Origin of the sequence: Yoonia sp. 67-2, from assembly GCF_035117555.1 — a bacterium.
In the GTDB taxonomy this organism is placed as follows: Bacteria; Pseudomonadota; Alphaproteobacteria; order Rhodobacterales; family Rhodobacteraceae; genus Yoonia.
The window spans coordinates 112,365-224,083 of the sequence record NZ_JAYKPK010000001.1; the positions used below are offsets into that span (position 1 = coordinate 112,365).

117 protein-coding genes (2 of these 117 cut by a window edge) are annotated in these 111,719 nt (G+C 60.2%); 73 read left to right on the plus strand and 44 right to left on the minus strand.

The window, feature by feature from the left end; translation table 11 throughout:
• Together VOY09_RS00555 and VOY09_RS00560 are read right to left on the minus strand one after the other, a co-directional pair.
• Positions 1 to 758 carry the 5' portion of a CRTAC1 family protein gene (locus VOY09_RS00555; protein ID WP_322892837.1) on the minus strand. It extends 730 nt beyond the left edge of the window, so 758 of the gene's 1,488 nt are visible here — the first part of the coding sequence; its start codon is at positions 756 to 758; its stop codon lies beyond the left edge, outside the window.
• Positions 755 to 2,020: an ROK family protein gene (locus VOY09_RS00560; protein WP_322892836.1), complete on the minus strand. Its 1,266-nt coding sequence runs from the start codon at positions 2,018 to 2,020 to the stop codon at positions 755 to 757. Before VOY09_RS00560 ends, VOY09_RS00555 begins: the two co-directional genes overlap by 4 nt.
• A 211-nt stretch (positions 2,021 to 2,231) precedes the next feature.
• On the opposite strand from VOY09_RS00560, the gene xylF reads away from it, so the two are divergent.
• From xylF to VOY09_RS00605, 9 genes are all read left to right on the plus strand, one after another.
• Positions 2,232 to 3,260, plus strand: coding sequence for a D-xylose ABC transporter substrate-binding protein (gene xylF, locus VOY09_RS00565; RefSeq protein ID WP_322892835.1), 1,029 nt, complete (start codon positions 2,232 to 2,234; stop codon positions 3,258 to 3,260).
• Between the two features lie 125 nt (positions 3,261 to 3,385).
• Positions 3,386 to 4,681, plus strand: a complete 1,296-nt coding sequence (locus tag VOY09_RS00570; RefSeq protein ID WP_322892834.1) for a sugar ABC transporter permease — start codon at positions 3,386 to 3,388, stop codon at positions 4,679 to 4,681.
• Positions 4,678 to 5,427 (plus strand): ATP-binding cassette domain-containing protein, encoded by a 750-nt coding sequence (locus VOY09_RS00575; protein ID WP_322892833.1) that lies wholly within the window; start codon positions 4,678 to 4,680, stop codon positions 5,425 to 5,427. Before VOY09_RS00570 ends, VOY09_RS00575 begins: the two co-directional genes overlap by 4 nt.
• A complete protein-coding gene (gene xylB, locus VOY09_RS00580) occupies positions 5,427 to 6,866 on the plus strand; it encodes a xylulokinase (RefSeq protein ID WP_322892832.1) in 1,440 nt (479 codons plus the stop codon). The genes VOY09_RS00575 and xylB overlap by 1 nt, the downstream gene beginning before the upstream one ends.
• Positions 6,863 to 8,164: a xylose isomerase gene (gene xylA / locus VOY09_RS00585; RefSeq protein ID WP_322892831.1), complete on the plus strand. Its 1,302-nt coding sequence runs from the start codon at positions 6,863 to 6,865 to the stop codon at positions 8,162 to 8,164. Before xylB ends, xylA begins: the two co-directional genes overlap by 4 nt.
• A 62-nt stretch (positions 8,165 to 8,226) precedes the next feature.
• Complete coding sequence (locus tag VOY09_RS00590; protein ID WP_322892830.1) at positions 8,227 to 9,414, plus strand: glycerate kinase type-2 family protein; 1,188 nt, start codon at positions 8,227 to 8,229, stop codon at positions 9,412 to 9,414.
• Between the two features lie 45 nt (positions 9,415 to 9,459).
• On the plus strand, positions 9,460 to 10,131 hold the full coding sequence (locus tag VOY09_RS00595) for a Crp/Fnr family transcriptional regulator (protein ID WP_322892829.1): 672 nt from the start codon (positions 9,460 to 9,462) through the stop codon (positions 10,129 to 10,131).
• A gap of 75 nt (positions 10,132 to 10,206) precedes the next feature.
• Positions 10,207 to 10,419 carry a DUF2892 domain-containing protein gene (locus tag VOY09_RS00600; protein ID WP_322892828.1) on the plus strand — a complete coding sequence of 71 codons (213 nt, stop codon included), beginning with the start codon at positions 10,207 to 10,209 and terminating at the stop codon, positions 10,417 to 10,419.
• Between the two features lie 60 nt (positions 10,420 to 10,479).
• Positions 10,480 to 12,192, plus strand: a complete 1,713-nt coding sequence (locus VOY09_RS00605) for a SulP family inorganic anion transporter (RefSeq protein ID WP_322892826.1) — start codon at positions 10,480 to 10,482, stop codon at positions 12,190 to 12,192.
• 60 nt (positions 12,193 to 12,252) lie between these two features.
• Here VOY09_RS00605 and dctP read toward each other — a convergent pair whose 3' ends face one another.
• From dctP to VOY09_RS00635, 6 genes are all read right to left on the minus strand, one after another.
• On the minus strand, positions 12,253 to 13,308 hold the full coding sequence (gene dctP, locus VOY09_RS00610) for a TRAP transporter substrate-binding protein DctP (protein WP_322892825.1): 1,056 nt from the start codon (positions 13,306 to 13,308) through the stop codon (positions 12,253 to 12,255).
• A 26-nt stretch (positions 13,309 to 13,334) separates the two neighbouring features.
• Positions 13,335 to 14,903: a TRAP transporter large permease gene (locus VOY09_RS00615; RefSeq protein ID WP_322892824.1), complete on the minus strand. Its 1,569-nt coding sequence runs from the start codon at positions 14,901 to 14,903 to the stop codon at positions 13,335 to 13,337.
• Positions 14,903 to 15,499, minus strand: a complete 597-nt coding sequence (locus VOY09_RS00620; RefSeq protein ID WP_322892823.1) for a TRAP transporter small permease — start codon at positions 15,497 to 15,499, stop codon at positions 14,903 to 14,905. Before VOY09_RS00620 ends, VOY09_RS00615 begins: the two co-directional genes overlap by 1 nt.
• A 75-nt stretch (positions 15,500 to 15,574) precedes the next feature.
• Positions 15,575 to 16,093, minus strand: a complete 519-nt coding sequence (locus VOY09_RS00625; protein WP_322892821.1) for a flavin reductase family protein — start codon at positions 16,091 to 16,093, stop codon at positions 15,575 to 15,577.
• Entirely contained in the window at positions 16,093 to 16,983 is an 891-nt protein-coding gene (locus VOY09_RS00630; RefSeq protein ID WP_322892820.1) for an aldo/keto reductase, read from the minus strand. Before VOY09_RS00630 ends, VOY09_RS00625 begins: the two co-directional genes overlap by 1 nt.
• Complete coding sequence (locus VOY09_RS00635) at positions 16,983 to 18,140, minus strand: LLM class flavin-dependent oxidoreductase (protein ID WP_322892819.1); 1,158 nt, start codon at positions 18,138 to 18,140, stop codon at positions 16,983 to 16,985. Before VOY09_RS00635 ends, VOY09_RS00630 begins: the two co-directional genes overlap by 1 nt.
• A gap of 101 nt (positions 18,141 to 18,241) precedes the next feature.
• Between VOY09_RS00635 and VOY09_RS00640 the strand changes: the two genes are divergently transcribed.
• The 5 genes from VOY09_RS00640 to VOY09_RS00660 all read left to right on the plus strand — a co-directional run bounded on the left by VOY09_RS00640 (position 18,242) and on the right by VOY09_RS00660 (position 23,678).
• Positions 18,242 to 18,949, plus strand: coding sequence for a GntR family transcriptional regulator (locus VOY09_RS00640; protein ID WP_322892818.1), 708 nt, complete (start codon positions 18,242 to 18,244; stop codon positions 18,947 to 18,949).
• Entirely contained in the window at positions 18,946 to 20,043 is a 1,098-nt protein-coding gene (locus VOY09_RS00645; RefSeq protein ID WP_322892817.1) for a Gfo/Idh/MocA family oxidoreductase, read from the plus strand. The genes VOY09_RS00640 and VOY09_RS00645 overlap by 4 nt, the downstream gene beginning before the upstream one ends.
• A 531-nt stretch (positions 20,044 to 20,574) precedes the next feature.
• Positions 20,575 to 21,756 carry a CoA transferase gene (locus VOY09_RS00650; RefSeq protein ID WP_322892816.1) on the plus strand — a complete coding sequence of 394 codons (1,182 nt, stop codon included), beginning with the start codon at positions 20,575 to 20,577 and terminating at the stop codon, positions 21,754 to 21,756.
• Between the two features lie 15 nt (positions 21,757 to 21,771).
• Positions 21,772 to 22,788 (plus strand): zinc-binding alcohol dehydrogenase family protein, encoded by a 1,017-nt coding sequence (locus VOY09_RS00655; protein ID WP_322892815.1) that lies wholly within the window; start codon positions 21,772 to 21,774, stop codon positions 22,786 to 22,788.
• Between the two features lie 128 nt (positions 22,789 to 22,916).
• Positions 22,917 to 23,678 carry a L,D-transpeptidase gene (locus VOY09_RS00660; protein WP_322892814.1) on the plus strand — a complete coding sequence of 254 codons (762 nt, stop codon included), beginning with the start codon at positions 22,917 to 22,919 and terminating at the stop codon, positions 23,676 to 23,678.
• Positions 23,679 to 23,716: 38 nt separating this feature from the next.
• Here the strand turns inward: VOY09_RS00660 and VOY09_RS00665 are convergent, their stop codons facing one another.
• Positions 23,717 to 24,154, minus strand: a complete 438-nt coding sequence (locus tag VOY09_RS00665; protein WP_322892813.1) for a hypothetical protein — start codon at positions 24,152 to 24,154, stop codon at positions 23,717 to 23,719.
• A 173-nt stretch (positions 24,155 to 24,327) separates the two neighbouring features.
• Here VOY09_RS00665 and VOY09_RS00670 point away from each other — a divergent pair, with 173 nt between their 5' ends.
• From VOY09_RS00670 to VOY09_RS00680, 3 genes are read left to right on the plus strand one after another with little or no spacing between them, the layout of a single operon-like run.
• The gene (locus VOY09_RS00670) at positions 24,328 to 25,329 is read left to right on the plus strand and encodes an ABC transporter substrate-binding protein (RefSeq protein WP_322892812.1); all 1,002 of its coding nucleotides are present in this window, start codon (positions 24,328 to 24,330) and stop codon (positions 25,327 to 25,329) included.
• Positions 25,330 to 25,331: 2 nt separating this feature from the next.
• A complete protein-coding gene (locus tag VOY09_RS00675; protein ID WP_322892811.1) occupies positions 25,332 to 26,126 on the plus strand; it encodes an ABC transporter ATP-binding protein in 795 nt (264 codons plus the stop codon).
• Entirely contained in the window at positions 26,123 to 26,884 is a 762-nt protein-coding gene (locus VOY09_RS00680) for an ABC transporter permease (protein WP_322892810.1), read from the plus strand. Before VOY09_RS00675 ends, VOY09_RS00680 begins: the two co-directional genes overlap by 4 nt.
• On the opposite strand, the gene VOY09_RS00685 is transcribed toward VOY09_RS00680, so the two are convergent.
• The gene (locus VOY09_RS00685; protein ID WP_322892809.1) at positions 26,881 to 27,543 is read right to left on the minus strand and encodes a hypothetical protein; all 663 of its coding nucleotides are present in this window, start codon (positions 27,541 to 27,543) and stop codon (positions 26,881 to 26,883) included. The two genes, VOY09_RS00680 and VOY09_RS00685, sit on opposite strands and share 4 nt — an antisense overlap.
• Positions 27,544 to 27,582: 39 nt before the next feature.
• Here VOY09_RS00685 and VOY09_RS00690 point away from each other — a divergent pair, with 39 nt between their 5' ends.
• Together VOY09_RS00690 and VOY09_RS00695 are read left to right on the plus strand one after the other, a co-directional pair.
• A complete protein-coding gene (locus tag VOY09_RS00690; RefSeq protein ID WP_322892808.1) occupies positions 27,583 to 28,311 on the plus strand; it encodes an endonuclease/exonuclease/phosphatase family protein in 729 nt (242 codons plus the stop codon).
• Positions 28,312 to 28,385: 74 nt separating this feature from the next.
• Entirely contained in the window at positions 28,386 to 28,730 is a 345-nt protein-coding gene (locus tag VOY09_RS00695; protein ID WP_322892807.1) for a phasin family protein, read from the plus strand.
• A gap of 65 nt (positions 28,731 to 28,795) precedes the next feature.
• Here VOY09_RS00695 and VOY09_RS00700 read toward each other — a convergent pair whose 3' ends face one another.
• Positions 28,796 to 29,647, minus strand: coding sequence for a universal stress protein (locus VOY09_RS00700; RefSeq protein ID WP_322892806.1), 852 nt, complete (start codon positions 29,645 to 29,647; stop codon positions 28,796 to 28,798).
• 238 nt (positions 29,648 to 29,885) lie between these two features.
• Here VOY09_RS00700 and VOY09_RS00705 point away from each other — a divergent pair, with 238 nt between their 5' ends.
• From VOY09_RS00705 to VOY09_RS00745, 9 genes are all read left to right on the plus strand, one after another.
• Positions 29,886 to 30,998: an ABC transporter permease gene (locus VOY09_RS00705; protein WP_322892805.1), complete on the plus strand. Its 1,113-nt coding sequence runs from the start codon at positions 29,886 to 29,888 to the stop codon at positions 30,996 to 30,998.
• Positions 30,998 to 31,783 carry an ABC transporter ATP-binding protein gene (locus VOY09_RS00710; RefSeq protein WP_322892804.1) on the plus strand — a complete coding sequence of 262 codons (786 nt, stop codon included), beginning with the start codon at positions 30,998 to 31,000 and terminating at the stop codon, positions 31,781 to 31,783. The genes VOY09_RS00705 and VOY09_RS00710 overlap by 1 nt, the downstream gene beginning before the upstream one ends.
• Positions 31,783 to 33,456, plus strand: coding sequence for an MlaD family protein (locus tag VOY09_RS00715; RefSeq protein WP_322892803.1), 1,674 nt, complete (start codon positions 31,783 to 31,785; stop codon positions 33,454 to 33,456). Before VOY09_RS00710 ends, VOY09_RS00715 begins: the two co-directional genes overlap by 1 nt.
• Positions 33,457 to 33,460: 4 nt before the next feature.
• The gene (locus tag VOY09_RS00720) at positions 33,461 to 34,078 is read left to right on the plus strand and encodes an ABC-type transport auxiliary lipoprotein family protein (protein ID WP_322892802.1); all 618 of its coding nucleotides are present in this window, start codon (positions 33,461 to 33,463) and stop codon (positions 34,076 to 34,078) included.
• 83 nt (positions 34,079 to 34,161) lie between these two features.
• Positions 34,162 to 34,980 (plus strand): phosphonate ABC transporter ATP-binding protein, encoded by an 819-nt coding sequence (gene phnC, locus VOY09_RS00725; RefSeq protein WP_322892801.1) that lies wholly within the window; start codon positions 34,162 to 34,164, stop codon positions 34,978 to 34,980.
• A gap of 59 nt (positions 34,981 to 35,039) precedes the next feature.
• Positions 35,040 to 35,948 (plus strand): phosphonate ABC transporter substrate-binding protein, encoded by a 909-nt coding sequence (phnD, locus tag VOY09_RS00730; protein WP_322892800.1) that lies wholly within the window; start codon positions 35,040 to 35,042, stop codon positions 35,946 to 35,948.
• A gap of 67 nt (positions 35,949 to 36,015) precedes the next feature.
• Entirely contained in the window at positions 36,016 to 36,888 is an 873-nt protein-coding gene (gene phnE / locus VOY09_RS00735; RefSeq protein ID WP_322892799.1) for a phosphonate ABC transporter, permease protein PhnE, read from the plus strand.
• Positions 36,885 to 38,213: a phosphonate ABC transporter, permease protein PhnE gene (gene phnE / locus VOY09_RS00740; protein WP_322892798.1), complete on the plus strand. Its 1,329-nt coding sequence runs from the start codon at positions 36,885 to 36,887 to the stop codon at positions 38,211 to 38,213. Before phnE (VOY09_RS00735) ends, phnE (VOY09_RS00740) begins: the two co-directional genes overlap by 4 nt.
• Complete coding sequence (locus VOY09_RS00745; protein ID WP_322892797.1) at positions 38,213 to 38,827, plus strand: chloramphenicol acetyltransferase; 615 nt, start codon at positions 38,213 to 38,215, stop codon at positions 38,825 to 38,827. The genes phnE (VOY09_RS00740) and VOY09_RS00745 overlap by 1 nt, the downstream gene beginning before the upstream one ends.
• On the opposite strand, the gene VOY09_RS00750 is transcribed toward VOY09_RS00745, so the two are convergent.
• Together VOY09_RS00750 and phnF are read right to left on the minus strand one after the other, a co-directional pair.
• Entirely contained in the window at positions 38,828 to 40,015 is a 1,188-nt protein-coding gene (locus tag VOY09_RS00750; protein ID WP_322892796.1) for an alpha-D-ribose 1-methylphosphonate 5-triphosphate diphosphatase, read from the minus strand.
• A gap of 65 nt (positions 40,016 to 40,080) precedes the next feature.
• Positions 40,081 to 40,791 carry a phosphonate metabolism transcriptional regulator PhnF gene (gene phnF, locus VOY09_RS00755; RefSeq protein WP_322892795.1) on the minus strand — a complete coding sequence of 237 codons (711 nt, stop codon included), beginning with the start codon at positions 40,789 to 40,791 and terminating at the stop codon, positions 40,081 to 40,083.
• A gap of 93 nt (positions 40,792 to 40,884) precedes the next feature.
• Between phnF and phnG the strand changes: the two genes are divergently transcribed.
• Genes phnG through phnN form a run of 7 tightly spaced genes read left to right on the plus strand, consistent with a single transcriptional unit; the run spans position 40,885 to position 45,794 of the window.
• Positions 40,885 to 41,340, plus strand: coding sequence for a phosphonate C-P lyase system protein PhnG (gene phnG / locus VOY09_RS00760; RefSeq protein WP_322892794.1), 456 nt, complete (start codon positions 40,885 to 40,887; stop codon positions 41,338 to 41,340).
• A complete protein-coding gene (gene phnH, locus VOY09_RS00765; protein ID WP_322892793.1) occupies positions 41,340 to 41,900 on the plus strand; it encodes a phosphonate C-P lyase system protein PhnH in 561 nt (186 codons plus the stop codon). Before phnG ends, phnH begins: the two co-directional genes overlap by 1 nt.
• Positions 41,900 to 42,976 (plus strand): carbon-phosphorus lyase complex subunit PhnI, encoded by a 1,077-nt coding sequence (locus VOY09_RS00770; RefSeq protein WP_322892792.1) that lies wholly within the window; start codon positions 41,900 to 41,902, stop codon positions 42,974 to 42,976. Before phnH ends, VOY09_RS00770 begins: the two co-directional genes overlap by 1 nt.
• Complete coding sequence (locus VOY09_RS00775) at positions 42,973 to 43,803, plus strand: alpha-D-ribose 1-methylphosphonate 5-phosphate C-P-lyase PhnJ (RefSeq protein WP_322892791.1); 831 nt, start codon at positions 42,973 to 42,975, stop codon at positions 43,801 to 43,803. Before VOY09_RS00770 ends, VOY09_RS00775 begins: the two co-directional genes overlap by 4 nt.
• The gene (gene phnK, locus VOY09_RS00780) at positions 43,800 to 44,570 is read left to right on the plus strand and encodes a phosphonate C-P lyase system protein PhnK (RefSeq protein WP_322892790.1); all 771 of its coding nucleotides are present in this window, start codon (positions 43,800 to 43,802) and stop codon (positions 44,568 to 44,570) included. The genes VOY09_RS00775 and phnK overlap by 4 nt, the downstream gene beginning before the upstream one ends.
• 1 nt (position 44,571) lies before the next feature.
• Positions 44,572 to 45,255, plus strand: a complete 684-nt coding sequence (gene phnL, locus VOY09_RS00785; RefSeq protein ID WP_322892789.1) for a phosphonate C-P lyase system protein PhnL — start codon at positions 44,572 to 44,574, stop codon at positions 45,253 to 45,255.
• A complete protein-coding gene (phnN, locus tag VOY09_RS00790; protein WP_322892788.1) occupies positions 45,252 to 45,794 on the plus strand; it encodes a phosphonate metabolism protein/1,5-bisphosphokinase (PRPP-forming) PhnN in 543 nt (180 codons plus the stop codon). Before phnL ends, phnN begins: the two co-directional genes overlap by 4 nt.
• On the opposite strand, the gene VOY09_RS00795 is transcribed toward phnN, so the two are convergent.
• Complete coding sequence (locus VOY09_RS00795; protein WP_322892787.1) at positions 45,776 to 46,450, minus strand: DUF1045 domain-containing protein; 675 nt, start codon at positions 46,448 to 46,450, stop codon at positions 45,776 to 45,778. The two genes, phnN and VOY09_RS00795, sit on opposite strands and share 19 nt — an antisense overlap.
• A 34-nt stretch (positions 46,451 to 46,484) precedes the next feature.
• Between VOY09_RS00795 and VOY09_RS00800 the strand changes: the two genes are divergently transcribed.
• The 4 genes from VOY09_RS00800 (at position 46,485) to arsJ (ending at position 50,797) form a co-directional block, all read left to right on the plus strand.
• The gene (locus VOY09_RS00800) at positions 46,485 to 47,630 is read left to right on the plus strand and encodes an alpha-D-ribose 1-methylphosphonate 5-triphosphate diphosphatase (RefSeq protein WP_322892786.1); all 1,146 of its coding nucleotides are present in this window, start codon (positions 46,485 to 46,487) and stop codon (positions 47,628 to 47,630) included.
• A gap of 73 nt (positions 47,631 to 47,703) precedes the next feature.
• On the plus strand, positions 47,704 to 48,534 hold the full coding sequence (locus VOY09_RS00805; RefSeq protein ID WP_322892785.1) for a helix-turn-helix domain-containing protein: 831 nt from the start codon (positions 47,704 to 47,706) through the stop codon (positions 48,532 to 48,534).
• The gene (locus tag VOY09_RS00810; RefSeq protein ID WP_322892784.1) at positions 48,534 to 49,532 is read left to right on the plus strand and encodes an ArsJ-associated glyceraldehyde-3-phosphate dehydrogenase; all 999 of its coding nucleotides are present in this window, start codon (positions 48,534 to 48,536) and stop codon (positions 49,530 to 49,532) included. Before VOY09_RS00805 ends, VOY09_RS00810 begins: the two co-directional genes overlap by 1 nt.
• Positions 49,529 to 50,797: an organoarsenical effux MFS transporter ArsJ gene (arsJ, locus tag VOY09_RS00815; RefSeq protein WP_322892783.1), complete on the plus strand. Its 1,269-nt coding sequence runs from the start codon at positions 49,529 to 49,531 to the stop codon at positions 50,795 to 50,797. Before VOY09_RS00810 ends, arsJ begins: the two co-directional genes overlap by 4 nt.
• Here the strand turns inward: arsJ and nikR are convergent.
• From nikR to glpD, 10 genes are all read right to left on the minus strand, one after another.
• Positions 50,781 to 51,245, minus strand: a complete 465-nt coding sequence (nikR, locus tag VOY09_RS00820; RefSeq protein ID WP_322892782.1) for a nickel-responsive transcriptional regulator NikR — start codon at positions 51,243 to 51,245, stop codon at positions 50,781 to 50,783. The genes arsJ and nikR overlap by 17 nt on opposite strands.
• Before the next feature lie 66 nt (positions 51,246 to 51,311).
• Positions 51,312 to 52,439: an iron-containing alcohol dehydrogenase gene (locus tag VOY09_RS00825; protein ID WP_322892781.1), complete on the minus strand. Its 1,128-nt coding sequence runs from the start codon at positions 52,437 to 52,439 to the stop codon at positions 51,312 to 51,314.
• Positions 52,439 to 53,926, minus strand: coding sequence for a glycerol kinase GlpK (glpK, locus tag VOY09_RS00830; RefSeq protein ID WP_322892780.1), 1,488 nt, complete (start codon positions 53,924 to 53,926; stop codon positions 52,439 to 52,441). Before glpK ends, VOY09_RS00825 begins: the two co-directional genes overlap by 1 nt.
• 112 nt (positions 53,927 to 54,038) lie before the next feature.
• Positions 54,039 to 55,751, minus strand: coding sequence for an ABC transporter substrate-binding protein (locus VOY09_RS00835; RefSeq protein ID WP_322892779.1), 1,713 nt, complete (start codon positions 55,749 to 55,751; stop codon positions 54,039 to 54,041).
• A gap of 91 nt (positions 55,752 to 55,842) precedes the next feature.
• Positions 55,843 to 56,115, minus strand: a complete 273-nt coding sequence (locus VOY09_RS00840; protein ID WP_322892958.1) for a DUF2160 domain-containing protein — start codon at positions 56,113 to 56,115, stop codon at positions 55,843 to 55,845.
• A 20-nt stretch (positions 56,116 to 56,135) separates the two neighbouring features.
• A complete protein-coding gene (locus VOY09_RS00845) occupies positions 56,136 to 56,990 on the minus strand; it encodes a carbohydrate ABC transporter permease (protein ID WP_322892778.1) in 855 nt (284 codons plus the stop codon).
• A gap of 1 nt (position 56,991) precedes the next feature.
• The gene (locus tag VOY09_RS00850; RefSeq protein ID WP_322892777.1) at positions 56,992 to 57,864 is read right to left on the minus strand and encodes a sugar ABC transporter permease; all 873 of its coding nucleotides are present in this window, start codon (positions 57,862 to 57,864) and stop codon (positions 56,992 to 56,994) included.
• Positions 57,864 to 58,970 carry an ABC transporter ATP-binding protein gene (locus VOY09_RS00855; protein WP_322892776.1) on the minus strand — a complete coding sequence of 369 codons (1,107 nt, stop codon included), beginning with the start codon at positions 58,968 to 58,970 and terminating at the stop codon, positions 57,864 to 57,866. The genes VOY09_RS00850 and VOY09_RS00855 overlap by 1 nt, the downstream gene beginning before the upstream one ends.
• A 10-nt stretch (positions 58,971 to 58,980) precedes the next feature.
• On the minus strand, positions 58,981 to 60,069 hold the full coding sequence (locus tag VOY09_RS00860; protein ID WP_322892775.1) for an ABC transporter ATP-binding protein: 1,089 nt from the start codon (positions 60,067 to 60,069) through the stop codon (positions 58,981 to 58,983).
• A gap of 24 nt (positions 60,070 to 60,093) precedes the next feature.
• Positions 60,094 to 61,698, minus strand: coding sequence for a glycerol-3-phosphate dehydrogenase (gene glpD / locus VOY09_RS00865; protein WP_322892774.1), 1,605 nt, complete (start codon positions 61,696 to 61,698; stop codon positions 60,094 to 60,096).
• Between the two features lie 253 nt (positions 61,699 to 61,951).
• On the opposite strand from glpD, the gene VOY09_RS00870 reads away from it, so the two are divergent.
• Positions 61,952 to 62,743, plus strand: coding sequence for a DeoR/GlpR family DNA-binding transcription regulator (locus VOY09_RS00870; protein WP_322892773.1), 792 nt, complete (start codon positions 61,952 to 61,954; stop codon positions 62,741 to 62,743).
• Here VOY09_RS00870 and VOY09_RS00875 read toward each other — a convergent pair.
• From VOY09_RS00875 to VOY09_RS00885, 3 genes are read right to left on the minus strand one after another with little or no spacing between them, the layout of a single operon-like run.
• Positions 62,732 to 63,295, minus strand: coding sequence for a pilus assembly protein (locus VOY09_RS00875; protein WP_322892772.1), 564 nt, complete (start codon positions 63,293 to 63,295; stop codon positions 62,732 to 62,734). The genes VOY09_RS00870 and VOY09_RS00875 overlap by 12 nt on opposite strands.
• Positions 63,295 to 63,828 (minus strand): TadE/TadG family type IV pilus assembly protein, encoded by a 534-nt coding sequence (locus tag VOY09_RS00880; RefSeq protein ID WP_322892771.1) that lies wholly within the window; start codon positions 63,826 to 63,828, stop codon positions 63,295 to 63,297. Before VOY09_RS00880 ends, VOY09_RS00875 begins: the two co-directional genes overlap by 1 nt.
• A complete protein-coding gene (locus VOY09_RS00885) occupies positions 63,825 to 65,351 on the minus strand; it encodes a Tad domain-containing protein (protein WP_322892770.1) in 1,527 nt (508 codons plus the stop codon). The genes VOY09_RS00880 and VOY09_RS00885 overlap by 4 nt, the downstream gene beginning before the upstream one ends.
• A 247-nt stretch (positions 65,352 to 65,598) precedes the next feature.
• On the opposite strand from VOY09_RS00885, the gene VOY09_RS00890 reads away from it, so the two are divergent.
• Together VOY09_RS00890 and VOY09_RS00895 are read left to right on the plus strand one after the other, a co-directional pair.
• Complete coding sequence (locus tag VOY09_RS00890; protein WP_322892769.1) at positions 65,599 to 66,459, plus strand: hypothetical protein; 861 nt, start codon at positions 65,599 to 65,601, stop codon at positions 66,457 to 66,459.
• A 109-nt stretch (positions 66,460 to 66,568) separates the two neighbouring features.
• On the plus strand, positions 66,569 to 67,576 hold the full coding sequence (locus VOY09_RS00895; protein ID WP_322892768.1) for an LLM class flavin-dependent oxidoreductase: 1,008 nt from the start codon (positions 66,569 to 66,571) through the stop codon (positions 67,574 to 67,576).
• A 38-nt stretch (positions 67,577 to 67,614) separates the two neighbouring features.
• On the opposite strand, the gene VOY09_RS00900 is transcribed toward VOY09_RS00895, so the two are convergent.
• Together VOY09_RS00900 and VOY09_RS00905 are read right to left on the minus strand one after the other, a co-directional pair.
• Positions 67,615 to 68,745 (minus strand): lytic murein transglycosylase, encoded by a 1,131-nt coding sequence (locus tag VOY09_RS00900; protein ID WP_322892767.1) that lies wholly within the window; start codon positions 68,743 to 68,745, stop codon positions 67,615 to 67,617.
• Positions 68,746 to 68,941: 196 nt separating this feature from the next.
• On the minus strand, positions 68,942 to 69,481 hold the full coding sequence (locus tag VOY09_RS00905; RefSeq protein ID WP_322892766.1) for a cytochrome b: 540 nt from the start codon (positions 69,479 to 69,481) through the stop codon (positions 68,942 to 68,944).
• 108 nt (positions 69,482 to 69,589) lie between these two features.
• Here VOY09_RS00905 and VOY09_RS00910 point away from each other — a divergent pair, with 108 nt between their 5' ends.
• Positions 69,590 to 70,360, plus strand: a complete 771-nt coding sequence (locus VOY09_RS00910; protein ID WP_322892765.1) for a CDP-alcohol phosphatidyltransferase family protein — start codon at positions 69,590 to 69,592, stop codon at positions 70,358 to 70,360.
• An 8-nt stretch (positions 70,361 to 70,368) separates the two neighbouring features.
• The gene (locus VOY09_RS00915) at positions 70,369 to 71,979 is read left to right on the plus strand and encodes a sulfatase-like hydrolase/transferase (protein ID WP_322892764.1); all 1,611 of its coding nucleotides are present in this window, start codon (positions 70,369 to 70,371) and stop codon (positions 71,977 to 71,979) included.
• Between the two features lie 55 nt (positions 71,980 to 72,034).
• On the opposite strand, the gene VOY09_RS00920 is transcribed toward VOY09_RS00915, so the two are convergent.
• The 6 genes from VOY09_RS00920 to VOY09_RS00945 form a co-directional block, all read right to left on the minus strand.
• Positions 72,035 to 72,517 carry a nuclear transport factor 2 family protein gene (locus VOY09_RS00920; protein WP_322892763.1) on the minus strand — a complete coding sequence of 161 codons (483 nt, stop codon included), beginning with the start codon at positions 72,515 to 72,517 and terminating at the stop codon, positions 72,035 to 72,037.
• A 14-nt stretch (positions 72,518 to 72,531) separates the two neighbouring features.
• Positions 72,532 to 72,999: a GNAT family N-acetyltransferase gene (locus VOY09_RS00925; RefSeq protein ID WP_322892762.1), complete on the minus strand. Its 468-nt coding sequence runs from the start codon at positions 72,997 to 72,999 to the stop codon at positions 72,532 to 72,534.
• A 128-nt stretch (positions 73,000 to 73,127) separates the two neighbouring features.
• A complete protein-coding gene (locus VOY09_RS00930) occupies positions 73,128 to 73,958 on the minus strand; it encodes a carbohydrate ABC transporter permease (protein WP_322892761.1) in 831 nt (276 codons plus the stop codon).
• Positions 73,955 to 74,830 (minus strand): sugar ABC transporter permease, encoded by an 876-nt coding sequence (locus VOY09_RS00935; RefSeq protein WP_322892760.1) that lies wholly within the window; start codon positions 74,828 to 74,830, stop codon positions 73,955 to 73,957. Before VOY09_RS00935 ends, VOY09_RS00930 begins: the two co-directional genes overlap by 4 nt.
• Positions 74,831 to 74,833: 3 nt before the next feature.
• Positions 74,834 to 76,123 carry an extracellular solute-binding protein gene (locus VOY09_RS00940; RefSeq protein ID WP_322892759.1) on the minus strand — a complete coding sequence of 430 codons (1,290 nt, stop codon included), beginning with the start codon at positions 76,121 to 76,123 and terminating at the stop codon, positions 74,834 to 74,836.
• 23 nt (positions 76,124 to 76,146) lie between these two features.
• The gene (locus VOY09_RS00945) at positions 76,147 to 77,253 is read right to left on the minus strand and encodes a sn-glycerol-3-phosphate ABC transporter ATP-binding protein UgpC (protein WP_322892758.1); all 1,107 of its coding nucleotides are present in this window, start codon (positions 77,251 to 77,253) and stop codon (positions 76,147 to 76,149) included.
• Between the two features lie 154 nt (positions 77,254 to 77,407).
• Here VOY09_RS00945 and VOY09_RS00950 point away from each other — a divergent pair, with 154 nt between their 5' ends.
• Together VOY09_RS00950 and VOY09_RS00955 are read left to right on the plus strand one after the other, a co-directional pair.
• Positions 77,408 to 78,313, plus strand: coding sequence for a lysylphosphatidylglycerol synthase transmembrane domain-containing protein (locus tag VOY09_RS00950; RefSeq protein WP_322892757.1), 906 nt, complete (start codon positions 77,408 to 77,410; stop codon positions 78,311 to 78,313).
• Positions 78,314 to 78,425: 112 nt separating this feature from the next.
• On the plus strand, positions 78,426 to 79,295 hold the full coding sequence (locus tag VOY09_RS00955) for a YihY/virulence factor BrkB family protein (RefSeq protein ID WP_322892756.1): 870 nt from the start codon (positions 78,426 to 78,428) through the stop codon (positions 79,293 to 79,295).
• 64 nt (positions 79,296 to 79,359) lie between these two features.
• Here the strand turns inward: VOY09_RS00955 and kynU are convergent, their stop codons facing one another.
• Both kynU and VOY09_RS00965 read right to left on the minus strand, forming a co-directional pair.
• Entirely contained in the window at positions 79,360 to 80,553 is a 1,194-nt protein-coding gene (gene kynU / locus VOY09_RS00960; RefSeq protein WP_322892957.1) for a kynureninase, read from the minus strand.
• Entirely contained in the window at positions 80,553 to 81,311 is a 759-nt protein-coding gene (locus VOY09_RS00965; protein ID WP_322892755.1) for an SDR family oxidoreductase, read from the minus strand. Before VOY09_RS00965 ends, kynU begins: the two co-directional genes overlap by 1 nt.
• 214 nt (positions 81,312 to 81,525) lie before the next feature.
• Here VOY09_RS00965 and VOY09_RS00970 point away from each other — a divergent pair, with 214 nt between their 5' ends.
• Both VOY09_RS00970 and VOY09_RS00975 read left to right on the plus strand, forming a co-directional pair.
• Positions 81,526 to 83,100, plus strand: coding sequence for a Re/Si-specific NAD(P)(+) transhydrogenase subunit alpha (locus VOY09_RS00970; RefSeq protein WP_322892754.1), 1,575 nt, complete (start codon positions 81,526 to 81,528; stop codon positions 83,098 to 83,100).
• Between the two features lie 14 nt (positions 83,101 to 83,114).
• Positions 83,115 to 84,548 (plus strand): NAD(P)(+) transhydrogenase (Re/Si-specific) subunit beta, encoded by a 1,434-nt coding sequence (locus VOY09_RS00975; protein WP_322892753.1) that lies wholly within the window; start codon positions 83,115 to 83,117, stop codon positions 84,546 to 84,548.
• 51 nt (positions 84,549 to 84,599) lie between these two features.
• On the opposite strand, the gene yghX is transcribed toward VOY09_RS00975, so the two are convergent.
• Entirely contained in the window at positions 84,600 to 85,487 is an 888-nt protein-coding gene (gene yghX / locus VOY09_RS00980; protein ID WP_322892752.1) for a YghX family hydrolase, read from the minus strand.
• A 155-nt stretch (positions 85,488 to 85,642) separates the two neighbouring features.
• On the opposite strand from yghX, the gene VOY09_RS00985 reads away from it, so the two are divergent.
• Both VOY09_RS00985 and VOY09_RS00990 read left to right on the plus strand, forming a co-directional pair.
• The gene (locus VOY09_RS00985) at positions 85,643 to 85,987 is read left to right on the plus strand and encodes a hypothetical protein (protein ID WP_322892751.1); all 345 of its coding nucleotides are present in this window, start codon (positions 85,643 to 85,645) and stop codon (positions 85,985 to 85,987) included.
• A 45-nt stretch (positions 85,988 to 86,032) separates the two neighbouring features.
• A complete protein-coding gene (locus VOY09_RS00990; protein ID WP_322892750.1) occupies positions 86,033 to 86,503 on the plus strand; it encodes a DNA starvation/stationary phase protection protein in 471 nt (156 codons plus the stop codon).
• Positions 86,504 to 86,537: 34 nt separating this feature from the next.
• Here the strand turns inward: VOY09_RS00990 and VOY09_RS00995 are convergent, their stop codons facing one another.
• Complete coding sequence (locus VOY09_RS00995) at positions 86,538 to 86,783, minus strand: DUF1289 domain-containing protein (RefSeq protein WP_322892749.1); 246 nt, start codon at positions 86,781 to 86,783, stop codon at positions 86,538 to 86,540.
• Positions 86,784 to 87,003: 220 nt separating this feature from the next.
• On the opposite strand from VOY09_RS00995, the gene VOY09_RS01000 reads away from it, so the two are divergent.
• Both VOY09_RS01000 and VOY09_RS01005 read left to right on the plus strand, forming a co-directional pair.
• Positions 87,004 to 88,167, plus strand: a complete 1,164-nt coding sequence (locus tag VOY09_RS01000) for a M20 aminoacylase family protein (RefSeq protein WP_322892748.1) — start codon at positions 87,004 to 87,006, stop codon at positions 88,165 to 88,167.
• A gap of 155 nt (positions 88,168 to 88,322) precedes the next feature.
• Complete coding sequence (locus VOY09_RS01005; RefSeq protein ID WP_322892747.1) at positions 88,323 to 89,549, plus strand: META domain-containing protein; 1,227 nt, start codon at positions 88,323 to 88,325, stop codon at positions 89,547 to 89,549.
• On the opposite strand, the gene moaA is transcribed toward VOY09_RS01005, so the two are convergent.
• Complete coding sequence (gene moaA, locus VOY09_RS01010) at positions 89,546 to 90,550, minus strand: GTP 3',8-cyclase MoaA (protein WP_322892746.1); 1,005 nt, start codon at positions 90,548 to 90,550, stop codon at positions 89,546 to 89,548. The genes VOY09_RS01005 and moaA overlap by 4 nt on opposite strands.
• A gap of 85 nt (positions 90,551 to 90,635) precedes the next feature.
• Between moaA and VOY09_RS01015 the strand changes: the two genes are divergently transcribed.
• Positions 90,636 to 91,082 (plus strand): D-galactarate dehydratase, encoded by a 447-nt coding sequence (locus VOY09_RS01015; protein WP_322892745.1) that lies wholly within the window; start codon positions 90,636 to 90,638, stop codon positions 91,080 to 91,082.
• Here VOY09_RS01015 and VOY09_RS01020 read toward each other — a convergent pair.
• Genes VOY09_RS01020 through glmU form a run of 4 tightly spaced genes read right to left on the minus strand, consistent with a single transcriptional unit; the run spans position 91,079 to position 95,463 of the window.
• Complete coding sequence (locus VOY09_RS01020) at positions 91,079 to 91,759, minus strand: DNA alkylation repair protein (protein WP_322892744.1); 681 nt, start codon at positions 91,757 to 91,759, stop codon at positions 91,079 to 91,081. The genes VOY09_RS01015 and VOY09_RS01020 overlap by 4 nt on opposite strands.
• The gene (locus VOY09_RS01025; RefSeq protein WP_322892743.1) at positions 91,756 to 92,298 is read right to left on the minus strand and encodes a pyridoxamine 5'-phosphate oxidase family protein; all 543 of its coding nucleotides are present in this window, start codon (positions 92,296 to 92,298) and stop codon (positions 91,756 to 91,758) included. Before VOY09_RS01025 ends, VOY09_RS01020 begins: the two co-directional genes overlap by 4 nt.
• Complete coding sequence (gene glmS, locus VOY09_RS01030) at positions 92,298 to 94,118, minus strand: glutamine--fructose-6-phosphate transaminase (isomerizing) (RefSeq protein WP_322892742.1); 1,821 nt, start codon at positions 94,116 to 94,118, stop codon at positions 92,298 to 92,300. The genes VOY09_RS01025 and glmS overlap by 1 nt, the downstream gene beginning before the upstream one ends.
• A 1-nt stretch (position 94,119) precedes the next feature.
• Positions 94,120 to 95,463 carry a bifunctional UDP-N-acetylglucosamine diphosphorylase/glucosamine-1-phosphate N-acetyltransferase GlmU gene (gene glmU, locus VOY09_RS01035; protein ID WP_322892741.1) on the minus strand — a complete coding sequence of 448 codons (1,344 nt, stop codon included), beginning with the start codon at positions 95,461 to 95,463 and terminating at the stop codon, positions 94,120 to 94,122.
• A 124-nt stretch (positions 95,464 to 95,587) separates the two neighbouring features.
• Here glmU and VOY09_RS01040 point away from each other — a divergent pair, with 124 nt between their 5' ends.
• The 20 genes from VOY09_RS01040 to nuoF form a co-directional block, all read left to right on the plus strand.
• Entirely contained in the window at positions 95,588 to 96,250 is a 663-nt protein-coding gene (locus VOY09_RS01040) for an HAD-IA family hydrolase (protein ID WP_322892740.1), read from the plus strand.
• A gap of 38 nt (positions 96,251 to 96,288) precedes the next feature.
• Entirely contained in the window at positions 96,289 to 97,485 is a 1,197-nt protein-coding gene (locus VOY09_RS01045) for a DegT/DnrJ/EryC1/StrS family aminotransferase (protein ID WP_322892739.1), read from the plus strand.
• Between the two features lie 67 nt (positions 97,486 to 97,552).
• Positions 97,553 to 98,716, plus strand: a complete 1,164-nt coding sequence (locus tag VOY09_RS01050; RefSeq protein ID WP_322892738.1) for an acyl-CoA dehydrogenase family protein — start codon at positions 97,553 to 97,555, stop codon at positions 98,714 to 98,716.
• Entirely contained in the window at positions 98,713 to 99,192 is a 480-nt protein-coding gene (locus VOY09_RS01055; RefSeq protein ID WP_322892737.1) for a lysozyme inhibitor LprI family protein, read from the plus strand. The genes VOY09_RS01050 and VOY09_RS01055 overlap by 4 nt, the downstream gene beginning before the upstream one ends.
• Before the next feature lie 8 nt (positions 99,193 to 99,200).
• Positions 99,201 to 99,482, plus strand: a complete 282-nt coding sequence (locus VOY09_RS01060; protein WP_322892736.1) for a hypothetical protein — start codon at positions 99,201 to 99,203, stop codon at positions 99,480 to 99,482.
• The gene (locus VOY09_RS01065; protein ID WP_322892735.1) at positions 99,479 to 101,041 is read left to right on the plus strand and encodes a carboxyl transferase domain-containing protein; all 1,563 of its coding nucleotides are present in this window, start codon (positions 99,479 to 99,481) and stop codon (positions 101,039 to 101,041) included. Before VOY09_RS01060 ends, VOY09_RS01065 begins: the two co-directional genes overlap by 4 nt.
• Positions 101,041 to 102,936, plus strand: a complete 1,896-nt coding sequence (locus VOY09_RS01070) for an acetyl/propionyl/methylcrotonyl-CoA carboxylase subunit alpha (protein ID WP_322892734.1) — start codon at positions 101,041 to 101,043, stop codon at positions 102,934 to 102,936. Before VOY09_RS01065 ends, VOY09_RS01070 begins: the two co-directional genes overlap by 1 nt.
• Positions 102,937 to 103,014: 78 nt before the next feature.
• Positions 103,015 to 103,872, plus strand: coding sequence for a hydroxymethylglutaryl-CoA lyase (locus tag VOY09_RS01075; protein ID WP_322892733.1), 858 nt, complete (start codon positions 103,015 to 103,017; stop codon positions 103,870 to 103,872).
• Positions 103,869 to 104,648 carry a crotonase/enoyl-CoA hydratase family protein gene (locus VOY09_RS01080; protein ID WP_322892732.1) on the plus strand — a complete coding sequence of 260 codons (780 nt, stop codon included), beginning with the start codon at positions 103,869 to 103,871 and terminating at the stop codon, positions 104,646 to 104,648. Before VOY09_RS01075 ends, VOY09_RS01080 begins: the two co-directional genes overlap by 4 nt.
• Before the next feature lie 152 nt (positions 104,649 to 104,800).
• Positions 104,801 to 105,133, plus strand: a complete 333-nt coding sequence (locus VOY09_RS01085; RefSeq protein ID WP_416236727.1) for an NADH-quinone oxidoreductase subunit A — start codon at positions 104,801 to 104,803, stop codon at positions 105,131 to 105,133.
• Positions 105,124 to 105,654, plus strand: coding sequence for a NuoB/complex I 20 kDa subunit family protein (locus VOY09_RS01090; RefSeq protein ID WP_026352491.1), 531 nt, complete (start codon positions 105,124 to 105,126; stop codon positions 105,652 to 105,654). The genes VOY09_RS01085 and VOY09_RS01090 overlap by 10 nt, the downstream gene beginning before the upstream one ends.
• An 11-nt stretch (positions 105,655 to 105,665) precedes the next feature.
• Entirely contained in the window at positions 105,666 to 106,283 is a 618-nt protein-coding gene (locus VOY09_RS01095; protein WP_322892730.1) for an NADH-quinone oxidoreductase subunit C, read from the plus strand.
• Entirely contained in the window at positions 106,280 to 107,179 is a 900-nt protein-coding gene (locus VOY09_RS01100) for a sulfotransferase (RefSeq protein WP_322892729.1), read from the plus strand. Before VOY09_RS01095 ends, VOY09_RS01100 begins: the two co-directional genes overlap by 4 nt.
• A complete protein-coding gene (locus VOY09_RS01105) occupies positions 107,176 to 108,414 on the plus strand; it encodes an NADH-quinone oxidoreductase subunit D (RefSeq protein ID WP_322892728.1) in 1,239 nt (412 codons plus the stop codon). Before VOY09_RS01100 ends, VOY09_RS01105 begins: the two co-directional genes overlap by 4 nt.
• The gene (locus tag VOY09_RS01110) at positions 108,411 to 108,608 is read left to right on the plus strand and encodes a hypothetical protein (protein ID WP_322892727.1); all 198 of its coding nucleotides are present in this window, start codon (positions 108,411 to 108,413) and stop codon (positions 108,606 to 108,608) included. The genes VOY09_RS01105 and VOY09_RS01110 overlap by 4 nt, the downstream gene beginning before the upstream one ends.
• Before the next feature lie 47 nt (positions 108,609 to 108,655).
• Positions 108,656 to 108,994, plus strand: coding sequence for a hypothetical protein (locus VOY09_RS01115; RefSeq protein ID WP_322892726.1), 339 nt, complete (start codon positions 108,656 to 108,658; stop codon positions 108,992 to 108,994).
• A 117-nt stretch (positions 108,995 to 109,111) separates the two neighbouring features.
• Entirely contained in the window at positions 109,112 to 110,221 is a 1,110-nt protein-coding gene (locus VOY09_RS01120; RefSeq protein WP_322892725.1) for an NADH-quinone oxidoreductase subunit E, read from the plus strand.
• A gap of 176 nt (positions 110,222 to 110,397) precedes the next feature.
• On the plus strand, positions 110,398 to 111,036 hold the full coding sequence (locus VOY09_RS01125) for an NADH:ubiquinone oxidoreductase (RefSeq protein ID WP_322892724.1): 639 nt from the start codon (positions 110,398 to 110,400) through the stop codon (positions 111,034 to 111,036).
• 8 nt (positions 111,037 to 111,044) lie between these two features.
• Complete coding sequence (locus VOY09_RS01130; protein WP_322892723.1) at positions 111,045 to 111,275, plus strand: DUF5337 domain-containing protein; 231 nt, start codon at positions 111,045 to 111,047, stop codon at positions 111,273 to 111,275.
• Positions 111,275 to 111,719, plus strand: partial view of an NADH-quinone oxidoreductase subunit NuoF gene (gene nuoF, locus VOY09_RS01135; RefSeq protein WP_322892722.1) — the 5' end (the start) only. The gene runs 842 nt beyond the window's last position; only the first 445 of its 1,287 coding nucleotides appear in the window; its start codon is at positions 111,275 to 111,277; the stop codon falls past the right edge of the window. Before VOY09_RS01130 ends, nuoF begins: the two co-directional genes overlap by 1 nt.

Consider the following 111,719-nt stretch of genomic DNA (forward strand, 5'->3'; position numbering starts at 1 on the left):
ATCCCCATGCCCCAAAGTGCCACATTGGGCCAGCCATCCGCCTCACCCAGAAAGCGTTGCTCCGCGATATCCCACATCTGTTCCGATCCACCGCGCACGTAATAATGCCGGTCATTCGACAGCCGCAGGGTCATGCGCCCACGCGCATCATGGGCGGCAAGGATCGACAAAGGGCAAAAGCCGGGGGTCAGGTCACTGCTGGTATAGCCGCCATCCGTGGGCGTCAGGATTTCATTGGTATCGCAAGCCTCGAACGGGCCATCGGGATTGGCGCGGTCAACATAATTGCCAATCGCCATGACCGGCTTGCCATCGTCTTCCCACCAGGCGGTAAAGGCGGTGGTCCAATGATCGCCCATTGGCACGCCCCAATCAGCGGTCACATCCGTGAAACCGCAAGCACCATCGCCGCGCAGCACGACATTCGGCCCGACGCGCAGCACGAACAAATCCATCGCGCCATCTGCATCAATGTCGATCGGATAAGCGCCTGTTACCCCTGTCATTTCCGGGGCGGGCATAGGCGTGAAATTGAACTCCCCGTCATTGCGCAGCAAGAGCGCCGGGTTCTCACCGCCCGCTGCGAAGACGTCCGGCAAACCATTGGCATTGCAATCGAAAACGGCCACACCTCCACCAACGAAATGTTCCCAGCCGCCGGCATAGATATGGCCCGGCAGCGCGGCGGAACGATCTTCGAAAATAACCTCTGCACTGGCAGATGTCGCGATCAGGCACAGGGCGAGCGCGCGGATCATGCCCGCGCCTCGCCCAGCACTTTGTCGGTGACCGCCGCCAGTGCCAATGCCGAAGCGCCGCGCGCCCAGACCATATCGCCCCAGGCATGGGTTTCGATCCGGCAGGGGCTGCGGCCATCGTTCAGGGTCAGTTTGCGCATCTCGGCCAGCACCTCATCTGCGTAAAGGTAATCATATTGCATCCGCTCACCCGACAGGATGATCAGTTCAGGGTCGAACAGCTGGATCACATTGGCCAGCCCCACCGACAGATAGCGCCCGGCGCGGCGAAAGATCGTGCGCGCCGCCTGATTGCCCGCTTTGGCCTGTGCGAACAAGGCATCCAGCATCGCATTGGGGCTTTGCAGGTTGCGGGGGTTGCGGTGCAATGCGGTCGCGGCTTCGCGGGCGAGGGCGTAATCGGCCAGATAAGCCTCCAGACAGCCGCGCTGGCCGCAGCGGCACAAGGCGCCGTCAAGCTGCACCTTGGTATGTCCCAGTTCCAGCCCCATGCCGCGCGATCCGCGGAACAGGCGATTATCCAGCACCAGCCCCATGCCCACGCCATGTTCGATGGTGACGACCGCAAAATCCGTCATCGACCGGCCCGCGCCAAACCAGAGTTCTGCCAAAGTCAGCACATTGGCATCATTGTCGAGGTAAAGCGGCAAGCCGAACCGCGCGACAAAGGCGGTGCCAAGGTCCATTTCACGCTCCGCCAGCAACGGCGACCACGGCACAGTCCCGGTCTGGTGATCAACGATGCCGGACAGGCCGATCCCGACTGCGGCGATATCGCATAATTCCTTGCCTGTGGCCTGCAAAACCTGCGCGATCAGCACAGCGATTTCATCCAACAGATCGTCCAGCGATTTGCGTGTCGGCGGGGTGGGCAGGCTGGCGTCGGCCACCATCTGACCGGAAAAATCGGTCAGCACGGCGGTATGGACCTCATCCGACAATTTGATGCCGATGACATGGCAGGCCTCAGACACAACCTCCAATGCTACGGGCGGGCGGCCGCGCCCGGTTTCGCGCGGCAGGCCTTCAACCTCGCGCAGAAGCCCTGCGGCAATCAGATCGGCGGTCAGCGTGGTGGCTGACCCGGCGCTGATGCCAAGCGCGCGGGTCACATCGGTGCGTGCGGCGCGACCGGCCCCGCGAACATGCTCGAAAATCTGCTGGCGCAGGGGCTTTGCGACTGCGCTGGCGGTCGGCAACAATGGGCCGCAACCCGACAGGGCAGGCGATTCGTTGCCATCGGAAGAGAATTCATCATACATAGTTCAGCCCCTGAATTATAAACGGGCGATAAGACGGCCAGAACCCGAAGTCTTCACAGACTGCCCAATAATTCCGCAGTCTCAAAGCCATATTTCACGAAACACAGCGATTTTTATTTTGACAAGTGAATTTAATATGGCATTTTGAAGAGCGTAGGGTCGTATGACCCACACCCTCACTGCATGAGGGCCGCATTTCTGGGAGGAATACATGCATAAATCCATTATCGCTGCCGCGATTGCTGTCGCTGGCTTTAACTCCGCTGCCTTGGCGCAGGACCTGACGGTTGGCGTCAGCTGGTCGAACTTTCAGGAAGAGCGCTGGAAAACTGACGAAGCCGCGATCCGTGCAGCGCTTGAGGCGGCTGGTGCGACTTACGTCTCCGCTGATGCGCAATCATCGTCGTCCAAGCAATTGTCCGATGTCGAAAGCCTGATCGCCCAAGGCGTTGACGCGCTGATCATTCTTGCGCAGGACAGCGCCGCAATCGGCCCCGCTGTCGAGGCTGCCGCGAACGAAGGCATCCCCGTCGTCGCCTATGACCGCTTGATCGAAGATCCACGCGCTTTCTATCTGACCTTCGACAACGTTGAAGTCGGCCGCATGCAGGCCCGCGCCGTGTTTGAGCAGATGCCCGAAGGCAATTATGTCATGATCAAAGGCTCGCCTACTGACCCGAACGCAGATTTCCTGCGCGGCGGCCAGCAGGAAGTCCTGCAAGAGGCGATTGACAGCGGTGCGATCACGATCGTCGCCGAGGCCTATACCGATGGCTGGCTGCCTGCCAACGCACAGCGCAACATGGAACAGATCTTGACCGCCAATGACAATGCGGTGGATGCGGTTGTGGCCTCCAACGATGGCACCGCTGGCGGTGTTGTCGCAGCGCTGACAGCCCAAGGGCTGGAAGGGATGCCGGTTTCTGGTCAGGACGGCGACCATGCCGCGCTGAACCGTGTCGCCCTTGGCACGCAGACCGTGTCGGTCTGGAAAGACGCCCGCGAATTGGGCCGCGCTGCGGCTGAAATCGCTGTGTCGTTGGCCAGTGCCGATGGTGACATGACTGCTGTCGAAGGCAGCGAAGCATGGACGTCGCCAGCCGGGACCGAGATGACCGCGATCTTCCTTGAGCCGCTCCCGATCACGGCTGACAACCTGACGGATGTCACCGACGCCGGCTGGATCACGGTCGAGGCTTTGTGCCAGGGTGTGACCGACGGCCCGGCCCCATGTAATTAAGTCACGGGTGGCGGGCATGGCCCGCCGCCACATAAGGGGCCTTGCCGGTTGCAGGGCCCTTCTTTTCTTTTCAAGCAAACCTGTGGCCGCTGACCCAGCATTTCTGGCTACGATGGAGCAAATCTATGTCTGATCAAACCGCCCCGGCCGCGTTGAAAACGCGCCGGTCCTTTTTCAAAACGCTGGAGGTGGACACCCGTCTGCTGGGCATGATCGGCGCGCTGCTGCTGATCTGGGTGGTGTTCCATCTGTGGTCGGGCCAGCGGTTTCTGACGCCGCGCAATATTTTCAACCTGTCGATCCAGACCGTTTCCGTGGCGATCATGGCCACCGGCATGGTATTCGTGATCGTCACCCGCCATATCGACCTGTCGGTTGGTGCGCTGCTGGCCACCACCACAGCCGTCATGGCCATCACCCAGACGCAGATCCTGCCGCAGATGTTCGGGCTGGAAATCGGCCATCCGATGATCCCCTGGATCACCATCTTTGCCGGGCTTGTCGTTGGCGGTCTGGTCGGTGCTTTGCAAGGTTACCTGATCGGCTATCAATTGATCCCGGCCTTTATTGTCACCCTTGGCGGTTTGCTCATCTGGCGCAACGTCGCTTGGCACCTGACCAATGGTCAGACCATCGGCCCGCTGGATGAAACCTATATGCTGTTTGGCGGGATCAACGGCACTTTGGGGATTTTCTGGAGCTGGGTTGTCGGCCTGATCGCTGCTGCGGCCTCTGCTGTCGGCCTGTTGATGGCGCGCCGCACAAAGATCAGCCATGGGTTTACCGTCAAACCGATGTGGGCCGAAATCGCCGTGATCGGCGTTGTGATCGCTGCGATCCTCGCCTTTGTCGCGGTGCTGAACGCCTATGCTGTGCCAGACCGCGTGGTCGAGCGTGAATTTGAACGCTGGGGCTGTGCGCAGCTTGAAGGTTGCACCGCGGGCTACGGTATTCCTTATTCCGTGCTGCTGCTGATCGCCGTCGCCGTGGTGATGACCGTGATCGCGCAGCGCACACGTCTGGGCCGCTATATCTTTGCCACCGGCGGTAACCCGGATGCGGCGGAACTGTCCGGCATCAATACCAAACTGCTGACGGTCAAGATTTTTGCCATGGTCGGCGTGCTTTGCGCGCTGGGGGGCATCGTCGCCTCTGCCCGGCTGGGATACCACACCAATGATATCGGCACTTTGGACGAACTGCGCGTCATCGCTGCGGCAGTGATCGGCGGCACGGCGCTGGCTGGTGGGATCGGCACGATTTACGGCGCGATCATCGGCGCGCTGATCATGCAATCCTTGCAATCTGGCATGGCGATGGTCGGCGTTGATGCGCCTTATCAGAACATCGTGGTGGGCCTTGTGCTGGTCCTCGCCGTCTGGATCGACATCCAGTATCGCAAATATTCAGGAGCGAAATGATGACACCCCTTGTGCAGATGAAAGATGTCTCGATCTCATTCGGTGGGGTCAAGGCGGTGGATCACGTCAGTATCGACCTGTATCCCGGTGAAGTTGTTGGCCTTCTGGGCCATAACGGTGCCGGAAAATCGACGCTGATCAAGATCCTGTCCGGTGCCTATAAGATGGATTCGGGCGAGATTTGGGTCGAAGGCAAAAAGGTCGATTTCCAATCGCCCCGCGACAGTCGCGACGCGAATATCGAAACGATCTATCAGACCTTGGCCTTGGCCGATAACCTTGATGCCGCGTCCAACCTGTTTCTGGGCCGCGAACTGACCACGCCTTTTGGTTTTGTCGATGACGGGCGTCAGGAATCCGAGACGCGCAAGATCATGGCCCGTCTGAACCCCAATTTCAAAAAGCTGAAAGAACCTGTGTCGGCCCTGTCAGGTGGTCAGCGCCAGTCGGTCGCGATTGCGCGGGCGGTCTATTTCAAGGCCAAGATCCTGATCATGGATGAACCGACAGCTGCCTTGGGCGTGCATGAGACCAAGATGGTCGCGGATCTGATCCATGAATTGAAAGCCCAAGGTCTGGGCATTTTCCTGATCAGCCATGACACGCGCGAGATGATGGAGCTTTGCGATCGTGTGTCGGTGATGAAAAACGGCCAGGTTGTCGGCACCGAACGGGTCGAAGATGTGACCGAGGATGACATCCTGTCGATGATCATCATGGGCAAGAATCCTAAAAAGGCAGCATAATGTTTATCGGACTTGATCTGGGGACCTCCGGTCTCAAAGCTGTTTTGATAGACGTCAATCAAAACATCCTTGCCGAGGCTTCGGCCCCGTTGGATGCACAGCGCCCGCAGAGCGGTTGGTCCGAACAGGACCCCGCCACATGGCTTGACGCGGCCGATGCGGCGATGCGTGATCTTGGCGCGCAGGTGTCTTTGGACGGGGTCAAGGCCATCGGCCTGTCCGGCCAGATGCATGGCACGACTTTGCTGGATGCCGATGACAACGTGCTGCGCCCCTGTATCCTGTGGAACGACACCCGCTCTGCCGTAGAAGCGGCGGAACTGGACGCCGACCCACGCTTCCGCGCGCTGACCGGCAATATCGTCTTTCCGGGTTTCACCGCGCCCAAACTTGTCTGGGTGGCGAAACATGAACCAGACATCTTCGCCAAGGTCGCCCGCGTGCTGCTGCCGAAAGATTACCTGCGCCTGTGGCTGACGGGCGAGGCGGTGGCAGAAATGTCCGACGCCGCTGGCACAAGCTGGCTGGATGTCGCCAAGCGCGACTGGTCCGATGATCTGCTGGCTGCGACCGGCCTGACCCGCGCGCAGATGCCGCGCCTTGTCGAAGGCTCCGAAGTTTCGGGGCAGGTGCGCGATCAACTCGCCACCCGCTGGGGCCTGCCGCAGGGCGTGGTCGTCGCTGGTGGCGGCGGTGACAATGCCGCAAGTGCGGTGGGCGTGGGCGTGGTCAAGGCGGGCGATGCCTTCGTCTCGCTCGGCACCTCGGGCGTGCTGTTCGCGGCCAGCGATGCCTATAACCCCGATGCTGCCTCTGCCGTGCATACATTCTGCCACGCTTTGCCGGGTACATGGCACCAGATGGGCGTGATCCTCGCTGCCGCTGATGCGCTCAACTGGTTTGCCAAAGTCACGGATAAACCCGCCGCGACCCTGACCGGCGGTTTGGGCGCGTTGCAGGCACCGGGCAAACCGCTGTTCCTGCCTTATCTGGGCGGTGAACGGACCCCGCATAATGATGCGGCGATCCGCGGCGCATTCCTGCATCTGGACCATGCGACCGATAGCCAGGCCATGGCCCGCGCCGTGCTGGAAGGGGTGACCCACGCGATCCGCGATTGCCATGACGCACTGACCAGTACCGGCACCAAGATCAACCGCCTGATCGCGGTCGGCGGTGGGTCCAAATCCGATTATTGGGTGCAGGCGATTGCCACATCGCTGGACCTGCCGATTGAACTGCCTGTCGCGGGTGATTTTGGCGGGGCCTTTGGCGCTGCACGCCTTGGCCTGATGGCCGCCACCGGGGCAGGGGCCGAGGTCGCGACCGCACCGAAGATCGCCCGCACCATCGACCCTGACACCAAACTGACAGCGGCTTTTGCCGAGGCTCATGCCCGTTACCGCGCCAGCTATACCGCATTGAAAGGACTATCATGACCGATTTCTTCAAAGACATCCCCGCCATCACCTACGAAGGCCCGGACAGCGACAATGACTTCGCCTTCCGCCATTACAACCCTGATGAGGTGGTGATGGGTAAAACGCTGAAAGATCATCTGCGATTTGCCGCTGCCTATTGGCATTCCTTCGCTTGGCCGGGTGGTGACCCGTTCGGCGGTCAGACCTTTGATCGCCCTTGGTTCGGCGACAGTATGGATGCCGCCCGGATGAAGGCCGATGTCGCGTTCGAGATGTTCCAGATCCTGAACGTGCCCTATTTCTGCTTCCACGATGCCGATGTGCGCCCCGAAGGTGCTGATTTCGCCGAAAACACCCGCAATCTGGAAGAGATCGTCGATTATTTCGGCGAAAAGATGGAAACGACCGGCGTCAAGCTGCTCTGGGGCACCGCGAACCTGTTTTCCAACCGCCGCTTCATGTCCGGTGCGGCGACGAACCCTGACCCTGATGTGTTTGCTTTCTCTGCCGCCACGATCAAGACCTGCATGGATGCGACCATGAAGCTCGGTGGTGAAAACTACGTCCTCTGGGGCGGGCGCGAAGGCTATGAGACGCTGTTGAACACCGATATGGGCCGCGAACGCGCGCAGGCGGGCCGGATGTTGCAGATGGTCGTCGATTACAAACACAAGATGGGCTTCAAAGGCGCGATCCTGATCGAGCCGAAACCGCAGGAACCGACTAAGCATCAATATGACTACGATGTCGCGACGGTTTACGGCTTCCTCAAGGAATTCGGGCTGGAAGGCGAGGTCAAGATGAACATCGAACAGGGCCATGCCATTCTGGCGGGCCATTCGTTCGAGCATGAACTGGCGATGGCACGGGAATTGGGGATTTTCGGCTCCATCGACATGAACCGCAATGATTATCAATCCGGCTGGGATACCGACCAGTTTCCGAACAATGTGCCGGAAATGGCGCTGGCCTATTACGAGGTGTTGCGCGCTGGTGGCTTCACCACCGGCGGCACCAACTTTGACGCGAAACTGCGCCGTCAGAGCCTTGATGCAGAGGATCTGATCCTCGCCCATGTCGGTGGGATGGATGCTTGTGCGGCAGGGCTGAAGGCTGCGGCGGCAATGCTGGAAGATGGCAAGCTGGAAGCGGCGCGTAATGAACGCTACGCAGGTTGGGATAGTGATGCGGGCAAAGCGCTGCTGAACTCTGATCTGGATGCGATCACCGCGCGGGTGCAGTCCGAGGGGATCAACCCACAGCCCCGCTCTGGCCGTCAGGAGCGGTTGGAAAATCTGGTCAATCGCTACCTGTGACCTTGTAAAGCCGATCCGTAAGGTGGATCATTTCCACCTTACGGGCAGGGAAGAGGTCAGACATGAACGATATGCGCAGCACCGCGCGGCGGATTTTCGAGGCGGGTGTACTGGCCGCTGACCCCGTTGCTGCTGTCACCCGGCATCTGGATGATCTGCCCAAGCCTGCGCTGATCGTCGCTGTCGGCAAAGCCGGGCGCGGCATGGCGCAGGCTGCGCTCGCGCATTTCTCTGCTGTGCCTAGCATTGTCGTCACCAATGTTGAGAACGCTCAATCGCTCGAAGGCGCCGAGGTCCATGCCGCAGGCCACCCCGTCCCGGATGAGAGCGGCGCAAAAGCCGCAAAGGCGGTGATCACCGCCTTGCAAGCCGCACAAGGCCCTGTGCTGGCGCTGATCTCAGGCGGTGGATCAGCCTTGTTACCGGCCCCTGCGGGGGCGCTGACGCTGGCCGACAAGGTTGCAGTCAATGCGCTGCTTTTGGGCTCGGGCCTTGATATCCGCGATATGAACCTGATCCGCCAGCAATTGTCCGACATCAAAGGCGGCGGGTTTCTGCGCCATGCCGCGCCCAATCCGGTGACCGCGCTGATCCTGTCCGATGTGGTGGGCGATGATCTGGCCGCGATTGCCAGCGGCCCCACGGTTGGGCCGATTGGGACAGCTGAAGAGGCGATCAAGCTGCTGCGCAAGGCCTGGCTTTGGGATCAGGTGCCGCAAGCTGTGCGTGATCATCTGACGATGGCAACCCCTGTCGGTGACCTGCCGCAGGCGCGCAATATCCTGATCGGCTCGAACAGCCAGAGCCTTGCCGCCATGGCGCAGGCAGCAGGCGAGGCTTATGTGATCCCCGAACCCATCATTGGCGATGTGGCCGATGCCGCGCGGCTGATCTGCGATCAGGCGCGGCCGGGCATCACGCTCTGGGGTGGTGAAACCACCGTGGTGTTGCAAGGCAACGGGCGCGGCGGGCGCAATCAGGAACTGAGCCTGCGCATCGCGCTGGAAGCGCAGCGGCGCGGCTGGCGCAACTGGACCTGCCTGCAAGCGGGCAGCGACGGGCGCGATGGGCCGACCGACGCGGCAGGCGGGATCGTGGATCAGGACACTTTGGGCAAGATCACGGATCTGGACGCGCTCTTGGCCAATAATGACAGCTATGCTGCACTCGCGCAGGCGGGTGATCTGTTGGTCACCGGCGCGACAGGCACCAATGTGGCCGATCTTGGCGTGTTGATCCGGCGGGGGTGACGCGCGCCGCGCGGGGATTATTTGCAACAAAGCGAGGCAGGCGCAATGGCGCAGGACGGCACATGGCTGGACAGATTTGCAGGGCTGGCGCAGCTGGAACCTGCCGTCAGGGCGCAATTACTGGCACGCAGTGCAATCATCACGGCCCCCGCTGGCGCTCTGATCTTCGGCCCCGGCAAATCGCCGGAAAACATGCTGTTTCTGCTGTCCGGCAGCGTGCGGGTGCAGCAGGTGTCGGAAACCGGGCATGATATCGTGCTGTACCGGATCGCTGCGGGGGAAAGCTGTGTGCTGACCACCGCCTGCCTTTTGGCGTTCGAGGATTATGCCGCCGAAGGCATTGCCGAGACCGATATCACCGCCGCCGCGATCCCGCGCGATCTGTTCGATGATCTGGTGGCGCAGTCAAAATCGTTCCGCAATTTCGTCTTTGCCGCCTTCTCCAAACGGATCACCGATCTGTTCCTGATGATCGATGAGGTGGCGTTCCAGCGGATCGATGTGCGGCTGGCCGACAAACTCCTGAAACTCTCCGGCGGTGGCGACAGAATCGCCACGACGCATCAGAACCTCGCCGTTGAACTCGGCACCGCGCGCGAGGTCGTGTCGCGCCAGTTGCAGGAGTTCCAGCGCCGTGGCTGGATCGCGCAAGCGCGCGGCTCGGTCACTTTGCTTGATCGCGCCGGGTTGTTGCGGCTGGCGCAGCATCATTCTTAGTCTTGGTGACATAGTCACCGTCACGGCGCGCCGGATAGGCTAGGGTCAGGGCAGAGATTTGAAGGAGTTTCAATCATGCCTGTCAATGTTGGCGATATCGACCGTGTTTTCCGCGTTGTTCTGGGGATCGTGCTTTTGGCACTGCCCTTTGTCAGCGGGCTTACCTTGTTCAACAGCCCCTTTGCCATTGTGATTTCTGTGGCGCTCGGTCTGGTGATGCTGGTGGTCGCGGCGACGCGGTCCTGCCCGCTTTATACGCTTTTGGGTGTCCGCACCTGCAAGATGTAATCTTCGCGATAAACCTGACCGCTTGCAGATTTTGCAAGCGGCACAACTGGCCAGAATAAAATGCATATCCCATTCGCCCGTTACCTGCCCATCCTGTCATGGGGGCGGGATTATTCCCGTTCCGACCTTGGCAATGACCTGACCGCCGCGTTTATCGTGACGATCATGCTGATCCCGCAATCGCTTGCCTATGCTTTGCTGGCGGGGTTGCCAGCCGAGGCGGGGCTTTACGCCTCCATCGTGCCGATCATGCTTTACGCGGTCTTCGGCACCAGCCGCAGTCTGGCCGTGGGGCCGGTGGCCGTCGTGTCACTGATGACCGCCGCTGCGCTGAGCAATATCACCGAACAAGGCACGATGGGTTATGCGGTCGCCGCACTGTCGCTGGCCGGGCTGTCAGGGGTGATCCTGCTCGCCATGGGGCTGTTCCGGCTGGGCTTTGTCGCGAACTTCCTGTCGCATCCGGTGATTGCGGGATTCATCACCGCATCGGGCCTGATCATCGCGGCGAGCCAGATCAAACACATCCTCGGGATCTCTGCCGATGGGCATAATCTGCTGGACCTGCTGGTCTCTCTCGGGCGCAATCTGGGCAACATCCATTGGATCACGGCGGTGATCGGCGTGTTGGCGACCGCGTTTCTGTTCTGGGTGCGCAAAGGGTTGAAACCTTTGCTGATCAAACTCGGCCTAGGCGCCGGGTTGACCGGCTTTCTGGTGAAACTGGGGCCAATTGTGGTGGTCGTCGCGACCACTTTTGCGGTTTGGTATTGGGCGCTCGATGCGCGCGGCGTCAAGATCGTCGGCGCAGTTCCGCAGAGCCTGCCGCCCTTTACCCTGCCCTCCGTTTCGCCCGCATTGCTGGGGCAATTGCTGTTGCCTACCTTTCTAATCGCGATCATCGGTTTTGTGGAATCAATTTCCGTCGCGCAAACGCTGGCCGCGAAAAAGCGACAGCGCATTGACCCGGATCAGGAGTTGATCGGGTTGGGTGCGGCCAATATCGGCGCGGCCTTCACGGGCGGTTTCCCTGTGACGGGTGGCTTTGCGCGTTCAGTGGTGAATTTCGATGCCGGGGCCGCGACACCGGCGGCGGGGGCGTTTACGGCTGTGGGGTTGGCGATTGCGGCTGTGGCGCTGACGCCGCTGATCTATTTCCTGCCGATCGCGACCTTGGCTGCGACGATCATTGTGGCGGTGCTGAGTCTGGTTGATTTCTCGATCCTCAAACGCAGCTGGGCCTATAACCGGGGTGATTTCGCCGCTGTGGCCGTGACGATCCTGCTGACATTGGCGCTGGGGGTCGAGGCGGGGATTTCCGCAGGCGTGCTCTTGTCAGTGCTGCTGCATCTTTACCGCTCGTCCAGGCCGCATATCGCCGAGGTGGGCCAAGTCCCCGGCACCGAACATTTCCGCAACATCCTGCGCCATGACGTGATCACCCACCCCAGCATTCTGTCGTTGCGGGTGGATGAAAGCCTCTATTTCGCCAATGCCCGCTGGCTGGAAGATCAGATCCAGATCCGCGTCGCCGGTGACAAGGCCCTGCGCCACGTGATCCTGCAATGTTCGGCGGTCAATGAGATTGATTTCAGCGCGCTGGAATCGCTTGAGGCGATCAATGACCGCTTGCGCGAAATGGGCGTGCAATTGCATCTGTCCGAGGTGAAGGGCCCGGTGATGGACCGGCTGCGCGAACAGCATTTCTTGCAGCAATTGTCGGGACGGGTGTTTTTGTCGCAATATGACGCGGTGCAGGGATTACTTCCGTAAGGCGGGGTTCACCCCGCCGCCATGAAAATAGGTCGGGGAGAACCCCGACCTACATTTCGATCAGTTCAGATCAGCCGCATAATCCCCTTCCAGACCAGCCTCGACCTCGGCGACGGCCTCTTGCAGGGCGGCAAGGATTTCCGGCCCGCCCTGCACGTTTGCGCTGAACCAGTCATGCACGGGTGCAGCGGCCTCAGCGAAGAGCGCTTTCTCCTCGGGCGTCGGCACATAGATATCACCGCCACCGGCGGTGAATTCTTCATAGGCCGCGATTGATTTGCGCTTGGGCGAGGCGAAGGTCGCCTGTTGCAAGGCATAGAACCCGTCGACAACGATGCGGCGCATATCTTCGGGCATGGCAAGGAAGGCGTCGTTGTTCATCCACCAGATCGCACCGACATAGGAATGTTCGTCCAAGGTCAGATATTGCAGCCCGGCATCGGGGAATTTCATGTTCATGATATCGGTGATGCCGTTGGCGGTGCCTTCAACAACGCCGGTCTGCAATGAGCTGAACAATTCAGGCCATTGGATCGGTGTCGCAGCAGCGCCCATCGCCTCGACCAGCTGGATCGGCAGATCGGCGACCACAGTGCGCAGTTTCAGCCCTTCCAGATCGGCAGGCGTCTGCACCCGGCGTTCAGTATTGGCAAAGCTGCGCCAGCCGCCGGTATTGCCAATGGTCATCAGGCGGATCGTGTTGCCGCTGTCGGCCAGCGCCATATCGCGCATGGTGCGGACGAAATCACCCTGCAGCACAGCCTCGGCCACGCGGTCACTGGTCATCAGATAAGGCAGGTCAAGCACCTGCACATAAGGGAAAATCCCCGCCGCCCCGCCGGAGGTCGAGATATAGACATCGATCGAGCCTTCGGAGACACCTTCAAGGCATTCCTCACCCGTTGCACAAAGCTGCGTGCCGATGAAGAGTTCCACCGCGATCTGCCCGTTAGAGGCCGCTTCAACGTAATCCTTGAACACGACCAGACCGTCGTAATCTTCGTCCTCGGTATTGGAATTGGCGGTGGCGCGGATGGTGAATTCCTGCGCGGCCAGCGCCATTGGCGTGATCAGCACAGCGGCTGTGGTCGCCAATTGGGTCAGTTTTTTCAGCATGATATCCTCCCTGTGGATGCTGTTGATTATTGTATCGGCGCAGGGCTGATACAGGCGGAAAAGCCAATCTCCGGGCCGCAGCCCAGAAAACCGGCCAAATATGGCACCGTCATCGAAATGGCGGGGACATAGGTGATCAGGAAAATAATGAAAATTTCCACCGCCAGAAACGGCAGGATCGCCTTGGCAATGGTTTCAACCCTTTCGCCCGACACGGTCGAGGCCACGAACAGCACCAGCCCCATCGGCGGCGTGGCAAGGCCCACTGTCAAATTCACGCTCATGATGATCGCGAAATGGACCGGATGCACGCCCATCTCGACAAAGATCGGCCCCAGAATCGGCCCGAGGATGATGATCGCGGGTCCCGCATCCAGAAACATGCCGACGATGAACAACAGCACATTGATCAGGAACAGCAGGACAAGGGGGTTCTCGGACAGCGACAGGATATAATCCGACAAGATTTCTGGCGCATAGGACAAAGCGACAACGGTTTTGAACGCCACCGCAGCGCCGACCAGCAACAGCACCGCCGATGTGGCAAAGGCAGAGCGTGTCAGCACACCGGCCAGATCGCTGAACTTCATCGAGCGCAGCACGAAAAACGACACGATCAGCGCATAGGCGACAGCGACGGCAGAAGCCTCGGTCGGGGTGAAAACACCGATCAGGATGCCGCCCAGAATGATGATCGGGGTCTGCAACGGGGCCACGCCCTTTTTGCAGATCATGCGGAAATCATGGCTGACGCGGCGGCGGTAACCGATCAGGATGAAATGTGATGCCACCAGCAAGGCCGCGAAGACCACCCAAAGGTTCAGCGCCTGAACCGTCTCGCCCGCCCCGTCCACGCGGGCCAGCCCGACATAGCCTGCGATCAACGTGTAAAGCCCCATCAGCAGCCCGGCGAAGTTGATCCGCAACAGCACAAAACTGACCCAATATTCGCTGGGCGAGATGGTCTGGTTCTTGCTGACGATCCGTTCCGCCTTGGGCAGGTCATAGCGGTCGGCCATCAGCCGGACCATGATCATCAAGCCCACACCGACCAGAACGCCCGGCACGATCCCCGCAAGAAACAGCGATGCGACGCTTTCGCCCATCACATAGGCATAGATGATCATGATGCCCGAGGGCGGGATGATCGGCCCGATCACCGAACTTGCCGCAGTGATGGCGGTGGCGAAGCGGCGGGTATAGCCGTTCTTTTCCATCGCGGGGATCATCGTCGACCCGATGGCAGAGACATCCGCCACCGCGGACCCTGACATGCCCGCAAACAGCATTGATGACAGGATATTCACATGCGCCAGCCCGCCGCGCAAATGCCCCATGAAGGCCTGCGCGAATTCCACCAGCCGCGTGGTGATGCCGCCGCGGTTCATAATCTCGCCCGCCAGCATGAAAAACGGCAAGGCCATCAGCGGGAACGAATCCATCCCATTGTAAAGGTTACGATAGAGGCCCGCGACGACATTGCGGGTGTCCCCTTCGGCGATGATCATCGCGAAAGGTGCCGCCATCAGCGCAAAAACCACCGGCAGGCCGACCATGATCAGGATCAGGAACAATGGCAGGAACAGGATCAGCATTATTCGGCCCCCGCCACTTCAACAGATTGCATCGGCGTCAGCCTTTCGCCTTGGCCAAACAGCATGATCACCTGCCGCAGGATCAATTCCACACTGACCGCGATCAGCAGGTTCACCCCTACCCAAAGAGAGGCATATTGATAATTATTCTGAAAACTTGCGCCGCAACGCCCGATCTCGACCCCGAAGGGCCAGCGCAAAGATGACGAACAGCCACGCCCGGACAAAGTATCCAGATGATTGTTCAGCCCGCGTTCCCAGGCGATGATCAAGACCCAAAGCGAGATGGCAAGCAGCAGCAGCGACAAAAGCCCCGACAGCAACCGGGGCAGGGCGCGTTCCAGCATATCGATGGCGACAAAGCCGCCCATCCGGTAGGCCAAGGGCGCCATCAGCCCGGTCATCCAGAGCATGCCGAACCGCGCGCCTTCTTCGGTCCAGTTCGGGGCGGCGTTCATGATATAGCGGAAAAACACCTGCCCTAGGATCAGCGCGACCATGACGACAAGGGCGGCGACCGCGATCAGCCGACCGACGGCAAGGACCGCGGTGTTGAACCGCTCCAGCGGCCACAAGATACCAAACAGGACCGACATCGGCTCCTCCCCTGTTCATGTTGCGCATATGGGCCGCGGCCCCTTGCCCCCAGCGGGACAATCCCCCCGGCTGTCCTACTCTGGCGATGGTTTTGACTGATGGAAAGTGCCGTATTTCCCGCCGTGAAAAACCAGCGGATCGCCGTCGATGTGATGTGCCTTGGTCACGCGGCCCACGACGATCACGTGATCACCGGCGTCATGGCTGGCCGCAAGGCTGCATTCAAAGGTTGCCAAGGCACCCGCGATGATCGGCATGCCGCAATGCGACAGATGCGTCGGCACATCGCGGATCGCCGTCTTGGACCCAATGATCGCGGCACAGATATCGCGCTGATCAGCGGACAGGACATGGATCGCGAACCGCTCGGCCTTGGCGAAATATTCAAAACGACGCGATGATTTGGCAGGCGACCACAGCACCAAAGGCGGGTCGAGCGAGACAGAGGCAAAGCTGTTGGCGACAATCGCCACCGGTCCATCGGCGCCGTCCGTGGTGATCACCGTCACGCCGGTGACGAAAGCCCCCAAAGCGCCGCGAAAACTGTCGCTATCGGCATGCGGATCAAAGGTCTGAATCGTGCCTTTTTCCATTACGGGACCTCCTGGCCAAGGGCTGCGGTATAAAGCGTGAACCAGGTTTCACGATCCATGCGGACTTTCAATGCGTCAGAAAGATTCTTGATCCGGGCGATATTATTGGTGCCCATGACCGGCATGATCCGCGCCGGATGCGCCAGCAGCCAAGCCACCGCGACAGCGGCTGTGTCAACGCCCTGCGTTTGCGCGACATCGTGCAGGGCATCCTGGACAGCACCCGCGCCGCTCATCAGCGCGCCGCCGCCCAAAGGCGACCAGGCCATGATCGGCGCGCCGAATTCCTGAAGATAGGCCACATCGCCATTGGTAAAGGCGTGATGCGCGCTCAGCGATGCTTCGATCTGGTTGGTGACAAGCCGCGCCTGCATCGCCGATTGCAGCAGGGTCCAGTCATGGCGTTTGAAATTCGACACGCCGACGCTGCGGACCTTGCCGGAGGTGATCAGCAGGTCAAGCGCCGCACCCGTGGCGTGATGATCCATCAGCGGATCAGGCCGGTGGATCAGCAACGTATCGATCCGCTCAATCCCCATCAGCCGCAGCGAATGATCCACCGATGCGGTGATATGCGCAGGCGTGGTGTCGTAATATTTGACAGGCGCATCAGCATAGCGCCCGGCGGGGGCGATGATATCGCATTTGGTGACGATCTCGATCTGGTCTTTCAGGGCCGGGGCCGCGCGCAGGGCATTCCCGAGCACTTCCTCGGCCTCATAGCCGCCATAGATATCGGCCTGATCCATCGTGGTGATACCCTGATCCAGACAGGCCTCGATCTTGGCCTGCACATGCGCGGGGCTGGTGTCGGTATCATCGTCCAGCCGCCACATGCCATAGATGATGCGGCTGAAAGACAGGTCTTCGTTGATCTTGATACGCTCCATCAGCGGCGCTCCCCTTTGCCCAAAGGCGTGGCTGGTGTCTCATCCGGCACACGCCCATAGGCATGTGGCAGCGAACAGGTTTTCAGATGCGGCATGACGCGGGTGCCGAAATGTTCCGCCTCATCCATATGCGGATAGCCGGAAAAGATGAAGGCGCGGATGCCCATCTTTTGATAATCTTCGATCTTGGACAGGATCTGATCGGTGGACCCGACCAAAGCCGCCCCACAGCCCGACCGCGCCCGCCCGATCCCAGTCCAAAGGCCCGGTTCGGTATAGCCGAATTGATCCGCCAATTCGCGCGCGCGGGCCTGATGCGCCACGCCCAAACTGATACTGTCATGCGCGCGGTCGCGGATCAGTTTGCCATATTCGTCGTCCAGTTTGCTGGCGATGTAGTCGGCGTATTCCTTGGCCTCGGCCTCGGTATCCCGCACGATCATATGGACCCGCAGCCCGTAATCCAGCGTGCGGCCATGGGCGGCGGCGCGGGCATGCACATCCTGCATCCGCTGCGCCAGCACATCCTTTGTCTCAGGCCACATCAGATAAACGTCGCATTGCGCACCGCAAAGCTCCAGCGCGTCAGGCGAATAGCCGCCGAAATAGAGCAGGGGTCCGCCATTTTGCTGGTAAGGGCGGGCAGGGTCGGTGGTCAGTTTGCTGATCTGATAGATCTCGCCGTCATAGCTGACCTCATCCTGCGTCCAGCATTTACGCAGGATTTCAACCACTTCATGACTGCGTTTGTAGCGATACTTGCTGTCGGCCACTTCGCCCGGAAAATCAGAGCTGATCACGTTCAGCGTCAGCCGCCCCTTGAGCATATGATCCAGCGTGGCAATCGTGCGGGCCAGCATGATCGGTTGCACCTCACCACAGCGGATCGCGGCGAGGAAATTGATCTTTTCCGTCAGCGGCGCCATGCCTGCGACGAAAGATAATGTATCCTGCCCGACCTGATAGGATGACGGGGCAAGGATATTGCGAAACCCCTGCGCCTCGGCGGTCAGGGCGATATCGCGGCAATGTTCCCATGACGAGCGCAGATCGCCGTCCGGCACGCCCAGAAACTGGTAATCGTCAGAACACAGCGCGGAAAACCACGATACCTCTGCCGCATCAAGATCGGCGCTGGTGACTGGCACGATGCTCATTGATTCCCCTCCCACGGATCTTCTGATTGCACTTGCGTAGCACGGCAATTCATGTGCAACAATCCTGTATCAATTTATGGCGCGCCGGGGAGGGGCAGGCCATGGCGACACAATCAGCCTTGCCCAAATTCGTGCAGATCAGCGAAATGCTGATCCGTGAGATTGCCGCCGGCCATCTGGCCGATGGCGCGCGCCTGCCGCCAGAGCGCGAGATGGCCGAAGATCTGGGCATCGCCGTTGGCACCCTGCGCAAGGCTTTGGCCGATGTCGAAGCCAAGGGATTGCTGGAACGTATTCAAGGCTCTGGCAATTACATCCGCCGCCGCGAACAAGTGGACTCGGTCTATGCGTTTTTCCGGCTGGAACTGACACGCGGCGGTGGCCTGCCCACGGCAGAGGTGCTGTCGGTCGATCTGCTGGAAAAACCTCGCGATGCGCCGCCCTTTGGCGATCACCGGGAAGGGCACCGGATCCGCCGCTTGCGATCTTTGGGCGGCATCGTGATCGCGATCGAGGAAATCTGGCTCGATGCTGGCGCGGCGGAGGCGATCGGGCCGGATGACCTGCTTGACTCGCTCTACCTGTTCTACCGCGACCGCCTCAAACTGGTGATCGCCAGTGTCGAAGACCGGATCGGCATCGCCGCCTTGCCCGACTGGACGCCGGATCGCTTTCACCTGCGGCCCGGTGCCATGACAGGATTTATCGAGCGTAACTCATATCTGGCAGGCCGGGTGCCTGTCGAATTTTCGTGCACATGGTTCGATGCGGACCGGGCGCGGTATATTTCACGCATGGGAAAAGGATGAAGAACGTGCAAACCGTGAACTACGGGCTGGTCGGCTGCGGCATGATGGCCCGCGAACATATCCAGAATATCAATCTGTTGCCGCATGGGCGGGTCAGCGTCGTCTATGACCCGGTGCCGGAATTGGCGCAGGCGGGGGCGGAACTGGCAGGCGGCGCATATATCGCTACCAGTCTGGATGATTTGCTGGCTTTCGCCGCGCTGGATGCCATTGTCATCGTCAGCCCAAACCATCTGCATGTCCCACAACTCCAGCAAATCGTCGCGACACGGCCCCTGCCGATTCTGTGCGAAAAACCGATCTATACCAACCCGTCCGAAGCGCCCTTGTTGGATGCATTGTTCGCGGATTACCCGCATCCCGTCTGGGTCGCGATGGAATACCGCTACATGCCCCCGGTGGCAGCGCTGATCGCGCAGGCCGAGGCCGCGACCGGTGGTGTCAAGATGCTGACGATCCGCGAACATCGCTTTCCGTTTCTGTCCAAGGTCGGCGACTGGAACCGCTTCAACGCAAAAACCGGCGGCACCTTGGTCGAAAAATGCTGCCATTTCTTCGATCTGATGCGGCTTATTTTGCAAGATGAACCTGTGCGCGTGATGGCCAGCGCTGGGCAGGCGGTGAACCATCTGGATGAACGCCATGACGGGCAGGTGCCGGATGTCTGGGACAATGCCTATGTGATTGTCGATTTTGCGCGTGGCAGCCGGGCGATGCTGGAACTCTGCATGTTCGCCGAAGGATCACGCTATCAGGAAGAGATTACTGCGGTGGGCCCGTCAGGCAAGATCGAGGCTTTGGTCCCGGGACCGGGCCGGTTCTGGCCGATGGCGCTGGGCGAGCCACCGGTGCCGCAGCTGATCATCAGCCCGCGCGACCCCAAGGGGCCATTCGTGTCGGAAATCCCGGTTGATCCCACGCTTTTGGAAGCAGGCGATCACAACGGATCAACTTTCTATCAGCATCAGCGGTTTAACGCGGTGGTTCGTGGTGAAGGGGCGGTTGAAGTCACCGTGCGCGATGGCGCGAGAGCAGTCGCTATGGGCATCGCAGCGCAAGATAGCGCGCGAAAGGGCCAAGTGATTTTGCTTTGATCTGAAGAGATGAGACTGCTGGCAGGACGCCTATCCTGCCAGCAATGTTACGGTCGCCACAAGGCGTTCGCTAACCTTAATACCTTTTAAAAACAAAAACATCGCACTGGTAACAACAAAATATACACCGAAAAACTGAACTGTTTAATGTACTCGTTACACATGCAGAGCACTCTGAAAACACGGCCACTCGCTTCTGCTGGATGCGGCATACTCCAATACATTTCGATGGGTCAATGCATGTTTTGCGTGTTCTGTGGTGCAACCTGACCTAAAGGACAGGTTACGCCGGAATGACGTGGGGTCAGGCGCTGATCTCGCGGCGGGCTCAGCAAAAATAAGTGTCGTTAACGTTTTCCATTCACGCAATTGAGAGCCACGATTCGCAATTTTCCGCCCCGCCTGTGCCAAGGCGGCAGCGAAATGCACAATCGGGCGTTGTGACGTCGAAATGGCGGGTGCAGGCAGCCCTTGACGAAGCCACCCCGGACCGAGACATTCGCCACGAAACGGCGGCATAGGGGACACGGCATGACAGGCGCACTCGATGGGATCACGATTCTGGACCTGACCCGCATTCTGGCCGGACCGACCTGCACCCAATTGTTGGGTGATCTGGGGGCCGATGTGATCAAGGTGGAAAATCCATTGACCGGCGGCGATGACACCCGTGGCTGGGGGCCGCCCAATGTTTGTGACATTGTAGGCCAGCCCACCGATCTGTCAGCCTATTTCATGGCCGCCAACCGCAACAAGAGATCGGTCAGCATTGATATTGCCACGCCGCAGGGGCAGGCGCAGGTCCGCGCGTTGGCGGCAAAAGCCGATATCGTGGTGGAAAATTTCAAACCAGGCGGTCTGGCGAAATATGGCCTTGGCGCGGATGATCTGCTGACCCGGCAGCCGGGGCTGATCTATTGTTCGATCTCGGGTTTTGGTCAGACTGGGCCGAACCGGGATAAACCGGGCTATGATCTGATGGCGCAGGGGTTTGGCGGCATCATGAGCCTGACGGGTGAACCGGATGGCGCGCCGATGAAAGTCGGCGTCGGCATCGCCGATGTCATGTGCGGCATGTATGCGACGGTCGGTATTCTGGCCGCTTTGCGCCACAAGGACCGCACCGGCGAAGGCCAGCATATCGACGTCGCTTTGGTGGACAGCCAGATTGCCTGGATGATCAATGAAGGCACCAATTATCTGGAATCCGGGCAGGTACCGCAGCGGCGCGGCAATGGGCACCCCAATATCGTGCCTTATCATGTCTTTGCCGTGGCGGATGGCCATGTGATCATCGCCGTCGGCAATGACAGCCAATTCGCGCGGTTTTGCGATTTTCTGGGCTGTGCAGAGGTGGCGCAGGATGCGCGCTTTACCACCAACATCGCGCGCATCACCAATCGTGATGCATTGATGGAGGTCATCGTGCCGAAACTGGCTGCACAGACCTTGGCGGCAGTGATTGCTGGGCTGGAGGCGCGCAAGGTTCCCGTCGGGCCAGTCCATACGATTGACCAGGCCCTGACGTCGGATCAGGCCAAGGCGCGTGAAATGGTGGTGACCATGCCGCGCCCCGATGTGCAGAAAGGGCAGGTGCGTCTGCTGGGCAATCCGCTGAAATTGTCGCGCACGCCCGTCACCTACCGCCTTGCCCCGCCGCATTTTGGACAGGACACAGATGCGGTTCTAGGCGATCTGTCCGTCGAAGATTGAACAAAGGAATATATGATGAAAGCTGTCGCCCTGACCCGGTATTTGCCTGCCACTGACCCGCAGGCCTTTGTCGATGTGGATTTACCCAAGCCTGTGCCCGAGGGCCGCGATATTCTGGTTGCGGTCAAGGCGGTGTCGGTCAATCCCGTCGATACCAAAGTCCGCAAATCCAAAGGGGCCGATGTGGTGGAAAACCCGCCGCGCGTGCTGGGATATGATGCAGCGGGTGTCGTCGCGGCTGTCGGCCCTGACGTGACGCTGTTCGCGGTCGGCGACGCGGTCTATTATTCCGGCGATATCACGCGATCCGGGTCCAACGCTGAATTCCAACGGGTCGATGAACGCATCGTTGGACGCAAGCCGCAAAGTCTCGATTTCGCGCAGGCCGCAGCCTTGCCGCTGACGACCATCACGGCCTATGAAAGTTTCTTTGACCGGCTCGGCATTGACCGCGATGGGGCGGATGCGGGTGAAAGCATCCTGATCATCGGGGCAGGGGGCGGTGTCGGGTCCATTGGTGTCCAACTGGCCAAGGCCGCTGGATTGGTTGTGATTGCCACCGCATCGCGACCGGAAACCAGCGCATGGGTGACGGAGCTTGGCGCGGATCACGTGATTGATCACCGGGGCGATATGGTGGCACAGGTCCGCGCCCTTGGATTGCATCACGTCGATCACATCACGATCTTTAACGATATGCGCCATTGGGATGCAGCGGTAGAGCTGATCCGTCCGCAAGGTGGTATCGTGTCGATTGATAATACTGATGTGCCAATGCCGATGGCGGCGATGAAAACCAAGTCGGCCAGTCTGCATTGGGAATTCATGTTCGCCCGCGCGATGTTTCAGACATCAGACATGATCGCACAGCATGATCTGCTGACCTATGTGGCCGGTGAGATCGACGCCGGGCGTATCCGCACAACGCTCGATACCGTGCTGCGCCCGATCAATGCGGAAAACCTGCGCAAGGCGCATCAGATGGTCGAAACCGGCACGGTCAAAGGCAAAATTGTGCTGGAACAATTCTGAAACTTGTCTGTTGGCGACTTGTCACACCACGAAGTTGTGTCTGCCCGGCAAGTGTAAACCCCTTGTCACAGGGGCAGGTGCCTCTTAGACGTGGCGAAAATACACTTGTTGCAACTGGATCGGACCCAATGCTGAATAGACGTCATTTTATCGTAACGGGTGCTGCTTTGTTCTCTCAGCCACTGGCGGCCCAGACCATGGTAGACCCTGAAACGCGGGCGTTGCTTGGCGGAAATATCGACATCCCGCCGAGTTTGCCAGAAGCAGCGGTGCCCGAGATTGTAGAACCCGTCGTGCGGGCACCTGTCTCGCCTCCGCATATGTGGCCTGTCTGGGACCGTCGCGTCACCCCTGCCAATTACGATCCTATGACGACCAACCCTTGGGGCTTCCACCCACGGTTTCTGCCGACCTTGGTCGAAGCGAATGCCAGCCTGCGGCCCGGCGATATCCATGTCGATGCTGTTGCCCGCTATCTTTACCATGTGCGCGGCGATGGCACCGCGATGCGCTATGGCGTGGCCATTGGGCGTGGCGATCTTTATGAACCGGGCACCTATACCGTGCAGCGCAAGGCAAAATGGCCGACATGGCGGCCCACCAATGCGATGATCGAACGCGATCCGGGGTCCTATGAGCGGCATTCCGATGGTATGGATGGCGGCCCAAACAACCCGTTGGGCGCGCGCGCACTTTATCTGTTTGTCGGCAACCGTGACACTTATCTGCGTATTCATGGCACGCCAGAGCCACGTTCAATCGGCAGCCGCGCCAGTTCCGGCTGCGTGCGGATGGTGATGCCCCATATCATCGGGCTTTACGAACAGGTGAATACCGGCGTGACCGCCGTGCTTTACCCGGCCGAAAACACCGTCACAGCACGCAGCTAGAGGTGTCGGGCGGTGCGCCTAATGGCGCACCTGATCTATCAAACCGCAGGCGCAGGCGTCGGGATCGCTTCCGGTGCTGGCCCACAGATCGGCGCACCCCGCACAGAGCGCAGCGGCAGCAATGTCGTCTCAACCGGGCCCTGATGCTGATACCAATAGCAATTGTCCTGTTCCAGCAGTACTGCCGTATTCAGATCCTGAAACGGTGCTGCGATATCGCGCACCTCCTGCGGGATGGAGGTGCTGACTGGGTCTGGCGCATTGCCAGCTGTCGGCATCGGCATCCCGGTACAGGCACCCAGAGCCATGACCGGCCCCAACAGCAGCGATTTTGTCGATAGTTTCATCCGTTTCTCCAACTCATTCTGGCCAAGGCCGCATTTGTTACTGTCGTGATTGGCAGCACCTTTGTCGATGCGCAACAGCCTGTCAGCATCATCGGCGATTTTTCCACCAGATCGCTGATCGCGCAACATGGTAGCGCCGCAGTCTTTCCGCTTGCTTTTGGGGCAAGCTGCACAATAATTGATCAAATGCTGGCAGGCTGGCGCGGATTTGGCAGGAAGAATGCGGGCAATCTGGTGTATTCGCGCGGCACAGATGACATCTGTTCGGCAATAAGATCAATTTATCAACGGGGACATTCATCATGTTTAATCGGACAATTCTGGCTTTGGCGCTGACCGGCGCTTCAGCGGTTCATGCGCAGACCGAACTGCCCTTCACTCTCGACTGGCGTTTTGAAGGGCCTGCAGCACCGTATTTCGCCGCCATCGACAACGGTAATTTTGCCGCTTTGGACCTGAACGTGACGGTCGCTGCCGGTGACGGTTCGCTTGACGCCATCCCAAAGGTTGCGACGGGTGCTTTTCCCGTGGGCATGGCCGATATCAACAGCCTGATCAAATTCCTTGACCAGAACCCCGGCGCGCCGGTCATTGGCGCGATGATGATCTATGATAAACCACCCTTTGCCATCATTGGACGTAAATCCCTGGGCATCGACACACCGCAAAGCCTTGAAGGGCGCATCCTTGGTGCGCCACCGCCCGACGGCGCCTGGGCGCAATTCCCGATCTTCGCGGCTGAGAATGACCTTGATATGTCCGCGATCACGGTCGAACCGGTCGGTTTCCCGACCCGCGAACCGATGCTGGCCGAAGGCAATGTCGCGGCGATCACCGGCTTTTCTTTCACATCTTATCTGAACACCGCCCGTCTTGGCGTGCCAGAAGATGATCTGGTCACCTTGCTGATGGCCGATTACGGCGTTGAACTTTACGGCAACGTCATCATCGTCAACACCGAATATGCCGAAGCCAATCCCGAGGTGATCTCCAACTTCCTGCAAGGCGTCGCCGAAGGCTGGGCCGCCGCGATTGCCGATCCAGAGGCGGTGATTCCGCTGCTGATGTCGCGCAATCCTGCTGCCGATGCGGAATTGGAACTGCGCCGGTTGGAATTGTCGATCGAGGATAATGTGGCGACAGACTGGGTTATGGACAACGGTTTTGGCATCATCGATGACGCGCGGATGGCGGTATCGCTCGACCAGATCGCCACGACCTATGAATTCGTCAATGAACCCGATGCCGCAATCTATTTCACCGATGCCTATCTGCCCGAGGGCGGGTTTTCGCTGGCTGAATAAGCGTGGACAATCTGATTGATATCAAAGGGGTGCGGCATGCTTATCGCACCGCTTCTGGCCCGCTTCCGGTGTTGGATGGTCTGGAACTCTCCGTGCCGGAAGGGGGCTTTGTCGCCGTTGTCGGCCCGTCAGGCTGTGGCAAATCCACCCTGACGCGGCTGGTCGCGGGCCTGCTGATCCCGGACGAGGGCGAGGTGCTTGTGCATGGCACCCGCATCACCGCGCCAAGGTCCAATGTCGGCATGGCGTTTCAGAACCCGGTGCTGCTGGAATGGCGCACGATCCTGCAAAACGTGCTGCTGCCGTTGGAAATTGTGCCAACCAAGCTGTCCAAAGCACAAGGCGAGGAACGTGCGCGCAAATTGCTGGCGCTTGTGGGTTTGGAAGGCTTTGAAAACAAACGCCCCTCAGAATTATCGGGCGGGATGAAACAACGCGCCTCGCTCTGCCGCGCGTTGATCCATGCGCCAGAGGTCTTAATCCTTGATGAACCTTTCGGCGCGCTGGATGCTTTCACGCGCGAAGACCTGTGGCAGATCATGCACCGCGTCAAGGCCGAGGAACCCTTTACCGGCGTGCTGATCACGCATGATTTGCGCGAATCCATATTCCTTGCCGATCAGGTCGTCGTCCTGTCAGGCCGGCCAGCGCGCACGCAATATGTGATGGATATCCCCGATACGGGTGTCCGCACGCTGGATCATCTTTACACGCCCGAGGCCGCCAATATGCTCAACATCCTGCGCCACCAGATCGAGGTCGCCCAAGGCCGCGTGCCCGCCGGGGTGCAGCCATGAAAGCGCAGCAAGTGGCGGTGCCGGTCGCCGCACTGGTGATCTTCCTGATCCTGTGGGAGGCTTTGGTCTGGGTCATGGGCTGGCCCACCTATAAAATGGCCGCCCCCAGCGATCTGCCGCCTGCCTACGTGAAATATGCCGAGCTTTTCCTTGTGATGGGATGGCAGACGCTGTGGCGGACGATGGCGGGCTTGTTGCTCGCTGTCATTTTTGGCACGGCGCTTGGCATGATCATGGGTTTTTCGCGGCTCATGCGCGATGCGCTTTATCCGCTGCTGGTGGGGTTCAATGCCGTGCCAAAGGCGACGGTGGTGCCGATCATCGCGCTTTTGTTCGTCGGCTGGCATGATTTCAACACGGTGCTGATCGCCTTCATGATCAGTTTCTTCCCGATTGCCGTGTCGGTTTCCATCGGCCTTTCGACGCTGGAACCCGAGTACCGCGACATTCTGCGGTCTTTGGGTGCCTCGCAATCCACGATTTTCTGGAAAATCGCCTTGCCCAAGACCCTGCCGGAATTCTTTGGCGCGTTGAAGGTCGCGGTCACGCTGGCCTTTATCGGGACGAATCTGATGGAGATTGTGTCGCCGCATGGCCGCGGCCTTGGTGCCTTGTTCGACAGCGGCAAGACCAATTCCGATTACCCTCTGATGTTCGCGGTACTGATCGCCTTGGCGCTGCTGGGGATTTTTCTCTACTACATCGTGGTTGCGCTGGAAAAAACCTTCGCCGGTTGGGCGGATCGCAGCAATATCTAGCTGCGGTCCCTGCGCCGGGCCTTGTGATATAGGTGCCGGTTAAGCTTGATGAAATCATTCAGCAGCCGTGACAACAGCCCGGTCTTGCGCCCCTTGAGATAGGCATAGCCCGCCAAGGCCCCAATGATCGCCCCGATGGCGTCAAAGATCAGGTCGCGCATCGTGTCAATTTCGCTTTTCTGCATATTGGTGCCGAAAAGCTGATCCATCGCGAATTCAAAAATCTCCCAGACCGCGCCGATGCTGAGCGCGAAGGTGAATGCCAGAAAGGCAATGGCACTGGGTGGCGCGGCGAAATTATCACCGTCAAACAGCATATAGATGAACAAAAACCCGATCATGCCGAGAGCCACGGCCGAGGTTGCATGCAACGCGATATCCCACCACCAGATCCGGTAATAAATATCAAAGACTTCGCCCATGATCAGCGAGGCGACGATGAACACCACGATACCCACGACAAAAGGCATCGGCAGAGCAATGTCATAGCGCGATGCCAAAAAATTCGGTGCCAGCGACAGGATCAGCGTCAGCGATGACATGGCGGCCAATGGCCACCAGCTTTCCCAGACCGCGACGATGATCGACAGGAGCAGGGCAATCCAGACCGGCGTCAGATATCGCAGGTTGGCGGCATTGTATCGTGATCTGTCGCTCATCGGACTGGTCTTTCATGCGGGCTGCGGAATGCCTATATCATGATGATGAAAGATGCACCCCAAGACCACAGGTCAATCCGCCTTGCCTCCTACAACATCCGCAAGGCCAAAGGGGTCGATGGGCGCTATGATCCGGGCCGGATTGTGGATATTCTGGCGGGGCTGGAGGCGGATGTCGTCGCCGTGCAAGAGGTGGATTTCCGCTGGCGCGGCAGGCCCGGTGCGCTGTCGGCGCAGATGATCGCCGCCAATACCGATTATGACATCGTGCCAGTGGGCGGTGGCGACAGCCTTGGGTTTCACGGCAATGCCTTGCTGGTGCGGCGCGGGACATTGGTGCAGCAGGTAAAACGGTTGATCCTGCCGGGGCTGGAACCGCGCGGCGCTTTGCTGGTCGATCTGGGTTTGGCGGGCGGGATCAGTATCGTTGCCACCCATCTGGGGCTGACGCGGTTTCATCGCCAGCGGCAATTGGCGGCGATCCTTGCCGCGATGGACCCGGATACGCGCGCCAGTGTCATCATGGGCGATTTCAACGAATGGTCCGCCACCCGTGGGCTGGACCCGTTGCAGCGGGATTTCACGATCCATGCGCCCGGCAAATCCTTTCACGCGGCGCTGCCGATGGCCGCACTCGACCGGATCGCGCTGAACCGGGATGTTACCTTGATCGATGGTGGCGTTGTGCAGAATGCGCAAAGCCTGAAAGCGTCGGATCATCTGCCGGTCTGGGGCGAGGTGGTGGTTCGCCGCCGAAACCCCGGCTGATTGATACAGGTCAAGCCGTGGGGGGCTATGCTATGCTATGATTGCGCATCGCCCATAGCCTGCAGGAGACGGATATGACCGACAAACACACCCATGACACGCTCGCCCCGGATGCGCTTGACGTTCTGGCCGCTGTGGCACCTTTGGCGCCGGTGGCCTGGGCCTCGAAGATCTGGATGGACAATATGGCCCGGATGACCGGCGAGATCGCGACCTTTGTCACCGCCCGGATCAAGGAAGATGTTCAGACCCGTCAAGCATTGATGCAATGCAAGACGCTCAGCGAAGTGCAGCATGTGCAGGCCGCTTTCATGCAAAAAGCAGTGGCGCAATATCAGGCCGAGACCGGCAAGCTGATCGAGATGACCACGAAACTGGCCGCTGATCTGAATGTGAAGCCCGTCTCTCACGCACAATAGCTGGCATCAGTGGCTGTTCTTCTGTCGGAGCGTCCGGCGGGGATGACCTGCCGCCCCTGATCCTGTCAATGGGCCAGCAATATGGCATGGTCTTTCTGGCCGGTCATGATCTGCGTCGTGCCGCCAAAGATCATCTGTCGCGCGCGGGAATGCACGTAGGCCCCCATCACGATCAGATCGGCGCCCAGATCGCTTGCGCGGTCAAGGATGCATTGGCCGACGTCCTGCCCGCCGCTGGGGGTTTGTTGCACCGTCACATTGCAGCCATGCCGCGTCAGCCAGCTTGCGACATCGCTGCCGGGGTTTTCGCCCTCGGGCCCATGCGGGTCGGGGTCGATGACCAGAATCGTCACCACCTCGGCCTGCCGCAGGATCGGCAAGGCGCGGTGCAGCGAGCGCAAAGCGGGCAGGCTGCCATCCCAGGCGAGCATCGGGCGTCTGGCGTGGATCACCTGATCCACCCCTTTGGCATTCAGCACAGCCGCGACGGGGGTCTTGAACAAGACCGCTTCGAGCGTTTGTTGAAACGTATGGTCAGCCGTGCTGAGCCCTGCATCAATGAACACCAGATCAGCAAGCCCGGCGCGGGCGGCGACATGGTCGCCCAGCACCTGTGCCTCGCAAAAGGCGGTGGTGACATCGCCTTCGACACCGGCGTTTTGCAGCAGCTGTTCTATGGCATCGGCGCGGGTGGTGACCTCTGTCCCGCCAGCGCGGTAGGCCTCGTGCCACGTATCGGGGAAAATGATCGGCCCGTAAGGGGCAGAGCCATAGGCCCAGATCGGCAAGGCCGGGGCCACACCCACGGCCATCACCGACAGATGCACACCCGCGTCTGGCAGGGATGCGATGTAATGTCTGATCCTGTCATCGCTGCAATCGGCGTCTACAACGATCAATGCGGTTTGTCGTTCCATCATTCTGGTCCTTTCCGATGATTACATGGTCTGGCGGGACTATCGCATAAATTTTGTGATCACGACTTGACCCAAATCAATCCCGCTGCTTGCCCGCCTCGCGTCGATATGCCACCTGTGGACTATGCTTGATCAAGATCAACGCCAGTGTCGGCGCCACGATGGTAAGGGCAAGCATCACCGCCAGAGGATATCATGTCGCGCAAAAATTTCACAGCTATTGCAGGCCGGCGCGCTGATGGGTGACGCGTCGGACACTGCCGTGCGGTTCGAGATTGCCGATGGCACCCTGCGCGTTGTCGGGCGATTGACGATTGAGGTCTTTGAAACGCTGGACCGCGACGCGACCCGGCAGATGGCGCAGGATGCGCAAGCCATCGATATCGCCGGTCTGACGCAGATGGATACCGCAGGCGGGTGGTTTCTGGTTGATCTGGAACAACGGCTCAGCACCGGCGCGATCACGGGCGGCAGCGAAGCGCAGGATCAGTTGATCGCCACGATCCGCCAGAACATGCCGCCAGAGGATGCTGCCCCCGTCAAACCTCGCCGTTTGAGCGTTTATCTTGAGAACCTCGGGCACCGTGTCGCTTTGGCTGGGCGTAACGCGCTGGAACTGATCTCTTTTCTGGGGCAGGTGATGGCGACCTTGGGACGGCTGATCCGCAATCCGCGCCAATTGCGCCTGACCTCGGTCGTGCATCACTGCCAAGAGGTGGGCGTGCAGGCCGTGCCGATCGTGGCCTTGATGGCCTTTCTGATCGGGGTGGTGCTGGCGTTTCAAGGTTCTGCCCAATTACGCCAATTCGGGGCAGAGGTTTTCGTGGTCGATCTGATCTCGATCTCGATCCTGCGCGAACTTGGTATCTTGCTGACCGCGATCATTGTGGCCGGGCGGTCAGGCTCGGCCTTTACCGCCGCCATCGGGTCTATGAAGATGCGTGAAGAGATTGATGCGATGCGCACCCTTGGTCTTGACCCTGTCGCGATCCTGATCGTGCCGCGCGTGCTGGCCCTGATCATCATGCTGCCTGCGCTGGGGTTGATTGCCAATATCACCGGCCTGATCGGTGGGGCAATGATGTCCTGGATCGAACTTGGCGTGTCACCTGCGGTTTTCCAGTCGCGTTTGGTGAGCAATACCGATGTCTGGCATTTCAATGTCGGCATGATCAAAGCACCGTTTTTCGCGCTGATCATCGGGATCATCGGCTGTTATCAGGGCATGAAGGTCGGCGGCGATGCCGAAAGCCTTGGGCGGCTGACCTCGGCCTCTGTCGTCATGGCGATTTTCATGGTGATCGTGGTGGATGCGTTATTCTCCATTTTCTTTGCGATTGTGGGGGTGTGATGACAGATGATCCGATCATCCGTGTGCGGGGCTTGGTCACCAGTTTCGGCTCCAATGTGGTGCATGAAGGGCTGGATCTGGATGTCAAACGTGGCGAGATTATCGGCGTTGTCGGCGGGTCCGGCACCGGCAAGTCCGTGCTGCTGCGCGCCATTGTCGGGCTGCTGAAACCCGATGCGGGGCAGATCGAGGTGTTCGGCGAAAATGTCCGCGACAGTAATGCCGATAATTACCGCGCCCTGCGCCGCCGCTGGGGCGTGATGTTTCAGGATGGTGCGCTGTTTTCATCCCTGACCGTCCGCCAGAATGTCGAAGCACCGATGCGCGAACAGCTTGATCTTGATGATGACCTGCGTGAATTGCTGGCCGGGATTAAGATCCGCATGGTCGGCCTGCCCGATAAGGCGCAGGACAATTTCCCCTCTGAACTCTCCGGCGGGATGCGCAAACGGGCGGGGTTTGCCCGCGCCATCGCGCTTGACCCCGAAATCGTCTTTCTTGATGAACCCACCGCAGGTCTTGACCCGATTGGCGCTGCCGCCTTTGATACTTTGATCAAGCAATTGCAACGCTCCTTGGGCCTGACCGTGTTTCTGGTCACCCATGATCTGGACAGTCTGCATGCGATCTGCGACCGCATCGCGGTGTTGGCCGATAAAAAGGTGCTCGCCGTGGGCACGATGCAAGAGATGTTGGATATCGATCACCCTTGGGTACAGGAATATTTCCATGGGCCACGTGCCCGCGCCGCCACGCCTGTGGCCGATTTGAAAGAGACTGAGTAATGGAAACCCGTGCCAATTTCATCCTGATCGGGGCGTTTACGCTGGCAGCGATCCTTGGGACGCTGGGGTTTTTCATCTGGCTCGCCTCGGTCCAGCTGGACCGGCAATATGCGACCTATGGCATCCTGTTTGACGATGTGACCGGGCTCGATGCTTCGGGCGCTGTGACCTATAACGGGATCGCCGTCGGGTCGGTGATCGAGCTGCAGATCTATGATGAAGACCCGTCCAAGGTGCTGACCACGATTCAGGTCGATGCTGGCACACCTGTCAGCAGCAATACCGTGGCGCAATTGCAGTCGCAGGGGGTGACCGGGGTCGCCTATATCTCGCTTTCGGCCGGGGAACGGCTGCCAGAACCGCTCAGCACATTCACCGACGGTTTGCCGTTGATCCCGTCAGAACGCTCGACCGTGCAGGCGCTGGTCGAGGATGCGCCCGATATTCTGGCCGAAGCCAAGCAATTGCTGCAACAGGCGCAGGTCATCACCGGGCCGGAAAATCAGGCTTTGGTGAATGATATCCTGTCCAATCTGGCGCGCACCTCGGGCCAGTTAGATCAGGCGCTCAGCGATTTCTCCGCGATCAGCGGCACAGTGCGCGATGCCACCACGCAGATCACCTTGTTCACCGACCGGCTGGAAAGCATCGGCGAAGGCGTGGAAACCACATTGCGCAGCACCGACAGCGCCTTGGTCGCAGTGCAGCAGGCGTTCATTTCCGCAGATGCGGTCCTGAATACGATGGCCCCCGCGCTGGAACGGTTCGAGGGCACCTTTGCCTTGGCCGAAGTCCTGATGCGTGATCAGATCCCTGCCGTACTGACGCAGATCGCGGTCGCCGTTGGTGACATCAGCACCCGCGCCAGCGATACGCTGGACGGGTTCGGCGAAACCGCCGGCTTGTTGAATGCACGCTTGGTCGAGATGGAAACGACACTGGCCGAGGCGACGATTGCCTTTGATGCGGTGACGACCGCCTCTGAAAGCATCACGGAAATGGTCGATGGCGATGGTGCGCTGCTGATTTCCGAGGCACGCATCGCCATTGGCACGGTTGAAAGAGTGATCAACACTGATTTGCCACTGATCGTCGCTGATGTGCGCCGTGCGGTGAATACAGCCGCGGTCGCGGTAGAGGATGTGTCTGCGGATGTAACCGGCTTTACGGCGCGCCTGACGCCTATGGCCAGTGATGCGCAGGAGACGATCACAGCTGCGACGGATCTGATCGCGCAGGCGCAGACCTCACTCGCTGCGCTGAATACGACGCTTGTCGTTGTCGATGGCGCGCTGGGATCGGCGCAGGATACGTTTGATAGCGCCAATGATGTCATCCAGACCGACATCGGTCCTGTCCTGGATGATCTGCGCCTGGCCGCCAGCCGGATCAGTCTCGCCGTGGAGGATGTTACCGCCGATGTGCCCGCCATTGCCGCCGATCTGCGGGCGCTGATTGCACGCGCGGATGAAGTGGTGGAACAGGTGCAGGCTGCCGTCGCGCAAACCAGCCCCGGCATCAGCGCCTTTGCCACGACCGGGCTGCCGGAACTGACCCGCTTTGGCACCGAAGCGCGCGGGCTGGTCGCGACGCTAAATACGCTCGCGCGCCGGATCGAAAGCAACCCGACAGGGTTTATCCTAGACAACCGCGTTCCCGAATACCGGAGATAACATCATGACCCCCATCCAACTGACCCGCCGTGTTGCCCTGCTGGGGGGTGCTGTCGCCCTGGGGGGCTGCGGTGCTGTTTCCGCGCTGAATTCCGCCGCATCGCCGCTGGATACCTATGACCTGATCCCGCCCGCAGGCAGCACAGCAGGGCGGCAGACAAGCCGCACCTTGTTGCTGGCCCTGCCTGATGCATCGGCAACGCTCAGCACCGACCGGATTATGATCCGGCCCAATGCCGTTGCGATCACCTATCTGCCGCAGGCGCGTTGGCCTGATGAATTGCCCCGCGTGGTGCAATCTTTGTTGGTGCGAAGCATCTCGGCCACCGGACGGATCGGCTATGTCGGGCGCAGCGATGGCGGGCCGGTCCCCGATTCTGCCTTGCTGACGCGGATTGATGCCTTCGATGTCTCGGTCGGCGCTGACGGCAGCTTTACCGCCGCTATCGATATCACACTGACCGTGCTGGATGACCGCGACCAACGGGTGATCGGCACGCAAAGGTTCAGCCAGTCCGTGCAGGTCGCAAATGACAACCCAGTGACCATCGTCGCGGGGTTTCAGGCGCTGGTAGATACAATACTGCCCGCAATGTCGAATTGGACACTCGCCCGCGCTTAATTGCTGTTTACAAAAGGTTCACGGAACCAACACAAATGTGAAACGCACACGACCTAGTGATCGGCCCGACAAGAGGGCTGAACATGCTGACATTTGACAAAGTGACGAAAACATTCGGGGCGAATACGGCGGTCAACGCCGCGAGCTTCACCGTTGATAAACCGATGATGATCGGGATCATCGGACGGTCCGGTGCTGGTAAATCCACGCTGCTGCGGATCCTGAACCGGCTGTCGGATTCGACCTCGGGTAAGATCACCTTTGACGGTTTGGATGTGACAGCCCTGCGCGGTGCGGCCAAGCGCAGCTGGCAATCGCAATGCGCGATGATCTTTCAGCAATTCAACCTTGTCCCACGTATGGATGTGGTATCCAACGTGCTGCACGGCACCTTGAACCGGCAATCGACCTTTGCGACGATGTTCAACCTTTACCCCAACGAAGACATCCACCGCGCCATCGATATTCTCGATCGGCTCGGCATGGCAGCCCATGCACCAAAGCGGGCAGAGGCGTTGTCCGGTGGCCAGCAACAGCGCGTCGCCATTGCCCGCGCCTTGATGCAGGACCCCCGTATCATTCTTGCGGATGAACCCATCGCCTCGCTCGACCCGATGAACGCACAGGTCGTCATGCAGGCCCTGCGCGACATCCACGAAGAAGACGGGCGCATGGTCATCGCCAACCTGCACACGCTCGACACCGCGCGCCGCTATTGTGACCGCGTGATCGGCATGCGCGACGGGCGGATCGTGTTTGACGGCACACCCGAACAACTGACCACAGGTGTCGCGCGCGACATCTATGGCGCCGATGACAGCTTCTCCGAAGCGACGACATCGACCGAAATTGAACAAAGCGCCGCTGCCGCCGAAATGATGGCGAAAGTGACGGCACTTTAATCCCTTTTCCCCCGCGTCCGCCGCAACGCGGGCGCATTTTACCCAAGAGAGAGACTGATATGAAAAAGATCATCGCAACTGCTCTGATGACATCCGCGCTGGTGGCCCCGGCCTTCGCGCAAGATGCCATCACCGAATTCCGCATCGGCATTCTGGGCGGCGAAAACGCACAGGACCGTCTGGCGTCCAACCAGTGCCTCGCCACTTACATCGAAGAAGCTTTGGGCGTGCCTGTGCGCATGTTCACGCCTGCTGACTACAACGGCGTTATGCAGGGCCTGCTGGGCGCGACACTTGACCTCGCATGGCTTGGGCCATCGGCCTATGCTGGCGTCTATGTTGACGATCCAGAGGCGATTGAACCCATTCTGGTCAAAACCAACCTCGACGGTTCTTACACCTATTATTCCATCGGTTTTGCCCGCGCAGACAGCGGCATCACCTCGCTGGAAGACATGCAGGGCAAGAAATTCGGTTTTGGTGATCCGAACTCCGGTTCCGGCTATCTGATCCCATCGGTCGAAATTCCAGAAGCCACTGGTGGCACCATGGAATCCGGCGATTACTTTGGTGAAGTCGTGTTCACCGGTGGTCACGAGCAGACCATCGTTGCTGTGGTCAACGGCGACGTTGATGCGGGTGTGACCTGGGCCGATGGTCAGGGTGACTGGGAAGACGGCTATAACTCCGGCGCACTGCGCAAGGCTGCCGATACCGGTCTGGTCGATATGAACGATCTGGTTGAAATCTGGCGTTCGCGTCCGATTGCCGAAGGCCCGATTGTGATGCGCAAGGCGATCCCAGAAGATGTCAAACAGACCGTCATCGATCTGATGATGAACCTGCATGAAACCGATCCGGAATGTGCTTACGGCGTTGCTGCCGGTGAAACCGCTGGTTTCACACCTGTCGCGCACGAAGCCTACGAGACCATCATCCAGATGCGTATGGCCGAGATCAACAACTAAGCGATCAAAAATAGAGCGCGGGTCCGGCATCAGCCGGGCCCGCCTTTTTTCGTGACAAGGCAGGGCCATGGCAGAACTATCCGCATCCAGATCATTGGATACGCAAACCACGCGCGACAATTACATGGCGATGACCCGCCGCAAACGCGCCTACGGCGGCATTTTGCTGGCAATCTTCGTGCTGCTGATGGTCACCGGCTTTAACACCGTCGATGCGCGCAGCGCCGGTGGGTTCTGGGATGGTTTGTCACAGGTCTTTGACTTTCCCGCAGGCGTCGTGCGTGAGGCTTGGGAAAAGATCGACCGGATGCCCGCCAATCTGTTGAATTTCTTTCCGGCCTTGCTGGAAACGATCAATATCGCTGCCGTTTCGACACTTGTCGGGGCTTTGCTTGGCCTGACATTGTCGCTTTTGTCGACACGTGGGCTGGCCAAATGGCCCCGGCTGATCCCGCTGTTCCGCCGCATGATGGATATCATGCGTGCCTTCCCAGAAATCGTCATTGCGCTGGTGCTGATCTTTATTCTTGGCGGTGGGCCGATCCCGGCGATGATCGCGATTGCCATCCATACCGCAGGCGCCTTGGGTAAATTGTTTTCCGAAGTTGCCGAAAACGCTGATCTGAAACCTGTCGAAGGTCTCGCCTCGGTCGGGGCGAACTGGTCGCAACGCATGCTATTGGGTGTTCTGCCACAGGTGGCACCCAATTACCTCAGCTACACTTTGATGCGGTTCGAGATCAATATCCGCGCCTCGGCCATCCTTGGCTTCGTGGGGGCGGGCGGTATCGGTTATGAATTGCGCAATGCGATGACATTCGGCACCGGGCGTTTCGATCTTGCCGCTGCAATCTTCGTGCTGCTGTTCCTGACCATCGTCTTTTTCGACCAGCTGTCCAGCTACTACCGCAACAAACTGGTGAAGGGGAACCAGGTATGACCATGCTCAGCACCGACGGCGATCTGCGCGAACAGACGGTCAAAATCTTTGGTCGCAAGAAATTCGTGGCTTTGGCCGTGCCTGCCGTGATCCTGATTTACCTGACCTATATCTTCATCAGCTTCGATGTGGCCGGACTGGCCGAGCGTGCCCGGATGGATAATGCCCGCACGCTTGTTGCCGATAGTTACAGCTATAAGACCCATGTGACCCGCGACAACCGCCGCAATGAACTGACCTTCGCGGTCGAAGGTGCGCGCGCAGGCACATATGCCGATGGCACCAGCCCCGATTGGGTTACACCGGATGGCAATAATATGGTGGTCGATCTGGGTGAAGGTCATGTCGTGACCTTTCTCGATGACACTTTGGTCACCTATGAGCTGCCGGATTACCCGACGATCACATTGCAATTGGTCGATGATGTCGTCGTGACCAACCTGCCAGAGCCTGCGCCGGATTGGGTGAATGCCTCTGACACCCGCGTTGCGATCACCACCGATGCCGGGCGGCTGAGCTATACAAGATCAAAGACCGAGATTTTCCGCTATTCCTTTGGCTGGGAAATGTTCTGGTTTACCCTTGCCAGCCCCTATCATGATGTCGGTTTCTTTCAATTGTTGACCGGCCCGCAACTGGACGCGTCGCGCAGCAATGTCGTCGGCGCTTGGCAGGATTTCTGGGGCAACGGGTTGTGGCGTCATGCGGATGTGGCTTGGGCGCTTTGGGAAACCGTGCTGATGGCCTTCCTTGGCACCTTTGGCGCGGCAATCATCGCCTTGCCGCTGGCTTTCCTCGCCGCCAAGAATTTCGCGCCAGTCGTCGCACTGCGCTTTGCTGTGCGCCGGGTGTTCGACTTTGTCCGCGGTGTGGATGGCTTGATCTGGACGATCATCCTCAGCCGTGCTTTTGGCCCTGGCCCTTTGACCGGCGCGCTCGCGATCCTTGTCACCGATACCGGCAGCTTTGGCAAAAGCTTTTCCGAAGCGCTCGAAAACGTCGATGAAAAGCAGATCGAAGGGCTGGAATCCACCGGTGCGCGGCCGATCCAGCGCTACCGTTTCGGGGTCATTCCGCAGGTGACGCCTGTGCTGCTCAGCCAGATCCTCTATTACTTCGAATCCAATACCCGCAGTGCGACGATTATCGGCGCGATCACCGGCGGCGGCATTGGTCTGTTCCTCACGCAGGCGATCCAGACCCAGAATGATTGGGAAAAGGTGACCTATTACATCGTCTTGATACTGGTCATGGTGATGGTGATGGATACCCTGTCCGGCTGGCTGCGGCGCAAGCTGATCAAGGGCGATGATGGCGGGCATTGATGGCAAGGTTATCGGCTGATGCGCCTGTCATCGAAACGGATTGTGCAATTACCGATGCGACATTCGGTGCCTATGTCAAAATCGGGCAGGGCAGCCGGATCGCACATTCCCATATCGGCGATTACAGCTATTGCGACCGTTTCGCCGACATTGCCAATACCACCGTGGGAAAATTTGCCAATATCGCCAGTTTCGTGCGGATCGGTGCCACCGACCACCCGTTGGACAAGGCGAGCCTGCATCACTTTCACTATCGGTCAGGCGACTACTTTGACGATGCAACTGACGATGCAGACTGGTTTGCGCATCGCCGGTCGCGGCGCGTAACCATCGGCCATGACACATGGTTCGGCCATGGCGCGCAGGTCCGGCCCGAGGTGACGATCGGCCATGGTGCTGTCATCGCGGGCGGGGCCATCGTGACCAAGGATGTCGCCCCCTATATGATCGTCGCCGGTATTCCTGCGGTGCCACTGCGCGCGCGGTTGAGCGATAGCATCGCCACGCGAATGATGGATCTGGCATGGTGGGACTGGCCGCATGAACGGTTGCGCGCAGCACTGGATGATTTCCGCAAGCTCAGCGCCGAAGATTTCCTCGACCGTTACGCCTGATCACTCGGCCGCATGGGCCAGACGCGCCGGGCTGGCGCTGATCCTTTCGGCCAGATCACCACATAGATGCGACCAGCGGCCCGCCGCCATTGTCCCTTCAATCTCGCGCGTCTGCGCATTGCAGATCACCAGATCGGCGCGGCGTCCGGGCGCGATCACGCCACGGTCGCTCAGCCCCATGATCCGGGCCGGATTGCTGGAAATCATCGCCCAGGCCTGCGCGAAAGGCAGGATGCCTTTATCGACCAGCGTAAAGGCCGCATTGGCCAGCGACGGGTAATGATAATCCGACACCAAAGCATCACAAAGCCCGCTGCGGATCAGATCACTCGCCGCGATATTGCCCGATTGCGACCCGCCGCGCACGACATTGGGCGCGCCCATCAGCACCGGATCGCCATTGGCCTTGGCCACGCTGGCGGGCGCATGCCGGGTCGGAAATTCGCAGACCCGCGCGCCGATCATGCCATAGTAATCGCGGGTGGCCGCATCATGATCATCGTGGCTGCCGTATTTGACGCCCAATTCGTCAAAGGCTGCCGCCAGATTGCATAGATAGCGCGGTACGCGGGGGGCCAGCGCCTTGGTTTCATGCAAGTGCCGGATAAAGCTGGCCAGATCGCGCCCGGACCGTTTTCCCCAGACGGACAGATGTTCAGGGTCAGTCTTGATCATATCAAGCGCTTCGCCCAAATGATCGTTGAAGATCACATAATCGATGCCGTGTTCACGCACTGCGGCGATCAGTTGATCTGCAGTATCAACCGTGAAAGTCTCACAGCGCAGCTGTATCCGCAGATCGGTCAGCGCGCGGGGACGGTAGGTCGCAAGGTCGCGCATGAATTGCACCGCGAATTCAGGGCCCCGCGATCCGCCTTCCCAGGACCAGCTTTGTGCCATCCACGCCGTGGTGACACCGCTTGAGGCCGCATCGCGGTCCAGCGATTGCAGGCCGATTGCCGCCGGAAACGGCGCTGAGGGGCGGGGGGCAAGGTGTCGTTCAAAAGCATCGCCATGCAGATCGATGATGCCGGGCAGCACCATGTAACCCGACAGATCGACGAGTTGATCACTGCCACTGGCCTGATCTGCCAAAAGCGGACCCGCGACCCAAAGATCACTTTGCGCCAAAGCGTCGTCGATAAGAATGTCTGCGCCGACAAGGCGCAGCTTTTGCCTGCGTGTCATGGGGACTGCTCAATCTGATAGGTTTTTGCCTTGATAATCTGTTTCTGTGTCACGGGTGTGACGTTTCAATCCTCGGCCAGCGTGAGGGTGACTTTGTCGCCTGCAAACCATGTCAGACCGGCCTCGACCGGGATGCCTTCTACATCCACGTTGATGCTGCTGGTGCGCAGGATCGGCCCACCTTCCGTGATCTGCAGATGCAAGGCCTGTGTCGCGCTGGCCAGTTTTGCTGTGATCCTTGTGCTGGCGCGGGTATAATCGGCCACACCGCAAGCGCGCAGGGCGGCAGTGACGGATGGGTCCTTGCGCAGATGATCCGGCAAATCAGCAAACCGCGCGGCCGGAAAGACCGAGCGGAACAGCGCGATCACTTGTCCGTCAGCAAGCGACAGACCTTCATAGACATGCACTGGGCCTTCGCTGATCCCCAGCGCCGTGCGTTCAGCATTGCTCGCGGCACGGGTCTCCAGCGCCAGCAATTTTTTGGCTGGGCTGCGCCCTGCGGCACGCAGGTTCTGGTGAAACCGCACGCGCTGGCCAATCGGGTAATCGGTCGGCGTGGCGGTGACGAAAACGCCCGCACCGCGCCTTGGCCGCAGCAAGCCTTCTTCGGTCAAAGCCGCCAGCGCCTGCCGCACGGTATGGCGGTTGACGCCAAAGCGGGTGGCAAGGGCGCTTTCCGTCGGCAGTTTATCTCCCGGCCTGTGCAGATGTTCGGCGATCTCATCACGAATGACATCGGCGATGGCTTTCCAGATCGGGGTGCGCGGAGTCATGTCATGGAAACTTCACAATAGCGGGGATTGGCAGGGCAGGGCGACTCGTCTATTATTTGTCTAGTTGTATAGTAAATCCGAGCAGGTGTCTAGATGCAGGCGACAAATCCCCCCGAAACCGCGCGCAAGGCCTGGCTGGGCCTGCTGGCCAAGGCACCGCCCGGTGATCTGGCCGCGCTTTGGCAGCGCCTCGGCCTTACCCCCGCGCATAAAGTCCTGCGCGCGCCAGAGATTGGCGCCGTCATGGTGCGTGGCCGCGCCGGGGCTGTGGGTGCTGCCTTCAATCTGGGCGAGATGTCGGTCACGCGCGCCTCTGTGCAACTGTCCGATGGAATCGTCGGCCACGGTTATGTGCAGGGCCGTGGCAAGGATCACGCGCTGCAAGCCGCGCTGATCGATGCGCTGATGCAGACTGACGCAGCGGGGCAGGTGGAACAGGCCGTCTTGACGCCATTGCGCGACAGCATGGCGCAGCGCAAAAATGCGCGGGCCGCCAAGGCCGCCGCGACCAAAGTTGATTTCTTCACATTGGTGCGGGGAGAAGATTGATGGAAAACCAATTGCTTGATGGCGGTTTTGCCGCCCCGCCCGTCGATGCCGCAATCGCCTTTCGCGCAATCATGAATGCGATGGCGCAGCCCGGCACGATCCAGACGGTCACGGGGGCGATGCCGCCAGCGCCACTCTCCGTCGCTGCCGGGGTTGCCCTGCTGACGCTCTGCGATCCTGAAACGCCGCTGTTTCTGGGCGCGGGCATTGACAGCCCCGCTTTACGCGACTGGATCACCTTTCACTGTGGCGCGCCTTTTGTGACGGCGGATCAGGCGCAATTTGCGCTGGGGGCTTGGAATGATCTGCCGCTCATTGATTTCCCGCTTGGCAATGCGGAATATCCTGACCGCTCCGCCACCTTGATCGTCGAACTGCCGGAGCTGACCGATACAGGCACCATTCTGCGCGGACCGGGGATCAAGGATCAGGCGCAGCTATCCTTACCCGACACCGCCGCTTTCCAGCGCAACAATGCCCTGTTCCCACTGGGTCTTGATTTCATCTTCACCTGCGGCGACCGGCTGGCCGGCCTGCCGCGCAGCACGAGGATCGGCTGATGTATGTTGCCGTGAAAGGTGGCGAACGCGCCATCGACAATGCCCATGCCTGGCTGGCCGAGGAACGGCGCGGTGATCTGTCCGTGCCGGAACTCACCACCGCGCAAATCCGAGAACAGATGGCGCTTGCCGTTAATCGCGTCATGGCCGAAGGCTCGCTTTACGACCCCGACCTTGCCGCACTTGCGATCAAACAAGCGCGCGGTGATCTGATCGAGGCGATCTTTCTGATCCGCGCCTACCGCACCACCTTGCCGCGTTTCGGTGGATCGCTGCCGGTGGAAACGGCCAATATGGCCTGCGACCGCCGCGTCTCGGCCACGTTCAAAGACGTGCCGGGCGGGCAGGTCCTTGGGCCGACTTTTGACTACTCCCACCGCCTGCTGGATTTCAAACTCGCCGCCGATGGTGAGGCAGGGCAGGTGGCAGAATCCGCACCCCTGCAAGGCCCGACGCCGCATATCATGGGCTTTCTGGACCGCGAAAACCTGATCCAGCCCGAACCGGCGGGTGCTGATGTGCCGCCTGACCTGACGCGCGCGCCCCTTGAACTGCCCGCCAGTCGCGCCTTGCGCTTGCAAGCCCTGACCCGCGCGGATGAAGGGTTCACCCTCGGCATGGCCTATTCCACCCAGCGCGGCTATGCCCGCAACCATGCCTTTGTCGCCGAACTGCGGATCGGCACGGTGGCGGTGGAAATGGAGATCCCCGAACTGGGGTTTGCCATCGAGATTGGCGAGATCACCCTGACCGAATGCGAAACCGTGAACCAATTCCAAGGCTCCAAAACCCAGCCGCCGCAATTCACGCGGGGTTATGGCCTCGTCTTCGGCATGACCGAACGCAAGGCGATTTCCATGGCCTTGGTCGACCGCGCCCTGCGCTGGAAAGAACTGGGCGAGGATAATATGGGCGCGCCCGCGCAGGATGAGGAATTCGTGCTTTATCATTCTGACAACATTCAGGCGACAGGATTCCTCGAACATATCAAATTGCCACATTATGTGGATTTCCAGTCAGAACTGGAACTGATCCGCAAACTCCGCCATGACGTCCTGCAGGAGGCCGCAGAATGACCGATTACAACTTCGCCTATCTGGATGAACAGACCAAACGGATGATCCGCCGCGCGATCCTGAAAGGGCTCGCCATCCCCGGCTATCAGGTGCCTTTCGCCAGCCGTGAAATGCCGATGCCTTATGGCTGGGGTACCGGCGGGGTGCAGGTCTCTGCCGCCGTGCTGACACCCGATGATACGCTGAAAGTCATCGACCAAGGGGCCGATGACACCACCAACGCCGTATCGATCCGCCGGTTCTTCCAGAAAACCGCAGGTGTCGCCGTGACCGAAAAGACTGGTGATGCCAGCGTCATCCAGACCCGGCACCGCATCCCCGAACAGGCTTTGCGCAGCGATCAGATCATCGTCTATCAGGTCCCGATCCCGGAACCTTTGCGATTTCTCGAACCCTCCGAGGTGGAAACCCGCAAGATGCATGCGCTGGAGGATTACGGGCTGATGCATGTGAAACTCTATGAGGATATCAGCCAGCACGGCGCTATCGCCACCGCCTATGCCTATCCGGTCAAGATCGAGGGGCGATATGTCATGGACCCATCCCCGATCCCGAAATTCGACAATCCGAAACTGGAAATGGCCGCGATCCAATTGTTCGGCGCGGGCCGCGAACAGCGGATCTATGCGCTGCCGCCCTATACGAAAGTCGTCAGTCTGGATTTCGACGATTACCCGTTCACGCCCAGCAAGGCCGATCACGCCTGCGCCATCTGCGGATCGACCACCAGCTATCTGGACGAGCTGATCACCGATGACGCAGGCGGGCGGATGTTCATCTGTTCCGACACCGATTATTGCGCGACCCGCGTGGAGGATGCGGCATGACACCCCTGTTACAGGTTGAAAACCTTGCCAAATTCTATGGCGCCCGGATCGGCTGCACTGATGTCAGTTTCGATCTTTACCCCGGTGAGGTGATGGGCATCGTCGGCGAAAGCGGATCGGGCAAATCCACCTTGCTGAATTGCCTCGCCGGTCATCTGCCGCCTGATCGCGGCGCTGTCAGGTTCGACACACGCACAGACGGTTTGCGCGACACGGTCACCATGTCCGAACCCGAACGCCGGATGCTCGGCCGCACCGATTGGGCCTTTGTCCATCAACATGCCCGCGACGGGTTGCGGATGAATGTCAGCGCGGGCGGCAACGTGGGCGAAAGGCTGATGGCGGTGAATGCGCGCCACTACGGCGATATCCGCAGCAGCGCGATCGACTGGCTGGGCCGGGTTGAGATCACGCCTGACCGGATCGACGACCGCCCCACCGCCTTTTCCGGCGGGATGCAGCAACGATTGCAGATCGCGCGCAATCTGGTCACCGGGCCAAGGCTGGTGTTCATGGATGAACCGACCGGCGGCCTTGATGTCTCCGTGCAGGCGCGGTTGCTGGACCTTCTGCGCAATCTGGTGCGCGATATGGGCCTCAGCGCCATTATCGTCACCCATGATCTGGCCGTCGTGCGCTTGCTTGCCGACCGGCTGATGGTGATGAAAGATGGCCATGTCGTGGAAACCGGCCTGACCGATCAGGTGCTGGACGATCCGCAGCATGGCTATACCCAGCTTCTTGTGTCCTCTGTCTTGCAGGTGTGAAATGATCTCTGTTGAAAATGTATCGAAGAATTTCGTCCTGCATAATCAGGGCGGCACCACGATCCCGGTGATGGCGGGGGCGAGCTTGCATGTCGCCAAGGGCGAATGTGTGGCGCTGGTCGGTGCCTCGGGGTCGGGAAAATCCACGCTGATGCGGATGATCTACGGCAATTACCTGACCGCCGCGGGCCGGATCATGGTCGGCGACGTCGATGTCGCACAGGCCGCCCCGCGCGAGGTGATTGCTTTGCGCCGCCGCACGTTGGGCTATGTCAGCCAGTTCCTGCGTGTCGTGCCACGGGTGCCGACGCTGGATGTTGTTGCCGAACCTTTGCTGCTGACCGGCACCGGGCAGGAGGATGCCCGCGCGCAGGCGGCGGAACTACTGGCGCGGCTGAATATCCCCGAACGGCTCTGGGGCCTCAGCCCCACGACATTTTCGGGCGGCGAACAACAGCGGGTGAATATCGCGCGCGGCTTTGCCTTTCCCTATCCGGCGCTCTTGCTCGATGAACCGACGGCCAGCCTTGACCCGACCAATCGCGCTGTGGTGTTGGGCATGATCAATGAGGCCAAGGCGCGCGGCGCCGCGATCATCGGGATTTTTCACGACCATGCCGCACGCGATGAAATCTGCGACCGGCAGGTCGATGTGACCCACTTTACCCCCGGTCTCGCGGCATGAGCGGGCGGTTCATCGCCATTGTTGGCCCCTCTGGCGTGGGCAAGGATTCCGTGATGGAAGCCCTTGCCGCCCGCGATCCGCGCCTTGCCTTGGTGCGCCGGGTGATCACAAGGCCCGGCGATGCGGGGGGGGAGGATTTCGATGGCGTCACGCCGGATGAATTTCACGCCCGCGCGGCACAGGGCGATTTCGCCCTGACATGGCCCGCGCATGGCTTGCATTACGCCATTCCCGCAACGGTGGTGGATGATCTGGCCGCAGGCCGCGATCTGCTCGCCAACCTGTCCCGCGCCGCCTTGCCTGCGGCGAAAGCGCAGTTTGATCCCTTTATGGTGATCCAATTGACCGCTGACATTGACGTTCTGGCAGCACGCCTTGCCGCGCGGGGTCGCGAAACTGCCGATGATATCGCCCGCAGGTTAGAGCGCGCCGATTATGCCCTGCCAGAGGGGATCACCGCCATAAACATCGACAATTCCGGTTATTTGGATGTGACCGTGCAACGCATCCTGACCCAGCTTTACCCGGTCAAGGCGTAACGATGGATCTGGTGAAACATCCCCGCCGCATCCTGCCCCATCAAGGTCACGCCGTCGATCAGCCAAGGTTCAGCGATGATCGGGTCGAGCATCGGCTGCAAGGTGGCGACAACCCGCGCGCCCTCCGCTTCGGGCAGCGACCCGCTCAGCGTCAGATGGAAATGAAAATCGTCAAAGATATAAGGATAGCCCCAGTCCAGCATCTGCCGGTCCTGCCGCAGGGTCAGGGGCGCTTGCCTGCGCCTTGCAACATCGGCGTCTGTCAAAGGCGCGCGATGCTCGTCAAGCTCGGTGACAATCGCGCTTGCCAGATCGCGCAAGGCAGGCGGGTCGCCTGCGGGGCGAAGCGCGACAAAGCCGTGGTGATGCGCCAGTTGCAGATGCCCGATAGCGACGGCGGCATGGCGTTTCGCGAAATCCGCGACGGCCTGTTGCAGCTTGACCGGGCCGGTATCGGCGGACAGCCGGAACGGCGCTTTCAACGTCCCATGTATGCCGTATTTGCGCGGCGTCGCCGTCACAGTGGCGACATCAACGCCCGGCACATCCGGATGCGGCACGAACCGCCCGCTGGCATTGTCCCAGCCGAGCCATGCGGCACCAAAATCAGCCAACGCGCCGGTCGGCGTATAGAAAATTGCAAATCTTTCGAACATATCCCACCTTTAGCCAAAGCATCGTGACACAGCCATGACAGACCCGATTATTCTTGCCAACGCCCGCCTGATCCTTGGCGATGAGGTGATCACCGGATCGCTGCACATCAAAGACGGCCTGATCGCAGATATCGACACCGGCGCTGGTGTGCCGAATAGTGCCATCGATCTGGACGGCGCCTACCTCGCCCCCGGTCTGGTGGAATTGCACACCGACAACCTCGAACGGCATCTGTCGCCAAGGCCCAAGGTCGATTGGCCCTACCGCGCCGCGATCATGGCGCATGACCGGGAACTGGCGGGGTGTGGGATTACCACCGTTTTCGATGCGATCCGGGTCGGGTCGATCACATCGGGCGGTGGCAAGCGTTATGGCAAATATGCGCGTCAGATGGCGGATGAGATCCTTGCGATGCGCGCGGCAGGTGCGCTGCGGATCAGCCACCACCTGCACCTGCGGGCTGAGATTTGTTCCGAAACGCTGACCGAAGAACTGGACGAATTCAGCACCGACGACCGGATCGGCATTATTTCGATGATGGATCACACGCCGGGGCAACGCCAGTTCAGCGATATCGCGAAATTCGAAGGTTATGTGCGCGGCAAGAACAACCTCAGCGAGGCGGAGTTCGCGGGCTATGTGGATTTCCTCTACGGCTTGCAGCGGCAATTCGGCACAGCACATGAAGCCGCCACCGTCGCTGCCGCCCAAAGATTGGGTGCGGTGCTCGCCAGCCATGACGACACAACCGCCGACCAAGTCGCGACCAGCCACGCCCATGGTGTCCGTCTTGCCGAATTTCCCACGACACTGGAAGCCGCCGATGCCTGTCATGCGCAGAATATCGCGGTGATCATGGGCGCGCCGAACCTGATCCGGGGCGGGTCGCATTCGGGCAATGTGGCAGCACTTGATCTGGCACAGGCCGACCGGCTCGATATCATGTCATCGGACTACGTGCCTGCCGCCTTGCTGCTGGCAGCGGTCCGGCTGGGGCTGATCTGGGATAATCTGTCGCGCGGGATTGCGACGGTGACCTCTGCACCGGCAAAGGCCGCAGGGCTGACGGATCGTGGCCAGATCGCGATCGGGCAGCGCGCCGATCTGGTGGCTTTCGCGATGCTGGATGATACTGCGATGGTGCAGCAAAGCTATGTGGCGGGGCAGCGGGTGTTCTGATCCCGCCTGTGAAGTTTTTGTAAAACAGCGAAAACCCGGTTGTCCGAATCTATATTTCGGATATTCGTGAAATATGGAAACTGATATCACCTCACGGCTGACGACGCTCGGCCATCCGCAGCGGCTTGCCGTGTTTCGGCTGCTGATGCGGCGCTACCCGGACCAAGTGGCGGCAGGGGAGCTTGCCACAGCACTCGATATCAAACCATCGACCCTGTCGGCCTATCTGTCGGCGCTGGTGCAAGCCGGGCTGGTCAGCCAGCACCGGATTGCCACATCACTGCAATATAGCATCGCTATGGATGCGGTCAGGCAGGTTTTTGATGACCTCTTCAACGATTGCTGTCGGGGCAGGCCCGACCTTTGCGCGCCAGCGCTTCTTGGAAACAGACCCATGACCCAGACCACCTATAATGTGCTGTTCATCTGCACCGGCAATTCCGCCCGCTCGATCTTTGCCGAATCGATCCTGCGCAAGGAAGCGGGCGACCGTTTCACCGCCTATTCCGCGGGCACTGTGCCGCGCTCGGAACTGAACCCTTTCGCGCTCGAAGTCCTGCGCCAGAAAGGCCATGACACTGCCGTGCTGGAATCCAAGAACGTCAGCGTTTTCACCGGCCCCGATGCGCCGAAGTTTGATTTCGTTTTCACCGTCTGCGATCAGGCCGCGAATGAAGAATGCCCCGCCTGGTCCGGTCAGCCGGTCAGCGCCCATTGGGGCATGCCTGACCCGGTCAAGGCGACAGGCACAGATGCTGAAAAAAGCCTCGCGTTTCAGCGGGCTTACGGCGCGCTGCACAACCGGATCAAATTGTTCACCGCCCTGCCGCTGACCACCTTGGACCGGATGTCGCTGCAAAAAGCCGTCGATGATATCGGCCGCAGCAAAGAGGAATTGAACTGATGACCACCTACGCCATCAACGGCCTTGGCCGGATCGGGAAACTGGCGCTGAAACCGCTTTTGGACAAAGGCGCGCAGATTGCCTGGATCAATGATGGCGTGGGTGATCCCGCGATGCATGCGCATCTGCTGGAATTCGACACTGTGCATGGGCGCTGGGATGCCAGTTTCGCCCATGATGCAGAGAGCGTGACGATCAACGGCACGCGGCTGCCATTCATCGGCACCAAGGACCTTGGCGCGCTGCCATTGGACGGCGTCGATGTGGTCATCGACTGCACCGGCGTGTTCAAGACAGAAGCCAAGCTGGCCCCCTATTTCGCCGCTGGTGTGAAAAAGGTCGTCGTCTCCGCCCCGGTCAAGGACGGGCCGACGGCCAATATCGTCTATGGCGTCAATAATGATGCCTATGATCCAGCGGTTCATCAGATCATCACCGCCGCTTCCTGCACCACCAATTGCCTCGCCCCGGTGGTCAAGGTCATGCTGGACGGGATCGGGATCAAACATGGGTCGATCACCACTTTGCATAATGTGACCAATACCCAGACGATCGTGGACCGCCCGGCGAAGGATCTGCGCCGCGCGCGATCCGCGCTGAATTCGATGATCCCGACGACGACGGGCAGCGCGACGGCGATCACACTGATTTACCCTGAATTGAAGGGTAAGCTGAACGGCCATGCCGTCCGCATTCCGCTGCTGAACGCCTCGCTGACCGATTGCGTGTTCGAGATGGAGCGTGAAACGACCGTGGAAGAGGTGAACGCCCTGCTGAAAGCGGCCGCCGATGGCCCGCTCAAAGGCATCCTTGGCTATGAAGAACGGCCTTTAGTGTCTGCCGATTACACCAATGACACAAGGTCGGGCATCGTCGATGCGCCATCGACCATGGTGGTGAATGGCACGCAGGTCAAAATCTATGTCTGGTATGACAATGAAATGGGTTATGCGCATCGCCTCGTCGATGTGGCATTAATGGTCGGGGCCGCGCTTTGACCGACACTAGCAAACCCGAAGGGCGCAGCGCCTATATCGCTGTCACCGCATCCTATTGGGCCTTCATGCTGACCGATGGTGCCTTGCGGATGCTGGTGCTGCTGCATTTCCACACTTTGGGCTTTTCGCCGGTGCAACTCGCCTATCTTTTCGTGCTGTATGAGATCGCGGGGATCGTCACCAACCTTTGTGCCGGGTGGATCGCGGCCCGATTTGGTCTGACGATCACGCTCTATGCCGGGCTTGGCTTGCAGGTCGTGGCCTTGCTGGCGCTCGCACAGCTTGATCCGACCTGGGCGATTGGGGCCTCTGTCGTCTTTGTCATGCTGGTGCAGGGCGCCAGCGGCGTGGCCAAGGATCTGGCCAAGATGGCCTCCAAATCCGCGGTCAAACTGATCGCGCCGGACGGGCAGGCGGGGCTGTTCCGCTGGGTCGCCTTGCTGACCGGGTCAAAGAATGCGGTCAAAGGTCTGGGTTTTCTGCTCGGCGCGGGCATGCTCGCCACCATCGGCTTTGTCGGGGCGGTGCTGGTGATGGCGGCGGCGCTGAGCGTGATCCTGATTGCGGTGCTGATCTTCATGCCATCGGGCCTGCCAAAAGGGCGCAAGGGCGCGAAGTTTTCGGAAATCATCTCCAAATCCCATAACGTCAATTGGCTCAGCGCCGCGCGCGTCTTCCTGTTCGGCGCGCGCGATATCTGGTTCGTTGTCGGCATCCCGATCTATTTCTACGCCGTGCTGTCCGATGGCAGCGTCGCGGGCAACCGCAATGCGTTTTTCATGATCGGCACCTTTATGGCGGTCTGGATCATCCTTTACGGCGCGGTGCAGGCATCGGCCCCCAAGGTGCTGCGCGCCACGACACGGCCAGCGGGTGAATTGATCAGCGCTGCCCGACAATGGGCCTGGGCGCTGGCGGCAGTGCCAGCTATCCTGACATCGGCGGCGCTGCTTTCAACCGGGCCGCAGCTATGGTTGACGATCACGTTGGTCGTAGGGTTGTTGGTATTCGGCGCGATCTTCGCGATCAATTCGGCGCTGCATTCCTATCTGATCCTGTCGTTCAGTAAGGCTGAGCGGGTCACGATGGATGTCGGGTTCTATTACATGGCCAATGCGGCGGGGCGTCTGTTGGGGACGCTTCTGTCCGGCCTGACCTATCAGGCGGGCGGTCTGGGGCTGATGCTGGGCACGGCCACGCTGATGGTCGCGATCTCGGCCCTTGTCGCCGGGCGGCTTGATCCGCGGGCTATTGAAACCGATTGACCACTTTCGCATGATGATGCGGCGCGCCATTGCCATGCGCATGTGGCGCGTCATCAACCATCAAAGGCACCAAGGCCAGACGGCCATGCCGCACACCGCGTTCAAGGAACAGCGCATTGGCGATGGCTTCGACCTCGGCAACGCTGCCTTTCAGCACCGCGACCTCGACCGAGGTGGAATGATCCACTGGCACCGATAAGGCGGCGGTGAAACGGTCGTGATTATCCTGCCGCACCTGCGGGATTTTCCGCGCCAGATCGCGCATATCGGGATCGACCGTATAGCTGACCACGCCCAGACAGGCCGCATCGGCGGGGGCGGCAGGTGTCAGCGCGCGGGCGACCAGATCGCGGATCGCCTCTGACCTGTTGGTGGCACCGGATGCATCCATATGCGCATCGACTGCGGCCAGCAGATCATCATCCAGCGTCATCGTGATCCGTTTCATGCCGGGTCCTCTCTTGCTGTGGGGAATATCGGGCAAAGCGGCGCGAAGGGCAATAATCTTTGGGAATTACGCTTTGGCAAGGATATCCAGCAAGGCGGGCATGTCCAGATCGACAGGATTGGCTTTGTAGGATGAAGCATTGCGCGCATCGCCGGCAATCTGGTCATGCGTGTCGGGCGTGTCGGGCGTGACCCCAAGATCCTGCAAGCGCGGCAAGCCGTGATCGCGCGCCCATGTCTGGAAATCCGCCAGGCTGCCATATTCATCGCTGATCCGGTCGATGACCCACGTAATCCGCGCGGCAGTGTCACCATCGGATGCTGCATGGTTCGCCTGCAACACAGGCACCAACAACGCCCCGCAGATCGCGCCATGCGCGGCCCCTGTCTGCCCGCCGATCACCCCGGCGAAACCATGCACCGCGCCCAATCCCGCATTGGCCAGCGCCAAGCCGCCAACGACACTCGTCAGCGCCATATCATCCCAAGCGCCTGTGTCGTCGTGGTCCAGCAACCGGCGCAAGGCCGCCAATCCGCGCGGGATCGCATCGCGGCAGAGCGCGTCAGTTATCGGATTGGCCCGGCTGCTGATGAAGGGTTCAATGACCTGGGTAACGGCATCTAGGCCGGAGCTAAGGATCACGCCGCACGGGCAGGACAGGCACAGATCAGGGTCAATCAAAGCCAATGTCGGGTAAAGCTGGGGGTCACGCAGGCTGACCTTGCGCGCGGCCTCCGGCACGCCGATCACGGCGTTGCGGGTGACTTCTGTGCCGGTGCCGGCGGTCGTCGGGATCGCGACCAAGGGCAGGGGGGCCTTGTCCAGCGGTTGGCCTTCGCCCACCACCTCCAGATAGCGCAGCGCGCCGTGGGGAGCGGGGATCAATGCGGCGAGTGCTTTGCCCAGATCAATCACGGCACCACCACCGATGGCGATGATCAGGTCGGGTGCAAAGGGGCGGGCAGTTTCCAGATGCGCGGTGATCGCAGGCAGGTCGGGTTCGCCCTTGGCGATCAATTCTAGTACTGCACCTGATCTGCGCAGATCACGCACCATACCATCCGCAGCGGCCACCGATGCCGAACGGACCAGCAGGACGCGGGCGTAGGGCGCGGCAAAGGCGGCAGCCTCGGCCAACACCCCCCGGCCAAAGCGGATTGTCCCCGCCGAGGCAAAGCCGAAAGGTGTGATCATCACACGCCCAGCACGGCGTTGACGGCACGTCCCCAGCGGGCATAGCGGCTGTCGCGCTGATCCTCGTCCATCTTGGCCGTGAATTGACGGTCAATCGCCCAGCCTGTGGCGAATTCTTCCATATCGGGCCAGACGCCCGCGCGCATCCCTGCCAGCCATGCCGCGCCGAGTGCGGTGGTTTCCAGCACCTGCGGCCGATCCACTGGCGCGCCAATGATGTCGGACAGGAATTGCATCGCGTAATCATTCGCGGCCATCCCGCCATCAACGCGCAGGCTCGGTTCCGCCGCGTCGCGGGACCAATCGGCCTGCATCGCTTCTAACAGGTCGCGGGTCTGATAACCGACGGATTCCAGCGCGGCGCGCGCAAATTCCGCAGGGCCGGAATTGCGCGTCATGCCAAAGATCGCGCCCCGCGCCTCGGGTGCCCAATAGGGCGCGCCAAGGCCCACGAAGGCGGGGACAAGGATCAGGTCTTGACTGTCGTCGGCTGTTTCCGCAAGTCCCTGGGTTTCAGGGGCGGCGCGGATGATCTTGATCCCGTCGCGCAGCCATTGCACCACGGCGCCGGCGATGAAAATCGACCCTTCCAAGGCATAGGTCGGCTTGCCATCCAGTTGATAGGCGATAGTGGTCAGCAGCTTGTTGGTCGATGTCACAGGCGTATCGCCGGTGTTCAAAACAACGAAACAACCGGTTCCATAGGTGGATTTCACCATGCCGGGTTCAAAACAGGCCTGCCCGATGGTCGCGGCCTGCTGATCCCCCGCCACGCCAAGGATCGGGATTTCATGACCGAACAGATCCGCACGGGTCATCCCGAAATCGGCAGCGCAATCCTTGACCTCTGGCAGCATATCGCGCGGGATGTCGAACAGATCGCAGATCGTCTGGCTCCACCGGCCCTTATGGATGTCATAAAGCATCGTGCGCGCGGCATTGGTTGCGTCGGTGACATGGCTGCGCCCGCCGGTCAGGTTCCAGATCAGCCAGCTATCGACGGTTCCAAAGGCAAGCTCGCCCTTGCGCGCCCGGTCGCGGGCACCGTCCACGGTATCGAGGATATACTTCAGTTTCGTCGCCGAAAAGTATGGATCGACGATCAGGCCGGTGCGGGCGGTGATCATCGCCTCTTGCCCGTCATCGCGCAATTTGGCGCAGAAATCGGCGGTGCGGCGATCCTGCCAGACGATCGCATTGTGAATGGGCTTGCCGGTCTTGCGGTCCCAGACAATTGTGGTTTCGCGCTGGTTGGTGATGCCGATGGCGGCGATATCCCTGGCCTTTAACCCCGCCTTCTCAATCGCGGCACGCGCGGTCGCGGCAGTCGAGGCCCAAAGATCGCTGGGGTCATGTTCGACCCAGCCGGATTTCGGATAATGCTGGGTGAATTCTTCCTGTGCGGTGGCGACAATTTTCATGTCAGGACCAAAGACGATCCCCCGGCTGGATGTCGTGCCTTGATCCAGTGCCAGAATGTAACCCATTTTGTCGCTCCTCTGCTTTGCTTGGCAGCCTGTCATAAAACTGGCGAAGCAGCCAGTGGGCCACTTCGCCAGCGGGGTCATCAGGGGCAGCCGCGCCGCCCCTGATGTTCACTTATTCCGTCCAGCGGCGGATCAGTTCTTCATAGGCGATGGTCTGCGGTTCGCCTTTTTCATCCTCAAGCGCTGGCCACGGTGCGCCGGGCTGCGACAGCCAGTATTCCGCATCCTGTTCCTCGTTCAGCGCCGGGCCGAATTCGCCCTGCACGCCGGATCGGCCCAGACGTTCCATCACCGCCTCTTGTTCAGCGCAAAGCGCATCCATGGCTTCCTGAGCAGTGCGCGCACCGGATGACGCGTCACCGATATTCTGCCACCAGAGCTGCGCCAGACGGGGATAGTCAGGCACGTTGAACCCTGTGTCAGTCCACAATTCCCGCTCCGGCGAGCGGTAGAATTCTACCAGACCCCCCAGTTGCGGCGCGCGTTCAGTGAAGCTTTCGTGGTTGACGCTGGATTCGCGGATGAAGGTCAGACCGTAGTGGGATTTGGCCACATCCACTGTCTTGGACGAAATGAACTGCGCATAAAGCCATGCGGCCTGCGCACGGTCCACGGGGGTCGATTCCAGAATGGTGGCAGAGCCCACATCCTGATAGCCGACCTTCATGCCTTCCTGCCAATAGGCGCCGTGCGGGCTGGGGGCCATGCGCCATTTCGGTGTGCCGTCCTCGTTCATCACCGGCAGGTCAGGGGCGACCATGTCGGCGGTGAATGTGGTGTACCAGAAAATCTGCTGGGCGATGTTGCCCTGCGATGGCACTGGCCCGGATTCCGAAAAGTTCATGCCGTTGGCTTCGGGTGGGGCATAGTTCTGCAACCAATCGACGTATTTTTCGATTGAATAGACAGCGGCGGGGCTATTGGTTGCACCACCGCGCGCCATGCAGGACCCGACGGTCTGAAAGTTTTCATTGACCCGTAGACCCCATTCATCGACCGGCACGCCATTGGGCAGCCCAAGGTCGGATGCACCGGCCATCGACAGCCATGCATCGGTGAAACGCCAGCCAAGGCTTGGGTCACGGCGTCCGTAATCCATATGGCCATAAACCGTTGTGCCGTCGATTTCACGCCCGGTAAAGAAGGCGGCGATATCTTCATAGGCGGACCAGTTCACCGGCACGCCCAAAGGATAGCCGTATTCCTCTTCAAAGGCGGCCATGATTTCAGGATCAGTGAACCAATCGTGGCGGAACCAATAGAGGTTGGCGAATTGCTGGACCGGCAATTGGTACAGCTTGCCATCCGGTCCGGTCGCCATGCTGGTGCCCATGAAATCATCCAGATCCAGACCGGGGTTGGTGAAATCTGCACCGTCACCTTCCATAAAGTCGGTCAGGTTCCGGGTCTGTTGATAGCGCCAATGCGTCCCGATCAGGTCTGCATCATTGATGTACATGTCGAACACGTTCTCGCCTGTCTGCAACTGGGTCTGCAGACGTTCGACCACGTCACCTTCGCCGATCAGGGTATGGGTGACGTTGATACCAGTGATCGCGCTAAACGCTGGAGCGAGGATGCTGGATTCAAATTCATGCGTCGTGATCGTCTCGGAGACGACATTGATTGACATGCCGCGCAGGGGCTCTGCCGCGTCGATGAACCATTGCACTTCTGCTTCCTGTTCTTCGCGGGTCAGGGCGGACATATCGCCGATATGTTCATCAAGAAACGCGATGGCGGCGTCCATATCGGCGAATGCCGCCCCCCCCGTCACCGATAGCGCAAGTGCCAGCGCTGTGGATGTCTTCAAAATACGGTTCATTGTGTAATTCCTCCCATGGATTGAACCTTCGTTGTCGTTTGCAAGACCTGCCGAACCTCCTACGGCGCATCTTGCGTTCACTTGCGGCGTGTCACACCCAGCGGAACACCGCTGCGGCGTAAAACGCGCAAATTCCTAAAGCCCAGTATTGCGGCTGCCCGCTCATCGCGAGCCAGCCTGCGTTGATAAAGGCCGATCCCAGCAGCGTGATGAACAACCGGTCACCGCGTGTGGTTTCAATCGTCAGAATGCCGCGCCGTGGCGTTTCGGGGTATCTGATCCCCAGAAAGGTGAAGATCACCAAAAGCGTGGCGATCACGCCGAAAAAGATTGCAGTCGGTCCGGTCCAGGCCATCCATGCCAATGACATTGCGCTTCCTCCCTTTACACGCGGCCCAGGGCAAAGCCCTTGGCGATGTAGTTGCGGACAAAATAGATCACCAAAGCACCTGGCACGATGGTCAGCACCCCAGCTGCGCACAGCACGCCCCAATCGAGCCCGGAGGCCGATACCGTGCGCGTCATGATTGATGCGATGGGCTGCGCATCCACCGCCGTCAGGGTGCGCGACAGCAACAGTTCCACCCAGGAAAACATGAAGCAGAAGAAGGCCGCGACGCCGATGCCACTGGCGATCAGCGGGATGAAAATCTTGACGAAAAAGCGCGGAAAGGAATAGCCGTCGATATAGGCAGTCTCATCGATTTCCTTTGGCACACCGCGCATGAAGCCTTCCAAGATCCACACGGCCAGCGGCACGTTGAACAATGTATGCGCCAGCGCCACAGCGATATGGGTGTCGAACAGCCCGACAGATGAATAAAGCTGAAAGAACGGCAGCGCGAAAACGGCGGGCGGCGCCATGCGGTTGGTCAGCAGCCAGAAGAACAGATGTTTGTCACCCAGAAACCGGTAGCGGCTGAACGCATAGGCAGCAGGCAGCGCCACGGCCAGCGACAGGATCGTGTTCATCACCACATAGGTGATCGAATTGATATAGCCGATATACCACGACCGATCCGTCAGAATGACGCGGTAATTGTCCAACGTCGGGTTCTGCGGCCAAAGGGTGAAACTACCCAAAATCTCGCGGTTGGTCTGCAGGCTCATCTTGGTCAGCCAATAGATCGGCACCAGCATGAACAGCAGGTAGACGACCATCACAAAATGGCGGGCGCGGATCTTTGGCAAGGTGGCCTTGCGCGTGGTGGCCGTGAATGTTTCGGATGTTGCGACCATGTTACCGGCCCTCCGCTTTATCAAGGTTGGTCATCACGGTGTAGAAAACCCAAGACACCAACAGGATCACGAGGAAATACATCAGTGAGAATGCCGCCGCAGGTCCAAGGTCGAACTGCCCCAGCGCCATTTTCACCAGATCGATGGACAGGAACGATGTCGCCGATCCGGGGCCGCCGCCGGTGACGACGAAAGGTTCGGTATAGATCATGAAACTATCCATGAAGCGCAGCAGGATCGCGATCAGCAGCACGCCCTGCATCTTGGGCAATTCGATGTAGCGGAACACTTTCCAACGGCTCGCTTGATCTATCTTGGCCGCCTGATAATAGGCCTGCGGGATCGATTGCAGTCCAGCATAGGCGAGCAGGGCGACCAGTGATGTCCAATGCCAGACATCCATCACAATCACGGTGATCCATGCATGCACCGGATCGCGGGCATAGTTCCAGTCGATACCCAAGGCAGATAGCCCGTAGCCAACCAGCCCGATGTCGGTGCGGCCCATGATCTGCCAGATCGTGCCGACCACGTTCCACGGGATCAGCAAGGGCAGTGACATCAGTACAAGGCAGACCGAGGCCCAGAAGCCTTTTTTCGGCATACAGATCGCAATCGCGATGCCCAAAGGAACCTGAATTGCAAGAATGATCCCGGAAAAGGCCAGTTGGCGCCCCAGCGCTGCATGCACGCGGTCGTCGGTCAGCACCTGTTCGAACCAACCCAGACCTTCCCAAAAAAACACGTTACTGCCGAATGTGTCCTGCACAGAATAATTCACGACAGTCATCAAGGGGATGACGGCGGAAAAGGCGACCAGCACCAGCACCGGCAGGACCAGAAACCACGCTTTGTTGTTTTGTACCTTATCCATCACACGGCCTTTCGTTCTGTGGTGGCGACAGCCTGCAAAGGCGCCACCCGCCAGTCATCGGCATAAACATTGATCCGTTCAGGGGCGAAATGCAGGCGATTGGCATCGGCGGGGATGCTGAACCCTTCAGGCAGGATCGCATTGACCGGCTTGCCTGCGAATTCCGCGCGCAGGATCTGGTGACGGCCGACATCCTCTACTCGTTTGATGGTGACGGGCAGACCATGATCGCCGTCCGATAGCGTCACGAACTCGGGGCGAATGCCAATCTGCACCCGGCCTTTGGGTGCGCGGTAATGCCCGCCAAGATCAATCGCATGGCCCGCGCAATGGGCGGTATCGCCTGCGACCTCGGCCTCGATCAGGTTCATGCCGGGTGAGCCGATGAAATAGCCGACGAATGTATGTTCGGGCGTGTCGAACAATTCCTCCGGCGTGCCAAGCTGGACGACGCGGCCGTCGTGCATCACCACGACCTTGTCGGCAAAGGTCAGCGCCTCTGTCTGGTCATGGGTGACATAGATCATCGTATGGCCAAATTCGTTGTGCAGCGCCTTTAGTTGCGTGCGCAATTCCCATTTCATATGCGGGTCGATGACCGTCAGCGGCTCGTCAAACAGGATCGCATTCACATCCTCGCGGACCATGCCGCGGCCAAGGCTGATCTTTTGCTTGGCGTCTGCGGTCAGCCCGCGCGCCTTGCGTTTCAGCAGATCCTCCATGCCGATCATGGCTGCGATCTTTTGTACGCGCTCTGCGATATAGGCAGGGTCCATGCCACGATTGCGCAAAGGAAAGGCCAGATTGTCGCCCACGGTCATCGTGTCGTAGACGACCGGGAACTGGAATACCTGCGCGATATTGCGCGCCACCGTGTCCTGATGGGTGACATCCTGATCGCCGAACAGGATGCGCCCGCGCGACGGCACCACGAGGCCCGAGATAATGTTGAGCAGCGTTGATTTCCCGCAGCCGGACGCGCCCAACAGGGCATAAGCCTCGCCATCTTTCCAGACATGGTCGAGCTGTTTGAGGGCAAAATCATCCTCTGATTGCGGATTGGGAAAATAGGAATGTGCCAGGTTATCAAGTGTGATCTGTGCCATTTGTCCACCCTCAGGCCGCTGCCGCATAGGACGCGGGGGCGATCAGTTCGCCGGTTTCGGAAAAGACGTAGACATGCGCTGCGTCCAGCCAAACATGGATCGGCGTCCCAAATTCCAGATGATGCACACCATGGATCAACCCGACCCAGCGGTCACCGGCATGATCCAGATGCACAAAGGTTTCCGACCCAGTGATTTCCGTCACCCGCAAGGTACAGGCGAATTGCAGACCGTCCCGCGCCTGCGCTGTCAGGTGCAAATGGTCAGGCCGGAAACCCGCGCGATAGGTGCCATCGGGCAATTGCGCAAAAGCGCCAGTCGCGGCCGCCGTCTGGCCCGCGCCAAAACTGATCCCATTGCCTGCTTTGACGATCTTGGTGAAGTTCATCGGCGGGTCGGAAAACACCCGCGCGGTGGTCGCATCTTTAGGCTGGCGATAAACCGATGGGGTCGGGCCGAATTGGGTGATCTTGCCTTCCCACATGGTCGCGACATTGCCGCCCAGCAACAAGGCTTCTTCCGGTTCGGTGGTGGCATAGACAAAGATCGCGCCGGATTCTTCGAATATCCGTGGGATTTCGGCGCGTAGTTCCTCGCGCAGTTTGTAATCAAGGTTCGCCAGCGGTTCATCCAGCAACACCAGCCCCGCATCCTTGACCAACGCGCGCGCCAGCGCACAGCGTTGCTGTTGCCCGCCCGACAATTCCAGCGGCTTGCGGTCCAGCATCGAACCCAATTGCATCAGATCAGCGGTTTCGCGGACCTTGCGGTCAATCTCGGCCCGGTTCAGGCCCATCAGTTTCAAGGGAGAGGCGATGTTGTCATAGACGCTCATCGACGGATAGTTAATGAATTGCTGGTAAACCATCGCGACCTTGCGGTCCTGTACGCGCATACCGGTGACATCGCGATCTTCCCACAGGATACGCCCGGTTGCAGGCACATCCAGCCCGGCCATCAGGCGCATCAGCGTGGTTTTACCCGACAGGGTCGGCCCCAACAGCACGTTCATCGTGCCACGTTCCAGCGTCAGGTCAGTCGGGTAGATATGGTTTTGACCATCCACCACCTTACTGACCCCGTCCAAGACGAGCGACATATTTTCTCCTCCCAAATTGCGCTGCTATTCAGCGGCGCGGATGACTTCCTTTGCATGGTTGGCGATCCACTCCTCCAGAACCGCCACCTGATCCTTGTCGAGCCGCAGCCCGAGTTTTGACCGCCGCCACAGAATATCCTCGGCACTGCGGGCATATTCGCGGGTGATCAGCCAGTTGACCTCCGCCTCTGTCAGGGTCGATCCGAAATCGCGGCCCAGATCGGCGGCGGTTTTGGCGTCGCCCAGAATAGCGCGGCCTTCTGTCCCATAAGCGCGGACCAAGCGGCGCGCCCAGAAATCGGATAGAAACTTGTAGTCACGCTGCAATCCCTCCACGAGTGCAGCGACCCCGTCATGTGGGAAATCCCCCCCCGGCAAGGCCACCCCTGCGGTCCATTTGCCTTTGTCCAGCGGCAGCACCGCACCGATCTTTTCCAGCGCTGATTCCGCCAGCCGCCGATAGGTGGTGATCTTGCCACCAAAGATATTGAGCACCGGCGCACCGGCGGATTTATCAACCTTCAAGGTGTAGTCACGGGTCGCCGCGGTCGCGGAACTGGCACCATCATCATAGAGCGGACGCACACCGGAATAGGTCCAGACGATATCATCTGTCGTGACAGGTTGTTTGAAATACTGGCTGGCGAAATTGCATAGATAATCGCGTTCTTCATCCGTGCAGACGGGTTTGACGCCAGGATCATCATGTTCCGCATCGGTCGTGCCGATCAGGGTGAAATCCTGCTCATAGGGAATGGCGAAAATGATCCGCCCGTCTGTGCCTTGGAAGAAATAGCATTTGTCGTGATCATAGAGCTTGCGCGTCACGATATGGCTGCCACGCACCAGCCGCACATCCTCGCGGCTGTTCAGGCGCAGCTTGCCGTGAATGATATCACCGACCCAAGGACCTGCGGCATTGACCAGCATCTTCGCTGCAATTGTCTTTTCGCCGTCATCGGTCCGGATCGTGGCATGCCAGATGCCATCCACGACAGCGGCCGACGCAACCTCTGACCTTGTCATGATCGTCGCACCGCGCGCCTCGGCATCGCGGGCGTTCAGCACGACAAGGCGTGAATCCTCGACCCATGCGTCGGAATATTCATAGGCTTTGGCAAAACGATCATGCAGCGGTGTGCCTTCCTTGCCATCCAGCGCGAGCGTCGCCGTGCCGGGCAGAATCTTGCGACCACCCAGATTATCGTAAAGGAACAGGCCCAGCCGGATCAGCCAGGCTGGTCTGCGCCCCTTCATCCAGGGCATGAAAATCCCAAGCAAACGCGACGTCGGCGTGTCGCTGTCGAACCGCATATCCTTATGGTAGGGCAGCACAAAACGCATCGGCCAGGAAATATGTGGCATCGCGCGCAGCAGTGTCTCGCGTTCGATCAATGCCTCGCGGACCAGCCGGAACTCGAAATATTCCAGATAGCGCAGACCACCATGAAATAGCTTGGTTGACGAGGATGACGTCGCCCCCGCCAGATCGCCCTTTTCCGCCAGCACCACCGACAAACCGCGCCCCACGGCGTCGCGGGCAATGCCGCAGCCGTTGATGCCGCCACCGATCACCAGCAGGTCATGGACCTTTTGTGTGGCAGGCAGGTTTTGCGCAGATTGTGCCATGATTGCTCCGTCGATCAGGGTCATCTTCGTGACAGTTGCAACCTAAACGGCACCCGCGTTGATGCGCAAGTTCTTTCGTTTATTGGGTCAATAATTTTCGTTTCTCCTAAAACGAAAAAATAAAAGCGCTTTGTTTGCGTTATGTTCCGTATTGTGCGTTCGCGGCGATGCAGAATATCGTTAAAACGAACATCGCGTATCTGGCGTTTGATTCGGCGCGGCGGCGCGAATTGATACATGCGGGGGAGGACTCATGTCACAGGAAGAACGCTTGCGCGATATTCAGATCATCGCGCGTCGCGACGGGCGGGTCATTGTCGAGGACCTTGCTGCGCATTTCTGTGTCACGATGCAGACGATCCGGCGGGATCTGTCCGAACTCGCCGATCAGGGCAAATTGCAGCGGGTGCATGGCGGCGCGATTCTGCCGTCGACCGTCGCCAATATCGGCTATCAGGACCGGCGCGATCTGAATGAAGCCGCGAAAGCGGCCATTGCCCAGGCCTGCGCGCGCGACATCCCCAATGGTTGTTCGCTGTTCCTGAACATCGGCACCACGACCGAGGCCGTGGCGCGCGCCCTGCTGGGCCACCGCGATATCATGGTGCTGACCAATAACCTTAATGTCGCGAATATCCTTGTCGATAATCCGCAATGCGAGATTATCGTCGTCGGCGGCCTTTTGCGCCGTGCTGATGCGGGGCTGGTGGGCACGGTCACAACACAAGCGATCGGGCAGTTCAAATTCGATCTGGCGGTGATCAGCTGTTCAGCGCTGGATGAAGACGGCGATATCCTCGACTATGACATTCAGGAGGTTGGCGTCAGTCAGGCTATTCTGCGGCAAGCGCGGCGCAGCTTTCTGGTCGCGGATCAATCCAAATTCCGCAGGCGGGCGCCCGCGCGGATCGGCTCTGTCGCGCAGATCGACGGGTTTTACACGGATGCACCGCTGCCGGGTGATCTGCAGGCGGCTTGCAACGGCTGGGGCACGGCGGTGACGATCAGTAGTGCCGCATCGTCGGGCACCGCCTTAGTTACGTGAAATGACCAGCATTTCATCGTCAAAGGCGACTTGCGGCGCGAAACGTGGGCGTGTCACGATGAATTGTGTAAAAGTCCTGTCACCAATCCCGACCCGGAATAATGGTTTGTAATTGACGGAGGTTTCGACCAGCACGACAGTTTCCCCCTGCATCAGGCTGGGTAACCGGGCGGCGAGGACGCCATTAGCCTCGGCATTCGTCAAGCCCCGGCGCATTGTGTCATCCGTCGACCAGATCACGACATAACGTTTGCTGTTGTCATTGAATCCGATGCTGGAGACGCGCATTGACGTCGTGCTGCGCGTGCGTGCGAGGATGTCATGCAAAGTCTTCATCCCGAAAATAAACTCCGGGGTGATCGCATCGGTCTGGCGCGAGATGTTATCGGCAACGATATAGGCCGCCTTCTGGCTGGCAGCATTGACCCGGTAGGCGTCAAAAAACACATAGACCGAACAAAATGCGAGCGCGAGAAGCGGGAGAGCGATAACCGCCTCAACCGTGATGACACCGTCTTCGTCATGCCAGAAGCGCGAAAGCAGATGTCGCATCAGCGCGGCTCGTTGACAAAAGCGGAGGTGGCGAACATCTGATAGCCGCCGCTGGCATCCAGCGGCAGGCGCAGCCCCAGCTGCGAGGTCGGGAAGATCGGATCGATGATCAGGCAGGCGCGCAGGATCATCAGGTCATGGCTGCCGCCGCCGGTGATCTGTGTGACAGGTGCGATCTCTTCGGTGCGGTCGATGCAGGCGGGCGGAGCGGTTGGAAAATCCCAGGTCGTCGTGCTGACACGCCGCAGTTCCAGCAGCAGGTTTTGTTCACAATCCTGGATGATGCTGGTCGAGGCGCAGATGCTGCGCCGCAGCTTGGCCAGGGTCGGATCCTGAATATTGCCAAGGCGCAAGGCGCGTATGCTGATGTCCACCGCCCGGTCCAGCATCGCCTGACGTGTCATCACCATGCCCAGTTCGACGCCCATGAAAAGGAACATGAAAAACACCGGCGCGATGATCACGAATTCAATTGTCGATGTTCCGGACTCATCACGGCAAAACTGACGAAGAAACCGGGTGAAACGTGTCATTGCGTCAACCGCAGCCGGTTGATTGACCCGGCAATCGCGCGGAAGGTCGCAGAGATATCGGTGCCGTCGACGTCATAGAAATGACTGGCCGAGGTGGCGCAATCCTGCATCGCGGCTGCACCACCCGGTGGCGCGTCGAATGCAATGGTAAAGATCGGTATATCACGCGCCCTGACGGCTTCGCAGATCGTGGCGAGACGTTGGTCTTTTTCAGCCCGCTCAGTGAACTTGATCCACCAGTTATTGTATTGATTATTCGCGATGTCATATTCTGAATACCATTGGTTGCGCAGTGGAATACCGTAAAGGTTCAGCGCCACCCAATAGACCGAATGGCGTGCCCAAACCTGATCCCAAGTCAGCCTGCGGGCCGAGTCCAGGTTTTGCGCATCGATCGCGCCCCATGGATGATCTTGCCAACTCCTGATAAATGGCACGTAATATTTTCTGTTACCCGGACGCGACGGCAGATAAATCGAGACGTTGTTGTCGATTGTATCGACGTAAACGGGTGACTCTCCGGTCTTGTGCGTTGGGACCATCCGCGCCTCTCGGTCGTTTACACCGTCGGTCATCACCACAAGGACTTTCAACGCGCTTGGATCATCGTAATCCAGCGGACGACCCTCGAAACTGTCGGATACGGCACCGGCGTCGATCATGCCGGAAATGGCGGGCCGCATCGACGGGTCGAGCAATGCGGCGCCCCATTTTACGCCGATGTCAATTGCTGTGCTGCCATAGCCGGTCAGGTTTGTAATCTGGCGGCGCAGTTCGACGGGGTCGCTGGAAAAGGCAGAAATCTGGCTGTAGGCACCTGCATGGACCGGGCAACCGAACATCTGTGCCGTTTCGTCGGACAGGCTTGGGTCGAAATGTCCGGTGCCAACCAGTGACGTCGTGGGGGACAATTCTGTCGTCCTGAATTGATCTTCCGTGAAATCAACGCAATGGGATTGCGTCAGGCGTGGTGAAATATTCATCTGGCGCGCCAGCACCGGCCCCGGATTGACCTGCCCAGCATAGGGGATGATCGAGACCGACACCCGGCCCGGTGCGGCATTGTCAAACAATGTGTCGATGAATTCCACACCCGCACGGCGCAGGGCCTCAATCCGGCCATTCTCGTCCATCGACCCCGAGATATCGAGCACCAGCGACACTTCGACCTTGTTATACCGTTCTTCTGCGGCACTGGCCAATTGGATCGAGAGTTCGTCCACGCCCAGAAGCTTCATTAAAATTGTCGGAAAGGTTGCTGCTGTCTGCACATGGACGCGGCGATAGTTCAGGCCACGATCAACCTTCACCGCGACCAGATTATTTTCCAGCCCCTCGCGGCGGAAATAGTCGCGGACGACAGTTGCAGGATCACCGGACTGACGCATGCTGCCCGCAGCCAGAACCGCCCGGTCGGCCGTATTCTGCAAGGCGACCCGCTTATATTCATAACGCATGATATCAACGGCCATGCCGCCGACTGTCAGGATGATCACAAAGATAAACAGACCGAAAATCGTCATCGATCCGGCGTCATCGCAGGCGAACGCGCGCCACGTTTTGTGGCCTGTCTTGTCGCACGGACGCTGCACGGCCGGACTCTCCTGCGTAAACTCGATACTCGACAACCAAATAGAAAAACGAACACAACCGGAGTAATACGCACGACGTGCAATAATCATGTCATAGCGGCAGAAATGTGGCAAGTGCCGCAGATATTCCCTTTGCTGCTATGGGGGCCAAGCTGATAAAAGCGTCATCGGTGAAGTGTTGTTTGCACCTGTGTTTATCGAGGACGTTGGTATCGTGTCGGATCAGCCTGTTGTGGCCACCTTGTGGATCGGTGACCGTTTGTCGTGGTTTGAACAACTTAGCCTGAAATCCTTTGTGGATGCGGGGCACCGGACGCTTTTGTATAGCTATAACGCCCTGCCGAATGTCCCTGCGGGTGTCACGCTTTGCGATGCGCGCGAGGTGTTCGCCAGTGACGACATCATCCACCATACCCGCACCGGCAGCCCCGCGATCCATGCGGATCTGTGGCGTCTGCATCTGATGCAGCAGACGGATTACATCTGGGTCGATACCGATGTGCTTTGCGTCAGGCCGTTTGATTTTGCCAGCCCCTTTGTCTTTGGGCTGGAAACACCGGATCAGGTCTGTAATGCCGTGCTGCGCCTGCCGGCACTGTCTGCGACCTTGCGCCATTTCATGGATTTTGTCGCCGATCCTTATGCGATTGGCCCCTGGCTCAAACGGGCCCGGCAGGACGAGCTGAACGCCGCCAAGGCCGCAGGCACGCCGGTGCATTTCGCCGACCGGGGCTGGGGGCTGACCGGGCCCGCTGCCCTGTCCCATTTCCTGACCGTGACCGGCGAATGGGCCCATGCATTGCCGCAGCAGGCCTTTTACCCGGTGCCCTTTGCCGAACGCAACAAGTTGATCCGCCGGTCCATCAATGTCGAACAGGTGTTTTTGACCGAAAATAGCTATGCCGTCCATCTTTGGGCGCGGCGGATGAAACGGCGGCTGGTTCTGACTGAAAACAACTGCCCGCCCAAAGGCAGCTATCTGGACCGGGCCGTCCGCAAACATGGCATCATCCCTGAAGATGCGCCGATCCCGGATTGACAGATCCTGCTCCGCCGACGTCAGCCGGGCGGCGCATGGCAAAAGAACCGAAGCAAAGTCTTGGCGCAGGCCCACCCAATGCTTAGCTTAGCGGGGAACGGAGATTACTATGCAGCATTTTTCACTTCTCGATCTTTCGCCCGTGCCCGATGGCAAAACCACCGCCGATGCTTTGGCCGGCACCGTCGATCTGGCCCGCGCGGCAGAGGCGGCGGGCTATCACCGCTATTGGCTGGCCGAGCATCACAATATGGCGGGTATCGCCAGTGCGGCGACTGCCGTCGTGATCGGCCATGTCGCAGCGGCGACCAAGACGATCCGGCTGGGGGCAGGGGGCATCATGCTGCCGAACCACGCGCCTTTGGTGATTGCGGAACAATTCGGCACTTTGGCGACACTCTTCCCCGACCGGATCGATCTGGGTCTGGGCCGCGCGCCGGGCAGCGATATGATCACCGCCCGCGCCCTGCGCCGCCATATGGCGCCAGAGGATAGTTTTCCGCAGGATGTGCAGGAATTGATCGGCTACTTCGGTGATAATCCTGACACCGCCCCGGTGCGTGCGACCCCCGGCAACGGCACCCATGTGCCGGTCTGGATTCTGGGGTCGAGCCTTTATGGCGCGCAACTGGCCGCCTATCTGGGCCTGCCCTATGCCTTTGCGTCGCATTTCGCACCGACGATGCTCGAACAGGCGCTGGATGTCTATCGCCGCACCTTCCGGCCATCGGAACATCTTGACCAGCCGCATGTGATGATCGCCGCCGGTGTCTGTGCGGCGGAGACGGATGAAGAGGCGGCGTATTTGCGCTCTTCTCAGATCCTTGCCTTTGCCCGGATGATGAGCGGCAAGCCCGGCAAACTGCCGTATCCAGTCCGCGATGTCACGGCAGAGGTGCCGGGTCATGTCATGGCCCAGGTGCAGCAGGCGCTGTCGATCTCTGCCACCGGATCGCCCGCGACGGTCAAGGCCAAGCTGCGGGATCTGATCGCCACCTATCAGCCCGATGAGCTGATGGTGACGGGCATGATCCATGATGCCGGGGCAAGGATCAGATCGTTCCAGATCGCCGCTGATGTGTTGCAGGATCTGCGCCAACCGGCGCTCGCTGCGTGAATAGGCGCCGCAACGGAGATATCCGTTGTGGCACTGTTTTATCGCAGCATCTGCAACAGGGCCTGTGACGGCTGACCCGTCACGGGCAAGCCCTGACGGCGCTGGAACCCTTCGATCGCACTGGTCGTATTCGCGCCGATCACGCCATCGGCGCCTTGCGTGTCAAAGCCACGCCGGGTCAGCCCGTTTTGCAGGGCGATCCGGTCATCCTTGGTCAGCCCGAACCGGTCTGGCGGAAACGGCATCTGCAATGGCCCGCCACCGGCAATCCTATCAGCCAGATGACCGACGCCAATCGCGTAAGCATCGGAATTGTTATAACGTTTGATCGCGCGGAAATTCCCCGTGGTGGTAAAGCGCGGGCCACCGGCCTGCGGTTCCAGCGTGCCATTCCGATCCTCGCGGCCCCAGCTTGTGCCAGTCTGCCAGCCGCTGCGGGCCAGATAATTGGCGGCACTGGCCAGAGCGTCGGAGGGATCATCGGCCCAGATATCACGCCGCCCGTCGCCGGTGAAATCCACTGCGAATTGCGCGAAAGTTGTCGGGATGAACTGGGTATGGCCCATCGCGCCCGCCCATGACCCGGTCATCCGCGCCGGTGTGATATCGCCCGCTTGCTGGATGCGCAGCGCTGCCAAGGTCTGCGCCTCGAAAAAATCACCGCGGCGTCCGTCAAAGGCGAGGGTCGAGGTGGCGGCGATCACCGGGATATCGCCCTGACGTTCGCCATAAAAGCTTTCCAGACCCCAGATCGCAGTGACGATATAGCGGCTGACGCCATAGCGCGCCTCGATTGCACTCAGCACCTGCGCGTGACGGGCATAGGCGGCGCGGCCTTTGCTGATCCGTTCATCAGATGTGGCGATGGCCAGATAATCCTCCAACGTGCGGCGGAACTCGGTCTGGTTGCGGTCGCGGGTCACGACACCGGGCAGGAAACCGGCATTTCGAAAGGCCGCATCGAATGTGGCGGGCGTGATGCCCTGCGCCGTGGCGCGGCCGCGAAAGCCCGCGACCCAAGCGTCATAGCCGGCGTTGCGCTGCGGCAGAAGGTCCGGCGGTGTCGCTGTCGGGCGCGGTGTATTGGCGACGGCGCGCGGATTGGTGGCGCAACCGGCCAGCCATGCGGCACCCAGCCCTGCGATGATAAAACGACGGTTGATGCTCATGTCCTGCCCTTTATGATTTTTCGCGACTGTAGCATCATGGCGGGCTGGCACAATGCCGCCTGCGCGGCCCGGCAAGGCTTTGCTGGTTGGGATGAGATCTGACCTTGTCAGGGGCGCTGCCCCTCGCCCCGGACGATGTCCGGGTCTCACCCCGAAGTATTTTTGGAAAAAAGAAGATGCGGCGCGAGGCGCGTGCCTAGGCGTGCCAGAATGGCCAGATGCGCCTGAAGATACCGTCGCGCAGAATCAGCGCATGATGCAAGGCTGCCGCGATATGCAAGAGCAGCACCGCGATCAGTACGAAACGGCCATAGAAATGCAGAGATTTGGCGATTTCGGCCACGGCCTCATTGCGCGGCAACAGCGGGTGCAGGCCGATGGCGCCCAGCCCCTCAATCGGGAAGCCGCCCATGGTCACGCGGATATAGCCGGTGATCGCCATGAAGAAGACCATGATATAGAGCAGGATATGCGTCGTCCCCGCCGCCTGCCTTTGCCAGAGGGGCAGGCTTGTGGGCAGAGGGGTCGGTGGGTTCAGCGCGCGATAGGCAAGCCGGATGATCATCAACAGCAGAATCACCACGCCGGTGTTTTTATGCAGGACGAACAACAGGTTCTGGGTGGCGCGATCCATCCCTTCGGTCAACATGAGACTGCCGACCGGCAGCATCGCGATCACGATCACGGCCAGGAGCCAATGCAGGATCCTGGCGGGGCGGCGGTAACCATGTTGCATCGTGTCCTCCTGCGCTGTCGCCTGTGCAGAAAAGGCTGCTCAAGCAGTTGTGTCAACTGTGCAGATGTTCGCCGTTGACTTGGCGGCTGCAACACTATGTGTGGTCACATGGCTGTTACATATCCTCCCGGCGCGGCGGTCAAACCCCAGCGCAGATTGCCCGACCCGCAGCTTGCGGGGCTGTTGGCGCGTTTCGCGCTTTTGGTTGGCGTGGATTTTGCGCTGCTGGCGGTGCTGGTGATTGCTGTATTTGGCACAGGCGGCGCGGCGCTGGCTTTTACGCTTTATTTTGCGGTCAATGCGGTGCTGCTGTTCGGATTGATCCGGGACTACCCGCATGCGCGGTTGGGTCTGTGCAATATCGTGACGCATTTCCGCGCGACGCTGACCGCCGGTCTGGCGGCAATCGTCGCCAGCACTGTGTCGCAGGCCTCTGACCCTGCGCTGGCTTGGTCTGTCGTGGCGATTGCCACGATTGCGCTAGCCTGTGACGGGGTCGATGGCTGGGCCGCGCGCCGGTCAGGCCTGTCGAGCCGGTTTGGCGCAAGGTTCGATATGGAGGTCGATTCGATGCTCGCCCTGATCCTTGCCGTGATCGTCTGGCAGAGCGGCAAGGTCGGCGAATGGGTGCTGCTTTTGGGGGTGATGCGCTATCTTTTCGTTGTTGCGATGTGGGTGTTCCCCTGGATCAACCGGCCCACACCGCCGCGGTTCAGTGGCAAGCTGGTCTGCGTGATCCAGATCGCCGCTTTGATCGCGCTGATCGCGCCTTGGGTCATCGGCGCGGGCGCTGTGCTGATCGCGGCTGCGGCCTTGGCGGCGGTGATCTGGTCGTTTGGCGTGGATCTGCGCTACCTCTGGAAGACCCGAAGCGCATGAGCATGGATATGCGCCGCTTGGCTGGGCTTGTCGTGGGTGGTCTGCTGCTGCATCTGGTGCTGATCCTGCCCAATCGCCCCGCGGCGATGGGCTGGGCCGCTATGTGGCAAATGCCTCTGGAACTGCCGCTGATCCTGTTTGCGCTGGCGGCCGTTACAGGGCGCGCGTTTGTGTTGCGCATTGTGCTGGTGGCGCTGCTGACGCTGATCTGTCTGCTGAAACTGGCCGATTTTGGCAATTACATCGCCTATAACCGGATGTTCAATCCGGCGACCGATCTGGGGCTGATCCGTGCCGCCTTTGATCTGGGGATCGGCAGTCTGGGGCCTTTGTTGGGCCTTATTGCGGCCCTTGCTGCCGTGTTGGTGCCGGTGCTGATCGCGGCTTTGCTGTGGTGGGCGACGGGACGCTGGGCGCGGGTGTCCTTGCCGGTGCTGTGGCGCAGTGCGGCGGCGCTGATCTCGCTTGCGGCTTTGGCGCTGGTGGCGGGGCAAATCGGTGCGGCCAAAAGGTTCTGGACAATGCCTGTCACCACGCCCGGCACAGCGCTGACCACAAGGCTGGCCTATGACCGGGTGGAGCTCTTCCGCATCACCCGCGCCGAGTTGGTCAGCTTTGTCGCGGCTGCCCAGAGCGATCCTTTCGCCGCCGCCAGCCCGTTGCTGGACCGGCTGGGGGACAAAGATGTGGTTTTCATCTTCATCGAAAGCTACGGCAGGGCGAGTTTTGACAACCCGCTTTATGCCCCCACCCATGGCGCGACTTTGCAGGTGGCAGAGGCCGAACTGGGGGCCATCGAAGGTGTCACGATGCGATCGGGCTGGATGACCGCGCCGATCATCGGCGGGCAAAGCTGGCTCGCGCATACTTCCGTCGCCTCTGGTCTGTGGATCAGCGACCAGATCCGGTATCGCGCGCTGCTCGCCAGCCCGCGCAAGACCTTGTTCGATCTGGCGCGCGCAGCGGGCTATCACACCACGACCGTTGTGCCAGCGATCACCCGCGACTGGCCCGAAGGGTCGCGGATCGGGTTTGAGACGATCCTTGCCAGTGACGATCTTGGCTATGCAGGTCTGCCCTTCAACTGGGTCACGATGCCGGATCAGTTCACGCTCGCAGCCTATGACCGGCTGCTGGCCAAAGCGCCGCGCGACGGGCGGCCATTGTTTTCCGAGATTTCGCTGATTTCCTCCCATGCGCCATGGGTGCCGGTGCCGCAGATGATCGGTTGGGAGGATGTCGGCGATGGTACAGTGTTCAACGAGATGGCGCAATCGGACGATCCGCCCAATGTGGTCTGGCAGGACCATGAAAGGGTGCGTGATCAGTACCGACAGGCGATTGATTATGCTTTGCAGGCGAGCCTGTCCTATGTCGGACAGCAGGGCGAGGATATGCCGCTGTTCATCATCCTTGGCGATCATCAGGCGGCGGCTTTCGTGTCGGGCAGTGATAGTTTCGACGTGCCGGTCCATGTGATCGGCCCCAGCGATCTGGTCTCGATGACCGGCCAATGGGGCTGGACACCGGGGCTGGTGCCGGATGACAGCTTGCCCGCCTGGTCGATGGACCTGTTCCGCGACAGGTTTCTGCGGGCGTTTTCGACGGGGGTGCCGTAGGGGGGCTGTTGGGGGCGGCTTCGCCGGTGACCGCTTTAGCAGTCAAGAGTCACATTCAGACGTCCTGACTGTGCCACCATTCTTCAAGGCTATCGCAAAGCAAGGACTCAGGGCCTTCACTAAACTTTAGACGAAAGGTGCCATCGAGTTTAACGCGGGTTCCGTTTCTTTTTCGCGTAAAGCGTGCCTGCCAGCCTGCTGCTGCCTCATTGCCATCCACGGCCCAAACCTGCGAAGAAAACTGAACGTCTTCTTGAGCATCTGCGGCGCCTTCTTGCCAATATTGCTGAATCGCTTGATGGCCAATCATCGCGTCATCGAAGGGCGCTTCCCGATACGCCGCTCCCGTTGAAAAGAGGGCGATAATTTGGGCTGGATCGCCCTCGATCCAAGCCTTGCCATATTGGTCTAACCACGTTTGCACCTCTTGCTTTTTCATGCGCTCGGCCTTCGCTGTTTTCCGTTTTTCAACTTTGCAATCCAAACCTAGGTTGACGTCAACAACCAAAGCGGCCGTCAGCCGCGTGATGCAGCCCAATCACCCAACCACGTTCATTGCGCAAGACGTTCCTCCAGGTCCAGCCGCATCGTGGCCATGCCGTTGCGGCGGGACAGCTCTTTATATCCGGCCGAAAGATAGGCGTTGAAGGCCGGTGCATTGTCGATCTCCACCTTCAAACTCACCACCAACGCGCCCAAGGCCCGCGCGGCATGTTCCACATGTTCGGTCAGTTCCGCAGCCGCACCGCCGCGCGCCTCTTCGGTGACATAGACATAGGTGAGGTGCCGCACCTCTGGCCCCACGCCCACCCGCAGGGCGAAGAATCCCACGTCCTGTCCCGCTGCATCCTGAAGGTAAAAGGACACGTCGTCGGGATCGCCGAGCCACTTTTGGTGCCATTCCATCGCATCAAAGGGGACTTTTGCACTGGGGTTGAGCAAGGGAATCTCTGCGTCCGGCAGCATCGCTGCCAAGGGGGTCAGATCGCGGTGGTGATTGCGGCGCAGGGTGAAAGCCATATCTCTTTCCTTCGGCTGGGTCCGGCGGCAATGGGCCGGATGCAGTGACGGGCGCGGGTCTCGCACAGATGCACTGCCCGGGTCAACCTTGGGGCGCCCGCGCCTTTGTTATGGCGTGAAAGCAGCTCTTACCCCTTGACCGCGCCTGCCATGATCGCGCGCAGGATCAGCCTTTGCAGCGCAAGAAAAGCGGCAAGGGCCGGGACAACCGCCACCAGACAGGCGGCGGCCAGCAATTGCGTGGTCGAGGCAGAACTCGACCCTGCGAAGTTGTAGATCGCCACGGCGATGGGCAATTGCCCGTCACGGGTCAGCAGGATGAAGGGCACCAGAAACTGCGACCAGCCCATGATCATATTGAGGATGAAGGCCGAGGCCAGTGCGGGGGAGGCCAAGGGCAGGGTGATCCGCCACAGGATTTCAAACTGGCTGCAACCGTCGATGGCGGCGGCTTCTTCCAGCGCCTGCGGGATCGTGTCAAACCCGACCTTGATCAGCCAGACTGACAAAGGCACGCCGATGGCCATATAGACCGCGATCACCGACAAATGGCTTTCCAGCAGACCCAGCCGGTCAAGATAGCGGTAAAGCGGGATGATCACGACAAGGGGCGAAATCATCTGCACCATCAGGATGCCGATCATCACCGGGCCTTTGCCGCGGAAGGTAAAGCGTGATGCGGCATAGGCCGCAGGGGTCGCTACGATCACCGCCCCCAAGGCACCCAAGGCGCAGAGTTTCACCGCATTCCACAGATAGGTGCCAAAGGCGCTGTCGCTCAGGATCTGGCGGAAATTATCCAGCGTCGGGGCTTCGGGGATGAAACGCGCGGCACCCAAGTAAACCTCTGCCGGGGTGCGCAGGGACAGCGACACCAGCCAGAGCAGCGGCATGAGGAAAAGGGCCGCCAACACAATACCCGCCAGATAGGTCAGCATATCGGCGATGCGCGGCGTCATCGCGCGGTCTTTCGCAGTAGCACGGCCAAATAGACCAACGTCAGCGCCATGCTGATTGTCAGCAACAGCACCGCCAAGGCAGAGCCGCCGCCCAGATCATAGCTGTAAAACACCCGGTTGAAGATATTCAGCGACAGCACTTCCGTCGCGCGACCCGGCCCGCCGCCGGTCAGGGCAAGGATCGTGTCGAATGTGTTCAGCGTCTGGATCGTCACGAGGATCGTGTTCACCAGCAACGCGCCACGCATCTGGGGCAGGGTGATGAAGAAAAATTGTGCCACGGGGCGCGCGCCATCGACGGAAGCAGCCTCATACAGCACCGGGTCCACGGCGCGGCGGGCGGCATAGAAGACGATCATCGAAAAGGCCGACCCTTGCCAGACATTGGCGATCACGGCGGAAATCATCGCATTGCCGGGGTCCGACAGCCACGCCACCGGCGACAGCCCGATCAAGCGCAGGGTCGAATTGATCGCGCCAAAGGGGGCCTCCGAAAACAGCATCTGCCAGATCAGGCCATTGGCAATGCCGGGGATGACCCAAGCGGCCAGCACAATCGTGCGCAGCGCGCTCATCCCGTAAAGCCCGCGCCGGTCGCCGCGCACCAAAAGCAGGGCAATCGCGAGGCCCATCGCTTGCAGGCTGACGACTGACAGCAGGGTAAACAGACCCGTATTGCGCAGGATCACGCCGAGGCTGTCATCGCTGAAAGCCGCTTGATAGCCGCCCAGCCCGTACCCCGTCACCGGACGCAGCAAGGTCGCATCGCTGAAACTGAACCGGATCACATCGGCGACCGGGATCAGATAGACCCCGCCCAGCACCAGAAGAACAGGCGCGAACCAGAGCCAGACACGCCTGTCCTTGATCATCTTTTACAGCCGGTCGTAGGCAGCATTGACCGCATCAGAGGCTGCATCCAAAGCCGCTTCCGGGGTGGCCGCGCCGGACAAGACATCGCCCAGCAGCACCTGCAATTGATTGCTGATCTCGGGATAGATCGCGACGCCGGGGCGGGCGACACCGTTCACCAAAGCTGCGGCAAAGGCATCATATTCCGGCCCGTCAAACGCATCGTAAGCGTCATAAAGGCTGGCCGAGGTCGGCAACAGGCCTTGGAACGCATTGCCTTCGGTGGCGTAGATTTCATAGGCCATCCGGGCGCAGATCTCGACTGCAGTCGCATCATCGCTGAACGCACCGATGGTCCAGCCACCCGTGCCGGTTGCGCGCTGATCCGCACTCGGGCCGGGCAGTTCAGAGATTTCCCAATTGGCAAATTGATCTTTAGCCAAGGTGCTGCGCAATTGGCCATATTGCCAGTTCCCGCCGATGAACAACCCCGCAGTGCCAGCGGCAGCGGCGGCATTGAATTCATCGTAATTGATTATCGTTGTCACCCGCGACGGGGCGGCCCCTTCATCGACCAGCGTTTTATAGTAATTGATCGCGGCCAGCATTTTGTCGCGGTTGTCGCCTTCGTTGAACACCGGGCGGCCATCGGCATCGACCAATTCACCGCCCTGCGCCCAGAAATTCGGCAGCCAATCGAAAGCTGTGCCTTCCCAGCGTCCGCCGTTGAACAACACGCCTTCGCGGCCTGCCTCGACCGTGGTCAGGGCGGCGGCTTGCAGATCTTCCCATGTGGCAGGGGCATCGGGGACCAAAGAGGCGTCACGATAAAGCACCTGCAAACTGGTGAACCACCACCAGGCCAGCACATTGCCTTCGGCATCCATCACGCCGTCACGCACGAAAGGGAACAGATCGTCGATCTGATCTTGGCTGAAATGATCATTCATCGGCGACAGCACACCTGCCGATTTGAACAGACCAAGCTGGGAGCTGTCGATCATCGCGCAATCAGGCCCACGGCCAGCACGCACCTGTTCCAGCATCCGCGCCTGTTCCTGCCCGATGTTGTCGGTCTGCAATTGCGTCTCGATCCGCCATTCGGGGTATTCGGCCATCAATGCGAGGAACCGTTCTTCGAAGAATTCCCGCGTCGCGTCGTCCGATGAATAAAGATCAAAGGCCGTCAGCCGGAAGGTCATGACATTGGGCGCATCCGCAGGGCCGACACGGTCGCGGGTGATCAGGTCTTGCGCTGCTGTGCCACTGGCGGTCAGGGCAAGGGCTGTGGTCAAAGGATAGGCAAAACGCATGGGAAATCTCCTGTTGGTCAAATTCAAATCACACGACGCCCGGTGATGGGGTCGAATAAATGCGCGCGGGTCATGTCTGGCTGCAGATGCGCCGTGGCACCGGGGCGCAGGGCGGGGTCTGGCGTCATGCGGACCCAGACCGGCCCCAAAGCCTCGGTCTGCCAAAGTGCGAGCGTTTCTGCGCCCAAAGGTTCCAGCATATCCAGCCGCGCAGGCAATCCGCTGTCACCCAAAACCAACGCCTCTGGCCGCAGGCCGAGCGTCACCGGGCCGCGATGGGCGGCATCACATTGCAGCGTCAGGCTGCTGTCCAGCGTCAGCCCCTGATCATCCAGCATGCCATCGGCAAAAGTCATCGCCGGTGCGCCGATAAACCCGGCCACGAAACGCGACACGGGTGCATCGTAAATCTCCATCGGCGTGCCGATCTGTTCGATCTTGCCTGCGTTCATCACGACGACACGGTCGGCCATGGTCATCGCCTCGGTCTGGTCATGGGTGACATAGATCGTGGTCGTCGGCACACGCGCATGCAGGCGCTTGATCTCGGTGCGCATGGTCAGGCGCAGGCGGGCGTCGAGGTTGGACAGGGGTTCGTCGAATAAAAACAAGCGCGGATTGCGCACGATGGCGCGGCCCATGGCCACGCGTTGTTTCTGGCCACCGGACAGATCACCCGGCAGGCGGTGCATCAGTTCTGTCAGCTCAAGGATCTCGGCCGCCTCGGCCACAGCCCTTTTCGCCTCTGACCGCGAGGCACCGCGCCGGCGCAGGCCAAAGCCGATGTTCTGTGCCACATTCATATGCGGATAAAGCGCGTAATTCTGAAACACCATCGCCACATCGCGGGCGGCGGCGCCCAGATGATTGACCTGATCGCCTGCGATTTCGATGGCGCCATCTGTCGCCTCTTCCAGCCCAGCGATCAGGCGCAAGGTCGTGGATTTGCCACAGCCGGAGGGACCGACCAGCACAACGAATTCATTGGCAGCGACGTCAAGATTGATCCCGTCCACCGCCGCAGGGCCAGACCCATAGCGCTTCACCAGATCGCGCAGACGCAAAGTCGCGCCAAGCGGTACAGCTTGACCGTTTGGAACAGGGTCGGGGATCGCAGTTGTCATATTCATCAACCGAACATAGAAGGAACCGCGCCAAGGTCCAGAAATTCCTGTTAAAATGGGTGGGGCGCTTGCAATCGAGGCAAAGCGGTAGATATCTCATCCAATGGTGAACGCAAATTCTGACTCAAAGTTCCCAACCCGCAAGATAACCAGCGCTGCGGTGCGGGTCATCGTCACGATCGCTTTGCTCGCGCTGCTCTGGCGGTTGACCGATGGGCCGGAGGTGCTGTCGCTGTTGCGCAATACGCACTGGGGTTGGTTGCTGGCCGCCTTGGTGACGGCGCATGGACAGGTCCTGCTTTCCGCTCTGCGGTGGCGGTTGACGGCGGCGCAGCTGGACCAGCCGATGCGCAGGCGTGATGCGATCTGCGAATATTATCTTTCGCAATTCGTCAACCTGGCAGTGCCGGGCGGTGTGATGGGCGATGCCGGGCGTGCGGTGCGACAACGCCATCAGGCCGGACTGCTGCGTGCAGCGCAGGCCGTGGTGCTGGAACGGCTGGTCGGGCAGGTCGCGCTGTTCGCGGTGATGTTCACGGGCTTTATGGTGGCGATTGCGGTGCCGGGAAGTATGTTCCTGCCGGGCTGGGTCGCCGATATCGTCGGCTGGCTTGCGTTGCTGATCATCGGTCTTGCGGTGCTGGGCGGCGTGATGTTGCTCGTCCCCGGGGCGGTGGCCCGGGCAACTGCGGGCTTCATCTCGGCTTTGCGGCTGGGGCTTCTCACCCGCAAGGTCTGGCCGCAACAAGCGGCGCTGAGCCTTGCCATTGTCGCCTGCAATCTTGCGAGCTTTGCCTTTTGCGCGCTGGCCACCGGCACCGATCTAAATTTTATGGCTGTGGTCACGGTGCTTCCGCTGATCCTGACATCCATGATGATCCCGCTTTCGGTCGGCGGCTGGGGCCTGCGCGAAGGGGCCGCTGCCGCACTTTGGCCGATCCTTGGCGCCCGCGCCGAGGCGGGGATTGCCGCCAGTATCGTGTTCGGTCTGGTCATTCTGGTGGCGAGCCTGCCGGGCGTCTGGGTGCTTTTGGCGCGCAGGCAGGCAGGCCACAGGCCGGAATAGGCGCAAAGGCGGGAACCTTTGCCTTTCTGGAACGCTATGCTAACTTCAACACTTGTTCTCTGCAGGGTGTACAGCCTGTGGTTGCGCCTATTTGTTGCCAAAAGGATCACTGATGAAGTCGAGACTGATGGAAATCTGGCGGGTCGGCATCGCCGTCTTTACAACGGCTGGGGAAAAACATCTGGGTCTGATCGCCGCTGGCGTCGCATTCTTTGGCATGTTCGGAATTTTCCCGGGGCTGGCCGCGATTATCGCGATCTTCGGGCTGGTCGCTGACCCGGTCGTGATTTCCGATCAGCTGACCCTGATGCAAGATATCATTCCTCCCGACGCCTATCGTCTGCTCACGGCACAGGTCACCGGGCTGGTAACTGCTGAAACGCAGACTTTGGGCTGGGCGACTGTCCTGTCGATCCTGCTGGCGCTTTGGTCCTGCCGTGCGGCGGTAGGGGCCTTGATCGGCGGGCTGAATGCGATTGCGGGCCAGCGTCAGCGCAATACTTTTGTGCAGTTGCTTGTGGCCTTGCTGCTGACCTTTGCCTTGGTGTTTCTGGCGATTGTTGCGGTCAATGTCGTCATCGTTTTGCCGATCATCATGGCCTTGCTGCCTTTGCCCTCTGGCACCGCCTGGCTGCTGGAAGGATTGCGCTGGGTCGTGGCGCTTTGTGTGCTGATCGCGGGTCTTGGATTGCTTTATCGCTTTGGCCCGGTGCGGATCGAGCGGCGCGGGCGCTGGGTGACGGTGGGCGCGCTGGTCGTGGTGGTCGTCTGGATTGCCGCCTCGGCGGGGCTGTCATTCTATCTGACAAATTTTGCCAGCTATAACGAAGTATACGGCTCCATCGGGGCGGTCATTGGCATGATGCTCTGGCTTTATGTCAGCGCCTATCTGATCCTTCTGGGGGCCGCGCTGAATATGCATGTGCATGGCCAACGCCATAAGGCGCAAACCAAAACCGATGCGGTGCTGGAGGGGGTCTAGCTCCGGCCCCTGCGGGACCGGATGCCTTCGGCGAGGATATTTATACTCGGAAGGTGCAGGGGTTTTACGTCACTGTGGCCTTTTGCTGGAAGGCTGGTGCATCCCAGAGCCTGTTATTCATCACCCTTGCGATGATCGCGACTGCCTTGGTCACGTCATCCGCATCGATAAACAGCGGTGTGAATCCAAAGCGCATTATATCCGGCGCGCGGAAATCACCGACCACGCCCTGTGCGATACAGGCCTGCATCGCGCCATAGCCTTGCGCAAATCGGAACGAAACCTGTGAGCCGCGCTGGTCTGGATAACGCGGGCTAGCGAGGGTCAGCATGGGGCAGGCGGCCTCCACCCCCGTGATGAATTGTTCGGTCAGCGCGATGGAGGTGGCGCGGATCTGGTCCAGATCGACTTGGTCCCAGATATCGAGCGCGGCATCAAGGGCTGCAAGTTGCAGCACCGGCGGTGTGCCGACGCGCATCCGCTCAATCCCCGTGCCGGGGCGATAGCCGGGTTCAAAGGCGAAAGGGGCGGCATGGCCCAGCCAACCGGACAATGCGGGCTGGCAGTTTTCGATATGGCGCGGGGCGACATAGATAAAAGCCGGCGCGCCCGGCCCGCCGTTAAGGTATTTATAGGTGCAGCCGACCGCGAAATCAGCGCCGCCAGTGGCGACATCAACGGCCATGGCCCCTGCCGAATGCGCCAGATCCCAGATCGCCAGCGCACCGGCATCATGCGCGGCTTTCGTCAGCGCCGGCATGTCGTGCAGACGCCCGGTGCGGTAGTCGACCTGGGTCAGCATCAGCACGGTTAGTTCGTCGTTGATATGATTGGCAACATCCTCTGGCGCGACCACGCGCAGTTCATAACCGCGATCCAGCGATTTGATCAGCCCTTCGGCCATATAGATATCCGAGGGAAAATTGCCGCTGTCGGTCAGGATCACCTTGCGGTCAGGGACCAGATCAAGGGCGGCGGCCAGCGCCTGATAGACCTTCACCGACAGCGTATCGCCCAGCACGCAATGGCCCTGTTCCGCGCCGATCAACCGCCCGATCCGGTCGGCATAGCTGACAGGCTGCGCCATCCAACCGGCGCGGTTCCAACCGGTGATCACCATCTCACCCCATTCGCGGGTGACGCAATCATTGACGCGCGCGGCAGTGGCCTTGGGCAGGGGGCCCAACGAATTGCCGTCGAGATAGATCATCTCTGCGGGCAAGTGGAACATGGCTTTGGTCTGGGCGAAATCTGTGATCATATCTGTCCTCCTGAAATCTGGATCGTCTGGCCGTTCACGCTGCGCGCGGCGTCCGAACACAGCCACATCGCGGCGGCGGTGGTTTCATCCACCTCCAGCAAACGGCGGTGACGGTTGCCCTTGGCAATGAGATCAATCGCACCGGCCTGATCCACGCCAAAGCGCTGCATCAGGCCGGGCAATTGGTTTTGCACAATTGCGGTATCGACATAACCGGGGCAGAGCGCGTTAAAGGTGATGTTTGTGCGCATATATTCCTCGGACAGACCCCGGATCAGGCCGATCACGCCATGTTTGCTGACCGTATAGGGAATCGCATTCTTCAGCCCGCGCAGCCCCGCGATGGAGCTGACGACGATCATCCGTGCCGGCAGATCAGCGGGCAGGGTGGCCAGCGCCGCCTGCAAGGTCAGGAACACGCCGTCAAGATTGGTCGCCATGGTCTTGCGCCATGCGGCAAGCGAGGTTTTCGCAAATGGCCCGCCTTCGGCGATGCCCGCATTGGCCACGCAGATCTGCAACGGCCCGCGCGCTTGCGCCGCCGCAGCGATACCGCCCCGCACGGAGGCTTCATCATCCACATCCATCACCAACGCATGCAGGCGCGGATGGCTGGCGGCCAGCGCATCGAGCCGCGCGGCATTGCGCCCGGTGATCGTCACCTCGGCCCCCGCATCGGCCAGAGCCAGCGCAATGCCGTGCCCGATCCCCGTGCCGCCGCCGGTGACCAAAGCGTGTTTGCCTGCATGTTCCATGATCGCCTCCCCCTGTTGGCGTCATGCTACTGGTCGAACAGGCGGCGACAAGCCAAAAGCGGTGTGTGCCCCGCAACAAAGCCTGCGGGAGAATATCGATCCCGCTTGTGTCCGCGAACCCACGACAGGAAAGGACTTTACACCCCCGCCTTGTGAAATAATCTTACGCGCGGTAAGTCATTCCGACTGCTGACACAAATATGGGGGATGGTCCGTGAAAATCGGCACACCAAAAGAGATATTTGCGGGCGAAAACCGGGTGGCGATGACACCTGCTTCTGCCAAAGACCTGCAAAAACTGGGCTATGATTGCGTGATTGAGACCGGGGCCGGCCTTGCTGCCGGCTTTTCGGATCAGACCTACAAAGACGCCGGCGTCGAAGTCGTGGCAACCGCTGCCGCACTTTACAAGGTCGCCGATATCGTGGCCAAGGTCCGCCCCCCCGAAGATGTCGAGGTCAAGCGCCTGCGCGAAGGCCAGACGCTGATTTCCTTCTTTTATCCGGCCCAGAACAAGGATCTGATGGAAGCCGCCAATGCCAAGGGTGCGACCGTCATCGCCATGGATATGGTGCCGCGCATCAGCCGGGCGCAGAAAATGGACGCGCTTTCATCCATGGCCAATATCGCGGGTTACCGCGCGGTGATTGAGGCGGGTAATAATTTTGGCCGCTTCTTCACCGGGCAGATCACCGCCGCAGGCAAGGTGCCACCAGCCAAGGTGCTGGTTGTGGGTGCCGGTGTCGCAGGGCTTGCCGCAATCGGGACATCGACCAGCCTTGGCGCGATCACCTATGCGTTCGATGTGCGGCCAGAGGTCGCCGAACAGGTCGAATCCATGGGCGCGCAATTCGTCTTTCTGGACTTCAAGGAAGAACAGCAGGACGGTGCCAAGACAGGCGGCTATGCCGCCGTGTCCAGCCCCGAATTCGCCGCCGCGCAATTGGCGAAATTCCGCGAGATCGCGCCAGATATGGATATCGTGATCACCACCGCGCTGATCCCCGGACGCGATGCGCCAGAGCTTTGGACCGAGGATATGGTCAAGGCGATGAAGCCCGGATCGGTGATCGTGGACCTTGCCGCCGAACGTGGCGGCAATTGCAAACTGACCGTGAAGGACGAGAAAATCGTCACCGAGAATGGCGTGACCATCATCGGCTATACGGATTTCCCGAGCCGGATGGCGGCGCAGGCCTCGACCCTATATGCCACCAACATCCGCCATATGGTCACCGATCTGACACCGGGCAAGGACGGCCAGCCTGTCCATAACATGGATGATGATGTGATCCGGGGTGCGACGGCGACGCATAAGGGAGAGGTGACTTTCCCGCCGCCAAAACCCAAGATCGCGGCGATTGCGGCGGCACCGAAAAAGGAAAAGCCAAAGGAACTGACCGCCGACGAAAAGCGCGCAAAAGAAACAGCCGCCTTCAAGACACAGACCCGCAATCAGGTTGGTCTGCTGGCAATCGGCGCGGTCCTGCTGCTCGGCGTTGGTCTGGTGGCACCTGCCAGCTTCATGCAGCATTTCATCGTCTTTGTTCTGGCGGTTTTCGTGGGCTTCCAGGTCATCTGGGGTGTCGCGCATAGCCTGCATACGCCGCTGATGGCGGTGACCAATGCGATCTCATCGATCATCATTCTGGGCGCGCTGACGCAGATCGGGTCGGGGTCGTTTCTGGTGATCTTGCTTGCCGCATTGGCGGTTTTCATGACCGGCATCAATATTTTCGGCGGTTTTCTTGTGACACGGCGCATGCTCGCCATGTTCCAGAAGTCGTAAAGGGGTAAAGAGCAATGGAATATGGTTTTACAACAGCGGCTTATGTGGTCGCGGCAGTTCTCTTTATCCTGTCTCTCGGCGGTCTGTCGGGTCAGGAAAGTGCCAAACGCGCGGTCTGGTACGGCATCGCGGGCATGGCGCTGGCGGTGGCAGCGACACTCTTTGGCCCCGGTGCCGGGCTGTGGCTGCTGTCACTGATCCTGATCGCCGGTGGCGGTGTGATCGGCTATCAACTCGCGACAAAAGTGCAGATGACGCAGATGCCAGAACTGGTGGCGGCGATGCACAGCCTTGTTGGTCTGGCGGCGGTGCTGGTCGGCTTTATCGCGCATTTCGAACTGGGCCGTGTCGCTGCGATGGATGCAGAGGCCCGTGCCGGACTGGAAGGCTTTGCAGCACTTCTGGCCTATAAAACACCCGTCGAGATCAACATCCTGAGGGTTGAGCTGTTTTTGGGCATCTTTATCGGCGCGATCACATTCACCGGCTCGGTCATTGCCTATGGCAAGCTGGCAGGCCGGGTGAATACCGCAGCCGCTAAACTGCCCGGCGGGCATTTGCTGAACGCTTCGGCGGCGGCGATCTCTGTCCTGTCGCTGATCTGGTATTTCAACACCGGTGGTTTCTTCCCGCTGTTCATCATGACGCTGGCGGCTTTGTTCATCGGCTATCACCTGATCATGGGCATCGGCGGCGCGGATATGCCGGTCGTCGTGTCGATGCTGAACTCCTATTCCGGCTGGGCGGCAGCGGCGATTGGCTTCAGCCTTGGCAATGATCTGCTGATCGTGGTCGGTGCCTTGGTCGGCTCCTCCGGTGCGATCCTGTCCTATATCATGTGCAAGGCGATGAACCGCAGTTTCGTCAGCGTCATCCTTGGCGGCTTTGGTGGGCCTGCGGGTGAACAGATGGCGGTCGAGGGCGAACAGATCGCCATCGACAGCGACGGTGTCGCGACAGCGCTGAACGAGGCGGATAGCATCATCATCATCCCCGGCTACGGCATGGCGGTGGCGCAGGCGCAATCGGCGGTCGCCGAACTGACCCGCAAATTGCGCGCCAAAGGTAAGAATGTGCGCTTTGCCATTCACCCCGTCGCAGGGCGTCTGCCCGGCCATATGAACGTGCTGCTGGCCGAGGCCAAAGTGCCCTATGACATCGTGATGGAAATGGATGAAATCAACGACGATTTCCCCACGACGGACGTCGCGATCGTGATTGGGTCCAATGACATCGTGAACCCGGCGTCACAGGACGATCCCAACAGCCCCATCGCCGGGATGCCGGTGCTGGAATGCTGGAAAGCGAAACAGGTGTTTGTGTCCAAACGTGGCCAGGGCACTGGCTATTCCGGGATCGAAAATCCGCTGTTCTATAAAGAAAACACGCGGATGTTCTATGGTGATGCGAAAAAGTCGCTGGATGAATTGCTGCCTAAGATCGAGTGATCTGAGCAACAAAAAGATAAAGGCCCGCCATCACGGCGGGCCTTTTTTGTTTCAGCTCAAATGCGTGTTGAACCAGTCCACCGTGCGCGTCCATGCCAGCTCTGCCGCCACCTCGTCATAGCGCGGGGTGCTGTCATTGTGGAAACCGTGGTTGGTGTCGGGGTAGATATGCGCCTCATACACTTTGTCATTGGCGATCAGGGCCTCTTCATAGGCGGGCCAGCCGGCGTTCACCCGTTCATCAAGGGCAGCATATTGCAGCAGCAATGGTGCCTCTATCTGGGGCACGTCATCGGCGGTGGCCTGCATCCCGTAAAACGGCACACCGGCGCGCATTTCGGGGTAGGCCACCGCCAGCGCATTGACCACACCGCCGCCATAGCAGAACCCGACAGCGCCCACAGCGCTGGTGCTGTCGTCGCGGGTCATCAGATGTTCGAACCCGGCAAAGAAGTCATTCATCAGCAATTCCGGGTCAACAGAACTTTGCAGATCGCGCCCTTCGGCATCATTGCCCGGATAGCCGCCGACCGATGTCAGCCCGTCCGGGGCCAGCGCCATGAAACCGGCCTTGGCCAGACGGCGGGCCACATCCTCGATATAGGGGTTCAGCCCGCGGTTTTCATGGATCACCAGCACAGCGGGCAGCGGGCCGGTCGCCTCGGCGGGTTTGACCAGATAGCCGCGCACCTCGCCATGGCCATTGGGCGAAGGATACATGATATATTCGGGCAGAATATCAGGGTCATTGAAACTGACCTGTTCGGCCAGCGCGTAATTGGGGCTCAGCATCTGCAACAGCGCCATGGCGGTCATGCCACCGACGGCGAAACGCCCGGCCTTGTCCAGAAATTCGCGTTTGGTGATTTTGCCATGGGCGTAGAAATCATAAAGTTCCAGCAGATCCTGATCAAAATCCTTGGCGGTCATGCGGTTCATGTCAAATGCCTCCGTTTTGCAATGGCCGACCCTTTGCCGACCTGACGCAAGGGTAGGTCACAGGCCCGTTACCGCCAATCACAAGCGCGTTGGCGGGTTTATCTTGCCTCTGCGGATTTGGCTGACTATATTTGTCGGGAATAGGAGCCTGATTGATGTCCCAAGCCACCGCCCGCCGCCTGCCTGATATGCAACCTGACCAACGCCTGCGCGCCGCAGGGCGCAAGGCGCGGCTGACAGGGGTCACGACAGGCAATCCGATGCAGGCGCTGCTGGCGGCTTTGCCTGCGGCCTTGGGGCGGCGGTTGCGGTTTCATGAGCTGACGGCGGTCGAAAAATCCTTTGACGAGGCGTGGCTGGAAAACCTGCTCGACGCTGTGCGCCAAGGGGATGAGGCGCGCTACCGGTTCGCCTTGCTCAGCCGGATGTCGCGCGAACAGGCTTCACGCTTGCATTTCCTGATCTGCAAAGCCGCGCATGACACGGGCGAGGCTGGTTGAAATTCGCGCCATCATTCATATCTGTTACCTCAAAGGAGACCACACATGACACAGACCGCCACAGATTTGAGCCCGAACGCCCAAGCCGCCATCGCCGAGGCGCTGAACCAATGCGTTGCCGAAACCGCCGTGACCACGATGCTGGCGCAGAATTTCCATTGGAACGTCAAAGGCATGGCCTTTGGGTCGCTGCACGCCCTGTTCCAGACGATCTATGAGGATCATTTTGTCGGTCAGGACGATCTGGCCGAACGGATCCGCGCGCTGGACGCCCATGCCGAAGGCACGCTGGCAGGGATGATCGCCCGGTCAAAAGTCGCTGAACATGAAGGTGAAGCCGACGACAAGACCATGGTCAAAACCCTGCAGGAAGCGCAGGAAACGCTGGCCGCCACGATCGCCGCTGCCGGTGAACTGGCCGCTGAACATGGCGACACCTTGACCGAAGACCTGTGCATCGCACGCGGTCAGGCGCATGAGAAATTCGCCTGGATGCTGCGCGCGCATCTGGCCTGATCAGGCGACAGCGTTGCGGGACACCCGCAGCGTTTTACAATTCATCCGGAAAAGATGCGCCTTTCTTGGCGCATTTTTTTTCGTAAGCGATCCGCCAATGGGTATATTTCCCCAATATCTTTTGCTGCGCCATCAGCATAGTGACAAAGGCCGATTGATAGGCCGGTTTTTTCAGCGATTTGAACATCGCCTTCTGCGCCTTGGTCATCGCACAGCCGATGCAATGGCCTTCGCGGCGGAATTTGCAGACGCTGATACAGGGGGATGGGGTCTTGGGCATGACAGATACTCGCGCTTGATCGCGGGTATCTGAGTGATTGTGTCGGTTATGTCAATCGCGCGAAGAACACGATCCATTGAGGGTGCTGTGCCGGGGTGAACCCCGGCCTACGGCAGAGGCTGGTCAAATACGGACAAGCGGCTATTGTTACCTCATTGAACCCAATGATGTTGGCCGTGTTGATCGATGCCATCGATCTGCGGCACCCGAGGAGAGAAAGATGCCCGTCAAGAACCGCTTTGCCGAATTGCTGCCCGAAATCACCGCATGGCGCCGTGATCTGCATGAAAACCCGGAAATCCTGTTCGACACGCACCGCACATCGGCTTTGGTCGCCGAGAAACTGCGTGACTTCGGCTGTGACGAGGTGGTCACCGGCATTGGCCGGACCGGGGTTGTCGGCGTGATCAAAGGCAAGACCGATACGGCGGGCAAGGTCATCGGTCTGCGCGCCGATATGGATGCTTTGCCGATCCATGAACAGACCGGGCTTGATTATGCCTCCAAAACCCCCGGCGCGATGCATGCCTGCGGCCATGACGGTCATACCGCCATGCTGCTCGGCGCGGCGAAATATCTGGCCGAGACCCGTAATTTCGATGGCTCTGTCGTGGTGATCTTCCAACCCGCTGAAGAAGGCGGCGGCGGTGGCCGCGAGATGTGCGCAGATGGTATGATGGACCGCTGGAATATCCAGGAAGTCTACGGCATGCATAATTGGCCGGGCCGCCCTTTGGGCAGTTTCGCGATCCGTCCGGGGGCGTTTTTCGCCGCCACCGACCAGTTCGATATCGTGATCGAAGGCAAGGGCGGCCATGCCGCCAAGCCGCAGGAAACAATCGACAGCACCTTGGTCGCGGCCCATGTGATCACCGCGCTGCAATCCATCGCCAGCCGCAATGCCGACCCGGTCGACCAGATCGTTGTTTCTGTCACTGCGGTGGAGACATCGTCAAAAGCCTTCAACGTCATCGCACAGCGGGTGCATATGAAAGGCACTGTGCGCACAATGTCGAAAGACATGCGCGATCTGGCAGAGCGGCGGTTGAAAGCGATCTGCGACGGCACCGCCGCTGCCTTTGGCGCGCGGGCCGAGGTGACCTATCACCGCGGCTATCCCTGCATGGTCAATCACGACGAGCAGACCGCCTTTGCCGCCGATGTGGCACGCTCTGTCGCCGGGGCCTGTGACGAGGCACCGTTGATCATGGGCGGCGAGGATTTCGCCTTCATGCTCGAAGAACGGCCCGGCGCCTATATTCTGGTCGGCAATGGCGATGGCGCGTCAGTGCATCATCCGGAATATAATTTCAATGATGATGCGATCCCTGCGGGCTGTTCGTGGTGGGCGGGCATTGTCGAACAACGGATGCCTGCTGCCTGATCGGCCCTCCGGGCCGGCCTCCGGCGGGAGTATTTTTGGAAAAAAGAAGCGGGGCCGGGGTGAGTTGACATTTTCGTGGCCCCTGCAAAGGGTTATGCGGCTTTTGGTGGTCTGCGTCAGCTGTTATTGTGGCTGAATTCTGACTGGAGAACCCGATGCGCCCCTTGCCTGCTTTGTTGACCGCCCTTGTTTGCCTGCCCTTGTCAGCACTGGCGCAGGATATCCGCAGTATCACGGGGCAGGTGCGCTATCTGGACCGGATGGCCTTGCCCGAGGATGCGGTGGTGCTGGTTGAGGTGACGGATATCGAGGGTCAACTGCTGTCGGAAATCCGGCTGCCCACCGATGGTCAGCAGGTCCCGGTGCCATTTGTCATCGATCTGCTGACACCGGATGATGTGATGGTGCGTGCGGGCATCACGCTTGGCGCTGATCTGGTTTGGCTCGGGGACCCTGTTCTTGTGGCCGATGAACCGGTCGATCTGGTCTTGCAGCGCTATCAGCCGATTGGTTTTAATGCGACCTTTCGCTGCGGCGATCAGATCGTGCAGACTGGTTTTGCCGATGATGCGCTGGTGATGAAAACCGGACCAGCGCGGGTCATTTTGCAGGCGGTCGCCACGGCCTCCGGTGCGCGGTATGATTCCATGGACGATCCGGGCACGTTTTTCTGGAACCGCGGGGAAGTTGCGCAGATTTCTGTCGCGGATGTCGCCTTGCCGGAATGCCATGTCGCCCTGCCGCCCGTTACTGCGGCCTATGTCGCGCGCGGGAATGAGCCGTTCTGGACAGTAACCGTCGATGACGGTCTTATGACGATTGCGCGTCCTGGTCTGGATGAAAAGGCTTTTCCGGTGACCGACGCCGGCTTCGAACCCGATGGCGCGATCTTTGTGACCGCCGATACCAGCGCCAGCCTGTTGCGCGAGGATCGGGTTTGTCACGACGATATGTCAGGCATGCCTTATCCTGAAACAGTCACGCTGACGCTGGGTGCTGACACCTTCACAGGCTGCGGCGGTAATAGTCGCGATCTGCTGACAGATCGCCTTTGGGTGGTCAGCGAGATTGTGGGCGAGAGCGTGGCAGAAGATATCCGCATCAGCTTGAGCTTTGATGCTTCAGGCCGCGTGGCGGGTACGACGGGCTGCAATCACTGGTTCGCAGGTTACGAGGTCAGCGGTGAGGGCCTGAACATCACCCATCCCGGTGCCACAATGATGGCCTGCGCGGATGTGGCAATGGCTCAGGAACGGCGGTTTCTCGACGCTTTGGCACAGGTGACCGGGTTCGAGATCGCGCCGGATGGTGCGCTGATCCTGCACGGTATGTCTGGCCCGCTGATCAGGGCGCAGGCGACGACAGCGGGCAGCGCTCCTTAACCCCCTGTATGGCTCATATGGCGGCTGACCTGGCCGTCGATCCTTTGGCGGGAATAGTCGAAATCATGGCCTTTGGGTTTGCGGGCAATTGCGGCGCGAATGGCCGTTTCAAGGTCTGCATCGGCCTCTGACGCGCGCAGGGGCGCGCGCAGGTCGGAATGGCCTTCCTGCCCCAGACAGGTGTAAATCTCACCTGTGCAGGTGATCCGCACACGGTTGCAGCTTTCGCAGAAATTATGCGACAGCGGGGTGATGAAGCCGATTTTCTGACCGGTCGCCGCGACGCGGACATAACGCGCAGGGCCGCCAGTGTTATCAGGCAGATCGGTCAGCGGGCTACGGTCTGCCAGCCTTGCGCGCAGGTCTTTCAGCGACCAGAACTGGCCGATCCGGTCTTCGTTGCCGATATCGCCCATTGGCATCACCTCGATAAAGGTGATGTCCATATCGCGGGTGGCGCACCAATCGGTGAGGGTGAATAATTCATCCTCATTAAACCCTTGCAGCGCGACCGTATTGATCTTGACCCGCAATCCTGCCGCCTGCGCTGCGTCGATCCCGCGCAACACTTGCGGCAAGCGGCCCCAGCGGGTGATCTGAGCGAATTTCGCCTCATCGAGCGTATCAAGCGAGACATTCACCCGCCGCACGCCCGCCGCATAAAGATCGGCGGCATATTTTTCCAGCTGACTGCCATTGGTGGTGATCGTCAGTTCCTGCAAGGCGCCGCTGTCCAGATGCCGGCCCATGGCGTTGAAAAACGTCATGATCTCGCGCCGGACCAAAGGTTCACCCCCGGTGATGCGCAGTTTTTTCACGCCAAGCCGGACGAAAGCGGAACAGAGCCTGTCCAGTTCTTCCAGCGTCAGCAATTCCTTTTTCGGCAGAAAGGTCATGTTTTCCGACATGCAATAGACGCAGCGGAAATCGCAGCGGTCGGTCACCGAGACCCGCAGATAGGAAATGGCGCGCGCGAAGGGGTCGATCAGGGGCATATTCATGGTGTCAAACTAGGCACCGGCGCAGTTCAGCGCAAGGCCGATCCTTGCCGTTGCGCAGGCGCGGGCCGCACAATAATGTGCAGTTATGAATAGATTTTTGATCCTGCCATTCGTGGCCCTTGCCGCTTGCGACCTGCCCGAAGCCCAGGTTGTCACCCCTGAAGCGCCAACAACATTGATCCCGGCGATGACGTTACCGCCGCCGCCGCCAAGCTCTGCGCGGACGGTGGATCAGTTCGACACGACCTCTGCCGCCGAACGGCAGGCAGCGACGCAAGTCGCGGCGGCTGGCGCCGAACTGGGGCGCACGATTGCCACGCTGGGGTCACCGACCGAACCCGGCATCTGGCTGAAAACGCCGCTGGTGTCCGAGGTGACCCAAGGCCGCATCCGCTATCAAAGCAAGACGATCAATGTCGAATTGCGCCCCTCTGGCGGGGCGGCAGGATCGGGCAGCCAGGTCAGCCTTGCGGCGATGCGGTTGCTTGAGGCGCCATTGGCCGGAATCGTGGAGCTGACCGTGCTGCGCTAGGGCAATCTGCGCGCCGCTTCTTTCGCGGCGAATGGTTTCATCTGGTCGCCATATGCGGCCAGAAAGGCGCGGACACGGTCGGCATCATGTTTGGACAATTCGCGCAGCCACCAGCCGATGGCTTTCTGGATGAACCAGTCACGGTCGCGCACATAAAGCGCCGCCCAGCCAAGCACCCGGTCACGGATCGCGAGATCGGCGTCTTTGGGGTGGTTCTGTTTGGTCCAGGGCAGGGTCATCACCAGCGCGGCGCGCCTGCTCCACATATGATCTGACGTCGTCCAGCCTACGACAGTCTCAAGGCGGGATGGCTCGGCCACCAGCCGTTTCTGCCCCGCGATGCTGACCGTATCCGCAATCGCCCAGGCGTCGAATTGCGGCACCCAGGATGCGATCAGGTCCCATGCGGCAGTATCATCGGGCCTGATCCGCGCTTGCGTCAGCAGTTTTGCCGCAGCGACCCGCGCCTCGTGGATATTGCTGTCCCAAAGGCCTGCGGCCAGTGTCAGCCGTGCGTCCAGATCCACCGCCGCGCGCCAATCAGCGACGAAAGCATCCAGCGCCGGGTTTGACACGCCGAGATAGGGCCGATCCACCTTGTGATAGCGCGCCATCTCAGCGGCTTTCGCCGGATCACCTGCGGCCTGCAAAGCGGCAATCGCCGCCGTCGGGTTCATCCGATCACCTTTGTCGGCAAGCCGTCCAATGTCGTCTGGTTGCGGTCTTTCCAATATGTGGCGACACCGTCCGGTCCTTTGTCGGCGGTCCAGTGGCGCAAAGTGTCGCGTTCGCCCACCAGTTCCATGAAAGGCACGGCATAGCCGCAGGAGGTTTGCACCATGTCGATCTTTTGCACATAGATCTGCCGCGCGCCCGGCACATCGGGCAATTGTGCAGCCAGACGCGCCCAATCCGCATCGCGCGGATGGATCGCGCGGGCAGTGCCATAGGTCCGCAGGATCTGCGGCTTTTTGTCGAAACTGCACCACATCAGCGTCATGCGCGGATGATCCAGCAGATGGCCTGCCGTCTCATTGCCGCTGCCGGTCGCGTTGACATAGGCGATGGTGGTCGCATCCAGCACGCGCAGGCAATCCATCCCTTTGGGCGAGATATTGACCTTGCCACCCCGCGCCGCCGTGCCGGTGAAAAACATCGGCTGGGCGGCGATGAACGCCTGATGCGCCTCGGATAATTCCGCGAATTGCTTGCCCATTATTCGACCGTCACCGATTTTGCGAGGTTGCGGGGCTGATCCACATCGGTGCCTTTCGCGACCGCCGTGTGATAGGCCAGCAATTGCGCAGGCAAGGCGTAAAGGATCGGCGCAAGGAACGGGTCCACCGCTGGCATCAGCAAGCTCTGCCAGACACCATCGCCCGCCTCGACCGCGCCTTGGCTGTCGGTGATCAGCAGCACCTTGCCGCCGCGCGCCATGACCTCCTGCATGTTCGATATCGTCTTTTCGAACAAGGCATCGCGCGGCGCCATGACGATGACCGGCACGTGTTTATCCACCAGCGCAATGGGGCCATGTTTCAGTTCACCAGATGCATAAGCTTCAGCATGGATGTAACTGATTTCCTTGAGTTTCAACGCACCTTCCAAGGCCAGGGGATACATCGCCCCGCGCCCAAGAAACAGGATATCGCGCGCCTCGGCCAAAAGCCGCGACAGCGCGACGGAGCGGTCTTCGATCCCCAAGGCCGTATTCATCAGCCCCGGCAGACCGCGCAAGGCGGCCAGCTTTTCGGCCAGTTCGGCATCACCCATGCGCCCGCGGTGATGCGCAGCTTGTAGAACCATCACTGCCAGCGTGGTCAGCTGACAGGTAAACGCCTTGGTCGAGGCGACGCCGATCTCCACACCCGCCATGATCGGCAGCACGATATCACTTTCGCGCGCAATGCTGCTTTCGGGGACATTCACGACAGCGACAATCTGCGCGGCCTTGCCCTGCATATAGCGAAGTGCTGCCAAAGTATCCGCCGTCTCGCCCGATTGGCTGACAAAGACCGCGACGGTCCCGTCCGTCACCGGCGGTTCGCGGTAACGGAATTCAGAGGCCACATCGATTTCCACCGGCAGCCCGGCGATCTGTTCAAACCAGTATTTCGCGACCATACAGGCATAGAACGCCGTGCCGCAGGCGACCATGGTCAGGCGCTGGATCTGGGTGAAATCCAGCCCATCGGGCATGGTGATCGCCGTCGCATCGGCATTGATGTAATGGTTCAAAGCGCCTTGCAAAACCTGCGGCTGTTCGGCGATTTCCTTGGCCATGAAATGTTTATAGCCGCCCTTATCGACCTGCGCCTGATCGATATGGATGATCCGCATCTCGCGGTTTGCTAGATTGCCATAGGCATCGCGGATTTCCAGCGAATTGCGGGTGATCACCGCCCAATCGCCTTCGTCCAGATAGGTGATCTGGTCGGTCATCGGGGCCAGCGCAATGGCATCGGACCCCACGAACATTTCACCATCGCCATGCCCGACCGCCAAAGGCGAGCCTTTGCGCGCGGCGATCAGCAGATCATCTTCGCCTTCAAACAGAAAACAAAGCGCATAGGCCCCGTGCAGCTTGGCAATCGTCGCCTCGGCCGCATCGCGGGGCGACAGGCCCTGACCCAGCAGATGATTGGCCAGCAAGGCGACGGTTTCGGTATCGGTATCCGTCTCATGCGGGATGCCGAGGGCGGCGAGTTCGGCGCGGAGTTCGCGGAAATTCTCGATGATGCCGTTATGCACCACCGCCACGCGGCCTGCCTGATGCGGATGCGCATTGCCAGCGTTTGGCACGCCATGGGTGGCCCAGCGGGTATGGCCGATGCCCGCCTTGCCCGCCAGCGGGTCATGCACCAGCAGGTCCTGCAAATTCACCAGCTTGCCCACGGCACGGCGGCGGTCCAGCACATCGCCGTTGATCGTGGCAATCCCGGCGCTGTCATAGCCGCGATATTCAAGGCGTTTGAGCGCCTCGACCAAAAGAGGGGCGGCTTCGTGATTGCCCAATACGCCGATAATCCCGCACATCTTAATGGCCCTTCGCTTTTTGCGCCCGCAGTTTGTCGAACAGACGCACCGCAAATCCTGCTTTATTTTCCTGCCGCGCGCGTGCGACGGCCATATCGCCGGCAGGCACATCGCCGGTGATCACCGATCCGCTGGCGGTCATCGCCTCATTGCCGATCTTGACGGGGGCGACCAGCATCGTATTCGACCCGATGAAGACATCCGCACCGATACTGGTGTGATGTTTGAATACCCCGTCATAATTGCATGTCACCGTGCCTGCGCCGATATTGCTGCGCGGGCCGACATCGGCGTCACCGATATAGGACAGGTGGTTCACCTTCGCGCCTTCGCTGATCACGGCATTCTTGATCTCGACAAAATTGCCGATGCGGGTGTTTTCGGCCAGTTCCGCGCCGGGGCGCAGGCGGGCATAGGGGCCCACCACCGCGCCGCGCGACACATGGCAGCCTTCCAGATGCGAAAAGGCGCGGATCGTGGCACCGGATTCGACGGTCACGCCGGGGCCGAAGACCACATTGGGTTCGATCAAAGCATCGCGCCCGATCACTGTGTCATAGGCGAAATAGACGGTCTCTGGCGCGGTCAGGGTCACGCCATCCTCTAGTGCTGTCATCCGGGCCATGTTCTGGAACACGGCCTCGGCCTGTGCCAGTTCAAAGCGCGAATTGATGCCCATGGTTTCGGCTTCGGCACATTCCACCACCGTGGCGGACAGGCCGCGCGCACGGGCGAGGCCGACGATATCGGTCAGGTAATATTCGCCCGCCGCATTGTCATTGCCCACGGCGGCGATCAGATCGAACAAAGTCGCGCGGTCTGCCGCAATCACCCCGGAATTGCAGAGCGTGATGGCACGTTCTTCTTCCGTCGCATCCTTGAACTCAACAATCCGGTCCAGCGCATCGCCCTGCATCACCAGACGGCCATAGCGCGCCGGATCCTCTGCCGTGAAGCCCAGCACGACGATATCATGGGTCTGCCGCGCCTCGACCATTGCGGCCAGCGTATCGGGCCGGATGAATGGTGTGTCGCCATACAGCACCAGCGCGTCACCGTCGAAATCGGCCAGCGTTTCCTTCGCCTGCGCCACCGCATGGGCGGTGCCCAGTTGCTGATCCTGCACCACGACCCTGACATCAGGGTCATAAGCAAGCGCGGCTTTTTCGACCTGAGCCGCCTCATAGCCCGCCACGATGACACAGCGCGCCGGGTCCAGCGACTGCCCGGCCTGTATCGCATGGACCAGCATCGGCGCACCGGCGATCTGGTGCAACACTTTTGGCAGGTCCGAATTCATCCGTGTGCCAAGGCCCGCGCCAAGGATAATCAATGCAATTGTCATATCTGTCCCGATTTTTATTTGTGACGACTTCTACCGGCCTTTTGGATTATCACAAGGGCAGGGGCTTCACATCAGTTTACAGCGCGTTACAGATGGGCGAAACATGACCCATGAAAGACGACCTATGCGCACTGTGATTTTCGACCTTGATGGTACGCTTGCTGACACCAGCGGCGATCTGATTGCCGCCGCCAACCATTGTTTTCGCGGGCTGGGCCATGGCGATCTGCTGATCCATGCCGATGACGCGGCGGTCGCGCTGACCGGCGCGCGTGCGATGCTGCGGCTTGGGTTCTCTCGCTTGGGCGAGGTGGATGAGACGCTGGTGGACGCACAATATCCCGTTCTTCTGGCCGCCTATGGCGAAGCGATCGCCACCCATACCACGCTTTACCCCGGCGCGATGGAGGCGGTGGAGCTGTTGAAATCCACCGGCTATGCCGTCGGCATCGCCACCAACAAACCCGAGGCTTTGGCCGAGGCTTTGCTGCGCAGCCTTGGTGTGCGCGACGCCTTCGGGTCGATGATCGGCGCGGATACTTTGCCGATGCGCAAACCCCATGCCAACCACCATTTCGAGGCGGTGCGCCGCGCCGGGGGCGATCCCGCGCAATCCTTGTTGGTGGGCGATACGGTGACCGACCGCGACACTGCGCGCAACGCCGGGGTGCCATCGGTGCTGGTCACTTTCGGGCCGGGCCGGGATGAGGTGCTGACCCTGCAGGCCGATGCCACGATTGACCGTTTCGACGAATTGCCTGCAGTTGTCACGCGTCTGATCGGATAGGCATTGACCCTGCCGGGTCATGCGCCAACTACCGCCGCATGACAGAGATTTTCACCGGCAGTTTCACCCAGCAAGAACCGATTCCCGCCGGCGGGATCGCCGCCGCCAATGCGGTGATGCAGCACGGGCGCTTGCACCGCTACAATACCGTGGCGGGTGAAGTGGCCGAGGCTGTGCTGCTGGAGCAGGAATTCGCTGCAAGCACAGGTGCAAAATATTGCCTCGCCGTGGCCTCTGGCGGGTCGGCGATGACCACCGCCTTGCGTGCCTGTGGCGTCAAACATGGCGACAAGGTGCTGACCAATGCGTTTACACTGGCCCCGGTGCCGGGGGCGATTGCGGCTGTGGGCGGCGTGCCGGTGTTTGTTGGTACGACCGAGGACCTCGTGATTGATCTGGATGATCTGGCCGCCAAGCTGGATCAGGCAAAGGTCCTGCTGTTGTCGCATATGCGCGGCCATATCTGTGACATGGCAAAGCTGCGCGCGCTATGTGATCCCGCAAATGTCACGATTATCGAGGATTGTGCCCATACAATGGGTGCATCTTGGGATAATATCCCAACCGGGCGCTTTGGTCGGTTTGGGTGTTTCTCCACCCAGACCTATAAACATATCAATTCCGGCGAAGGTGGCCTGCTGATCAGCGACGATGCCGAAGCCATGGCGCGCGCGATCATGCTGTCGGGCAGCTATATGCTCTATACCAGCCATCGCGCCGCACCCCCGCCCGAAGTTTTCGCGCAGATCAGATACGAGACGCCCAATATCTCCTCCCGGATGGACAACCTGCGCGCCGCGATCCTGCGGCCGCAATTGCGGGATTTGCCGCAGCAGGCCGTGCGTTGGAACGCACGCTACGGGGTGTTGCAGGATGGCTTGGCCGAGACGCCCGGCCTGCAATTGGTGGCACGGGATGCAAGGGAAGGCTTTGTCGCGTCATCCTTCCAGTTTCTGCTGCTGGATTGGGAGACTGACGCGATCGAACAGGTCCTTGCCCGCTGCGCCGCGCGCGGGGTGGAGTTGAAATGGTTCGGTCGCAAGGACCCTGTCGGCTTCACCTCGCGCTATGACAGCTGGCATTACGCCCCCAGCGCGCCCATGCCCGCGACTGACCGGGTGCTGGCCGGGATCATCGATATGCGACTGCCACTGACCTTTTCGCTGGAGGATTGCGCCCTGATCGCCCGGATCATCCGGGCCGAGGTCAGCGCGGTTTATCAGGCGCAGAAATGACTCGACAGGATGGCACCGCCATGACTACAACTGAACAAGCGTTCAATTAAGCTGGGGGGAGACAGCCATGTTCCACGCATCAATGGCATTTGATCTGGGCGAGGATGTGAACGCGCTACGCGAGATGGTGCATGACTGGGCGCAGTCCCGCGTCAAACCGATGGCCGCCGCGATTGACCGCGACAATGTCTTTCCTGCCGAACTCTGGCGCGAAATGGGCGATCTGGGGTTGCTGGGCGTGACCGTGGACGAGGCCTATGGCGGCGCAGGCATGACCTATCTGGCGCATACCGTCGCGATCGAGGAAATCGCCCGCGCCTCTGCATCGGTCAGTCTGTCCTATGGCGCGCATTCCAACCTCTGCGTCAATCAGATCAAGCTGAACGGGACCGAGGCGCAAAAGACGAACTACCTGCCCGGCCTGATCTCGGGCGCGCATGTGGGTGCGCTTGCGATGTCCGAAGCGGGCGCTGGGTCTGATGTCGTGTCGATGTCCCTGCGCGCGGAAAAGCGCAATGATCATTACCGGCTGAACGGCCATAAATACTGGATCACCAACGGGCCGGATGCCGATACTCTGGTAGTCTATGCCAAGACGGACCCCGATGCCGGGTCCAAAGGCATCACCGCCTTTCTGGTGGAAAAGACCATGACAGGGTTCAGCACCTCGCCCCATTTCGACAAGCTCGGCATGCGGGGTTCGAACACCGCTGAGCTGATCTTTGACGATGTTGCCGTGCCGTTTGAGAATGTGCTGGGCGAGGAAGGGCGCGGTGTGCGTGTCCTCATGTCCGGCCTTGATTACGAACGCGTCGTGCTGGCGGGCATCGGGCTGGGGATCATGGCCGCCTGTCTGGATGAGATTATGCCGTATCTGGCATCCCGCAAGCAATTCGGCCAGCCTATCGGCAATTTCCAACTGATGCAGGGCAAGATCGCGGATATGTATACCGCGATGAATTCCGCCCGCGCCTATGTCTATGCCGTGGCGCAATCCTGCGACAAGGGCACGGTAACCCGCCAGGACGCCGCTGCCTGCTGTCTTTATGCGTCTGAGGAGGCGATGAAACAGGCTCACCAAGCCGTCCAGGCCATGGGCGGGGCCGGGTTCCTGAATGACGCCCCCGTCGCGCGCTTGTTCCGTGATGCCAAGCTTATGGAGATCGGCGCAGGCACGTCAGAGATTCGCCGCATGCTGGTCGGCCGCGAATTGATGAGCGCGATGGGATGAGGATTGCTCTGGCCTTGCTGTTGCTGCCCGATGTCGCTGTCGCGCAGGACGACTGGCTTTATGCGCCGATGGTCGCGGCGTGTTTTGCCAGCGATGAGAAAGATTGCATCGGTGCGGCCGCCGCGATGTGCATGGAAGATGAGGCGGAGGGTGAGACAACATTCGGCATGATGACCTGCCTGATGGCTGAAAATCAGGCGTGGGACGGCATGCTGAACGCCGAATATGCCAAGGCCCGCGCGCATGCGCAGGCATTGGATGCTGCGGATCAGGCGGATTTCCCGGAATTTGCGATCCGCGCGGATCAGGTGCAAAATGCCCAACGCGCCTGGATCGCCTTTCGCGATGCCAATTGCGCAATGCAATATGGCCTTTGGGGTGCAGGCTCCCTGCGCCAGATCGCAGGCGCGGATTGCCTGCTACAGATGACCGCCACCCAGACCTTCGCCCTGCGCGATTACCACGCTCAGCCATGAGACGCTGGATGTTCTTCATCCCCTTCGCGGGGCTGGTCGTGGTCGCAGGGATCATCGGCTATCGCATGGGCCAGATGCCCAGCGAGACCGAGATCATCGCCCGCTATGCCGCGACTTATGTGGCCATGGCGGGCGATGGCGCGGCGCTGACCGATTGCGTCGCGACGACCCATCCTGACCCTGCCGTGCGGCTGGTGATCAATTGCGCCCATCCTGACGGCTTGACGACAACCTTCTACGCAGGCCCGCGCGGCGAAGCCATGCCGCAACCACAAGGACCCGCGACATGAGCGACCGTGCTTTGCATGAAGCCGCCCTGGCGCAGGTGGCCGCAGCCGCCGCCACCGCAGCGCTTGGCGGCGGACACGTCGCGCGGGAAAGGCATATCAGCCGGGGCAAGATGCTGCCGCGCGATAGGGTGGCCGGATTGCTCGACCCCGGCAGCCCATTTCTGGAAATCGGCGCGACTGCGGCACATGGGCTATATGACGGGGCGGCCCCCTGTGCTGGCGTGATCGCGGGTATCGGGCAGGTGCATGGCACGCAGGTCATGGTGATCTGCAACGACGCCACCGTGAAGGGCGGCACCTATTACCCGATGACCGTCAAGAAACACCTGCGCGCGCAGGAGATTGCACAGGCCTGCCATTTGCCTTGCGTCTATCTGGTCGATAGCGGCGGCGCGAACCTGCCCAATCAGGATGAGGTGTTCCCCGACCGCGACCATTTCGGGCGGATATTCTACAATCAGGCGCAGATGTCCGCGCTGGGCATTCCGCAGATCGCGGTGGTGATGGGGTCCTGCACCGCAGGCGGGGCATACGTTCCCGCGATGGCTGATGTCTCGATCATCGTGCGCGACCAAGGCACGATCTTTCTGGCCGGCCCACCCTTGGTCAAGGCCGCGACGGGCGAAGTGGTCAGTGCCGAGGCTCTAGGCGGCGGCGATGTCCACACCCGCCTGTCCGGCGTGGCGGATTATCTGGCCGAGGATGATGCCCATGCTTTGGCTTTGGCGCGGCAGGCGGTCGCCTCATGTTCGGTACAAAATGTGATAAATGTCAAACGCTTACCGTCCAAACCTCCGGCACTTGATCCGGCGAGCATCTTCGATGCAATCCCCGCCGATCTGCGCAGGCCTTACGACATCCGAGAGGTGATCCGGCGGATCGTGGACGGGTCCCGCTTTGATGAATTCAAGGCGCGGTTTGGGGAGACCCTGGTGACAGGTTTCGCCCATATCGACGGCTGGCCTTGCGGGATCGTGGCAAACAACGGCGTGTTGTTTTCCGAGAGCGCCCAGAAAGGCGCGCATTTCGTGGAATTATGCAGCCAACGCATGATTCCGCTGATCTTTATGCAGAACATCACTGGTTTCATGGTCGGCCAGAAATATGAAAACGAAGGCATCGCACGGCACGGCGCCAAGATGGTAACAGCCGTGGCGACAACGAAAGTGCCGAAAATCACGATGGTCGTCGGCGGGTCCTTTGGTGCCGGCAATTACGGCATGGCAGGCCGCGCCTATAGCCCGCATTTCATGTGGTCATGGCCCACGTCACGGATCAGCGTCATGGGCGGCGAACAGGCCGCAGGCGTGCTGGCCAGCGTCAAACGCGATGCGATTGAACGCAAAGGTGGCGCATGGTCAGCCGAGGAAGAAGCCGCCTTCAAACAGCCCACGATTGATATGTTCGTGGAACAATCCCATCCGCTCTACGCCTCTGCCCGGCTCTGGGATGACGGCGTGATCGACCCGCGCAAAAGCCGCGAAGTCCTGGCCCTGTCACTGGCGGCGGCCTGTAATGCTCCGATAGAGGAGACACGTTTCGGCGTGTTCCGGATGTGATGTTTGATAAAATCCTCATCGCCAACCGGGGCGAGATTGCCTGCCGGATCATCCGCACCGCCCGCGCCATGGGCGTCCGCACGGTGGCGGTCTATTCCGATGCCGATGCAGGCGCGCTGCATGTGCAACAGGCGGATCAGGCGGTCAGGCTAGGCCCTGCGCCCGTCGCCGACAGCTATCTGCGCGGCGATCTGATCATTCAGGCAGCGTTGGAGACCGGCGCGCAGGCCATTCATCCGGGCTATGGGTTCTTGTCGGAAAATCCTGATTTTGTCGATCAGGTGACGCAGGCGGGGCTGGTGTTCATCGGCCCTTCCGCAAAGGCGATCCGGGCGATGGGGCTGAAAGATGCGGCCAAGGCGCTGATGATCAAGGCCGGTGTGCCGGTCGTGCCGGGGTATCATGGCGACAATCAGGACACGGCCTATCTGGCGCAGCAGGCGCAGGAGATCGGCTATCCGGTGCTGATCAAGGCCGTCGCGGGTGGCGGTGGCAAGGGGATGCGCTTGGTCGAGGACCCGTGTGATTTTGCCGAACACCTCGCCTCTGCACAGGCAGAGGCGCGGACGGCTTTTGGCAATCCGGCTGTGTTGATTGAGAAATACATCACCCATCCGCGCCATATCGAAGTGCAGGTCTTTGGTGATGGCAAGGACGCCGTGCATCTGTTCGAGCGCGATTGTTCGCTGCAACGCCGCCACCAGAAGGTGATCGAGGAAGCGCCAGCGCCCGGCATGACCGCCGAACTCCGCGCCGCCATGGGGCAGGCGGCGGTGACGGCGGCCAAGGCCATCGGCTATGACGGGGCGGGCACGATTGAATTCATCGTCGATGGCGCGGGCGGGCTGCGGCCGGACGGGTTCTGGTTCATGGAGATGAACACAAGGCTGCAGGTCGAACATCCGGTGACCGAGGCCATCACCGGCGTCGATCTGGTGGAATGGCAATTGCGTGTTGCGGCGGGGGAACCCTTGCCTTTGCGGCAGGCGGATCTCGCGATCAATGGTCATGCTTTCGAGGCGCGGCTTTATGCCGAGGACGTGCCCGCAGGGTTTCTGCCTGCGACCGGCGTGCTGGACCATCTGGCCTTTCCGCTGGATGCGCGGATCGACAGCGGTGTCGGGCCGGGGTCAGAGATTTCGCCCTGGTATGATCCGATGATCGCCAAGCTCACCGTGCATGGGCCGGATCGCGCCAGCGCCTTGCGCAAATTGCGTGCAGCACTTGATACGACCGAGGTCGCGGGGACGGTGACCAATCTGGGGTTCCTGCGGCTGCTGGCGCGGGATGCGGATTTCAGCGCGGGCGATGTCGATACCGGGCTGATCGCGCGCGGGCAGGACAGTTTATGTCAGCCGGTGCTGCCGCAGCCGCGCGATTGGGCTGTTGCTGCGGTGGTCGCTGCGGATCTGCCGGACGGGCCGCTGACGGGGTTTACCCTATGGGCGCCATTGAACCGGGTGATCACGCTGTCATTGGGTGACGACGTACGGGATGTGACCTTGCAGCTGCATGGGCCGGATCATGTGACGGCGGATGGTGTCGGTTTGCGCCGCCTTGGCGAGGATTGGGGGCAGCGTGCTTTGCGTCATGGCAACCGTGTGACTGTGTTCGGGGCGCAGGATGTGACGTTCCGCATTGTTGATCCGCTCGACCGGGCGTCCGATATCGCGGGCGGCGATACCGTCATGGCCCCGATGCCGGGGCTGGTGCGTGATGTGGTGGTCGCTGTGGGTGATCATGTGGCACAGGGCGACCGGATGATCGTGCTGGAGGCGATGAAGATGGAACATGTGCTGCGCGCACCCCGCGATGGGGTGGTCGCCAATGTGGCTGTGGCAGCGGGAGATCAGGTCCGGGCAGGGGATCTGATGGTGGCCCTTGCCCCGGGCTGAGGCTGGGGGCGCTGCCCCCGCCCCGGATTTCATCCGGGACTCCCCCGGGATATTTATGCTCGGACGATGGGGGGTGCGATGGATTTTGTGAGGTTGCATGAGGTTGGCCCGCGCGACGGTTTGCAGAACGAAAAGCGTGTTATTCCGGTCGCGGAGAAAGTCGCGCTGATAGATCTGCTCGGCCGGTCGGGGCTGCGCGATATCGAGATCGGCAGTTTTGTTAGCCCGAAATGGGTGCCGCAGATGGCCGATACGCCGGATGTTCTGGCGCAGATCATGCCGGTGCCGGGGGTCCGCTATGCGGTGTTGGTGCCCAATATGCGCGGCTGGGACGGGTTCATGACCGCCCGTGTGCTGGGGGTCACCTATGAGGTCGCGGTGTTCGTTGCGGCATCAGAGGGGTTTTCACAGGCCAATCTGAATTGTTCGGTGAAGGACTCCGTGGACAGGCTGGTGCCCGTTGTCACAGCGGCGCGGGCGGCGGGCATTGGGTTGCGCGGTTATATCTCTTGTGTCACCGATTGCCCCTTTGACGGGCCGGTCAAACCCGCGGCTGTCGCGCAGGTGGCGCAAATGTTGCGCGCGCTGGCGCCGATGCCATTGTCCTTGGGTGATACCATCGGCGCGGGCAGGCCCGCCACGGTCGCAGCGATGCTGGATGCAGTGCTGGATGTTGCGCCTGCCGCCGATCTGGCCGGGCATTTTCATGATACCGGCGGACAGGCTTTGGCCAATATCGCGGTGGCACTGGACAAGGGGTTGCGTGCCTTTGACAGCGCCGTGGGCGGTTTGGGCGGTTGCCCCTATGCGCCGGGTGCGCCAGGCAATGTCGCGACGGAACGGGTGCTGGCCATGTTGCAGGCAGAGGGCTTCACCACCGGGGTTGATCCTGCGATCATTGCGCAGGCCGCCGAAATGGCAAAGGGGATGCGATGATCACGCTGGATGTCGATGCGCGCGGGGTGGCGACACTGACCCTTTCGCGGCAGGACAAGCATAATGCGCTGTCACAGGCGATGATTGATGATCTGACAGCGATGGCCGCGCGGATTGCGGCGGATGGCGCGATCCGCGTGGTGGTGCTGGCGGCTGATGGCCCGACATTCTGTGCGGGCGGTGATCTGGGCTGGATGCGCGATCAGATGGCGGCTGATACAGCGCAAAAGCGCGTCGCGGCAGCCTCGCTCGCGCGGATGCTGCAGGCGCTGAACAGGCTGCCGCAGCCGTTGATCGGGCGCATTCAGGGTAATGCGTTTGGCGGCGGTGTGGGGCTGGCCTGTGTCTGTGATATCGCGATTGCGGCTGAGGGCGCGCGTTTCGGGCTGACCGAGACGCGGCTGGGGCTGATCCCCGCTACCATCGGCCCCTATGTCATCGCCCGGATCGGCGAGGCGAAAGCGCGCCGGATCTTCATGTCGTCGCGGGTTTTTGGGGCAGATGAGGCGGTGACGCTTGATCTGATCGCCCGTGCCGTCCCGGCTGTGGCGCTGGATGCTACCATCGCCGCCGAAGTGGACCCCTATCTGTCTTGCGGGCCGCAGGCGGTGGCGGCGGCGAAACGCTTTGTCCGCAGCCTTGGGCCGGTGATTGATGAGGCCAACATTGCGCAATCCATCGATGCGCTGATCGCCTGTTGGGACGGGGACGAGGCGCGCGCGGGGATTGCGGCCTTTTTCGACAAACGCGCACCCGATTGGCGCGACGACAGGTAAGGTGGCAAAATGCGCGGCTGCGACTGTGCGGTTGGTTGACCCTTGCCGGGTGCGGGGGTATGGATCAGCCAATCAGTGAAAGGCGCTTTGCGACTGCGCCTTTGTGAAAGGATCGCATCTTGCCTGAACTTGTGTCCAATTACCTGCCGATCATGATCTTTCTGGGGCTGGCCATCGCGCTGGGCCTGATCCTGATCCTGGCCGCCGCGATTGTTGCCGTGCGCAACCCTGATCCGGAAAAGGTTTCGGCCTATGAATGCGGGTTCAACGCGTTTGACGATGCGCGGATGAAATTCGATGTGCGGTTCTATCTGGTGTCGATCCTGTTCATCATCTTTGACCTTGAGGTGGCATTCCTGTTCCCTTGGGCCGTCGCCTTTGGCGAGATCAGCATGGTCGCTTTCTGGTCAATGATGGTATTTCTGGGCGTGCTGACCATCGGCTTCGCTTATGAATGGAAGAAAGGGGCGCTCGAATGGGAGTGATGACCGGAACTGCTGTGGGTGCCGATAAGGAACATGGCGCGCAGCTGCTGAATGCGGAATTGCAGGACAAGGGGTTCCTTGTGACCAGCACCGCCGACATTATCAACTGGGCGCGCACCGGGTCCTTGCACTGGATGACCTTCGGTCTGGCCTGTTGCGCGGTCGAGATGATGCACACCTCGATGCCGCGCTATGATCTGGAACGGTTCGGCACAGCACCCCGCGCATCCCCGCGCCAATCGGATCTGATGATTGTGGCAGGGACCTTGACCAACAAGATGGCACCGGCCCTGCGCAAGGTATATGACCAGATGCCCGAACCACGCTATGTGATCTCGATGGGGTCCTGCGCCAATGGCGGTGGCTATTACCATTACAGCTATTCCGTGGTGCGTGGCTGCGACCGGATCGTGCCGGTCGATATCTATGTCCCCGGCTGCCCGCCCACGGCAGAGGCTTTGCTGTATGGCATCCTGCAATTGCAGCGTAAAATGCGCCGCACCGGCACGATCACGCGCTGAAGGAACAGAACATGACCGAAGCCTTGCAAGAACTTGGCCTGCATCTGGAAATGAAGCGCACCGATTGCGTGCAATCATGGGACATCGCCTATGATGAGCTGACGGTGACTGTCGCGCCATCGTCGCTGGTCAGTTTCGTGGAATTTCTGAAAACCGATTCTGTTTGCCGGTTTTCATCCTTGGTGGATATTACCGCCGTGGATTATCCCAGCCGCGCCAAACGGTTCGATGTCGTCTATCATTTCCTGAGCATGTATCAAAACCAGCGCATCCGCGTGCGGGCGCAGATCCGTGAACAGGATATGATGCCATCCATCATCAGCGTGCATCCGTCGGCCAATTGGTTTGAACGCGAAGTCTTTGATATGTTCGGCATCCTGTTTTCGGGTCACCCCGATCTGCGCCGGATCCTGACCGATTACGGCTTTCGCGGCCATCCGTTGCGCAAGGATTTCCCGACCACCGGCTATACCGAGGTGCGTTATGACGAGGTGCAAAAGCGCGTCGTCTACGAACCCGTCAGTCTGGTGCAGGAATACCGGCAGTTCGATTTCATGTCGCCTTGGGAAGGTGCCAATTACCTGCTGCCCGGCGATGAGAAAACCAAACCCGAGGCCAAGCCGAAGTGACAGACCCGAATGTGCTTTTCTGCGTTGGCGCGACCAAGGCCGGAACCACATGGTTGTACCGGCTGCTGCATGATCACCCCGATTGTGCCCTGCCTGCGGTGAAAGAAGCGCATTATTGGGATACGTTTGATGCGGGTGATTGCGAAAAGCAGATCGCGGCCTTTCGCCTGCGCCTGCGCGAGATGCGCGAACAAAAGGCCACGGCGCAGGATGCGGATCGCGACTGGCAAGTGCGCAACCTTGACCGCCGGATCGCAGACATGAAAGCGCTGCTGGCGGTGATCGAGGCGGATCGCGCCGATGACAGCGCCTATCTGGGCTGGTTGACCAAAGGGCGGGGGGATGCCCGGCTTTATGCGGATATGACGCCGAATTACGCGACCTTGCCGGATGCGATGCTGGAACGGATGGTCAGTGCTGCGCCCCATGCAAAGGTCGTTTATCTGCTGCGTGATCCGCTCGACCGGCTGTGGTCGCATATCCGCATGCAGGCGCGTCGCCAGCGGCAAAGCCACGAGATTTATGAGAAGAAGGCCAACAATATCCTCTTCAGGATTTTGAACAAAGGGCAGGAGACGCATATTCTGGAGCGTGGCGATTATGCCGGCGTAATCCGCAAATTGCGCCGTATCGTGCCTGCTGACAGGCTGATGGTTGCCTTTACTGAAACCTTGATGACCCCGGCAGGTGCTGCCCAGCTTTGCGGCTTTCTCGGGATCGCACCGGTCCAAGACCTGCCGCAAGAGGCGGTGCATGAAGGCCCGCCGGTGGTGATGCTTGATAAATTGCGCCCACGGGCGCAAAAGCTACTTTATGAACAATACGACTGGGTGGCCCGCAATGTCGGGCCCTTGCCACAGAACTGGCAGGACAATTGTGTAAGGATGACAGCATGATGGACGGTGATATCCGGGTGAATACCTATGACGACGGGTCCACTGACGCTGTAACAGGCGAACAGAAAATCCGCAATTTCAACATCAACTTCGGCCCGCAACACCCTGCGGCGCATGGTGTTTTGCGGCTGGTTCTGGAACTGGACGGCGAAATCGTCGAACGCTGCGATCCGCATATCGGCCTGCTGCACCGTGGCACCGAAAAACTGATGGAAAGCCGGACCTATCTGCAGAACCTACCTTATTTCGACCGGCTGGATTATGTCGCCCCGATGAATCAGGAACATGCCTGGTGTCTGGCGATTGAGCGTCTGACCGGTACGATTGTTCCCCGCCGCGCCAGCCTGATCCGGGTGCTGTATTCCGAGATTGGCCGCATCCTGTCGCATCTGCTGAACGTGACCACACAGGCGATGGACGTGGGTGCGCTGACCCCGCCGCTCTGGGGGTTTGAAGAACGCGAAAAGCTGATGATCTTTTACGAACGCGCCTGCGGTGCGCGGCTGCACGCCGCCTATTTCCGCCCCGGTGGTGTGCATCAGGACCTGCCGGATCAACTGATCGAGGATATCGATGCCTGGGCGGTCCATTTCCCCAAGGTGCTGGATGATATCGACGGCCTGCTGACCGAAAACCGGATTTTCAAACAGCGCAATTGCGATATCGGTGTTGTTTCTGAACAGGATATTCAGGACTGGGGTTTCAGCGGCATTATGGTGCGCGGCTCTGGTCTGGCCTGGGATCTGCGCCGGTCGCAGCCTTACGAATGCTATGATGAATTCGATTTCCAGATCCCTGTCGGCAAAAACGGCGATTGCTATGATCGCTTCCTGTGCCGGATGGAGGAAATGCGCCAATCCACCCATATCATCCGGCAGGCCTGTGCCAAGCTGCGGGTGGAAAAAGGCGATGTGATGGCGCGTGGCAAGATGACCCCGCCGACACGGGGTGAGATGAAAACCTCGATGGAGGCGCTGATCCACCATTTCAAACTCTACACCGAAGGGTTCCATGTCCCTGCTGGTGGGGTTTACGCCGCGGTCGAGGCACCAAAAGGCGAATTCGGCGTCTATCTGGTCGCTGACGGCACCAATAAGCCCTATCGCGCGAAACTGCGCGCGCCGGGCTATCTGCACCTGCAGGCGATGGATTACATCGCATCGGGTCACCAATTGGCCGATGTGGCGGCGATTATCGGGACGATGGATGTCGTGTTCGGGGAAATCGACAGATGACCATGGAACAGATCGTTCTGGGTGCGGTTATCGCCTCTGGGTTCTTCCTGTCGGCTGTGGTGTCCCGGATGTTTCGGCGCACTGTCGCCGGTGTTGTTTTTGGTGGCGTGGCGGGCATTGCTTTGTCCGTCGCTGTGTTAAGCTATGGTCTGACCCAGTTCGCGGACCAAAGCCCTGCCGCCGTCGCGGAATAATCCTGCGGCCTGCTTTGGTCGCAAACCCTTATTTGAAAGTGAAAACCATGATCCGCATTCTTCCCATCGTCGCGCTTGTCGCTCTTTCCGCCTGCGCCTATCCCATCGGGATGCCGGCCCCCAGCGCGCCAAGCGCCCCTGTGGTCATCGCGCCGCCGACGCCGGCCCCATCGGTCAATCCGGGATCGTCCAAGGACCGGTTTATCGCGGCGGTCACCGCCAATGGCTGTGAATTGACGCCGACCAATACCTCTGCCGTGCTGGCTAGTGCGACACTGTCGCAACAGGACCTCGCGCGCATCATGACCGAGCTGCGCACCGAAGGGCGCGGCGAAATCGGGCCTGATGGCCGGTCGTTCCGGATCACCTCCGGGGCCTGTGTGTGATGTGAAACGTCTTGCCCACCTGCACCTTTGTGATAGTGGGTGGGCAGAATTCTGGCGGGACGCGCCCGCCAAAAAGTCGCGCTGATCCAGCGCTGTCCAGATGACCGGGATGATAAGATGCTTCGCCGCCTATACCACGACCAGCCCGCAACTTTCGCCTTTACCGATGCCAATCTGGCCTGGGCCGAAGGGCAGATCAAGAAATTCCCCGAAGGACGGCAAGCCTCGGCGATTATCCCATTGCTCTGGCGTGCGCAGGAACAGGAAGGCTGGCTGACACGCCCGGCCATCGAATATGTCGCGCAGATGCTGGATATGGCCTATATCCGCGCGCTGGAAGTGGCGTCATTCTATTTCATGTTTCAGTTGCAGCCCGTCGGGTCGATCGCCCATGTGCAGGTCTGCGGCACGCTGTCCTGTATGATCTGCGGCGCAGAGGATCTGATCGCAATCTGCAAGGACAAGATCGCCGATAAGGCCCATACCCTGTCCGCCGATGGCAAATTTTCCTGGGAAGAGGTCGAATGCCTCGGCTCCTGCGCCAATGCGCCGATGGCGCTGATCGGCAAGGATTATTACGAGGATCTGACCGCCGACCGTCTGGCCGAAATCATCGACGAACTCGCCGCAGGCAAGGTGCCGGTGCCCGGCCCGCAGAACGGGCGTTTCGCGGCAGAGCCGAAAAAGGGTCTGACCACGCTCAAGGATTTCGCAACCGGGACTGCCAAGTATAACGCCAGCGCACAGGCTGCCGTGGATATCGGCGATACCGTGAAACGGATCGACGGGACCGAGGTGCCTTTGCTGACCCCTTGGGTCAAAAAAGCCTCGCAGCCGGATGCGCCACGGGCGACCGAGCCTGCGGAAGAACCCAAACCGTCCGAAAATGCGCCGGCTGATGCGAGCGGCGTCACCAAACAGGAAGCGCAAGCCGCCTCCACCGCAAAGCCAGTGTCGAAATCCAATCCCGAACCGGCAGAAACCGGCGCGGCCAATACGCTCGACGCGCCCGAAGGCGGCAAAGGTGATGACCTCAAGCGGATCACCGGGATCGGGCCGAAGCTGGAAGGGCAGTTGAACGCCCTGGGCATCTGGCATTACCACCAGATCGCGGCATGGACCGAGACTGATATCACCGAAATGGATGCCGAGATCAAAGCGCGTGGCCGGATCACCCGCGATGACTGGACCGGGCAGGCGGCGGAACTGGCGAAAAAATCATCCTGATGCGGGTTTTGCGCGCGGCACAGGCGCGCATTGCTGAACTTCAGGTCTGATTTGCACAAATTATTTACCCGGCTGGGGCATTTTTGCTAAAGGTTCCATGGTCCGGGTGGCAATATCGCCGCGGACCGGCACAATGCCAAGGCCAGCACAGGCCACCTGAGGGGAGAAATGAGACGATGAACAATACGGCACCAATCTGGATGGGCGTCGCGACAATCGCGGGTCTGGTCTTTATCGTTGGCACGGGCGTGGCCCTAGTGATGTTCGACTTTCCGCTGGTCAGCGCGGTTTTCGTCGGCGCGGTCGTCGCTGGTGGTGCCGCTGTCGCACTGGCCATCGGCTGGGCCCCGCCACGCAACGATGCCCCTGTGAACAAACCGATCGCCGCTGACACTGTCGCCGATGCGGCGCTTGTGCCAACCCCGGTCGCTGTCGCGACACCTGCAGCCACACCTGTGGAGGCGGCAACACCCGCGCCCGCGCAGGTAGAGGCAGCACCTCCTGCCCCTGTTGCCACGCCCGATCCTGTGGCGGTCGCACCAAAGCCGGGGATTGCCATCGCGCCGGAACAACCTGTGTTCCTGACAGCCGCACGCGATACCGGCCCTGATAATCTCAAGCTGCTCAAAGGCGTCGGGCCAAAGCTTGAAACCACGCTGCACGGTCTGGGTATTTTCCATTTTGACCAGATCGCAGCCTGGACCCCCGCTGAACAGGCCTGGATGGATGACAATCTCGAAGGGTTCAAAGGCCGCGTCACCCGCGACGATTGGGTCGGCCAGGCCAGGGCGCTGTCCGCTGGCGGCACAGCGTAACGGATGCTATGACACAGCACGGCAACACCGCAGAGGCCAAGGCCGGACAACGCGTCGCGTTGACGGTCGCGGCTGTCGGTGTTCTGTGGGTGCTGGTCACCATTATCGGCAGGGAATACGGCTGGTCCAACCGGACGCGGGCGTTATTTGACCTTGCAGCGCTGGCCGGTTTCGGCTTTGCGCTGTGGCAGACATTTCAACTCTGGCGCGCGCGCCGGAACGACAAGGGCGAGACCTGATGCTCAAGGACGAAAACCGGATTTTCACCAACCTTTACGGGATGCATGACCGCACATTGAAGGGCGCGCAAGCGCGTGGCCATTGGGATGGCACGGCGGATATCATCGGCAAAGGCCGGGACTGGATCATCAATGAGATGAAAGCATCGGGCCTGCGCGGGCGCGGTGGGGCTGGTTTCCCGACCGGTCTGAAATGGTCTTTCATGCCGAAAGAAAGCGATGGTCGCCCGGCCTATCTGGTGGTCAATGCTGACGAATCCGAACCCGGCACCTGCAAAGACCGCGAAATCATGCGCCACGACCCGCATACTTTGGTCGAAGGCTGCCTGATCGCGTCTTTCGCGATGAATGCCCATGCCTGCTATATCTACATCCGTGGCGAATATATCCGCGAGCGTGAGGCGCTGCAGGCCGCGATTGACGAGGCTTATGATGCCGGTCTGG

Bases quoted from the DNA above. Each gene is read 5' to 3' on its own strand.
- VOY09_RS00900 (WP_322892767.1), bottom strand. From the start codon at position 68,745: ATGAGCATCAACCGTCGTTTTATCATCGCAGGGCTGGGTGCCGCATGG.
- VOY09_RS00825 (WP_322892781.1), bottom strand. From the start codon at position 52,439: ATGATCACACCTTTCGGCTTTGCCTCGGCGGGGACAATCCGCTTTGGC.
- yghX (WP_322892752.1), bottom strand. From the start codon at position 85,487: ATGAACCGCATGACCGCCAAGGATTTTGATCAGGATCTGCTGGAACTT.
- xylA (WP_322892831.1), top strand. From the start codon at position 6,863: ATGACCGATTTCTTCAAAGACATCCCCGCCATCACCTACGAAGGCCCG.
- VOY09_RS00795 (WP_322892787.1), bottom strand. From the start codon at position 46,450: ATGTTCGAAAGATTTGCAATTTTCTATACGCCGACCGGCGCGTTGGCT.
- VOY09_RS00990 (WP_322892750.1), top strand. From the start codon at position 86,033: ATGACACAGACCGCCACAGATTTGAGCCCGAACGCCCAAGCCGCCATC.
- VOY09_RS01115 (WP_322892726.1), top strand. From the start codon at position 108,656: ATGATCCGCATTCTTCCCATCGTCGCGCTTGTCGCTCTTTCCGCCTGC.
- VOY09_RS00800 (WP_322892786.1), top strand. From the start codon at position 46,485: ATGACAGACCCGATTATTCTTGCCAACGCCCGCCTGATCCTTGGCGAT.
- VOY09_RS00570 (WP_322892834.1), top strand. From the start codon at position 3,386: ATGTCTGATCAAACCGCCCCGGCCGCGTTGAAAACGCGCCGGTCCTTT.
- VOY09_RS00750 (WP_322892796.1), bottom strand. From the start codon at position 40,015: ATGACACGCAGGCAAAAGCTGCGCCTTGTCGGCGCAGACATTCTTATC.
- VOY09_RS01105 (WP_322892728.1), top strand. From the start codon at position 107,176: ATGATGGACGGTGATATCCGGGTGAATACCTATGACGACGGGTCCACT.
- VOY09_RS00925 (WP_322892762.1), bottom strand. From the start codon at position 72,999: ATGGCTTTCACCCTGCGCCGCAATCACCACCGCGATCTGACCCCCTTG.
- VOY09_RS00705 (WP_322892805.1), top strand. From the start codon at position 29,886: ATGGGTGACGCGTCGGACACTGCCGTGCGGTTCGAGATTGCCGATGGC.
- VOY09_RS01120 (WP_322892725.1), top strand. From the start codon at position 109,112: ATGCTTCGCCGCCTATACCACGACCAGCCCGCAACTTTCGCCTTTACC.
- VOY09_RS00930 (WP_322892761.1), bottom strand. From the start codon at position 73,958: ATGACGCCGCGCATCGCCGATATGCTGACCTATCTGGCGGGTATTGTG.
- VOY09_RS00615 (WP_322892824.1), bottom strand. From the start codon at position 14,903: ATGCTGATCCTGTTCCTGCCATTGTTCCTGATCCTGATCATGGTCGGC.
- VOY09_RS00670 (WP_322892812.1), top strand. From the start codon at position 24,328: ATGTTTAATCGGACAATTCTGGCTTTGGCGCTGACCGGCGCTTCAGCG.
- VOY09_RS01080 (WP_322892732.1), top strand. From the start codon at position 103,869: ATGATCACGCTGGATGTCGATGCGCGCGGGGTGGCGACACTGACCCTT.
- VOY09_RS00770 (WP_322892792.1), top strand. From the start codon at position 41,900: ATGTATGTTGCCGTGAAAGGTGGCGAACGCGCCATCGACAATGCCCAT.
- VOY09_RS01125 (WP_322892724.1), top strand. From the start codon at position 110,398: ATGAACAATACGGCACCAATCTGGATGGGCGTCGCGACAATCGCGGGT.
- VOY09_RS00575 (WP_322892833.1), top strand. From the start codon at position 4,678: ATGATGACACCCCTTGTGCAGATGAAAGATGTCTCGATCTCATTCGGT.
- VOY09_RS00640 (WP_322892818.1), top strand. From the start codon at position 18,242: ATGGCGACACAATCAGCCTTGCCCAAATTCGTGCAGATCAGCGAAATG.
- VOY09_RS01005 (WP_322892747.1), top strand. From the start codon at position 88,323: ATGCGCCCCTTGCCTGCTTTGTTGACCGCCCTTGTTTGCCTGCCCTTG.
- VOY09_RS01050 (WP_322892738.1), top strand. From the start codon at position 97,553: ATGTTCCACGCATCAATGGCATTTGATCTGGGCGAGGATGTGAACGCG.
- VOY09_RS00885 (WP_322892770.1), bottom strand. From the start codon at position 65,351: ATGACGATTTTCGGTCTGTTTATCTTTGTGATCATCCTGACAGTCGGC.
- VOY09_RS00645 (WP_322892817.1), top strand. From the start codon at position 18,946: ATGAAGAACGTGCAAACCGTGAACTACGGGCTGGTCGGCTGCGGCATG.
- VOY09_RS00605 (WP_322892826.1), top strand. From the start codon at position 10,480: ATGCATATCCCATTCGCCCGTTACCTGCCCATCCTGTCATGGGGGCGG.
- VOY09_RS00660 (WP_322892814.1), top strand. From the start codon at position 22,917: ATGCTGAATAGACGTCATTTTATCGTAACGGGTGCTGCTTTGTTCTCT.
- phnD (WP_322892800.1), top strand. From the start codon at position 35,040: ATGAAAAAGATCATCGCAACTGCTCTGATGACATCCGCGCTGGTGGCC.
- VOY09_RS00870 (WP_322892773.1), top strand. From the start codon at position 61,952: ATGTCACAGGAAGAACGCTTGCGCGATATTCAGATCATCGCGCGTCGC.
- VOY09_RS00940 (WP_322892759.1), bottom strand. From the start codon at position 76,123: ATGCGTTTTGCCTATCCTTTGACCACAGCCCTTGCCCTGACCGCCAGT.
- VOY09_RS00905 (WP_322892766.1), bottom strand. From the start codon at position 69,481: ATGCAACATGGTTACCGCCGCCCCGCCAGGATCCTGCATTGGCTCCTG.
- glmS (WP_322892742.1), bottom strand. From the start codon at position 94,118: ATGTGCGGGATTATCGGCGTATTGGGCAATCACGAAGCCGCCCCTCTT.
- phnF (WP_322892795.1), bottom strand. From the start codon at position 40,791: ATGACTCCGCGCACCCCGATCTGGAAAGCCATCGCCGATGTCATTCGT.
- phnH (WP_322892793.1), top strand. From the start codon at position 41,340: ATGGAAAACCAATTGCTTGATGGCGGTTTTGCCGCCCCGCCCGTCGAT.
- VOY09_RS00600 (WP_322892828.1), top strand. From the start codon at position 10,207: ATGCCTGTCAATGTTGGCGATATCGACCGTGTTTTCCGCGTTGTTCTG.
- VOY09_RS00985 (WP_322892751.1), top strand. From the start codon at position 85,643: ATGTCCCAAGCCACCGCCCGCCGCCTGCCTGATATGCAACCTGACCAA.
- VOY09_RS01075 (WP_322892733.1), top strand. From the start codon at position 103,015: ATGGATTTTGTGAGGTTGCATGAGGTTGGCCCGCGCGACGGTTTGCAG.
- VOY09_RS00700 (WP_322892806.1), bottom strand. From the start codon at position 29,647: ATGGAACGACAAACCGCATTGATCGTTGTAGACGCCGATTGCAGCGAT.
- xylF (WP_322892835.1), top strand. From the start codon at position 2,232: ATGCATAAATCCATTATCGCTGCCGCGATTGCTGTCGCTGGCTTTAAC.
- VOY09_RS01065 (WP_322892735.1), top strand. From the start codon at position 99,479: ATGAGCGACCGTGCTTTGCATGAAGCCGCCCTGGCGCAGGTGGCCGCA.
- VOY09_RS00745 (WP_322892797.1), top strand. From the start codon at position 38,213: ATGGCAAGGTTATCGGCTGATGCGCCTGTCATCGAAACGGATTGTGCA.
- VOY09_RS00810 (WP_322892784.1), top strand. From the start codon at position 48,534: ATGACCACCTACGCCATCAACGGCCTTGGCCGGATCGGGAAACTGGCG.
- VOY09_RS01055 (WP_322892737.1), top strand. From the start codon at position 98,713: ATGAGGATTGCTCTGGCCTTGCTGTTGCTGCCCGATGTCGCTGTCGCG.
- dctP (WP_322892825.1), bottom strand. From the start codon at position 13,308: ATGCTGAAAAAACTGACCCAATTGGCGACCACAGCCGCTGTGCTGATC.
- phnC (WP_322892801.1), top strand. From the start codon at position 34,162: ATGCTGACATTTGACAAAGTGACGAAAACATTCGGGGCGAATACGGCG.
- VOY09_RS00855 (WP_322892776.1), bottom strand. From the start codon at position 58,970: ATGGCACAGATCACACTTGATAACCTGGCACATTCCTATTTTCCCAAT.
- VOY09_RS01015 (WP_322892745.1), top strand. From the start codon at position 90,636: ATGAATAGATTTTTGATCCTGCCATTCGTGGCCCTTGCCGCTTGCGAC.
- VOY09_RS00880 (WP_322892771.1), bottom strand. From the start codon at position 63,828: ATGACACGTTTCACCCGGTTTCTTCGTCAGTTTTGCCGTGATGAGTCC.
- VOY09_RS00630 (WP_322892820.1), bottom strand. From the start codon at position 16,983: ATGGAGCGTATCAAGATCAACGAAGACCTGTCTTTCAGCCGCATCATC.
- VOY09_RS00935 (WP_322892760.1), bottom strand. From the start codon at position 74,830: ATGATCAAGGACAGGCGTGTCTGGCTCTGGTTCGCGCCTGTTCTTCTG.
- phnG (WP_322892794.1), top strand. From the start codon at position 40,885: ATGCAGGCGACAAATCCCCCCGAAACCGCGCGCAAGGCCTGGCTGGGC.
- VOY09_RS00895 (WP_322892768.1), top strand. From the start codon at position 66,569: ATGCAGCATTTTTCACTTCTCGATCTTTCGCCCGTGCCCGATGGCAAA.
- VOY09_RS00965 (WP_322892755.1), bottom strand. From the start codon at position 81,311: ATGGAACATGCAGGCAAACACGCTTTGGTCACCGGCGGCGGCACGGGG.
- VOY09_RS01060 (WP_322892736.1), top strand. From the start codon at position 99,201: ATGTTCTTCATCCCCTTCGCGGGGCTGGTCGTGGTCGCAGGGATCATC.
- nikR (WP_322892782.1), bottom strand. From the start codon at position 51,245: ATGAAACGGATCACGATGACGCTGGATGATGATCTGCTGGCCGCAGTC.
- VOY09_RS00590 (WP_322892830.1), top strand. From the start codon at position 8,227: ATGAACGATATGCGCAGCACCGCGCGGCGGATTTTCGAGGCGGGTGTA.
- VOY09_RS01085 (WP_416236727.1), top strand. From the start codon at position 104,801: ATGATCTTTCTGGGGCTGGCCATCGCGCTGGGCCTGATCCTGATCCTG.
- glmU (WP_322892741.1), bottom strand. From the start codon at position 95,463: ATGACAATTGCATTGATTATCCTTGGCGCGGGCCTTGGCACACGGATG.
- glpK (WP_322892780.1), bottom strand. From the start codon at position 53,926: ATGGGTTACATTCTGGCACTGGATCAAGGCACGACATCCAGCCGGGGG.
- VOY09_RS00845 (WP_322892778.1), bottom strand. From the start codon at position 56,990: ATGGTCGCAACATCCGAAACATTCACGGCCACCACGCGCAAGGCCACC.
- VOY09_RS00690 (WP_322892808.1), top strand. From the start codon at position 27,583: ATGATGATGAAAGATGCACCCCAAGACCACAGGTCAATCCGCCTTGCC.
- phnN (WP_322892788.1), top strand. From the start codon at position 45,252: ATGAGCGGGCGGTTCATCGCCATTGTTGGCCCCTCTGGCGTGGGCAAG.
- VOY09_RS00860 (WP_322892775.1), bottom strand. From the start codon at position 60,069: ATGTCGCTCGTCTTGGACGGGGTCAGTAAGGTGGTGGATGGTCAAAAC.
- phnL (WP_322892789.1), top strand. From the start codon at position 44,572: ATGATCTCTGTTGAAAATGTATCGAAGAATTTCGTCCTGCATAATCAG.
- VOY09_RS00720 (WP_322892802.1), top strand. From the start codon at position 33,461: ATGACCCCCATCCAACTGACCCGCCGTGTTGCCCTGCTGGGGGGTGCT.
- VOY09_RS00655 (WP_322892815.1), top strand. From the start codon at position 21,772: ATGAAAGCTGTCGCCCTGACCCGGTATTTGCCTGCCACTGACCCGCAG.
- phnK (WP_322892790.1), top strand. From the start codon at position 43,800: ATGACACCCCTGTTACAGGTTGAAAACCTTGCCAAATTCTATGGCGCC.
- VOY09_RS01130 (WP_322892723.1), top strand. From the start codon at position 111,045: ATGACACAGCACGGCAACACCGCAGAGGCCAAGGCCGGACAACGCGTC.
- VOY09_RS01040 (WP_322892740.1), top strand. From the start codon at position 95,588: ATGCGCACTGTGATTTTCGACCTTGATGGTACGCTTGCTGACACCAGC.
- VOY09_RS00955 (WP_322892756.1), top strand. From the start codon at position 78,426: ATGAAGTCGAGACTGATGGAAATCTGGCGGGTCGGCATCGCCGTCTTT.
- phnE (WP_322892798.1), top strand. From the start codon at position 36,885: ATGACCATGCTCAGCACCGACGGCGATCTGCGCGAACAGACGGTCAAA.
- VOY09_RS00715 (WP_322892803.1), top strand. From the start codon at position 31,783: ATGGAAACCCGTGCCAATTTCATCCTGATCGGGGCGTTTACGCTGGCA.
- VOY09_RS01110 (WP_322892727.1), top strand. From the start codon at position 108,411: ATGACCATGGAACAGATCGTTCTGGGTGCGGTTATCGCCTCTGGGTTC.
- VOY09_RS00695 (WP_322892807.1), top strand. From the start codon at position 28,386: ATGACCGACAAACACACCCATGACACGCTCGCCCCGGATGCGCTTGAC.
- VOY09_RS00635 (WP_322892819.1), bottom strand. From the start codon at position 18,140: ATGAGCATCGTGCCAGTCACCAGCGCCGATCTTGATGCGGCAGAGGTA.
- VOY09_RS00995 (WP_322892749.1), bottom strand. From the start codon at position 86,783: ATGCCCAAGACCCCATCCCCCTGTATCAGCGTCTGCAAATTCCGCCGC.
- VOY09_RS00850 (WP_322892777.1), bottom strand. From the start codon at position 57,864: ATGGATAAGGTACAAAACAACAAAGCGTGGTTTCTGGTCCTGCCGGTG.
- VOY09_RS00710 (WP_322892804.1), top strand. From the start codon at position 30,998: ATGACAGATGATCCGATCATCCGTGTGCGGGGCTTGGTCACCAGTTTC.
- VOY09_RS01070 (WP_322892734.1), top strand. From the start codon at position 101,041: ATGTTTGATAAAATCCTCATCGCCAACCGGGGCGAGATTGCCTGCCGG.
- VOY09_RS00945 (WP_322892758.1), bottom strand. From the start codon at position 77,253: ATGAATATGACAACTGCGATCCCCGACCCTGTTCCAAACGGTCAAGCT.
- VOY09_RS01090 (WP_026352491.1), top strand. From the start codon at position 105,124: ATGGGAGTGATGACCGGAACTGCTGTGGGTGCCGATAAGGAACATGGC.
- VOY09_RS00595 (WP_322892829.1), top strand. From the start codon at position 9,460: ATGGCGCAGGACGGCACATGGCTGGACAGATTTGCAGGGCTGGCGCAG.
- VOY09_RS00805 (WP_322892785.1), top strand. From the start codon at position 47,704: ATGGAAACTGATATCACCTCACGGCTGACGACGCTCGGCCATCCGCAG.
- VOY09_RS00560 (WP_322892836.1), bottom strand. From the start codon at position 2,020: ATGTATGATGAATTCTCTTCCGATGGCAACGAATCGCCTGCCCTGTCG.
- VOY09_RS00685 (WP_322892809.1), bottom strand. From the start codon at position 27,543: ATGAGCGACAGATCACGATACAATGCCGCCAACCTGCGATATCTGACG.
- VOY09_RS00665 (WP_322892813.1), bottom strand. From the start codon at position 24,154: ATGTTGCGCGATCAGCGATCTGGTGGAAAAATCGCCGATGATGCTGAC.
- xylB (WP_322892832.1), top strand. From the start codon at position 5,427: ATGTTTATCGGACTTGATCTGGGGACCTCCGGTCTCAAAGCTGTTTTG.
- VOY09_RS00775 (WP_322892791.1), top strand. From the start codon at position 42,973: ATGACCGATTACAACTTCGCCTATCTGGATGAACAGACCAAACGGATG.
- VOY09_RS01095 (WP_322892730.1), top strand. From the start codon at position 105,666: ATGACCGAAGCCTTGCAAGAACTTGGCCTGCATCTGGAAATGAAGCGC.
- VOY09_RS00975 (WP_322892753.1), top strand. From the start codon at position 83,115: ATGGAATATGGTTTTACAACAGCGGCTTATGTGGTCGCGGCAGTTCTC.
- VOY09_RS00910 (WP_322892765.1), top strand. From the start codon at position 69,590: ATGGCTGTTACATATCCTCCCGGCGCGGCGGTCAAACCCCAGCGCAGA.
- glpD (WP_322892774.1), bottom strand. From the start codon at position 61,698: ATGGCACAATCTGCGCAAAACCTGCCTGCCACACAAAAGGTCCATGAC.
- VOY09_RS01000 (WP_322892748.1), top strand. From the start codon at position 87,004: ATGCCCGTCAAGAACCGCTTTGCCGAATTGCTGCCCGAAATCACCGCA.
- VOY09_RS00620 (WP_322892823.1), bottom strand. From the start codon at position 15,499: ATGTCGGTCCTGTTTGGTATCTTGTGGCCGCTGGAGCGGTTCAACACC.
- VOY09_RS00915 (WP_322892764.1), top strand. From the start codon at position 70,369: ATGCGCCGCTTGGCTGGGCTTGTCGTGGGTGGTCTGCTGCTGCATCTG.
- VOY09_RS01020 (WP_322892744.1), bottom strand. From the start codon at position 91,759: ATGAACCCGACGGCGGCGATTGCCGCTTTGCAGGCCGCAGGTGATCCG.
- phnE (WP_322892799.1), top strand. From the start codon at position 36,016: ATGGCAGAACTATCCGCATCCAGATCATTGGATACGCAAACCACGCGC.
- moaA (WP_322892746.1), bottom strand. From the start codon at position 90,550: ATGAATATGCCCCTGATCGACCCCTTCGCGCGCGCCATTTCCTATCTG.
- VOY09_RS01045 (WP_322892739.1), top strand. From the start codon at position 96,289: ATGACAGAGATTTTCACCGGCAGTTTCACCCAGCAAGAACCGATTCCC.
- VOY09_RS00650 (WP_322892816.1), top strand. From the start codon at position 20,575: ATGACAGGCGCACTCGATGGGATCACGATTCTGGACCTGACCCGCATT.
- VOY09_RS00835 (WP_322892779.1), bottom strand. From the start codon at position 55,751: ATGAACCGTATTTTGAAGACATCCACAGCGCTGGCACTTGCGCTATCG.
- VOY09_RS01025 (WP_322892743.1), bottom strand. From the start codon at position 92,298: ATGGGCAAGCAATTCGCGGAATTATCCGAGGCGCATCAGGCGTTCATC.
- VOY09_RS00625 (WP_322892821.1), bottom strand. From the start codon at position 16,093: ATGGAAAAAGGCACGATTCAGACCTTTGATCCGCATGCCGATAGCGAC.
- VOY09_RS00680 (WP_322892810.1), top strand. From the start codon at position 26,123: ATGAAAGCGCAGCAAGTGGCGGTGCCGGTCGCCGCACTGGTGATCTTC.
- VOY09_RS00875 (WP_322892772.1), bottom strand. From the start codon at position 63,295: ATGCGACATCTGCTTTCGCGCTTCTGGCATGACGAAGACGGTGTCATC.